Raw genomic sequence first — 114,154 nt, 5'->3', positions numbered from 1 at the left:
TTATCCCCGCTTTCCACCGCTTTCTCTACCTTCTTCAGCAAGTGCAGGTCGATAAATGGACCCTTCTTGAGAGAACGTGGCATGGTGATTCCTCTATGTTAACAATTACTTGTTACGACGACGTACGATGTACTTGTCGGTACGCTTGTTCTTACGGGTCTTGAAGCCCTTAGCCTTCTGGCCCCATGGGGACACAGGCTGCATGCCCTTGTTACGACCCTCACCACCACCGTGCGGGTGATCAACCGGGTTCATCGCCATACCGCGAACGGTCGGACGAATACCACGCCAGCGGTTAGCACCGGCTTTACCCAGTTGACGCAGCATGTGCTCGGAGTTACCCACTTCACCGATGGTAGCGCGGCACTCGGCCAGAACTTTACGTACTTCGCCGGAACGCAGACGCAGAGTTACATAGTTACCTTCACGAGCCAGGATCTGGATGAAAGTACCAGCGGAACGAGCCAGCTGGGCACCTTTACCAGGCTTCATCTCAACGGCGTGAACGGTAGAACCGACCGGGATGTTGCGCATCGGCAGGGTGTTACCTACCTTGATGGCAGCATCAGCACCAGAGGCGATTGCATCACCAGCTTTCAGGCCTTTCGGAGCCAGGATGTAACGACGCTCACCGTCTGCATACAGCACCAGGGCGATGTTTGCGGTACGGTTGGGATCGTATTCCAGACGCTCAACTTTGGCCGGAATGCCGTCTTTGTCGCGCTTGAAGTCGATCAGACGGTAGTGTTGCTTGTGACCACCACCGATATGACGAGTGGTGATACGACCGTTGTTGTTACGGCCACCGGACTTGCTTTTGCTGTCCAGCAGAGCGGCGAAGGGCTTGCCCTTGTACAGCTCTTGGTTGACGATCTTGACGACGTGGCGGCGGCCCGGAGAAGTAGGCTTGCACTTAACGATTGCCATTTTTCAGAACTCCTCTTACTCGGCTGCGCCCATGAAGTCGATGTCCTGACCAGCTTTCAGGGTCACATAAGCCTTTTTCCAATCGGAACGACGGCCTACGCGTGCACCTGCGCGCTTGGTCTTACCCTTCATGTTCAGGGTACGGACGGTCTCAACTTCGACCTCGAACAGTTTCGCAACTGCAGCTTTGACTTCCGCCTTGGTGGCATCAACAGCAACTTTGAACACGATAGTGTTCTGCTTTTCTGCGACCATGGTGCTCTTTTCAGAGATGTGCGGAGCCTTCAGAACTTTCAGCAGACGCTCTTCACGGATCATGCCAGCATCTCCTCGATTTGCTTAACTGCGTCAGCAGTCATCAGAACCTTGTCGAAAGCGATCAGGCTGACCGGGTCGATACCGGCAACGTCACGCACGTCAACTTTGTACAGGTTACGAGCAGCCAGGAACAGGTTCTCATCGACTTCAGCAGTCACGATCAGAACGTCAGTCAGTTCCATTTCTTTCAGCTTGGCGATCAGTTCTTTGGTCTTCGGCGCTTCGATGCCGAACTTCTCAACAACGATCAGGCGCTCTTGACGTACCAGCTCGGACAGGATGCTACGGATAGCGCCGCGGTACATCTTCTTGTTTACTTTCTGGCTGTGATCTTGCGGCTTAGCAGCAAAGGTCACACCACCGGAACGCCAGATGGGCGAACGGATGGAGCCAGCACGGGCACGACCAGTACCCTTCTGACGCCACGGCTTTTTGCCGCCACCAGACACTTCAGAGCGAGTCAGCTGCGCACGAGTACCCTGACGGGCACCAGCGGCATATGCAACGACAACCTGGTGAACCAGAGCTTCGTTGAATTCGCGCCCGAAGGTAGTCTCGGAAACTTCAAGAGCGCTCTTGGCGTCTTTCATTACCAATTCCATTACTATCTCCTCAGACGTTACGCTTTGACGGCAGGTTTGACGATCACGTTGCCGTTGGTTGCACCCGGTACTGCGCCTTTGATGAGCAGCAGGTTGCGTTCAGCGTCAACACGAACCAGTTCCAGGTTCTGAGTCGTTACACGCTCAGCACCCATGTGACCAGCCATCTTCTTGCCCTTGAATACACGGCCCGGGGTCTGGTTTTGACCGATGGAGCCAGGTACACGGTGGGACAGGGAGTTACCGTGGGTCATATCCTGGGTACGGAAGTTCCAGCGCTTAACAGTACCGGCAAAACCTTTACCCTTGGATGTGCCGGTAACGTCTACCAGCTTAACGTCAGCGAGAAGATCTACTTTCAGCTCGCTACCAACAGTGAAAGTTTCACCGTTGTTCAGGCGGAATTCCCACAGACCGCGACCGGCTTCTACACCAGCTTTGGCGAAGAGGCCAGCTTCCGGCTTGGTTACGCGGCTGGCTTTCTTGGCGCCAGTGGTAACCTGAATAGCGTTGTAGCCGTCGGTTTCTACAGATTTGACCTGAGTTACACGGTTAGCTTCAACTTCGATAACAGTCACCGGGATAGAAACGCCATCTTCAGTGAAGATGCGAGTCATACCCACTTTGCGACCTACAAGACCGATTGTCATTGTTATCAACCTCTTTCCGTAATTAACCCAGGCTGATCTGGACGTCTACACCAGCTGCCAGATCCAGACGCATCAGAGCGTCTACGGTCTTGTCAGTCGGCTCAACGATGTCTACCAGACGCTTGTGAGTGCGGATCTCGTACTGATCACGCGCGTCTTTGTTGACGTGCGGGGAGATCAGAACGGTGAAACGCTCTTTGCGAGTCGGCAGCGGGATAGGACCGCGAACCTGCGCGCCAGTGCGCTTAGCAGTTTCAACGATTTCCGCAGTGGATTGATCGATCAGGCGATGATCAAAAGCCTTCAGGCGGATACGGATTCTTTGGTTCTGCATTGACAGAGCTCCAATAGATAAAAGAACATAAATCAACACCGCCCGACCGGGATTACTCCCGCCAGAGGTGTGATTTTTCACGTTTCCTCCCATATCGGGAGGACTGTATGGCTGGCGACTCGTAAACGGGAAGCTCAGCAAGCAGACATATCGTCTGGCTGCCTCATGGGCAAGCGGAGGGGATTATACGGATTTTTTCCACTCACGCAAGTGAAGGCGGACAGATTGTGCGCAATTTTATGTGACAGATGGATCTCGCCAACGGCTGGGCAAGCCCTTGCCTGGCAGGAGTAACGACAATGTTGCAAACAGGCTGATAGACTGCGCCCTCGCCCCTGTCTGCGGAACCCATCCCATGCTCAAGAATCAGAAGAAAGCCTACCAGTACGGGCTCTGTGCCGTCGCCCTCTGGTCCACGGTGGCCAGCGCCTTCAAGATCTCCCTCGCCTACTTTGAACCGGTACAGCTGCTGCTGGTCGCAGCCTGCACCTCGACCCTGACGCTGGGGGTGATCGTGGCCTGTCAGGGCAAACTGCCGCTACTGCTCGACTACATCAAGAGTCGCCCCCTCTACTACCTCGCTCTCGGGGTCCTGAACCCCTTTCTCTATTACCTGTTGCTGTTCAAGGCATATGATCTGCTGCCCGCCCAGCAGGCGCAGACTCTCAACTACACCTGGGCCATCACCCTCAGCCTGCTGGCCGTTCCCTTCCTCGGTCAAAAGCTGCGCCGCCGCGATGGCGTCGCCATCGTGCTCGGCTATTTCGGCGCCCTGGTGATCGCCACCAGGGGGGACGTGTTCGGTCTGCAGTTCGACAGTCCGCTCGGCGTCACGCTGGCGCTGGTGTCGACCCTGATCTGGGCCGGTTACTGGATCCTCAACACCCGCAATCAGGGGGATCCCGTCGTCAGCCTGCTGCTCGGCTTCCTCATCAGCCTGCCCTTCATCATCGTGGCGACCTGGTTGCTCTCGGACTTTGCCATGACCGCCTGGCAGGGATGGGCCGGCGCCATCTATGTGGGGCTGTTCGAGATGGGTTTCGGTTTCGTGCTCTGGCTGATGGCCCTGCGCCACGCCACCAACACGGCCCCCATCAGCAACCTCATCTTCATCTCGCCGTTTGCCTCTCTGGTGCTGCTCAACCTGTTGATCGGCGAAACCATTCACCCGGCAACCCCCATCGGGCTGGTTCTCATCGTCGCCGCCCTGCTTATCCAGCAACTCAAATATGGCAAGCGCTACCGCAAGGTGAGCGACCCCCACCCCTGACAGAAAAAAGGGCGCATCTCTCGATACGCCCTGCTTTCAATCCATCCACTCCAGCGGCTGGTTCTTGGGTAGCCGGATCTCCACCTGCAAGCCCCCCAGTTCGGAGCGCCCCAACCTGATGGTGCCGTGATGCTGGGAGACTATCTTGGTAACGATGGCCAGCCCCAGCCCACTCCCGCCACCGGTGCGCGCCACATTGCCCTGGGTGAAGGGCTTGAGCACCCGGGAGTAGTCCTCTTCAGCAATCCCCGGGCCATTGTCGGAGAGTCGCAGCCGCACCCAGTGGCCATCATCCCTGAGCTCGGCCTGCAACCGAGTCGCACCATAGCGCAGGGAGTTGCCCGACAGATTGTTGAGGATACGGCGAATGCTGATGGGATGGCAGGCCACACGCACCGCCTCCTCCGGCAGGAGCAGCTCCACTTCCAGTCCCTGATCGGTCTGCATCAGCAACGCATCGTGAATGAGCTGGGTCAGGTCGACGGGCCGGGCATCGAGCCCCTCGTTCGGGCGAATGTAGTCGATGAACTGATCAATGATGCCGTTCGACTCATCGATGTCCGCATTGATGCTCTCCTTGAGGTACTCATCCCCCGAGGACATCATCTCGGTTGCGAGACGAATGCGGGTGAGAGGGGTGCGCAAATCGTGGGATACCCCGGCCATCATCAGGTTGCGCTCCTCGATCAGCCCCTTGATGGAGCTCGACATGTGGTTGAAGGTGCGGGTCAGGCGGCGCACCTCCCGCGAGCCCTGCTCCCCCAGGGCATCGGGAAAGTTGCCGCGCGCCACCGCCACGGCCCCCGCTTCCAGATCCTCCAGCGGCCGCACCAGCTGACGGGCAAAACGCCAGGCCGCAAACAGGGTCACCACCAGCAAGACGCTCATATAGAGGATGAGCGGTTCGATGTCGTCATCTTCAATTTCCGTCAGGGGAATGCGCACCCACATCTGGCTGGCCTGGGGAGGCTGGATCCAAATGATGTAGTGATCCTGGATTTCAACCCTGACCCTGGTATCCCCTTTCAATTCGCGGCTGATGCTCTGCTCCAGATAGGGGTAGGGCTTGGAATCATTCAGCCCGTGCTGCTCCGCCTCGCTCTGGGTATAGATGTCGCTGCCAGTGGTCACATAGACCAGCGCCTCGGCATCTTCACTGAGCGCCAGCTGGTTGTTGTCCACCGGAAAGATGAGTTTGACCTGGTTTGCCAGCAGGTGGCTGATCTGCTTGACGGTCGGCGCCAGCAGGTAGTTGTAGAAGGTAACGTAGGAGACGACTTGATAGACCACCAGCACGGCAGCCAGAAACCAGAGCATACGGGAGAACATGCTGCCCACTTTCTTCATGCGTTCTCACCGTCCGGTACGAACACATACCCCAGACCCCAGACGGTCTGCAGATAGCGAGGCTGGGCCGGATCCTGTTCCAGCAGGCGGCGCAGGCGGGAGACCTGCACATCAATGCTGCGCTCGGTGGCCGTGTACTCGCGACCACGGGCCAGGTTCATCAGCTTGTCACGGGAGAGCGGTTCGCGAGGATGACTCACCAGCACCTTGAGCACGGCGAACTCCCCGCTGGTCAGGGCAACCGGTTCGCCATCACGGCTCAGTTCACGGGTCGCCAGATTGAGCTGGTAGGCCCCGAAACTCACCATCTTCTCCGCCGCGGAAGGGGCGCCGGGCAGCTCCACGGTATGGCGGCGCAGCACGGCGCGGATCCGGGCCAGCAGCTCACGGGGGTTGAACGGCTTGGGCAGATAATCGTCGGCCCCCATCTCCAGACCGACGATGCGATCAACCTCGTCTCCCTTGGCGGTGAGCATCAAGACGGGGATCTGGTTGCCGGCCTCGCGCAGGCGGCGGCAGATGGAGAGGCCATCTTCCCCCGGCAGCATCAGATCAAGCACCATCAGGCTGAAGTTTTCACGCGTCAGCAGGCGATCGGCCTGCTCCCCGTTGGCGACACCCCGCACTACAAACCCCTGCTCGGTGAGGTAGCGCTCCAGCAAGGAACGCAGTTTCAGATCGTCGTCCACCACCAGGACCTTGTATTGCTGACTCATTGCCACCTCTCTTCTCTGTCTCCCCTCATACTAGAGCCGCCCCCTGCAACCACAAAGCATAAATATGTTACCGGTTATTGCCCTCATTCGGCCCCGGAGCCGGGAAGGATGGATGGCCAGCTCTGCTTTTTGCTCGACAGGGCGGCGACAATGACTAAGATCCCGAGCAACCGGATGCAATTGGCGAGGGAGTGATAACCCCATGAAAACCAAACTCATTACCCGTGAAGGCTACACCAGGCTCCGGCAGGAGCACGACATGCTCTGGCGGGAGGAGAGGCCCGATGTCACCAAAAAAGTAGCTTGGGCGGCGAGCCTGGGTGATCGCAGCGAGAATGCCGATTACCAGTACAACAAGAAACGCCTGCGGGAGATCGACCGCCGGGTTCGCTACCTGCGCAAGTGCCTGGAAGAGCTGACCATAGTCGACTACTCCCCCTCCCAGGAGGGCAAGGTCTTCTTCGGCGCCTGGGTCGAGGTGGAAAACGACGAGGGTGAGACCAAGCGCTTTCGCATCGTCGGCTATGACGAGATCTTCGGCCGCAAGGATTACATCTCCATCGACTCCCCCATGGCCCGTGCCCTGCTCAAGAAAGAGGTGGGCGATGAAGCCATGGTTCAAACGCCAGTGGGTGACGCCTGCTGGTACATCAATGAGATCAGCTATCCCAAATAAGCCAGGCCGACCCTCACTGCCAAATCGGCTGACAAGGCCAGGAGAGAGCGAGCATGTCCGCCCACCGGGTATGAGAAACGTCATTTCTGCCGGGGTGGCATCCCGCTGCCCGACCCCATATAGTGCTCACACCCGGCGCCTTGCGGCGCCAACCGGCCCGCGCGGCAGTGGTCCGGCTGGTACCTTGAGTACCGCCAGGACAGACCCCTGCCCGGCGACATCGCCTCGCGCCTGCCCGTTGACCAGGACCCGACCAAGAGACCCTCGATGCAAAGCCACGTAATAGAACATCAGATTGCCGGTGAGCTGAATGCCCGCCCGGAGCAGGTGCAGGCCGCCGTTCGCCTGCTGGACGAAGGTGCCACCGTCCCCTTCATCGCCCGTTACCGCAAAGAGGTGACCGGCGGTCTGGACGACAGCCAGCTGCGTACCCTGGAGAGTCGCCTCGGCTACCTGCGTGAACTGGCGGATCGCCGCCAGGTGATCCTGCGCTCCATCGAAGAGCAGGGCAAACTGACCACCGAGCTGGCCCGCGAGCTGAACGACGCCGACAGCAAGACCCGGCTGGAAGACCTCTACCTCCCCTACAAGCCCAAGCGCCGCACCAAGGGGCAGATGGCCATCGAAGCGGGGTTGGAGCCACTGGCCGACCTGCTGCTGAGCGACCAGCTGAAAGATCCCGAGCAGGAGGCGGTTCGCTTCCTCAATGCCGAGCAGGGGATCACCGACGGCAAGGCCGCCCTCGACGGTGCCCGCTATATCCTGATGGAGCGCTTCGCCGAGCAGGCCGACCTGCTGGAGAAGCTGCGGGACTACCTGTGGCACAACGCCACCCTGCGCGCTCGCGTGGTGGCCGGCAAGGAGCAGGAAGGGGCCAAGTTCAAGGATTACTTCGAACATGACGAACCTCTGCACAAGGCCCCCTCCCACCGGGTGCTGGCCATGCTGCGCGGTCGCAACGAGGGAGTGCTCAATCTGGCGCTGGTCGCCGGCGACGATGAGGGCGCCAGCCCCTGCGAAGGGATCATTGCCCATCACCTCAGGCTCAACTTGCAACACCGCCCGGCCGACAAGTGGCTGCAGGGGGTGGTGAGCTGGACCTGGAAGATCAAGCTCTCCTTGCAGATGGAAACCGAGCTCATCGGTCGCATCCGCGAGTCAGCAGAGGAGGAGGCGATCAAGGTATTCGCCATGAACCTCAAGGATCTGCTGATGGCGGCGCCGGCCGGCATGCGTTGCACCATGGGGCTGGATCCCGGCATCCGCACCGGGGTCAAGGTGGCGGTGGTGGGTGCCACCGGCAAGCTGGTCGATCACGCGACCATTTATCCGTTCGAACCCAAACGCCAGGTTGACCAGAGTCTCAAGACCCTGAGCGAGCTGTGCCAGAAGCACAAGGTCGAGCTCATCAGCATCGGCAACGGCACCGCATCCCGGGAAACCGACCGCCTGGTGAGCGATCTGTTCGAGCGCTACCCGGCCGCCAAGGCACAGAAGATAGTAGTGAGTGAAGCGGGGGCATCGGTCTACTCCGCCTCCGAGCTCGCCTCCCAGGAATTCCCGGATCTCGACGTCTCCATTCGCGGCGCTGTCTCCATCGCCCGCCGGCTGCAGGATCCCCTGGCCGAGCTGGTCAAAATCGATCCCAAGAGCATAGGTGTGGGCCAGTACCAGCACGACGTCGGCCAGAGCCAGCTGGCCCGCCGCCTCGATGCCGTGGTCGAGGATTGCGTGAACGCGGTGGGGGTGGATGTGAATACCGCCTCGGTCGCCCTGCTCAACCGGGTTTCCGGCCTCTCCCAGACCCTGGCCCAGAACATCGTCGCCTACCGCGACGAGAACGGCGCCTTCAAGAGTCGTCAGCAGTTGCTGAAAGTAAGCCGGCTCGGGCCCAAGGCATTCGAGCAGTGCGCCGGCTTCCTGCGCATTCGGGGCGGCAGCAATCCGCTGGACGGCTCGGCGGTGCACCCGGAATCCTACCCGGTGGTGGAGCGGATCCTCGCCAAGCTGGAGCAGACCGTGGACAGCCTGCTCGGCAACAGCAGCCTGCTGCGCACCCTCAAGCCCACCGACTACACCGACGAGCAGTTCGGGGTGCCTACCGTCACGGACATCATCGGCGAGCTGGACAAGCCGGGCCGCGACCCGCGTCCCGAGTTCAAGACCGCCACCTTCAAGGAAGGGGTAGAAAAAATCAGCGATCTGGTGCCCGAGATGGTGCTGGAGGGTGTGGTCACCAACGTCACCAACTTCGGCGCCTTCGTCGACATCGGCGTCCATCAGGACGGGCTGGTGCACATTTCTTCCCTCACCGATCGCTTCGTCAAGGATCCCCGTGAGGTGGTCAAGGCCGGTGACATCGTCCGGGTCAAGGTGCTGGAAGTCGACGTACCGCGCAAACGCATCAGTCTGACCATGCGTCTGGATGAAAAAGCCGACCAGCCTGCACGCAAACCGGCCGAGCCGCGTCACACCGGCAACGCCCGACCGAAACAGGCGCCCCGTCAGAGCGCTTCGACCGAGGGTGCCATGGGCAACGCCTTCGCGGCTGCCCTGTCGAAACTGAAGAAATAAGCCCCCAGAAATGCAAAAAAGCCCCGAAAGGGGCTTTTTCATGCCTGCACGGAGCGGGATCAAACGTCCTGACTCAGGCTATGCGGGGAGGCTGGCCTCACCGCTTGCTGATAGTGCCTGGCAATCACCTGGTTTCGATTGTCCATATAAGCACCGAGCGGGCCTGTGGTTTCCTGCCTGAGGGTCATCAGATCCTTGCGGGCCTGTGCCTCCTTGCCAGAGGCGGCACGGGCCACACTCATGTCTTGTGACGATGGTTCATCGGGAGCCAGTGCAGCGGCACGCACCTGCTGCATCTTGGCGATGGTCGCGGCGGGATCCCCGGGAATGGTCCCCATGTCGATGACCACCTCCCCCCCGGTGGCATAACGTTTGCCATCCGGCCCACGGGAAAACTGGTAGGTAGGGCTCCCCGCATGCTCGCCGCCGGCTGCCTGGTGAGCCTGCTCGTGCTTGCGAACTTCGAGATCCCGTTCGACCAGCGCAGCCACCTGACGCTGCTGCTTTTGCTGCTCCTGCTGCTCACCCTCCTGACGTTGTCGACGCTCCCCCTCCTCCCCCGTTGCCTCGACAAAACGGTGCGCCACCATCACGGGGCCGGTCTGGCCGTTCTCTTTCGTGGACGAGGATGGGGCGGCGGGATTGGCCTGGGCGGCCCGGGCTCTCTCTTTCTGGGAACCGACGCCGGACTCGGCGTTGGACGCTTCGCTCTGGCGGCTGGGGGGGACCAGTTCTGCGCGGCGGTTGTCAGTCTGTGCCGATTCCGTCTGCGGCTGCAGTTGATTCGGAATGATGGTCGGCAGACTGACGTTGATGTTCATGTCACACCCGGATATCGATCAGGGTGCCCAGCATGTCGCTGGCCGTCTGTATCACTTTGGCGGATACCCCGGCATGCAGCTCGGCCACCTTGAGATTCACCAGTTCATCCGGCAACTGCACCTGCTCACCCGCTGACGTATTGAGACGGGCGATCTGGCTGGACGCCTGGCCCGCCAACTGCTCGGCCCGTTGGAACCCCTGCACGCCCGCCGTCATGGCTGATTCGATACGCATTGGCACACTCCTCTGTAGGGTTGGCTAATTATCCACCAACCTGACGAGTTATTGAAGCCTGCCGCTCAAATCTCAGTCAATGAACCGCCGCAGGAGGGTGATGAACTGCTCTGGATGGGAGATGAAGGGAGCATGGGATGCCTTCTCCAGCACCAGACTGTGGCTGGCAGGGTAGCGCGCATCCAGCAAGGGAATGGCGGCCTTCGGCACCAGGGTATCTAGCCTGCCGTAAAGACGCAGCCAGGGCAGATCCAGGCCGATCAGTTCATCCCGCAGATCGACCTCGGCCAGCAGGCCCAGACCCGCCTCCAGGGCCGCAAGCCGGGGAGCGGGTCGCTCCGCCAGCCAGTGACGCAACTGGCGAATGTCGTTTCTGGCGTGCTCGCTGCCCATGGCCTGGATCGCGAGGAAGCGCTCTATGGTCTGCATGAAGTCGCCGGCCAGCATCTGGTTGAACCCCGCCAGCACCTTGGGGGCAATCCCGGGCCACTCGTCGCGGGCCATGAAGCAGGGAGAACTGGCTACGGTAATAAGAGAGTGAAGGCGTTCAGGCATGGTCAGCGCCAACTGACTCGCCACCAGACCACCGAGGGACCAGCCGAGCAGATGGCATTTTTCAGGCAATATGGCCGCCACCTGCTCTGCCAGCCAGGGCAGGGTGTAGTCTGTCCCTGCTTGCAGGGGGCTGTTGCCAAAGCCGGGCAGGTCCACCAGATGCAGCCGATAGTGGGCAGCCAGTTCTTGGGCAATACCATGCCAGACGGCCCCGTTCATGCCCCAGCCATGCAACAACACCAGGTCCGGGCCCTGGCCAAACCGCTCAACCGATACGCTCATCTAGACTCAAGATCCCTGTTTATCTGCTTGGAGCCTGCATGTTAAAGCGGCTGCTCGCCAAAGCAAGTCCGATCCTTGGCACCCAGTCCGACTGGCTCGGTCTATGCCTGCTCTGTCGCCAACCCTGTGACGACACGCCCTTGTTGTGCTCCTGGTGCCGCCACGCCCAGCGCCAACACGACAGACGATGCCTGATGTGTGCAGCACCGCTGCCGGAGCAACATCGCGAGAGCGAACTGCTGTGCGGACGCTGCCAGCGCAGACCCGCCCCCTGGGAGCGTTTGCAGGTGATCGGCGATTATCAGGCACCTTATGCCCAACTCATCCCCCGGCTGAAGTATTCCGGTCAGATCCTGCTCGCGCCGCTGCTTGCCAGCCTGCTGGCAGACCATCTGGATCTCGCCAACCCACCGCAGGTCATCATTCCGGTTCCCCTGCACTGGTAGCGCCAGTGGTGGCGCGGCTTCAATCAGGCAGAAGAAATCGGCCATGCCCTGAGCGCACTCACCGGCATTCCTTGCGACACCCGCGTACTGCGCCGGACAAGGTCGACCCCGCAACAGACCCGGCTCAGTGCCGGCCAGCGGCGACGCAATCTGCGAGGCGCCTTCGAAATGGCACCTCACCACTACCGGCATGTGGCACTGCTCGATGATGTGGTCACCACGGGCGCCACCGCAGGTCAGCTCACCCGGTTGCTTCATGAGCACGGCGTCACTACGGTAGAGGTGTGGGCCATCTGCCGTACCCTCCGACACCTGAAATAACCGGGCAGGGATCCGGCCCGGGAGTCCGCTGGCGGCATGATTCCGATACGCCCGGGCTCACAGGCTCGCCATCGGCACGCTACCCAAGCCCCGCCAAGCGAGTTATCATGAATACCCTAGTCGTACACTCAGGTTTATGAGGATAGTGATGATCAGCATTTCCGACACCGCCCAGGCCCACTTCCGCAAGTTGCTGGAGAAGCAGCCTGATGGCACCAACATCCGGGTGTTTGTGGTCAATCCGGGAACCCAGAATGCCGAGTGCGGCGTATCCTATTGCCCACCCGACGCGGTCGATCCGGAAGATCAGCACCTGCCGTTCAGCGGCTTCGACTGCCTGGTCGATCCCCTGAGCGCCCCCTTCCTGGTGGATGCCACCATCGACTTCGTCACCGATCAGATGGGCTCTCAGCTCACCCTGAAGGCACCCAACGCCAAGATGCGCAAGGTGGCCGACGACGCCCCGCTGATCGACCGCATCGAGTACGTGTTGATGTCCGAGGTGAACCCCATGCTGGCCGGTCACGGCGGCAAGGTCACCCTGGTCGAGCTGACCGACGACAAACTGGCCATCCTGCAGTTTGGCGGCGGTTGCAACGGTTGCTCCATGGTCGACTACACCCTGAAAGAGGGGATCGAGAAGCAGTTGCTGGAGAAATTCCCGGGCGAGCTCAACGGCGTCAAGGATGCCACCGAGCACCAGCGCGGCGACCACTCCTACTACTGATTTGCCCCCTTGCGGCAAAGAAAAGGCCCCGCCAGCTGGCGGGGCCTTTTGCATTCTGCGGCTGGCAGATCACTCGTCCTTCTTGTCTCGCGACAGCAAGGCGATGGCCGCCTCTTTCGGATTCTTGCCTTCGTACAACACCTTGAAGATCTGTTCGCAGATGGGCATCTCGACGCCACAGCGGGCCGCCAGCAGATGCACCTCCTTGGTGTTGCGATAGCCTTCCACCACCTGGCCTATCTCGGCCATGGCGGTGTCAACCGACTTGCCCGCTCCCAGCGCCAGACCGAAACGGCGGTTGCGCGACTGGTTGTCGGTACAGGTCAGCACCAGATCCCCGAGCCCCGCCATCCCCATGAAGGTCTTGGCGTCGGCCCCGAGGGCGGCGCCCAGACGCTGCATCTCCACCAGACCCCGAGTGATGAGCGCGGTTCTGGCGTTGGCGCCAAAGCCCAGCCCGTCGGAGAGACCGGCACCGATGGCGATGACGTTCTTGACCGCCCCGCCCAGCTGCAGACCGATGAAGTCCGGATTGGTATAGACCCGGAACGAGCGGCCGCAGTGTAGCAGGTGGGAGAGATCGTCGGCAAAGTCGTCGTGGGTCGAGGCCACCGAGATGGCGGTCGGCAGACCGGCGGCCAGCTCGCGGGCGAAGGTCGGGCCCGAGATGACCGCCAGTGGAATGGCATCCCCCAGCACCTCCCGCGCCACCTCTTGCAGCAGACGGCCGCTGTCCGGCTCCAGCCCCTTGGTGGCCCAGGCGATCCGGGTATCCGGGCGCAGGAAGGGTTTGACCCGGGCCAGTACCTGGCCGAACACATGACTCGGCACCACCAGCAGCAGCACGGGAGCGGCTTGCACCGCCGTCTGCAGATCCGACGTCAGTTGCAGATCGGCCGGGAAGGGGACATCCGGCAAGAATGCCTTGTTGCAGCGCTCCTGTTCCAGCTCGGCGACATGGGCAGGGTCGTGACCCCACAGCAGGGTCGGATGACCGTTGCGCGCCAGAGAAATGGCAAGGGCGGAGCCATAAGACCCCGCCCCCAGGACCGAGATTGCGATCTGGTCGGCCATTATCAGGCTTCCGCAGTCGCCTGCTGGGCCTGTACCTGCGCCATGTGCTGGGCGAACAGGGCGTCGAAGTTGACCGGTGCCAGGTTCAGCTGCGGGAAGGACCCCTTGCTCACCAGGTTGGATACCGCTTCGCGGGCATACGGGAACAGGATGTTCGGGCAGAAGGCCGCCAGGCAGTGGGCCAGTTGCGGCTCAGGCAGGTTGCCGATGGTGAAGATGCCGGCTTGCTGCACTTCGCACAGGAAGGCGGTCTCGGTTTCCAGCTTGCAGGTGACAGTCAGGGTCAGCACCACTTCATAGACGCTGTCGGCCAGGACATTGGTCTTGGTGTCCATGTCCAGCTTGACGTCCGGCTGCCACTCTTTCTGGAAGATGTGCGGAGTATTCGGGGCTTCGAAGGAGACATCCTTGGTGTAGACACGCTGGATGTGGAATTCCGGTTGCACTTCCTGATTGTTGATTTCGTCAGCCATTTCGTTTGATTCCTTTTTAAGATAATGAGTGGGCGCAGGCCCTTAAATCAGCGTTTTTTGGTCACCGGCAGATTGTCTGCACGCCATTGGGCCATGCCACCGCTGAGCACATACACCTGCTTGAAACCGGCCTTGCTCAGTTGGCGACCCGCGCCACCAGCGGTCATCCCCGACTCGCACACCACTATGATGGGGGCATCCTTGTGCTTTTCAACCGGACCCAGATTATTCGCCTGGATCTGGGCGAGCGGTAGGTGATGGGCCCCGGCCAGATGACCCTTGGCAAATTCATCCTGACTGCGAATGTCCACGACGGTGGCATTTTCACGGTTGATAAGCAGGGTAGCGGCGTGGTTGTTGACCGCCTTCACCGGAGAAAAACGAGCACGCACAGTGGTGTACACCAGGGTGCCTGCCAGGCCCAACCAGGCTGCGGTCAGCAGCGGATTGCGGGCCGCGAAATCCAAATACTCTTGCATCTTCTACTATCCAGGGACCAAGACAAGGGCCCGAGTATACATGGGGCCCTGCATAAGATCAGCCATCTTGGCGGCAAAGCGAGAGCAAGCTCCCATCAGGGATGGCTGCCGATTCTTCCTCCTCCAACCGGGCCGAACGAGAGGATGCGCCATGCCGAAAAGAGGGGGGAAACAGAGGAAAACCCGCCGAGGCAGACAAGCCGGCAACATGCCTAAAACAGCGGGATAACAGTTAAAAAGCGAGGCTGGAGAGGGACTTGGCTATCAGGTGACTATTTCGGCAGATGTAGTAATATTACGCTAGTTTCACTTCCCGCAATTCATTCCTATCCGAGAGGACATAGCCTTATGTCAACAGCTAAGAAACCGCTGGTTCTGGTCATCATGGACGGTTGGGGCTACAGCACCAAGCAAGAGTACAACGCCGTTGCTGCTGCCAAGACCCCCAACCTGGATCGCCTGGCCCGTGACTACACCAGCACCCTGATCTCCGGCTCCGGCCTGGACGTGGGTCTGCCGGACGGCCAGATGGGCAACTCCGAAGTGGGCCACACCAACATCGGTGCCGGTCGCGTCGTCTATCAGGAGCTGACCCGCATCTCCAAGGACATCCAGGACGGCGACTTCTTCCAGAACGTCGAGCTGGCCAAGGCTGTCGACGCTGCCGTGACCAAGGGCAAGGCCGTGCACATCATGGGGCTGATGTCCCCGGGTGGCGTACACAGCCACGAAGAGCACATCATGGGCATGATCGAGATGGCCGCCAAGCGTGGCGCCGAGCAGATCTACTTCCACGCCTTCCTGGATGGCCGCGACGTCCCGCCGCGCAGTGCCCAGTCCTCCATCGAGCTGTTCGACGCCCTGTTTGCCCGACTGGGCAAGGGTCGTTTCGCCTCCATGATCGGTCGTTACTACGCCATGGACCGCGACAACCGCTGGGATCGCGTGCAGCAGGCCTATGACCTGATGACCCAGGGCAAGGGCGAATTCACCGCCGACAACGCCACCGACGCGCTGGCCGCCGCCTATGCCCGCGACGAGAACGACGAGTTCGTCAAAGCCACCCGCATCGGCGACGCTGTACCGATGATCGACGGCGATGCGCTGATCTTCATGAACTTCCGCGCCGACCGCGCCCGCGAAATCACCCGCGCCTTCGTCGATACCGACTTCACCGGCTTCGCCCGCACCGCCACCCCGGCGCTGCACTTCGTGATGCTGACCGAATACGCGGCCGACATCAAAACCGCCTGTGCCTATCCGCCCACCGCCCTGGTCAATACCCTGGGTGAGTGGCTGGCCAAGCAGGGCAAGACCCAGCTGCGCATCTCCGAGACCGAGAAGTACGCCCACGTCACCTTCTTCTTCAACGGTGGCGAAGAGGCCTGCTTCAGCGGCGAAGATCGCGAAATCGTGGCGAGCCCGAAAGTGGCTACCTATGACCTGCAGCCGGAGATGAGCTCCGAAGAGCTGACCGACAAGCTGGTTGCGGCCATCAAGAGCGGCAAGTACGACGTCATCATCTGCAACTACCCGAACGGCGACATGGTCGGTCACACCGGCGTGTTCGATGCGGCCGTCAAAGCCTGTGAAGCGGTCGACCACTGCATCGGTCGCGTCACCGACGCCCTGGCGGAAGTGGGTGGCGAGTGCCTCATCACCGCCGACCATGGCAACGCCGAGAAGATGATGGACGAAGAGACTGGTCAGGCCCACACCGCCCACACCAATCTGCCGGTTCCCCTCATCTACTTCGGTCGTAAAGCCGAGGTCGCCGAAGGTGGCAAACTGTCCGATCTGGCCCCCACCATGCTGACCCTGATGGGTCTGCCGGTGCCGCCGGAAATGACTGGCAAGCCCCTGATGATTCTGAAATAATCCTGCCCCATGCGGGGATGCGAAATTATTTCACAGAAAACCAGTCGCGTCGGCCTGTTGGCCGGCGCGCTGTTTTTTTGCCTGATCGGCGGTACCGGCACAGCCCAGGCTGCGAACCAGCAGCTGGGGGCCATGCAGTCCCAGATCAAGGAACAGCAACAGACCCTCAAGCTCAGCAAGCAGGAGCTTGCCAAGCTCAACACCCAGCTCAAGGCTGACGAGCAGGCCATTTCGGCTGCCGCTGCCAAACTCGAGCAGACCAGACAGCAACTCCGGCAGAACCAGCAGAAGCTGGCGTCCCTGCAGCAGGACAAGCTGGCACTGGAGCAACAAGCAAAACATCAGAAACAGTTGCTGGCCAAGCAGGCGGAAAGCGCCTTCCAGGCGGGCAACCACGATTACCTCAAACTGCTGCTCAACCAGCAGGATCCGGCCAAGCTGAGCCGCGCCCTCGACTATTTCGACTACCTCAACAAGGCCCGTATCGAGGCCATCGAAGCCCTGCGCGCCACCCGTGACAAGCTGGCCAAGAACCAGCAGGCCACCAGAGAGACCGAGAACCGCCTCCAGACCCTGATCGGCGAGCAGCAGGAACATCACCAGAGCCTGCTGGCCAGCCAGCAGAGCCGTGCCAAGGTGCGCAACCAGTTGCAGCAATCGGTGCAGGCCGACGAGCAGAAGCTCGACAAGCTGGTCAAGGCGGAGAAGGCGCTCAAGGCGCGGCTGGAAGAGCTGCGTCGCCAGCAGGAAGAAAAGGAACGCCGCGAACGGGCCGAGCGGGAGCGCCTTGCCAAGATCAAGGCCGAGCAGGAGCGCCAGCGCCGTCTGGAGGCCCAGCGCCTGGCAGCCGAGCAGAAGCGCATCGAGGAGCAGCAGCGGATCGCGGCCCAGCAGCGCCAGGTCGGCGAACAGCAGCGGCTGGCGGCCCAGCAGCAGCGCGTCGCCGAACAGCAGGCCAAGGTGGCGCAGCAGCAAGCGGCCGCCCGCAACAGCGCCAAGGCGAGCAGCAACGGCTACGGCGGTCTGAGCACGGGTGGCAACCTGCGCTGGCCGGTGCAGGGCCCCATCCTCATCTCCTACGGCTCGCCGCGTACCGCCGAGCTGAAGTGGAAGGGCACCCTGATCGGCGCCAGCGAAGGGACCCAGGTCAAGGCGGTGGCACCGGGCCAGGTGGTCTACGCCGACTGGCTCGACGGCTTCGGCATGCTGCTGGTCATCGACCACGGCAAGGGCTACATGAGCCTCTACGGCCACAATCAGTCGCTGCTGCGCCAGGTGGGACAAAAGGTGGAGCAAGGGGAACCCGTGGCCCTGGTCGGCGACAGCGGCGGACAGGAGCGCTCCGGCCTCTACTTCGAGATCCGCTATCAGGGCGAGGCCATCAACCCGACCAAGTGGCTGGCCAGACGCTAAGCCCGCCTTGTCGGTGCCCGATCGGAGTCCGCTACCTCATCCCCAGCCCTTCTCCCGCGAGGGGGGCAGGGAGCAAAAGACAGCAACACCGCGTCGTTTACCACTTCACCTGACAAAAAGTCTGCATCGCGCAGGCTTTTTGCTTGGCAGGGGGGGCACCACACCGCCCGCCCCGATGATGAAAACTTACCTCTTTTCCACCCCGCTCAGGGGAAGACCACCAGCCCGATCTGCTCCAGCAGCCCCTGCTGCTGATCTTCATTGATCTGCACCCCGGCGAGGTTGACCCGGCGCAGATCCAGACCGGGCAGATCGCACTGGCGCAGATCGCAGCCTTGCAGGTTGAAGCTGGTCCAGTCGATTTGCCCGAACTCGGAGCCGCTGAGATCCGAGCCCGCCAGGGAGGCGCCCAGCAGGTTGGCCCCCTGCCAGCGGTTGCTGGCAAGCTCGCACCGCTCCAGCAGGCAGCTTTCGAAGTTGGCGTAGCTGAAGTTGTTGCCGGTGAGGTGGGCCTCGCAGAAGTAGCTTTTGGCAGTGATCCGGTTGGCGAAGCTGGCATGGGCGAAGTTGATCCCCATGGCCTGGCAGTCGCGCATCTCCAGCCCAAGACACTGGCTGCGGCCGAAGTCCGCCAGGGTGAGATCGCAGCGCAGGAAGCTCGCCTCCCTCAGATCGCAGCCCTGAAACAGGCAGCCCAGCTCCCGTTCCCTGTCATAGAAGCTGCAGTCGACGAAGCGGCTCTCCCCGAGATCGAGCCAGGAGAAGTGACAGCCGATGAAGCGGCACCCCTGGAACTGCTCCCCCTCCACCTCCTGCTGCTCGAAGTGGACCCCCTCGAAACACCTGCCCTTGATCATCCCCTGGCCCCTGTTGATGGCGTCATATGCTGACATTGCCGTGCAAAAACGGTAATGTTACGTGTAACATTTTTTGCTGGATCCCCAGATGAACGACACCCGCAAGCGCCGCCCTACCCTGCAGGACATTGCCGACCTGACCGGTGTCACCAAGATGACCGTCAGCCGCTACCTGCGCGACCCGTCCGCCGTGGCCGAAGGGACCCGCGAGCGCATCGCCGCCGCGGTGGAGGAGCTCGGCTACATCCCGAACCGGGCGCCGGACATGCTGTCGAACGCCACCAGCAAGGCGATCGGCATCCTGATCCCCTCCCTCTCCAACCAGGTCTTCTCGGCGGTGATCCACGGCATCGAGGCGGTGACCCGGCCCGCCGGCTACCAGACCCTGCTCGCCCACTACGGCTACAGCCCGGAGCGGGAGGAGGAGCAGATCGCCTCGCTCCTCTCCTACAACGTGGACGGGCTCATCCTCTCGGACACCCAGCACACCGAGCGCACCCGCAAGATGATCGCCACCGCCGGCATCCCGGTGGTGGAGACCATGGATCTGCCCCTCTCCCCCATCGACATGGTGGTGGGCATGGATCACCGGGCCGCCGCCCGGGCCATGGTAACAGAGATGCTGCGCCGGGGACGGCGCAAGGTGATCTACCTCGGCGCCCGGCTCGACGTGCGCACCCAGCTGCGAATGGAAGGCTACTACCAGGCGATGGCCGATTTCGGTCTGACCGGCCAGCACCTGCTGACGGAGCAATCCTCCAGCTTCACCCTGGGGGGAGAGCTGCTGGCCCAGGCCATGGCGCGCTTCCCCGATCTCGACGGCCTGTTCTGCACCAACGACGACCTGGCGGTGGGGGCCCTGCTGCAATGCCAGGCCAGGTGGATCCCGGTGCCCCAGCAGGTGGCCATCGCCGGCAGCAACGCCCTCGACATCGGCCACGCCATGACCCCCAAGCTCGCCAGCATCGTTACCCCCCGCGAGACCATAGGTCGCGAAGCCGCCATCATGCTGCTGGCCCGCCTCGGCGGCCAGCCGCTGGCGACCAGGTGCAAGGACATCGGCTTCTCCCTCTATGAGGGGGAAAGCCTCGGCTGATCCCCGGCCATCATGGCGCGTTCGACCGCCATGATGGCGCCTTCCCCCCTCTCCCCTCGCCGTCCCCTGGCCTATGCTGGCTCCTCCATCCCCCCTGTCAGGAGCAGACCATGCACCACACCGAACGATTGAAAGCCTGCCTGCAGCGCGTCATCTGTGATCCCGCCTTCCCCCTGGCGGAGCTCGACGCCTGGTTCACCCCCGACTACTGCCAGGAGGTGAACGGCGAGCGGCTCGACTACCCGGCGTTTCACCAGCACATCGCCACACTGCGCCGCCATCTGGCCGGGGCGAGCATCGAGTTTGTCGCCACCCTGGCGCAGGGGGAGCGGGTGCACTCGACCCATGTGGTACGGGCCACCCGCCAGGACGGCGGCACCCTGGTCTGCAAGGTGAGCGGCCTCTTCACCTTTCGCGGCGATCGGATCTGCCATACCGACGAGGTGACCTGTCTGCTGGCAGGCAGCAAGGAGGATGCGGATATCGGCTCGCGGCGCTGACTGCCGGCAACCCGCAGACACCGCCATGGCGGGCAGGAAGGCAGACGACGGGCCCTCAGGCCGCCGGTTCGCGCCGGGCAAGGCGCTGGAGGGCGCGGGACAAGGCGCCGGGATCCTCGTAGCCGAGCCGATCGGCGATCTGGGCCAGCGTGAGCCCCCGGTGCTGCAACTGGCGCGCCCGTCCCAGCACCACCTGCTCCCGCCACTGGCGAAAGCTGCACCCCAGCTGCTGGAGGAAGAGCCGGTTGAGGGTGCGCACCGAGGCGCCGCAATCTGCCGCCAGCGCCGTCAGCGTCAGATGGATGGCGGGTGCCTGGCACACCTTGTCCAGCACCCGCAGCAGGCGCGGGTCCAGCTCACCGGTGAGGGGAATGCGCGCCGCGAGCGGGTCGGCGCGCTCCAGCTCCTGGCCAAGCACCGTCAGATAGGCTCCCTTCACCTCCTCCTCGGCCAGCTCGGGCAGGCGGGCGAAGAGGCCCGCCAGCAGCGGGCTGGCCTGCAAGGGGCCGAAGGCGGTGCGGGCCGACGTCGGCACATAGAGGAGGGAGAGCCGGGAGCGGCGCAGCACGCGAAACTCGTGCTCCCACCCCGCCGGAATAAAGCAGATCTGGCCCGCCACCAGCAGTTCTCCCTCCCCTCGCCCCGTGATGATGCCGCCCCCGTCGTGCAGATAGCAGTATTGGGCATGGGGGTGGCAGTGCAGCGCGGTGAAGTGCCCTTGCGGGTAGGATGGATGCAGACAGGACATGAAGGCTCCAGGGGAGAGGGGCGGCCCCCGACCTTAAGCCAGGGCGAGGCCGGAAGCAAACGGCCCACCCCCTCCGGGGGCGGAAAAACAGCAGGCCACCCGGGGGTGGCCTGTTTAATTTTTCTAAACGATATTTGCTTAGCGTTTAACCAATTCAACCGCTTCCCGGGAGAGGCGGGTCACCTCCTCCCAGTTGCCGCTCTTGACGGCGTCTGCCGGCAGCATCCAGGAGCCGCCGACGGTGGCCACACATTTCAGCGCCAGGTAGTCGGCCACGTTTTTCGGGCCGATGCCGCCGGTGGGGCAGAATTTCACCTGGGGCAGGGGCGCCGCGATGGCGGAGAGTGCCTTGGTGCCGCCGTTCGCCTCGGCCGGGAAGAATTTGAGGTGGTCGTAGCCCGCTTCCAGCGCCTGCATCACCTCGGACGGGGTGGCCACGCCCGGGATCAGCGGCGCCGTGCTCTTGGCCGCGTGGGCCAGCAGGGCCGGGGTCATGCCCGGGGAGATGACGAAGCGGGCACCGGCAGCGACGGCGGCATCAAACTGCGCGCAGTTGAGCACGGTACCGGCACCGACCATGGCATCCGGCATCGCCTTGGCGATGAGGGCGATAGCGTCCAGCGCCACCGGGGTGCGCAGGGTGATCTCGAACACCGAGATGCCGCCATCCAGCAGGGCCTTGGCCATCGGCAGGGCCTGCTCCAGGTCGTTGATGACCATCACGGGTACCAGGGGGGAGGCGGCAAACACCTCGGCAGGGGTCACTTTCCAGTTCTGCATAGCTCTTCCTTAGTCAAAGATGGTGGCGCCGCACTCGGCGCTCGATACCGCGCGACGCATCACGCTGAACAGTTCACGGCCCCACCCCTCTTGTTCCAGGGTGAGGTCGATCTCGGCCTGGGTACGGCCGCTCAAATCGGTCAGGCAGTCGAGGCGGCCAGACTCGGCATCCACCCGCAGCAGGTCGCCATCGGCGAGCAGGCCGATGGCCCCGCCGTGCAGCGCTTCCGGGGTGACGTGGATGGCGGCCGGGATCTTGCCGGAGGCGCCGGAGAGGCGACCGTCGGTGACCAGGGCCACCTTGTGACCCGCCTTCTGCAGGTTGCCAAGCACCGGCATCAGCTTGTGCAGCTCCGGCATGCCGTTGGCGGCCGGGCCGTTGTGGCGCACCACGATGACGGCGTCCTGGTTCAACTCACCGGCCTTGTAGGCCGCCTCCACCGCATGCTGGGAAGAGAAGACCCGGGCCGGAGCTTCAATCACCCGATATTCGGGAGCCACGGCGGAAACCTTGACCACGGCGCGGCCCAGGTTGCCCGCCAGCAGCTTGGTGCCGCCGGTGGCCTGGAACTCGCTGCCAGAGGGGGAGAGCACGCTCGGATCCGCGCTCTCGCCCACCGGTTGCCACACCAGCTTGCCATCCACCAGTGCCGGACGGCTGAGGTAGTCCTGCATCTCGCCGAAGACCGGGGTGGCATCCATGTGGATCAGCCCCTCTTCGGCCAGACGACGCATCAGGCCGGGCACGCCCCCCGCCTGTTCGAAGGCGTTGACGTCCGCCGGGCCGTTCGGGTACATGCGCACCAGGAGCGGCACCACGTCGGAGAGATCGCTCAGGTCGTCCCAGGTCAGCTCCAGCCCGGCGGCGCGGGCCAGCGCCACCATGTGAATGCTGTGGTTGGTGCTGCCGCCGGAGGCGAGCAGGGCCACCAGGCCGTTGACCAGGGCGCGCTCGTCGATCACCGCACTCAGGGGGCGATAGGCCGGGGAGCCCGGGATCATGGCGCTGATGCGGCGGGCCGCTTCCTCGGTGAGGGCGTGGCGCAGCTCGCTGTGCGGATGCACGAAGGCGGAGCCCGGCAGCATCAGGCCCATGGCTTCGAACACCAGCTGGTTGGTGTTGGCGGTGCCGTAGAAGGTGCAGGTGCCCGCCGCGTGGTAGGCGCCGCACTCCATCTTGAGCAGGGCGTCACGGCCCACTTCACCGGCAGCGTACTGCTGGCGCACCTTTACCTTCTCGTCGTTGCTGATGCCGCTCGCCATGGGGCCGGCAGGCACGAAGGCGGTGGGCAGGTGGGCGTGGGAAAGCGCCCCCATGATCTGGCCCGGGGCAATCTTGTCGCAGATGCCGAGCAGCAGGGTGGCGTCGAAGGTGTTGTGGGAGAGGGAGACCGCGGTGGCCTGGGCGATGAGATCCCGGGAGAAGAGGGACATGTCCATCCCCGGCTGGCCCTGGGTCACGCCGTCGCACATGGCGGGCACGCCGCCGGCGACCTGGGCGCTGTGGCCGATCTCCGCCAGGGCGCCCTTGATGATGTCCGGGTAGCCCTGATAGGGCTGATGGGCACTCAGCATGTCGTTGTAGGCGGTGACGATGGCCACGTTGGCGCGGGTCATGTCGAGGATCCGCCCCTTCTCGTCACAGCTCGAGGCGGCCACGGCGTGGGCCAGGTTGCCGCAGGAGAGGGAGGCGCGGGTCTTGCCCTGATCGGCCTGGCGCTGGATGCGGGCCAGGAAGCGGGCACGGCGGGCGGTGCTGCGCTCGCGGATGCGGTTGGTCACCTGGGTGATCACGGGATGGGTCATAGCTTTCTCTCCAACTCTATATACGGGCGCGGTCGGCCGCAGCCGGGCGCGCGACATGGCTCATTGCGCCTGCGTCAGCGCGGTGACGGCACGGTCGACCACCTGTTCGAAGGTCCCGTCGATATCGATGCGAAACACGCCGGGCTCGCCATCCGGTCGCTCCAGGGTATCAAACTGGCTTTGTACCATGGCTTCGCGCATGAAGTGGCCCTGCCGTGCCCGCATCCGTTCGAGAATGAGGGACTGGCTGCCATCCAGAAACAGGAAACTCACCGAGTCGTTACCCTCGCGGATCTGGTCGCGGTACTGCTTCTTGAGGGCCGAGCAGACGATGACGCCGAGCTCGTTCTTGCGCTCCAGGCTGTAGGCCGCATCGCGGATCCGCTCCAGCCAGGGGGCCCTGTCTTCGTCGTTGAGCGGGTTGCCCGCCGCCATCTTCTGGATGTTCGCGCGAGGGTGCAGATCATCGCCGTCGATGAACTTGGCCCCCAGGGCATTGGCCACCTTGAGGCCGATGCTGGACTTGCCGCTGCCACACACACCCATCACGATAATGCACTTGCCCGCCATTATTTGACCTCTCTCTCACTTTTCAAAAAACGTTCGCCTGATGGGTTCTAAGCTACCACGTTACCGGTAACATGTTACCGGTAACGTTTCGCAATGTGAAGTGCAGCACAGAAATGTGCAGAACAACAACTAGAACCATTTGAGGACAATTTTATGGACGGAGCAATGAACACACCCGATGTCGCCTATCTGCTCTCGGTAGCGGGCGGAGCCATTGTCATGTTGCTGGTGCTGATCATGCGATTCAAGGTACATGCCTTCGTGGCATTGACCCTGGTCAGCATGCTGACGGCCCTGGCCACCGGGGTCACCTATGACCAGGTGATCCCCACCATGCTGACCGGTTTCGGCGGCACCCTGGCCTCGGTCGCGCTGCTGGTCGGCCTCGGCGCCATGATAGGCAGGATCCTGGAGATGACGGGGGGCGCCAAGGTACTGGCCGATACCCTGATCAACCGCTTCGGCTCCCACCGCGCCCCCTTCGCGCTGGGTGTGGCCTCCCTGCTGTTCGGCTTCCCGATCTTCTTCGACGCCGGCCTCATCGTCATGCTGCCCATCATCTTCAGCGTGGCGAAGCAGTTCGGCGGCTCCGTCCTCAAGTATGCCCTGCCCTCCGCCGGTGCCTTTGCGGTGATGCACGCCTTCCTGCCGCCCCACCCGGGCCCGGTGGCCGCCAGCGAGCTGCTGGGTGCCAACATCGGTCTGCTCACCATCGTGGGCCTGCTGGTCGCGCTGCCCACCTGGTATCTGGGTGCTTACCTGTTCGGGCTCTGGTCCGGCAAGAAGTTTGAGCTGCCCCTGCCCCCGAGCTTCACTGCCAGTGCCGAGCAGCTCTCCGACAAGGCGCCGAGCTTCGGCCAGGTGATCTCCATCCTGCTGCTGCCGCTGGTGCTCATCTTCATGGATACCGGCCTCAATACCCTGAGCGTCATGGGCGTCATCGACAAGGGTGCGGACTGGGTCAACGTGCTGCGCATGGTCGGCAAGACCCCGGTCGCCCTGCTCATCACTGTGCTGTACGCCCTCTGGATGTTCCGCCAGAGCCAGGGCAAGGTGCAGCTCGAGAAGTTCTGCAACGACGCCCTGGCCCCGGTCTGCGCCGTCATCCTGGTCACCGGTGCCGGCGGCATGTTCGGCGGCGTATTGCGGGCGAGCGGCATCGGCACCGCGCTGGCCGACGTGCTCTCCGATACCGGCATGCCGGTGATCCTCGCAGCCTTCCTGGTGTCCGCCGCGCTGCGGGTTGCCCAGGGTTCCGCCACCGTGGCCCTGACCACCACCGCCGCCCTGATGGCGCCGACCGTGGCCGCCACCACCGGCCTGAGCGAGCTGGACCTGACCTTCATCGTCATCGCCATCGCCGGGGGCGCCACCGTGCTCTCCCACTTCAATGACTCCGGCTTCTGGCTGGTCAGTCGCTTCCTCAACATGGACGAGAAGACCACCCTCAAGACCTGGACCGTGATGGAGACCCTGCTCGGCACCATCGCCTTCCTCATCGTGGCCACGGCCAGCGCCATCCTCTGACGGAAACACATCGGGGCCGCATCCGTCGGCTCCGATGTGATATTGCACCGACTTTTTACGGATTCTTGCTTGGGCCCATCGCCACAGATTGCTAGAATTGCCTATTCTTCGCCCCGAGTGGAACGCTTCATCCCGTGATTTCAGGCTTCTCTATGCATTCATCGGCACATTATCGACAGTTGCTGACCCGCTTACCCCAGATCGCGGTTGCCGCGGATCAGTTCCAGATACTCAGCAGCGCCAAAGACTTCAAGAGCCGGATCCTGTCGCTCATCGCCCATGCGACACAGCGCATCTATCTGATCGCGCTCTATCTGCAGGATGACGAGGCGGGACGGGAGATCCTCTCCGCCCTCTATGCCGCCAAGCAGCGCAATCCCTCTCTCGACATCAAGGTGTTCGTCGACTTCCACCGCGCCCAGCGCGGCCTGATCGGCAAGGGCAAGCAGGGGGGCAACCACCTGATGTACCAGGCCATGGCCGCCAGCCACCAACACCAGATCGAGATCTACGGCGTGCCGGTCAAGGGCCGCGAGCTGCTCGGGGTGCTGCACCTCAAGGGCTTCATCTTCGACGACACCCTGCTTTACTCCGGCGCCAGCCTCAACGACATCTACCTGCACCAGCAGGAGCGCTACCGCTTCGATCGCTATCACCAGATCCACAGCCCGGCACTGACCCGCAGCATGGTCAACTACGTGGATGACGTCTTCCTCGGCAGCGAGGCCGTCCAGCGGCTGGATCGCACCGGCATCCCCGGCGCCAAGCAGCTCAAGGGACCGATCCGCCGCTTCAAGCAGCGTCTGCGCCTCTGCCAGTACCGCTTCGAGAGCATCCAGCCCAACGATCGGGAGATCGCCGTGACCCCCATGGTGGGCCTAGGCAAGCGGGGCAACCAGCTCAACCGGATGATCCGCAACCTGGTGCGGGCCACCGAGCGGGAGATCTTCATCTGCACCCCCTACTTCAACCCCCCCAAGGAGTTGAACAAGGACGTGGAGGCACTGCTCAAACGCGGCTGCAAGGTGACCATCGTCGTGGGCGACAAGACCGCCAACGACTTCTTCATCCCCCCGGAGGAGAAGTTCTCCACCATCGGCGGTCTGCCCTATCTCTACGAGACCAACCTGCGCAAGTTTGCCGAGCGCAACCAGCACCACATCGACAACGGCCGGCTCAACCTGATGCTCTGGTGCTGCGAGAAGAACTCCTATCACCTCAAGGGGATCTTCGTGGATGAGGAGTGGGCCCTGCTCACCGGCAACAACCTCAATCCCCGAGCCTGGGCGCTGGATCTGGAGAACGGCCTGCTGGTACACGACCAGCACCATCACCTGCGCGAGCAGTTCAGTGCGGAGCGGGAGAACATCCTGGCCCACACCCGCCGCATCAGTCACTTCGACCAGATAGAGCAGATCAAGGATTACCCGGATCAGGTGCGCAAGCTGCTGGCCCGGATCCACAGGGTCAAGGCTCACCTCCTGCTCAAGCGCATCATCTGACCGCCAGGGCGCCCCGTCAGTGAAAAGGCCTGCCGTTTCCGGCAGGCCTTTTTCATGGATGACCCTCCCCCCACTCCCTTGCCCACCAGCCCGGAACGGCACAACGCGGCTTGCATCGAGGCCGCAACAACCCCTATCATCTGGACATATTTACAGTGTTTTCGGGCATCTAATTGATGAAATTGGATAAAATCTCTCTCGATAGCCTCAAGGGTGTCGGCAGCAAGATGCTGGAGAAACTCGAGCGGCTGGGGCTGGCCACGGTGCAGGATCTGCTGTTCCACCTCCCCCTGCGCTACGAGGACCGCACCCAGGTGTGGCCCATCGGCGATCTGCCGCCCGGCCTGCACGGTGCCGTCGAGGGCGAGATCCAGGACACCCAGCTGGTGATGGGGCGCCGCCGCATGCTGGTGTGCCGTATCAGCGACGGCACCGGCAGCCTGACCCTGCGCTTCTTCAATTTCACCGCTGCCCAGAAAAACAGCCTGGCCCAGGGCCGCCTTATCCGCTGCTTCGGCGAGACCCGTCCCGGCAAGTACGGCCTGGAGATGGCCCACCCCGAGTACAAGCTGCTCGGCGAGGAGCAGGCCGGCCAGACCGAAGAGGCCCTCACCCCCGTCTACCCCACCACAGAGGGGCTGCGCCAGCTCACCCTGCGCAGCCTCACGGATCAGGCCCTGGCCCAGCTCGACCTCTACGGGGTCGAGGAGCTGCTGCCTGCCGGCCTCTATCCCCAGCAGATCGATCTGGCCGCGGCCCTGAAGCTGCTGCACCGCCCGCCTCCCTCGGTGGCGCTGGCCCTGCTCGAGAGCGGCCAGCACCCGGCACAGCAGCGGCTGGTACTGGAAGAGCTGCTGGCCCACAACCTCTCGGTCTTGAAGGTACGCGCCCAGGCTCAGAACCAGCTCGCCCGCGCCCTCAAACCCGCACCCAAGCTGGTCGAACAGCTGCTCGGCGCCCTGCCGTTCACCCCCACCGGCGCCCAGAGCCGGGTGGTGGCGGAGATAGCCAGGGATCTGCAACAGAGCCACCCCATGATGCGGCTGGTGCAGGGGGACGTGGGCTCAGGTAAAACGCTGGTCGCGGCGCTGGCCGCCCTGCAGGCCATCGGCAACGGCTGCCAGGTGGGGCTGATGGCCCCGACCGAGCTGCTGGCCGAACAGCACGCCATCAACTTCGCCAGGTGGCTGGAGCCGCTCGGCATCAAGGTGGGCTGGCTGGCGGGCAAGCAGAAGGGCAAGGCGCGGGAAGAGGCGCTGGCCGCCATCGCGGACGGCAGTGTCAAGATGGTGGTGGGCACCCACGCCATCTTCCAGGAGCAGGTGGTATTCCAGCGCCTCGCCCTGGTCATCATCGATGAACAGCACAGGTTCGGGGTGCATCAGCGCCTCGCCCTGCGAGAAAAAGGAGAGCGGGAAGGGGTACATCCCCATCAGCTCATCATGACCGCCACCCCCATCCCCCGCACCCTGGCGATGACCGCCTATGCGGACCTCGACACCTCGGTCATCGACGAACTGCCGCCGGGCCGCACTCCCATTACCACGGTCGCCCTGCCGGACAGTCGCCGCCAGGATGTGATCGAGCGGGTGAGGCTCGCCTGCGAGGAGGGCAAGCAGGCCTACTGGGTCTGCACCCTGATCGAGGAGTCGGAGGTGCTGGAGTGCCAGGCCGCCGAAGACACCGCCGCCGAGCTGCAAACCCTGCTGCCCGGCCTGCACATCGGCCTGGTACACGGCCGGATGCGCCCCCTCGAGAAACAGCGGGTGATGGAGGAGTTCAAGGCGGGCATACTGCAACTGCTGGTCGCCACCACCGTCATCGAGGTGGGGGTGGATGTGCCCAATGCCAGCCTGATGATCATCGAAAACCCGGAGCGGCTGGGGCTGGCCCAGTTGCACCAGCTGCGCGGCCGGGTCGGGCGGGGGTCGGTGGCCTCCCACTGCGTGCTGCTCTATCATGCCCCCTTGTCCAAGACCGCCCAGAGCCGCCTCGGGGTACTGCGGGAGACCAATGACGGCTTTCTCATCGCCCAGCGAGATCTGGAACTGCGTGGCCCAGGCGAGCTGCTCGGTACCCGCCAGACCGGCCTGGCCGATCTCAAGATCGCCGATCTGGTGCGCGACCAGCCGCTCATCCCTCAGGTGCAGAAGATGGCGCGCTTCCTGATGGACAAACACCCGGCGCATGTCGAGCCCCTGATCCGCCGCTGGCTGGGCCTGCGAGACCACTACTCCAATGCTTGACCAAGGCAGATGCAGAAGAGGGTCACCTTGCCTGATGGACAAACACCCGGCTCATGTCGAGCCCCTGATCCGGCGCTGGCTGGGCCTGCGGGACCACTATTCCAATGCTTGACCAAGGCAGATGCAGAAGAGGGTCACCTTGCCTGATGGATAAACACCCGAGCCATGTCGAACCCTTGATACGATGCTGGCTCGGTCTACGGGATCACTACTCGAATGCCTGACCAAGCAACAGAAACAGGAGGAAAGCACTGATGAATTCCTGGCTCCGCGGCCTGCTCTACACCTTTGCCTTCCTGCTGCTCTTTGTCTGGGTCGGTCTCGGCCTGTTCGATGCCGAGCGCGCCAAAGGCCCCATCGCCAACTGGCTCAGCCAGCAGACCGGGGTGCCCGTCACCATAGGCCGGCTGGTGTTCAATCCGCTGCACCCCTACACCCTGCTGGCGGAACAGGTGCGCTATGGGGATGCGGTACAGCTGGAAAAACTCTATCTGGAGATCGAGCACATCGACTGGTTGAACCGGGATGTGCGCATCGCCCACCTGGACCTCATCCGTCCCGTCATCAAGCTGCCGCTCCCCAACCAGTTGCCAAGCCTGCCGGTTCACTCCCTCACCATCAGCGACAGCACCATCGACAACCTGAACCTGCAGAGCGAGGCCCTGACCCTGCGCGGCCTCAGTGCGTCCCTGAGTGACTGGGAACTGATCGACCCGAGACGCCAGCCCCAGGCCAACCTCACCCTGGGCATCAACCAGCTGGAGACCCCCATGTTCACCCTGGCCCGTCTCAGCCTCAAGGGGCGGCTGGAGGGGCAGGTGCTCAGCACCGACAGACTGACCACCAACCTGTTCGACGGCCTGCTCGAGACCGGCATGGTGCTGAACTGGCCAGAGCGCAGCCTGCAACTGCACGATCTCAAGGCCCGCGCCATGCGCCTCGAGCTTGGTGACATCCCCCCTGGCGAGTTCCCCCTGCGCCGCATCACCCTGGACAGGGGTCAGCTTGCCCAGGTGAGCATCAATGCCATCGATCAGGAGCTCTCCCTCAACAACTTCAACGGCCAGCTCACCGCCTTCGACTGGCAGGCGGGCAGCCAGCCCAGCGGCTATCTGGCGGGCACCCTGGGCGACATGGGCCGCGGCCTGTTCCAGCTTGAGGCCGTCGAGGGCAAGCTCGCCTTCTCCCCCCGGCAGCTGGATGCCGAGCTGCGGGGCAAGGCATACGAAGGGGAGTTCAGCGTCGAGCTGGCCCTCGACACCCAGCAGCAGAAGCTCACCCTGAAGGATCTGGCCCTGAGCGGCATGGATATCAGTTTGCCCCAGGGGTGGTGGCAGGATTGGCAGGGCTGGCGCCCGCAACAGATCGACATCCGCAAACTGGCCTTCGACAAGCTCAAGGTGCTCTCTTTCGACGACACCCTGCCCCTCTCCCTGACCGGCTGGCAACTCTACCTGAACGATCTCGCCCTGCGGGGCAACCAGCCAGGCCCCCTGCTGGGACGTGCCCGCATCGAGAGCAAGTGGTTCGAGCTGGTGTGGGACGGTCTCAGTGCCCGCAACGGCACCCTGGATGGCGAGCTGACCCCCAGCTCCTGGCAGCTCAACACCCTCGTCACCTCCCTGCCCGACGAGGGCTCCCTCAACCTGAGCGGCCAGTGGGGCAGGACGCCCGGGCAGGAGAGCCGCCTGCAGTTGCAGGGCAAGCAGCTGGATCTGGAGCAGTGGGGCAAGTTGCTGCACTCCCCCGTCTCCTTCGCGGGCAAGGTGGATCTGGCGGCAGATCTGCAGGCCGACCTCAACGGGCAGCCCGGCGAGCAGACGGCCAACTGGCGCCGGACCCTTCAGGGCAGCCTGAGCCTGGAGAGCAAGGATCCCTTCTGGGACAAGGTCGGCATCGACCCCCTGCTGGATGACTGGTTCAGGGAGCAGACCCCCCCCGATCTGACACCGCAGACGCTGTGGCAGGCGATGCAACGCGGAGACACCCCCTTCTATCAGATCAGGCTGGATGCCAGGGCGGAGCAGGGCAAGGTGCGGATCGAGCAAGGCGGCGCCTCCACCATCACCCACCTGCTGGCACTGCAAGGGGGTGTCGACCTGGCCGCAGACCAGTGGCAGCTCGACCTCGGGGTCCTGAACAAGGGGCGCTGCGCCGAGCTGCTCGCCCGCTGGCGCGGCCCCCTCAATGCGCCCGACCTGGGCTGGAGTGTCCCCACGGGACAGGACGCCTGTGGCTGGGAGGCGGGTGTGCGCTACCCCGCCCAGGGACGAAGCGGCCCGCTCTGGCGCCCACGGCCACCCGCCGCCCAATAACGAACAAGGCCTCGCGAAGAGGCCTTGTTGCTGTGAACATCAGGGATCAGCGTGCGCCGCGCTTGATGGGCAGCACCACGTACTGACCGACAAACTCCACCGCCAGCTTGCGGCCGCTGAACAGCTGCACCCGCAGGCTGAATTTGGCGGATTCTCCGCCCCTCAGCGGCTCGAGCACGGCGGGCATGCCCTCCCGGGCCACCCGCGCCTCCGGCTCTTCGCTCACCGGCCGGTAATACTTGATGTTGCCCTCGGCCAGCACGGTATCGCCTCCCAGCCCTGCCTCCTTGAGCTGCAACCAGATGAGACCCCAGCCCGCCAGCACGCACTGGCTGTAAATGCTGCCGGCGAACATGGTGTCGTGGACGTTCAGATTGGCCGCCAGGTTGGCCTTGAGGTGGAAGGTCTGGCCATCGTAGTGGGTGATGTGCACCCCCATCTTCTCGCTGATGGGAATGCCCCGCGACCAGCGGGTGGTGAGATCCTGGCACCACTCCGGACGGTACTGGATGGTCTGCATGGGACTCAGGGACTTGATCATCTGGCGGTGAGGGATGCGGCCGAAGGAGACGGGGCCTTCCCCTACCTCGAGGAAGCCGCAGCGGCGATAGAACTCCACCGCCTCCTGGCGGGCGTTCATCACCAGCCGTTTCACCTTCTCGTCGCGGGCAAGCTGCTCGAGATCCTCCACCATGCGGGCGCCCAGCCCCTGGCCGCGAAATTCGGGTCGCAGCGCCATAAAGCGGATCTGGGCTTCATCGCCGCCCACAAAGAGGCGACCCACGGCGATGGGCGTTCCGTCGGGTGAGAGCATCAGCCGGTGAATGGCGACGGTATCGTACTCGTCACGCTCGGAGCCAAGGGGCAGATTGAAGGGTTTGCGCAGTAGTTCCCAGCGCAACTGATAGTAAGCATCCAGCTCCGCTGGTGTTTCTGGGGTGACTACCCGGTACATAAAGCGATCCTTGAGTGTGCGCCGACTGGCAGATGGAAGGACTGACGCAACCATTTCTCCCGGCGCAGCCTGTAGTAGGTATCCAGCTCGGCTGCCGTTTGGGGGGGGACCACCCGGTACATAACAACATCCTTGAGTTACACTGGTCGAAAGCCATCTTGCCGTGCAAATTCATGGACTTCAATCTGCAAGCGTACCAAGCCGATCACTTATTGCACCTCAGCGCCAAACCCGAACGCCGCGTTTCGGTGCTTGAAAATGCCCGTCATCGCTGGCTGGAAATGGACGGCGTGGTGCAATCCGCCATGAGCCTCCACCAACCGGCCCGCCTCTGTCTGCCTCATCAACGGAGCATCGCGGAGCAGTTGCCAAAGCAGGCAAGCAGGATCCTGGAGCTGGGGCTGGGCGGAGGGGATCTCACCCGTCACCTGGCGGCACGCTGGCCCGATGCCCACCACGACTGCGTGGATCTGGATGCCGAGATCCTCACCCTGTTCCAGCAATTCTTTCTCCCCTCATCAGGGGGCTCGCCTCGGCTGCATCACGCCGATGCGCTGCACTTCCTGCACCAGAGCCAGGAGAGCTACGATCTGGTGCTGCTGGATTTGTTCAGCCAGGACGGCAACCCCCTGCTGCTCTTCCAGGCTCCGCTCTATCAGGCGCTGGCTAAACGCCTGAGCGGCACCCTCATCATCAATCTGCTGCCCCGCACCCGGCTCGAACAGGCACAGGCTCTGCGACTGGCAGAGGAGTGGATAGGCCCGACCCACGTCCACGACGTGCCCGGCTACCGCAACGTCATCCTGCACGCGACCCGTCAGCATGGCCAGGGCGGGCGAGCACCGGCAGGGTGAAGAACCTGCGAAGTGTGCAGGCATCGCGTCCTGCCCTCCGCTGAGTCCTGCCCTGCCTGCCACCCTTATACCTGCAGCCAGAAGGTGACGGGGCCATCGTTGAGCAGCCTGACCTTCATGTCGGCGGCGAAGCGGCCGGTTTCGGTCGGCACGCCGCTCTCCCTGGCGCGAGCCACGAAGTACTCATAGAGTCGCTCTGCATCTGCGGGATGGGCGCCACCGGAGAAGCTGGGTCTCATCCCCTTGCCGGTATCCGCCGCCAGGGTGAACTGGGAGACCACCAGCAGGCTGCCACCCACCTGGCTCACGTTGAGGTTCATCTTGCCGTTCTCGTCCGAGAAGATGCGATAACCGCTCACCTTGTGCAGCAGCTTGTCCGCCTTGGCCTCGTCATCCCCCTGCTCCACCCCGAGCAGCACCAGCAACCCCTGGCCGATGGCCCCGGTCACCTCTCCCTCTACCGTTACGCTGGCCTCGCTGACCCGCTGAATCAGTGCAATCACATCCCTCTCCTCTCAAAACAGCACGACCGCCCATCCTGCGGGATGAGCGGTCGTCGATGCTACCAATAAATGCCCTGCCCGGGCCAACGCCTTTGTGGCGGGATCCGGTGTGATGGCCGGCCGGCGTCAGGCCAGCTCCTCTGCACCGGGCTTCTCGTACTCCCCGAGGCAGGCGGTGGTCTCGGCCCCCAGCAACACCACCAGCCAGCTCAGATACACCCAGACGAACAGGATGGGAATGGTCGCCAGGGCGCCATAGATGGCCTGGTAGGAGGGGAAGTTGGTGATATAGATGGCAAAGCCGCGCTTGGCCAGCTCGAACAGGGTGGCCGCCACCAGGGCTCCGATGAAGGCGTGGGTCAGCCGCACGCGGCAGTTGGGCACCACGGTATAGATCAGCAGGAAGGTGAGCACGGAGAAGAGGAACGGCAGGCTGCGCAGCAGCAGATAGCCGATACCGAACAGGCTGTCAGCCGCGAACAACCTGAGCGAGAGAATGTAGGAGGAGATGGCGATGCTGGCACCGATGAGCACGGGGCCCAGGGTCAGGATCATCCAGTACATGGCGAATGCCTGGGCCAAGGGCCGGCTTCGGGTGGACCGCCAGATGTAGTTGAGATTCTTGTCGATGGCCGAGATGAGCATCAGGGCCACCACGATCAGGGCACCGATACCGACGGCCGTGGTGTTGGTGGCGTTGGCCACGAAGCCGTCGATGTACTCCTTGAGCATCTCGCCGGCGGTGGGGACGAAGTTGTGATAGACGAACTGCTCCATCGCCTGCTTCAGGCTCTGGAACACCGGAAAGGCCGACATCATGCCGAACACCACGGCGATCATGGGCACCAGGGAGAGCAGGGTGACATAGGCCAGGTAACCGGCGGTCACCGTCAATCTGTCCTGCTGGAAGCGGCCCCAGACAAACTGGGCGAAGTGGGCACCATCGTGGCGCAAGAAGGAGAGTGCATGGGCCAGACGGCCGCGGATCTGCTGCTGCATCTTGTTTCTCGTAAGCGTGATCATGCAGACATTGTGTCAGATAGGGTGGTCATTTGGCCACCCGCAGACCGGCCGGATGCGCCTCCATCGAGCTCAGGCACCATGCGCCCTCATGTCGAGCCCATAAAAAAAGAGGCCTTAAGGCCTCTCTTTGGTCTGTCGATGAACAGCTATCGATCAAGCACGACCGGCGCGCTTGCGATCCAGTTCGGTCAGCAGCTTTTTACGGATACGGATGGCCTTGGGGGTGATCTCCACCAGCTCATCGTTGTCGATGAACTCGAGAGCCTGCTCCAGGGTCATGCGGATCGGCGGAGTCAGCACCTGGGCTTCGTCGGTACCGGAGGCACGCATGTTGGTCAGCTGCTTGCCTTTCAGGCAGTTGACGGTCAGGTCGTTGGAACGGGAGTGGATCCCGATCACCTGGCCTTCGTACACTTCGGTCGCGTGACCGATGAACAGACGACCACGATCTTGCAGACCGAACAGGGCGAAGGTCAGGGCCTTGCCGGTGGCGTTGGAGATCAGCACGCCGTTCTGACGCTCACCGATGCTGCCACCCTTGTGCGGACCGTAGTGGTCGAAGGTGTGGTACAGCAGACCGGTACCAGAGGTCATGGTCAGGAACTCGGTCTGGAAGCCGATCAGGCCACGGCTCGGGATGATGAAGTCCAGACGGACGCGACCCTTGCCATCCGGGGTCATGTTGGTCATCTCGCCTTTACGCAGGCCGAGCTGCTCCATCACGGAACCCTGATGCGCTTCTTCCACGTCCACAGTGACGGTTTCGAACGGTTCTTGCAGTTCGCCATCCACGGTACGCAGGATAACTTCCGGACGGGACACCGCCAGTTCGTAACCTTCGCGACGCATGTTTTCGATCAGGATGGAGAGGTGCAGTTCACCACGGCCGGAGACGCGGAACTTGTCCGGATCTTCGGTCTCTTCCACGCGCAGGGCCACGTTGTGGACCAGTTCCTGGTTCAGACGCTCCAGAATGTTGCGGGAGGTGACGAACTTGCCTTCTTTACCGGCGAACGGCGAGGTGTTGACCTGGAAGGTCATGTTCACGGTCGGCTCGTCCACGGAGAGCGGCGGCAGGGCTTCGACGGCACTGTTGTCACAGATGGTGTCGGAGATCTTCAGCTCGCCCAGACCGGTGATGGCGATGATGTCGCCCGCTTGCGCGTCGGTCACTTCGGTACGGGACAGGCCCAGGTAGCCCAGCACCTGACCGACCTTGCCGGTACGCGGTTTGCCGTTGGCACCGACGATGGTGACCTGCTGGTTGGTCTTGACGCGACCACGAGTGATGCGGCCGATACCGATGACGCCCACGTAGGAGTTGTAGTCCAGCTGGGAGATCTGCATCTGGAAGGCACCGTCAACGTCGCCCTTCGGGGCTTCCACGTTGTCGACGATGGCCTGGAACAGGGGTTCCATGTTCTCGGACGGGACGTCCTGATCCAGGGTGGCCCAACCGTTCAGTGCAGAGGCGTAAACAACCTTGAAGTCCAGTTGCTCATCGGTGGCACCCAGGTTGTCGAACAGATCGAAGACCTGATCCATTACCCAGTCAGGACGAGCACCCGGACGGTCGATCTTGTTGATGACCACGATGGGCTTCAGACCCTGGGCGAACGCCTTCTGGGTCACGAAACGAGTCTGCGGCATCGGGCCGTCAACGGCGTCGACCAGCAGCAGCACGGAGTCAACCATGGAGAGCACGCGCTCAACTTCACCACCGAAGTCGGCGTGACCCGGGGTATCCACGATGTTGATGCGATAGTCGTTCCAGCGGATCGCAGTGTTCTTGGCGAGAATGGTGATGCCACGTTCCCGTTCCAGATCATTGGAGTCCATGATCCGTTCCTGACCTTCGCTGGTGCGATCCAGAGTGCCGGATTGCTGCAGCAGCTTATCAACCAGAGTCGTTTTGCCGTGGTCAACGTGCGCAATAATCGCAATATTGCGTAAATTCTCTAACATTCTCGCCTCAAATCACCGGGTAAAATTGGGCGCTAATTGTACTCTCGCCTTTGTGATCTGCCTAGCAGAATTGCAACACATTCACACACAACAAAGGATCAGGATCATGGACCCCGCGGCAAAAGGCTGCTTAGATGGCCTGGATACGCTGGCGCACCATCTCGGTGCACCAAAACGATCCAAGGTTGCACCACTTTAATGCAGCAACCGGCATGAGAACGGGTTTCTCGACAGCCTGAAACGGTGCAAGTGCCCTGAAATCAAGCTGTCACAAACTTGGCACGATACTGGCTTATGTGAATGTGACGACGCATTCACCCAAAGAGTTTTAACACCGGAGGTTACTTAGCATGTCAGCCCAGAACGTTTTGGCCCTGATCCAGGAACACGAAGTCAAGTTTGTTGATCTGCGTTTTACCGACACCAAGGGTAAAGAGCAGCACGTATCCATCCCTTCCCACCAGGTTGACGAAGACTTCTTCGAAGACGGCAAGATGTTCGATGGTTCCTCCATCGGCGGCTGGAAGGGCATCAACGAGTCTGACATGGTGCTGATGCCGGACCCGGCTTCCGCCAAACTGGACCCGTTCACCGAAGAGACCACTCTGAACATCGTCTGTGACGTGCTTGAACCCGCCACCATGCAAGGCTATGACCGCGATCCGCGCTCCATCGCCAAGCGTGCCGAAGATTTCCTGAAGTCCAGCGGCATCGCTGACACCGTGCTGTTCGGGCCGGAGCCGGAATTCTTCATGTTCGACAACATCACCTTCTCCAACACCATGGGCCACAGCTTCGTGAAGATCGAATCCGAAGAAGCTGCCTGGAACTCCGGTACCGACTACGAGCACGGCAACAAGGGTCACCGTCCGTTCGTCAAGGGTGGTTACTTCCCGGTTGCCCCGGTTGACTCCTCCCAGGACATCCGTGCCGCCATGTGCCTGGTGCTGGAAGAGATGGGCCAGGTCGTCGAAGCTCACCACCACGAAGTGGCGACCGCCGGTCAGAACGAGATCGCAACCCGCTTCAACACCCTCACCCTGAAGGCTGACGAAGTACAGGTCCTGAAGTACGTGATCCACAACGTGGCCCACGCCTACAACAAGACCGTCACCTTCATGCCGAAACCCATGTTCGGTGACAACGGCTCCGGCATGCACTGCCACCAGTCCCTGGCCAAAGACGGCGTCAACCTGTTCGCAGGCGACCTGTACGGTGGTCTGTCCGAGATGGCACTGCACTACATCGGCGGCATCATCAAGCACGCCAAGGCCATCAACGCCTTCGCCAACCCGACCACCAACTCCTACAAGCGTCTGGTGCCGGGCTATGAAGCACCGGTCATGCTGGCCTACTCCGCCCGCAACCGTTCTGCCTCCATCCGTATCCCGGTCGTGCCGAGCCCGAAAGCCCGCCGCATCGAAGTACGCTTCCCGGATCCGGCTGCCAACCCGTACCTGGCCTTCGCTGCCCAGCTGATGGCCGGTCTGGACGGCATCATCAACAAGATCCATCCGGGCGATGCCATGGACAAGAACCTGTACGATCTGCCGCCGGAAGAAGCCGCTGAAGTGCCGACCGTTGCCGGTTCCCTGGACGAAGCGCTGTCCGCACTGGATGCAGACCGTGAGTTCCTGACCCGTGGTGGTGTGTTCAGCGATGACTTCATCAACTCCTACCTGGAACTGAAACAGCAGGATGTTGACCGCGTGCGCATGACTCCGCACCCGCTGGAGTTCGAGCTGTACTACTCCGTCTAATCCGCTTTCCCATGATAAACCCGCCATCTGGCGGGTTTTTTTCATTCTGGCAACGGAAATACCGCCGAACGGGCACGATCATGCAGAAAGATGCTCCCGTTCACGGAGCCGTACCACTCTCGGCTGTTCACACCCCGACCCCGTGGTTTTTCTCTGATAGGATTAAGGTGAACCCCGTCAAGGAGAGATGGATGAACACTGTAGCCTGGCTGCTGAGCCTCCTGCTGATGGCCTCCTGTTCCGCACAGGCCGCCCGCGTCTACTCCTGGGTCGATCCCCAGGGGGTGACCCACTACACCGATGCCCCCCCTCCCGGCAAGAGCGCAAAAGAGGTGGACCTGCGGGTCTCGCCGCTCATCGGCACCGCCCCCCACTCGGTCCAGGTGGACAACTTCAACAGCCTGACCGGTGTCGATGCCAGGAAAGCCCTGGAAGCGGCTCCCCTGGAGATCGACCTCATCTCTCCGGAACCGGGCAGCACATTGCGCGACAATACCGGCAACATCGTCTTCCAGGGCGAGATCTCTCCCCAGGTCCCGGTGCAATACGATGTGCGCCTGATCCTGAACGGCAAGGCGGTGCCCCTGGTTCACAACAGCCTGGCCATACGGGTGGAAAACCTCGATAGGGGCGCTTACGAGGCACGGCTCGAGTTGCTCGCCAAAGACGGTACGATCCTTGCTAAATCTAAGCCAACCACCTTTTACCTGCACAGGGCGTCGGTGAATCAGGCTCCCAGAGCTGCCCCCAAGGCCAATTAGGGGTGATGTGACGCACCGATGCGGGTAAACTTGATGCACTATATTGGTGCATTCTAGGTGTACAGCACCGTTTTAGGGAGAAACCTGTGCCAACCCGCTCGGACAACGCCAAGACACTCTTGGACAATCTGCTGACCGCCGTCATTCTCATGGATGAACGTCTCTGCATTCAATTCGTCAACCCGGCGGCAGAGCAGCTGCTTTCCCTCAGCGAACGACGACTGATCGGCATCGAACTGCCCCACCTGCTGGAGCACATCTCTCTCGATCTGCAGCGTTTCAAACAGTGCCTCATTTCGGGGCAGGGCTTCACCGACAGCGAAGTCACCCTGGTGGTGGAGGGGGAGCCCAGGCTGGTAGAGATCAGCGTCAGCCCCATGGCCGATCATGAACAGCGACTGATGGTGGTAGAACTGCGCAAGATCGATCAGCAGAAGAAGATCAGCCAGGAGCTGCAGCAACACGCCCAGCAGCAGGCCGCCAAGGAGCTGGTGCGCGGCCTGGCGCACGAGATCAAGAACCCCCTGGGGGGATTGCGCGGCGCGGCCCAACTGCTGCAAAAGGAGTTGCCCGACCCGGCCTTGCGTGAATACACCGGCATCATCATCGAGCAGGCCGATCGCCTGCGGGTGCTGGTCGACAGGTTGCTCGGTCCCCAGCGTCCCGGCCGTCACCAGATGCACAACGTTCACTCCGTGCTGGAGCAGGTGCGCCGTCTGGTGGACCTGGAGCTGCCGCCGCAGATCCGCATCGAACGGGACTACGACCCCAGCATCCCCGAATTCGAGATGGAATCGGACCAGCTGCAACAGGCGTTCCTGAACATAGTGCGCAACGCCGCCGAGGCCCTTGGGGATCAGGACGGCCTCATCCGCATCAAGACGCGCACCGCCTTCCAGATCACCATCCATGGCCAGCGCTATCGCCTGGCGGCCGAAATCAAGATCATCGACAACGGCCCCGGCATTCCCGACGCCATCCGCGACACCCTCTTCTACCCCATGATCACCGGCAAGGAAGGGGGAACGGGCCTGGGCCTCTCCATCGCCCAGAACCTGATCGATCAGCACAAGGGGCGCATCGACTGCATCAGCTGGCCGGGCCACACCGAATTCACCATTTATCTACCACTTCGCAAGTAAGGGAACCTCATGACAGCAAAAGTGTGGATCGTCGATGACGACAGCTCCATCCGGTGGGTTCTGGAGCGCACCCTTGGCAGCGAAGGCTTCGAATGCGAAAGTTTCGCCGACGGCGAAGCCCTGCTGAGTTCACTGGAGATGCGCTCACCGGACGTGATCCTCTCGGATATCCGCATGCCGGGCATCGACGGCCTGAGCCTGCTGGAGCAGATCCATCGCCGCCAGGCGGATCTGCCCATCATCATCATGACGGCCCACTCGGACCTCGACAGCGCGGTCAACGCCTACCAGCGCGGTGCCTTCGAATACCTGCCCAAGCCGTTCGACATCGACGAGGCGGTCACCCTGGTACGCCGGGCCGAGAACCACCTCAAGGAGCAACGTACCAAGCGCAAGGCTCGCCAGCAGGAAGCCACCACCACCCCGGAGATCATCGGCGAAGCCCCTGCCATGCAGGAGGTGTTCCGCGCCATCGGCCGGCTGTCGCGCTCCAGCATCTCGGTGCTCATCAACGGCCAGAGCGGTACCGGCAAGGAGCTGGTTGCCCATGCCCTGCACAAGCACAGCCCCCGGGCCCACAAGAACTTCATCGCCCTCAACATGGCGGCCATCCCGAAAGATCTCATCGAATCCGAGCTGTTCGGTCATGAGAAGGGAGCCTTCACCGGCGCCAACAACATTCGTCACGGCCGATTCGAACAGGCCGATGGCGGCACCCTGTTTCTCGACGAAATAGGCGACATGCCGCTGGACGTGCAGACCCGGTTGCTGCGGGTACTGGCGGACGGGCAGTTCTACCGGGTTGGCGGCCACCAACCGGTGCAGGTGGATGTGCGGATCATTGCCGCCACCCACCAGAATCTGGAGAAGCGGGTCGCCGACGGCGAGTTTCGGGAAGACCTGTTCCACCGCCTCAACGTCATCCGCATCCATATTCCGGCCCTCAAGGAGCGCCGGGAGGACATCCCCCAGCTGGCCCAGCACTTCCTGCTGCGAGCCGCCAAGGAGCTGAACGTGGAGGCCAAGAGCCTGCACCCGGATACCCAGGCCTACATCAGCCACCTGCCCTGGCCGGGCAACGTGCGCCAGCTGGAGAACGTCTGCCGCTGGCTGACGGTGATGGCCTCGGGCCAGGAGGTGCTGGTAGGCGATCTGCCCACCGAGCTGCTGACTCCCATCACCAGCACCGCCGAGCCGGGCCAGCCCGCCCTGACCGGTGGCTGGCAGCAGCAGTTGCAGGACTGGGTGGCCGCCAAGCTGGCCCTGGGGGAGACCGATATCCTGGCGGATGCCATGCCCCAGTTCGAACGGATCATGCTGGAGACGGCACTGGATCACACCCACGGTCACAAGCAGGAGGCTGCCCGCCTGCTCGGCTGGGGCCGCAATACCCTGACTCGCAAGCTCAAGGAGCTCGACATTCCCTGAGCCTGCGGGAAAAACGATTCCCATCACGCCTTGAGGGAAAGCCTGACCAATCACACCCCGTTTACTTGCAAACGGGGTATCTTTTTCAGGCGCCCCGCCTAGAATGGCAGGCTTTCCAACCCGACTCGCAGAAGGTGCCCCATGATTGACAGATCCCTCCCCCTGACCGACCTGCATCGCCATCTGGATGGCAACATCCGCCCGCAGACCATTCTCGAGCTGGGACGTCAGCACAACATCCGACTGCCGGCCGATGAGCTGGAAGCCCTGCGCCCGCACGTGCAGATCGTCGAGAACGAGCCGAGTCTGGTGGCCTTCCTGAAGAAACTGGACTGGGGCGTGGCCGTGCTGGCCGACTACGATGCCTGCCGCCGGGTCGCCTACGAAAACGTGGAAGATCTGCTGCGTGCCGGGATCGACTATGCCGAGCTGCGCTTCAGCCCGGCCTACATGGCGATGACCCACAAACTGCACCCGCAGGGCGTGGTCGAAGCCATCATCGACGGTGTGGCCGCAGGCAGCCGTGACTTCGGCATCAAGACCAATCTCATCGGCATCATGAGCCGTACCTTCGGCACCGAGCAGTGCAAGCAGGAGCTGGATGCCTGTCTGGCTCATCGCGATCGCCTGGTCGCCATCGATCTGGCCGGCGACGAACTGGGCTTCCCGGGCGAGCTCTTCACCGACCACTTCCGCCGGGTGCGGGATGCAGGCATGCGGGTCACCGTGCACGCCGGTGAAGCCGCCGGCCCCGAGAGCATGTGGCAGGCCATTCGCGAGCTGGGAGCCGAGCGCATCGGCCACGGCGTCAAGGCCATCCAGGAGCCGGCCCTGATGGCCTATCTGGCCGAACACCGCATCGGCATCGAGTCCTGCCTCACCTCCAACCTCCAGACCACCACGGTGGCGAGTCTGGCCGATCACCCGATCCGCCAGTTCCTGGCAGCCGGCGTGCTGGCCTGCCTCAATACCGACGATCCGGCAGTGGAGGGGATCGACCTGCCCCATGAATACGAGGTGGCTGCCCCCGCTGCCGGCATGACGGTGAGCGAAATCCGCACCGCCCAGCAGAACGGCCTGATCCTGGCCTTCCTGAGCGAAGCCGAGAAGGCCGAGCTGAGTGCCCGTGCAGCTCAACGCTGAGCAGGGGGAAAACCCAATAAAAAAACCGCCGAAAGGCGGTTTTTTATTGTCCAACGACATTGCCCGGCCTAGATCACCCGGGAGAACTGCTGCTCGCGCGCCTTGTTGCGCAGGTAGACATCGAAGCACATGCAGATGTTGCGGATCAGCAGCTGACCGGTGGAGACCACCTCCAGCCCCTCTTCGGTCATGCGCACCAGACCGTCGTCGATGAAGGTCTGCAACAGCTTGAGATCTTCGGCAAAATACTCCTTGAACACCAGGCCGTGGGCCTGTTCCACAGCGGCGAAGTTCAGGGAAAAATCGCAGATGAGGCGCTTGATCACCTCACGACGGATCAGATCGTCCCGATTGAGGGAGCACCCCTTCCACTGGGCATGGCCCAGTGACTCGACCTGGGCGTAGTAGGTTTTGAGATCCTTCTGGTTCTGGGAATAGGCATCCCCCATCATGCTGATGGAAGAGACCCCCAGCCCCAGCAGATCGCAATCCCCCTGGGTGGTATAGCCCTGGAAGTTGCGATGCAGCTTGCCCTCACGCTGGGCGACGGCCAGCTCGTCATCGGGCTTGGCAAAGTGGTCCATGCCGATGAACTGATAACCCTGGCCGGTCAGGAAGGCAATGGTGTCCTGCAGCATGGCCAGCTTCTCCTGCGGCGCCGGCATGTCCGCTTCTTTCAGCTTGTGCTGGGCGGCAAAACGGCTCGGCAAGTGGGCATAGTTGAAGATGGAGAGGCGGGCCGGGTCGGTCTTGAGCACCTCTTCCAGGGTGTGATGGAAGCTCTCCCGGTTCTGGTGCGGCAGACCGTAGATGAGATCCAGATTGGTGGAGCGGAACCCCAGCTCGCGGGCACGAACCAGCATGGCGCGGATGAAGTCGTTGTCCTGCTCCCGATTGACCGCGACCTGGACCGCCTTGTTGAAGTCCTGAACGCCAAGGCTGATGCGGTTGAAACCGAGCTCCCGCAGCACATCCAGCATGGACAATTCGATCTCGCGGGGATCCACCTCGATGCTGATCTCCCCCTCCTCGGCGAAGTGGAAGTGCTCCCGCAACATGGCCATCAGACGACGAGTCTGGGGGTCGCTCAGATAGGTGGGTGTGCCGCCACCCCAGTGCAGCTGGGTGACCAGTCTCTCCTTGAACAGGGGGGCCTGGGCCTTGATCTCCTGTTCGAGGTAGTCGAGGTATTGATCTGCCTTGTGCTGGTGCCGGGTAATGACCTTGTTGCAGCCGCAGTAGTAGCAGAGCTTGTGACAGAAGGGGATATGCACGTAGAGCGACAGATTGCGCGCAGGATACTGGCCCGCTGCCTGGACAAAGTCCGGATAGCCGAACCCCTCGTTGAACTCCAGCGCAGTGGGATAGGAGGTATAACGCGGACCACTGTAGTTGTATTTTTCGATCAGGGCCTGATCCCACACAATCTGTTCTGCTTGCACGCTTGCTTCCTCTGTCTTTGTCATGGGCTCACCGGCTTAACTGAAAATCCTTCAGTCTGGCGACATCCTTGAGGATCTGCGCCTCCAGCTCGGCCTCGTAGCCGCTGCGTTCGAGATCCATCTTCATCACTTCATTGCGCTTGAGTGCCCGCCTCGCCTCATGGGTCGGCATCTCCTTCACCTTCTCATAGAGGCCGTAGAGCCCCGGGAACTCGGTGGCAAAGGCGCGGCCCCCCTTTATTTGCAAGGCATCCAGCAGATTGGTCAGCCGGATGGCGCCTTCCGAGTAGTCGCACTGACCATCTCGTACCGCGTGGGCGATCACCCTGACACTCTCCAGGATCCGCTCGTTGCGGGCCGCAATGGCGTGCTGCTGCATCTCTTGCTGGCGTTTGAGACGCGCCATCAGGGTGCCGGCATAGACGGCAAGCCCCAGCAAAATCAGGCCACCCAGCAGGGCGGCCAGCATCCATCCACTCATCACTTTTTCTTCGGCTCGGGTTTGGCTTCAGGCTGGTAGTCTGCCTGAGAGAAACGTTCCCACAGCTCCTCTTCGGAGGCAGGCTGACTCGGCTCGTCAAAATCGGCATCATCAAAATCCATGTCGCCATCTTCGTCATCGTCGTTGTCGATGATACCGAGCTCGTCCATCAGCTCCTGATAACGGTCAACCCGCTGATCGACCCATGCCTGCTCTGCGGCCTCCAGGGTTTCACCGGCATCCAGACGATCCAGCAAGGCATTGAGGCGATCATCATTCTCGATGGACGCCAGCTCCTGCTCGGGGGTCATCACCACCCGCTTCTCTTTCGCAGGCTTGGTCGCCACCGGCTTGCTGCCCTTCTCGTCGGCAATCAGCGCGATGGGCTTGCGAGAGCCGATGCGTGGATCCTTGGCCTGCTTGGAGCCGCTCTTTTTGCCCGCCTGCTCGACCTGTTGGCGGGAGCCCGCCTTCAGGCCCTTGCGCTTGGCGGCGCGCTTGCGCTCACGACCTTCCTGAGCACTGGCATCTGATTCTTTGCGCTTGCCGGTAGGCTTGCGGTTGGGTTGTTTGGCCGACATGAATGACTCCGACAAATAACTGAATGGAAACCCCCGGAGCGTGTCGTCCGGGGAGGATGCTGAAGCGGGGAACAGTAAATATGGAACAAGAGTGGGATCCCGCACCAATTCGACCACGTTGGGTCGCTGAACACCGCAGGATCGGCATCCTCTGGGCATGTTGCTGGTATTTTGACACAGAATGTCTTGGCGGGTTAATGACCCAATAGAAAAAAGGCAGCCGAAGCTGCCTTTTTCCATCATGCGAGTTCCATTCCCTGGTAGCCAATCGCCTTATCCCTGGGCGAACCACGGCGCATCATTTCGTTGGATCATCCTGATCCTTATTGACCAGTCCTGAGTGTGCGTGTGTTTGTTTGTCTAACCCAAACCGGCGACATCCTGCCTCCCATCGGGGTGGTTGCCTCCCGCAGCCCCGCTCATCCCTGGCGGTCACCATCCTGGCTTTTTGCATCTATTGCTCATCGCATGCTCCGAGCCGACATCCTGTCAAACCGAAGACGGGTCTTGCACCCTCTCTCCGGCCAATCCTGATTGCCTACTGTAACTTCTTCGCCGGATGACTCAATCAACCAAAGCACATTTCGAACTGGTACAAAGTGATTTTCTATTTCTTAATTCATTGAAAAACAAAAAATAATAAAATATACGTGAGCAATCTTTCAGACACGACCAGCCCCGTATATAGAAGATCTCTTACAGCAACGCAGGCTGTTTACGGGCGATCGCTACAACCTCAAAAAAGAACAGGGAACACAATGGTTCCCTGTTCTTTTCAACAAGATAACTAACAGGCTATATCAGTGAAGCCCCGCCACATACTTGGAGAGCGCCTCGATGTCCTGATCCGTCAGCTTCTTGGCCACATCCCGCATCATGCCATTGGGATCGTTGTCGCGGGTCGCCGAACGAAAAGCGGTGAGCTGGGCCTTGATATAGGCGGGATGCTGCCCTGACAGGCTGGGGTACTTCGCTTGCTCGACGCCGGAACCCCGTGGGCCATGACAGGCGGTACAGGCGGCCAGGCCTCGCTCCATGTCTCCCCCCATATAAAGCGCCTTGCCTGCGGCAACCACATCATCGGGCACGGCAACCGGCGTCACCTTCTGGCTGGAGAAATAGGCGGCAAGATCGTCCATATCCTGCTCGGACAACGGCAACGCCATGGGTCCCATGACGGGCGCAACCCGACCAGTTTGGCCAGAAGCTGCAGCCTTCAGTTCAACTAATTGTTTTTTGATATATGATGCGTGCTGACCAGCAATCTTGGGATACATGTCGACTGGGCTGTTGCCGTCCGGTCCATGACAGGCCGCACAGACGGCAGCCTTGGTTTGTCCCGCAGCGGCATCGCCCTTGGCTTGTGCCATCCCAGTTACGCCAACCATCAGAGCAAGTGTAATGACTAGGTTCTTCATGGCGTTCCAACTTTCTCGTTATTAGGCTTCCAGATCCCATGCCGCTGAAGGCATGTTAAAATAAACGCGTTCAAGCGACGCCATTTTACACTATTTCACAAAAAAGTAACTCTATAACCCTCTATCTCTATGGGGAATTTACGTTGGATACACAAACTCTGAATTTCAATAAGGTGCATTTTGTGACCAGCGCACCCGACATCCGCCACCTGCCAAATGATGGGGGTGTCGAGATTGCGTTTGCCGGTCGTTCCAACGCTGGCAAGTCGTCTGCATTGAATACCTTGACCAAACACAAGAACCTGGCACGTACCAGTAAGACCCCTGGCCGTACTCAGCTGATCAACCTGTTTGAGCTGGAACCGGGCAAACGCCTGGTCGACTTGCCCGGCTATGGATATGCCCAGGTTCCGCTGGAAATGAAGCTCAAGTGGCAAAAGTCACTGGCTGAATACCTGCAACGACGGGAGTCCCTGAAAGGGCTGGTGATCCTGATGGACATCCGCCATCCGCTCAAGGAAACCGACATGAACATGCTGGAATGGAGTTCACACCGTGAACTGCCGGTGATGCTGTTGCTGACCAAGGCGGACAAGTTAAGCCCGGGGCCCCGCAACAACCAGGTGATCAAGGTTCGTCAGGCGGTGGCAGAACTGGGCCCGCAGATCCAGGTTGAAGCATTCTCTTCTCTGACCAATATCGGCGTCGAGAAGCTGGCCCAGACCCTGAGCGGCTGGTACCTGTCCGAAGCAGACAACGCCCAGGTAGACGACGAAGATAATCAGAACGAGGAGTAAACGACTCCTCTCCCTGGCTGCAATTGGCGGAGTTGGACCTCCGCTGATTGAAAGGCTTTCATGATCCCCCCATCTCCGAGCCCTCCCTCCCCGCCTTCGCCACCTCTGAAGAAAAACCTCAAAAAATATATTTAAATCATACTGATAGCATGTTTAGACGCGAAAAGAATTAACTAATCATCAACCTGATACCGTTTTCATGGATATCGAGTAAAAAATCAGAATTGAAGGCTGTAACAAACGAAACTGAAATTTAATTACACGGTGAGGCAATATTGGGATAAAAATGAGGCCGGTCTTGCCATTGCAAACCGGCCTGAAGAAATGAGTTCAAAAATTTGGGAAAAAGCGAGTTCTCGAGAACAAAGACGATTGGTTTTCCTCAAGAAACGCCTTCATTCTAACAAAGAACGGCAACAATTAAAGCATTTACTCTAAATGTTGCGCATAAAAAAACGCCCCGACGATGACTCATCGGGGCTGCTATTCAGCCACATTCAATTACGTGAAATAAAAGGTCTGAAAGATAGAACATCTTACCTCTGTACCCTACGCCGACAACTGTACAGCAAAGCAGCAGAAAGTGAAAGTAATTTATGTAATTTAGTTTCAAGGGTAGGAAAAAGAAAAAATATTCATAATTTTCATGCAGATAAAAAAATCCCCAGTACGAATACCGGGGAGTTATAAAGGTGACTAGCTAGCACTTCCTCAACTATCCAGTTAGTCAGCAGTCCGTTACAGAAGTTCCGCTGCTTTGAGAAAAAACTCAAAAAATTCTGCGCGCCACGGCAAATCAAAAGTAACTTATTGTTAGATAATGATTTTATAAAATGGTGCCTGTTCTGCCCCCCCCCCACCACAGAACAACCGTTTCACGTCACACGTGTCGTGCCGCATCCTGATGGATGCCCCCTATCCAGCGATGCAGAATCTCTACATCAGATCTGCCGACAGCCCAATAGAGCACACTAGCTGGTTCACACGACGCCCAGATTGCGCTGCAACTCTCTCAATACCTGCTTGGTGCCGGGCCGGATCCCTCGCCATACGGTAAAAGCCTCCGCAGCCTGTTCGACCAGCATGCCCAATCCATCCATGGTATGGCGCGCGCCATGTTGTTTGGCCCAGCCGATGAAGGCTGTGTCCGTTGCGCCATACATCATGTCGTAGATCGCGATGTCCGGGTGGATGAGGGTTGGAGCCAAAGGTGGCAACTCACCTTGCAGACTGGCTGAGGTGGAATTGATGATGAGATCGAACGGCCCCACCAGCTGTTCATAGGATTGAGCCGTGATGCTGCCCAGATCCCTGAATTCCACAGCCAACTGTTCCGCCTTGGCATGGGTACGGTTGACCACAACGATCTCGCCCAGTGCTTCCGCCAGCAGGGGGGCCAGGGCGCCACGAGCTGCGCCACCAGCTCCCAGAAGCAGGATCCTGCTACCGGCAAGGTTCACTCCGTGAGCCTTGAGATCGGCGACCAGCCCGGCGCCGTCGGTATTGTCACCCAGCAGCACGCCATCATCAGTCAGTTTGATGGTGTTGACCGCTCCCGCCCGCTTGGCCCTGGGGCTCAGCCGCTCCACCAGCACGAAGGCTTGCTCCTTGAAAGGTACGGTCACGTTGCACCCCTTCCCTCCTTCGGCGAAGAAGTGGTTCAGAGCGCTGGCAAACTCATCGACGGCCGGTTCTGCCAGACCATACTCCAGCTCTTGCTGGGTCTGCCTGGCAAACAGGGTATGAATGAAGGGAGATTTGCTGTGGCGCACGGGGTGGCCAAAAACCAGATAACGATCCATCAAGGCGTTCCTTTTGAGGGCAATATCCCGATTTAACGGGTTTTCTCATGAAGGAACAAGCCGAATATCGACCAATAAGAAGGGGCCATCATGGCCCCTCTGGTCACAACCACTCGCGCGGTTTGAGGTAGTCGCTATAGAGCAATGCCTCCGGGCTGCCAGCCTCCGGCTGCCAGTCGTACTCCCAGCGCGCCAGCGGCGGCATCGACATCAGGATGGATTCAGTGCGCCCCCCCGTCTGCAGTCCGAACAGGGTCCCGCGGTCGTAGACCAGATTGAACTCCACGTAGCGGCCACGGCGATAAAGCTGGAACGCCCGTTCCCGCTCCCCATAAGCAAGCTCCTTGCGTCGCTCGACAATCGGCAAGTAAGCCGCGAGGTAACCCTCACCCACTGCACGCATAAAGGCAAAGCAGTCGGCAAAGGGCCAGCGGTTCAGGTCATCGAAGAAAAGACCGCCCACCCCGCGCGTCTCGCCCCGATGCTTGAGGAAGAAGTAACGATCGCACCAGGATTTGAACTCGGGATAAATGTCGGTGCCGAACGGCTGACAGAGCTCACGGGAGACCTGGTGCCAATGCCTCACGTCCTCTTCGAACGGATAGAAGGGCGTCAGGTCGAAGCCGCCACCAAACCACCAGATCGGCTCCTCCCCCTCTTTCTCGGCGATGAAGAACCGCACATTCGCATGGCTGGTCGGTACATAGGGATTATGCGGGTGGATCACCAGCGATACCCCCATGGCCTCAAACCTGCGGCCAGCCAGTTCGGGACGATGTGCGGTCGCGGATGCCGGCATGGCATCGCCATAGACATGGGAGAAGTTGACCCCACCTTGCTCGATCACCGCCCCCTGACGCAGCACCCGTGTTCTACCGCCACCACCACCTTCGCGACTCCAGGCATCTTCCACAAAGCGCCCGTATCCATCGGCCTGCTCCAGGCCACGGCAGATATCATCCTGCAATTGCAGCAGGAAGGCTTTTACCTGGGCCACATCCGGTTTGCTCATTTTATCTCCTGTCAGACAGGCATCATGCATGCACTGCCTACACTTCTCGTAATGTCATGACCTCATCGCACAACCTGCATGAAACAGGGCCGTGCCCAACTCAGGATGGGCGAATGATGGCCCCGGTGCGGGCATCCTTGATTTCGGACGGGTTGGCTTGCCCCCCGACTTCGCCGGGCAGAATGTAAGCCAGCTGGCTTGCCAGCAGATCGCCAATATCAGCCACCCGGCGAGCGGGCTCCTCACCGGTGAGATTGGCACTGGTGGACACCAGCGGTTTGCCAAATGCCCGGCAAAGCCCTTGCACCTGGGGATGACCTGTGACCCGCACCGCCAGGGTATCGAACTGACCAGTCAACCAGGACGGCGTCGTCGCGCGAGCGGGCATGATCCAGGTGAAGGGGCCAGGCCAGCTCGCCTGCACGCGAGCAAGCTGCTCATCGCTGAGCTGGCTCAGGTCGATGTAGTCCTGCAATTGCGCCAGATCTGCCGCGATCAGGATCAATCCCTTCTCCACCGGCCGCTGCTTGATGGCCAGCAGCCGCTGCACGGCGGCTTCGGAATCAGGATCACACCCCAGACCAAACACGGCTTCGGTGGCATAGGCGATAACCCCTTCTCCTTGAAGGGCGGCAACCGCTTGTTCAAATTCATTTGGCATAAGCACATGCGACAGCCACGCTGCCGCCTCTCATCACTGGATTGTATGTTGAACCGACATGACGGCATCGGGGCCATCACTGCTGCGATATGGGCTATATCCCTGCTCCTCTTCAGTCATGCATTTCGGCTCAGACGCTTGCGTGCATCAGTGAACCGAACAACCGCAGGGAGCTTGAGATGGCGATCAGGAGCAGGGCGACTTGGGCGATGCGCATCTGCTCACAACCTCACGCTGACCAGCAATCCGCCTGCCTGATCACGGGCGGCGAGATTATACCCGCTCAATCTGGTGGGAGCATTTCTTTTGCGGGCAGACCCAGCGCAGGTTTCCCCGCACCTTCTTCTCGACCATGATGCCCCAGCCACACTCGGGACAGGGCATGGGAACCGGCTTGTCATTCACCACATACTTGCAGTGAGGATAGGCGTCACACGAGTAGAACTGTTTGCCATAACGGGATGTGCGGCTCACCAGATGACCTTTGCCACACTCCGGGCAGAGGATTTGGGTATCGTCACTCTCCTGAAGGGATTCGATATGCTGACAGGCCGGGTACTGGGTACATCCCACAAACAGACCGTAACGACCCTTCTTGATGGCCAGTGGATGGCCACAATCCGGACAGGACGACCCCTCGAGCACTTTCTCTATGTCGCGGCCAGAGGGGGTGAGGGAGCGAATGTAATCGCAAGCGGGATAGGCTGAACAACCAAGGAAGGGACCGTGCTTGCCCTGGCGGATCACCAGTTCAGCACCACACTGCGGACACGGCTCGCGCTCGAAGGCATGTTCGTGGGCAGAGAAGAGGTGGTGATCGATCTTTGACATGGGCCGCGCCTTGAAATCCAGATGGCCTGAATTCTACCAGCGCGGCACCGGGCTGTCAGTGGATGACGCCGTCCGACTCGTCAAACACCAGCTCTTCCATCTGCTGGTAGGCGTTTTCGCTGCCTGGCACATTGAACAGCACCATCATGACGACCCACTTCAGATCGTCCAGCTCGATGTCCGGCTTGTCCAGCTCGAGCAACCGTTCAATGCAGATTTCACGGGTTTCGGCATTCAGCACTTGCGCCTGCTCCAGGAACAGCAGGAAACCGCGACATTCAGTACTGAGGCGAACAAGCTCCTGCGGCGCATAGATCCGCATAGAGCCCTGCTGGCTTGCGGTGACATAGACTTCCCGCTCGCTGTCGTGCAGGTTGGCCAGTCGCTCCAGCCAGTTGAGCGCTTTCTCGATCTCGTCCTTGTCGAAACCGGCCCGGCTCAGTTCGTCGGTGAGTTCATCCTGCTCGACCATCACATCTGCATCGCTGTGGATGTAGGTCTCGAAAAGGTACATCAATACATCAAACATGATTCGCCCTCCTCGCTCTGACGTATCCACCGGCTACCGCCATCACTGCACCAACCAGCTCCAGCTCTACCAACCTGCCCAGTACGACATCGACAGGAAGCCGGGCCCGTTCGGCAACGGTATCCACGCTCGTGGTCTCATAATCTACGTTATCCAACAAATCGGCATAAGGCAATTCGCTATTATGCTGCGCCTCGGAAGAACCGTTGGCGGGTCCAGGGGGCAAGACCAGCCTTGGAAACTCTTCCAGGATATCGGCGGCATTCAAGACCAGCTTGGCACCCTGTTGAAGCAGACGGTTGCACCCTGCTGCCTGTGCATTTTGCGGGGCGCCGGGAACGGCAAAGACCTCGCGGCCCTGCTCCAGCGCATAACGGGCCGTGATGAGCGAACCACTCTGTTCTGCCGCTTCCACCACCAGTGTCCCCAGCGACAGACCACTGATGATACGGTTGCGGCGAGGGAAGTGTTCAGCCAGGGGGCCTTGCTGGGGCGCCAACTCGGAGACAAGCAGACCTTCCTGCTCGAGGATCTGCATCGCCAACCCCTGATGACGCTTGGGGTAGAGACAATCCAGACCGGATCCCAGCACCGCCAGGGTGATTCCGCCCGATGCCAGCGCCTGCTGATGGCAGACGCCATCGATGCCCAACGCGAGGCCGGAGGTGATCGCCAGACCACAGCCCACCAACTCGGCACACAAGCGTGTCGCATTGTCTTTGCCGGCATAGGTGGGGTGGCGGGTACCCACCATCGCCAACTGTGGCAGGGAGAGGGATGAGACGTTCCCGCGGCAGTAGAGCAAGAGCGGGGCACCGGGGATCTCTTTGAGCAGGGCAGGATATGCGGGGTCATCGGGACAAAGGAGGTGATTGCCGGGTTCGGCGGCCCAGCTCAATCCCTGCTCCACGACAGGAAGAGGCCATCTCATCTGCTGAATCTGGGCACTCTGCAGACCAAGAGCTCGCAGGGCGCCATCGTCTGAGTCAAACAGAGTTGTGATGTCACCACCCACATGCGCCAACAGGCGAGCGGCGGTGACCGGGCCTATGCCTGTAACGGCATCCAGCGTCAGCCATAGCGACAACCGCTCCAGTGGCAAGGACACGTCAGAAATTACTGACCTGATAACCAGAGCCGACCAGATCCTGACTCTGCAGGATAAGACCGTAACTCAATTTGTCGTAGACCTTGAACAGCATGACTCTGGCAACGGCCTCGGCAGGCAGCGATGACTTGCCGGCAGAATAGAACGCCTTGTCATAGACGGATGAATATTCCCGGTATGACACCTTGCCATTCTTGTCCACCATCTCGGCTCCCGGGCGCAGGATCTCGAGCACATCGCCCGGGGCCACCTGATCACGCTCCCCCTTGTTGATGAGTACCACATCAAATTTGCCCCCACCATGTACCTTGCTCGGCAGCTCGATCACATAGCCGGGGGAAATGGAGGGTGCCGCCTTTGGCATGAACACGGCAGAGATGCTCTCCTGCGACGGCAGCGGCATCACCTTGTCGCCCTGATACACCTCACGCCGGTTATGGGTCAGCGTCACTTTGGTGGTGTCGTGGGCAAGGTACTCCTCTGCCCGCACCGTGCCGACAAAAATTGCCTCCTGACCGAGCGACTCGCCGGTATGCTTGTCCTTGTATGCCACCCCCGGGCGATAGAGGCCATAACTCTGGCCCGGGTTCAGGGCTCCTTTCACATAGAGAATGTCGCCCTCCAGCATCCCGACATGCTTGTCATTGTTGCCGAGCACATAGGGCAGGTCCTTGCTCTGCTGGCTGTTGGCCAGAATGTGGTCGGTCTGCAGGAAGGGCGCTATTTCGCTCAGAGGCAGGGTCGGTATAGGATTGGCCTTGTTTTCATAGCGGTTCTTGGGCGAGAGACGGATGACCTGCTTGCCCCCCTGACTGGCTTTGCCGAGCCGAGGCTCACCATTGACCCAGCTCAGGTGCAGCACGTCACCGGGATAGATCCAGTGGGGATTGGCGATCTGCGGATTGATGTTCCAGAGGCGTGGCCAGAGCCAGGGTTCGGCCAGATACTGGCCCGAGATGTCCCAGAGGGTGTCCCCTTTTTGCACCACATAAGTCTCGGGGTAACCGGATTTGAGCGTCAACTGCTGTGCCATGGCGCCACCGGCCAGGGCTGTCGCCAGGCAGGCGACGACGATTTGCTTCAGATACATAACACTCCCTGTTACTTCTGCACGCAAAGTGTTGCTGTTTTTTGTCGGCGTAAATGACTAGAATTACGTCAATATTGACTGCGTTTATATGAAACTAAAGAAAAAATTATGGCCATTCTAGATGTATTGCGTTTCCCCGATGAGCGTCTGCGCACAGTCGCGGCCCCTGTCGAAGCCTTTACACCCGAGTTACAACACATTGTAGATGATATGTTTGAAACCATGTACGCGGAGGAAGGCATCGGCCTGGCCGCGACCCAGGTCGACATTCATCAGCGCATCATCGTCATCGATGTCTCCGAGAACCGCGAAGAACAGCTGGTGTTGATCAATCCGGAGATCCTGGAGCAGTCCGGCAGCACCGGCATCGAAGAGGGCTGCCTCTCCGTGCCCGGCAACCGTGCTCTGGTTCCGCGCGCCGAGTGGGTCAAGGTCAGGGCGCAAGATCGCCACGGCAACACCTTCGAGCTGGAAGCGGACGATCTGCTCGCCATCTGCATACAACATGAGATGGATCATCTGGTCGGCAAGCTGTTTGTGGATTACTTGTCCCCGCTCAAGCGCCAGCGTATTCGTCAGAAGCTGGAAAAGATGGCCCGTGAAGATCGCAAAGTCCTCTGAGGATCCGCTCCATTGAACAAGCTGAAACTGATTTTTGCCGGTACCCCCGACTTCGCCGCCCGTCATCTGGCGGCGTTGTTGTCTTCCGGCCACGAGGTCGTCGCCGTTTATACCCAGCCGGATAAGCCCGCCGGTCGCGGCCAGAAGCTCACTGCCAGCCCGGTCAAGGAGCTGGCGCTGGCCCACGATCTGCCGGTCTATCAACCTGCCTCCCTGCGCAATGAAGCGGCGCAGGCCGAACTGGCTGCTCTGGGTGCCGATCTGATGGTCGTCGTGGCTTATGGCCTCATCCTCCCCAAGGCGGTGCTCGATACGCCGCGTCTGGGTTGCATCAACGTGCACGGATCCCTGCTGCCGCGCTGGCGCGGTGCCGCCCCGATTCAACGCTCCATCTGGGCGGGGGATGCCGAAACCGGCGTCACCATCATGCAGATGGACGTGGGGCTGGATACCGGCGCCATGATCCGCAAGGTAACCTGCCCCATCGCCAGTGATGAGACCTCTGCCAGCCTCTATGACAAGCTGGCCGGTCTGGGCCCGCAGGCACTGGTCGATACCCTGGACGCCATGGCTGCCGGCGACACCGCTGCCGAGCCCCAGGACGATGCGCTGGCCAACTACGCCGAGAAGCTCTCCAAGGAAGAGGCCCGCATCGACTGGTCGATGGACGCCGTTGCCATCGAACGCTGCATCCGAGCCTTCAACCCCTGGCCCATCAGCTGGTTCGACGTCGCCGGACAGACCGTCAAGGTGTGGCAGGCCGAGGTCGTCGCACAGGATCACGGCCAGGCAGCCGGCACCCTGCTCAAGGCCGACAAGCAGGGGATCGAGGTTGCCACCGGTCAGGGCGTGCTGCGCCTGCTGACCCTGCAACCTCCCGGCAAGAAGGCCATGTCCGTTTCGGATCTGCTCAACTCTCGCCGCGACTGGTTTGAACCTGGCACGCAACTGATTTGATCTGGATTGAATTGACACAAGCGGGGCCCTGGCCCCGACTTGTGCATCTAAGGTAACGCTATGAAAACACGCGCACAGGCTGCTCTCGTCATTCAACAGGTGCTGGATCAGGGTCAATCTCTCTCCGCCGTTCTGCCTGCTGCCCATGAGAAGGTCGCCCCTCGCGATCGCGCCCTCCTGCAAGAACTCTGCTACGGCACCCTGCGCTGGCTGCCCCGCCTCGATGCGGCGGTCAGCGAGATGATGGACAAGCCGCTCAAGAACAAGAGCCGCATCTTCCACTACCTCATCCTGGTCGGCCTCTACCAGCTCATCTATACCCGCATTCCGGCTCACGCCGCCGTGGCCGAGACCGTCAACGCCGTCAAGCTGCTCAAGGGTTCTTCCCTGCGCGGCCTCATTAACGGCGTACTGCGCAACTTCCAGCGCAGCGCCGAAGTGATCCTGCTGCGCATCGACCGCGTTCCCAGCGTCCGCCTCGGCCACCCCGAATGGCTCACCAAGCGCCTGCGTCAGGCCTATCCCGATGACTGGGAGTTCATCATGGAGGCCAACAACCAGCGCCCGCCCATGTGGATCCGCAACAACAGCCAGCGCCAGAGCCGCGAGGCCATGCTGGCCCGCATGAGCGAGGCGGGCATCCCGGCCATGGCCGGTGTGGAAGGGGAAGATTGCATCCTGCTGGAGCGCCCCTGCGACGTGACCAAGCTGCCCGGCTTCGAGCAGGGTGACTGCTCGGTGCAGGACGGTGCCGCCCAGCAGGCCGCCGCCCTGCTCGATCCCCAGCCGGGCGAGTGGGTGCTGGACGCCTGCGCCGCCCCCGGCGGCAAAACCGCCCATTTGCTGGAGCGCCAGCCAGCCCTTGCCGGCGTGGTTGCCGTCGACGCCGACGACAACCGCCTCAAGCGGGTGCAGGAGAACCTGGATCGCATCGGCCTTCAGGCCCAAGTGATCCACGGTGATGCCAGCACGCCGGAGCTGTGGTGGCCACAGGGGCAGTTCGACCGCATCCTGCTGGATGCCCCCTGCTCCGCCACCGGCGTCATCCGCCGTCACCCCGACATCAAGTGGTTGCGCCGGGATCAGGACATCCGCGAACTGGCCGAGCTGCAACGCCGCATTCTCGACGCCCTCTGGGGCAAGCTGAAGCAGGGCGGCACCCTGCTCTACGCCACCTGTTCCGTGTTGCCGGAAGAGAACCGGGAGCAGATCCGCGCCTTCCTGGCCGATACCCCGGATGCCCGCCTGGTGCCGTTGCATGCAGAAGACACCCCGGCCTGTCCGGGTCGCCAGTTCCTGCCCGGCGAGGCGGAGATGGACGGCTTCTACTATGCCAAGCTCATCAAGCTGTAGGCCGAACCGGCGGATGGCAGGCCCGGTGACGGGCCGCCTCATTACGAAGCAACAACCTTGAGTAAGATGGCCTTATGAAAATCATCATTCTGGGCGCAGGTCAGGTGGGTGGCACTCTGGCCGAGAACCTCGCCGGCGAGAACAACGACATCACCATCGTCGACACCGACAGCGAGCGCCTGCGCGAACTGCAGGACAAATTCGACCTGCGGGTGGTGAACGGCCACGGCGCCCATCCCAGGGTGCTGCGCGAAGCCGGCGCCCAGGATGCCGACATGCTGGTCGCCGTCACCAACAGCGACGAGACCAACATGGTCGCCTGCCAGGTCGCCTACTCCCTGTTCAACACCCCGAACAAGGTGGCGCGCATTCGCTCCCCCGCCTATCTGGTGGAGCGGGATCGCCTGTTCCTGCCCGAATCCGTCCCCGTGGATCACCTGATCGCCCCCGAGCAGTTGGTGACCGACTATGTACGTCGCCTGATCGAGTATCCGGGGGCGTTGCAGGTGGTGGATTTTGCCGACGGCAAGGTGGGCCTGGTGGCGGTCAAGGCCTATTACGGCGGCCCCCTGGTGGGCAATGCGCTCTCCACCCTGCGGGAACACATGCCCAACATCGAAACCCGGGTCGCCGCCATCTTCCGCCAGGGGCGCTCCATCCGCCCCCAGGGCACCACCATCATCGAAGCCGATGACGAGGTGTTCTTTGTGGCCGCGGCGGGCCATATCCGCGCCGTGATGTCGGAGCTGCAACGCCTCGAGAGCCCCTACCGGCGCATCATGATCGTCGGCGGCGGCAACATCGGCGCCGGCCTTGCCCGCCAGCTAGAGAAGCGCTACAGCGTCAAGCTTATCGAGCGCAACCAGAAGCGGGCGGAGCAGCTCTCCGAGCACCTGGAACACACCATCGTCTTCTGCGGCGATGCGGCGGATCAGGAGCTGCTGGCGGAGGAGCACATCGACCAGATCGACGTCTTCATCGCGGTGACCAACGAGGATGAGGCCAACATCATGTCGGCCCTGCTCGCCAAGAAGATGGGGGCCAAGAAGACCATGGTGCTGATCCAGCGCGGCGCCTACGTGGACCTGGTACAGGGCGGCTCCATCGACATCGCCATCTCCCCCCAGCAGGCCACCATCTCGGCCCTGCTGACCCATGTGCGCCGTGCCGACATCGCCAACGTCTACAGCCTGCGCCGCGGGGCGGCCGAAGCCATCGAGGCGATCGCCCACGGGGACGAGAACACCTCCAAGGTGGTGGGCAAGACAGTGGGCGAGCTCAAGCTGCCCCCGGGCACCACCATAGGCGCAGTGGTGCGCGGTGATGAGGTGCTGATCGCCCACGATCGCACCCAGATACAGCAGGATGACCACGTGGTGATGTTCCTGGTGGACAAGAAGTACATCCCGGAAGTGGAGCGTCTGTTCCAGCCCAGTCCCTTCTTCCTGTAAGCCGGCCATGTCTCTGGCAACGGTATCCGGACCCGGCCCCTTTTCTCAGGAAAGGTCCGGGTCTTTTTTCAATCAACGACCAGGTTTTCTTGCATGATCAAGCTGCATCCCATCGTCTTCACGCTCGGGCTGGTGCTCTCCAAGCTGGCGCTCTTCATGTGGCTGCCCACCCTGCTGGCCCTGCTGACCGGTTCGGAAGGTTTCGTCGAATTTCTCAAGTCGGTCTTGATCACCCATGGTGCCGCCCTGCTCTGCCTCCATTACGGTCGCAAGGCAGAGTTTCACCTCGGCGTGCGGGAGATGTTCCTGCTCACCACCTCGGTCTGGGTGGTCGCCTGCGTCTTCGGGGCCCTGCCCTTCGTCTTCATCACCCATATCGACTTTGCCGACGCCTACTTCGAGACCATGTCGGGGGTCACCACCACGGGATCCACCGTGCTGTCGGGGCTGGACGGCATGGCCCACAGCATCCTGCTGTGGCGATCCATCCTGCAGTGGCTGGGCGGAGTCGGCTTCATCGTGATGGCGGTGGCGGTACTGCCCTACCTCAACGTCGGTGGCATGAAGCTGTTCCAGACCGAGAGCTCGGATTGGTCCGACAAGAGCGCCCCCCGCGCCAAAACGGTGGCCAACAACATAGTGCTGGTCTATCTGGTACTCTCCATGCTCTGCTTCCTCGCCTACTGGGTGAGTGGCATGAACCTGTTCGAAGCGGTCAACCACGCCATGACGACCCTGAGCACCGGCGGCTACTCCACCTCCGATCAATCCATGTCCCACTTCTCCCACGCGGCGCACTGGATAGGCACCCTCTTCATGTTCCTCGGCGGCCTGCCCTTCCTGCTCTATGTGCAGGCTCTCTCCCGCCGTGACAACAGCCTGTTCAAGGATGCCCAGGTGCAGGGCTTCTTCTGGCTGATCGTCTGGGTGACCCTGGTCGTCACCTTCTATCTCTGGGTGAGAGACATCTACGGCTTCATGGATGCCTTGCGCATCAGCAGCTTCAATATCGTCTCCGTGCTTACCACCACGGGTTTCGGACTCGGCGACTTCGGCACCTGGGGCCCGCTCACCACCATTATCTTCATCATCCTGCTGGCACTCGGCGCCTGCTCCGGCTCCACCTCGGGCGGGCTCAAGATCTTTCGGGTCCAGGTGGCCTTTGCCCTGTTCAAGAAACAGATGCGCCAGCTGATGCACCCCTCCGCCGTGTTTCCCCAGAAGTACAACGGCCGTCCGGTCAACGACGCCATCATCCGCTCCCTGATCTCCTTCGTGCTGGTCTACTTCGCCATCATCCTGCTCATCGCCGCCCTGCTCGCCGCCATCGGACTGGACCCCCTGACCGCCATCTCGGGCTCCATCACCGCCGTGGCCAACGTGGGCCCGGGCATGGGGCCTGTCATCGGTCCCAGCACCAACTTCGCCAGCCTGCCGGATACGGCCAAGTGGATACTCTCGTTCGGCATGCTGCTGGGACGCCTCGAGATCCTGACGGTGGCGGTGCTCTTCTTCCCCTCCTTCTGGAAGCAGTAAGCAGCCGTCCAGGCTGTTGCATGAAACGAAAAGGGCAGCCAATGGCTGCCCTTTTCGTTGTCCCGGCGAATGACGATTCCCCTCAGTCCGCCGACTCCTCCCGCTCCAGCGCCCGGTCCACCAGCGCGTCCGGCAAGGGCTTGGTCACCTCGACCCCCAGCTCGCGAAAGCGCTCGGCCTGGGCGATCAGGTTGCCACGACCGTTCACCAGCCGGCCCATCGCCTTGTCGTAGCTCTCCTGCGCCTTGTGCAAGCTGCCCCCCATCTGCTGCATCTCCTCCACGAACAGCCGCAGCTTCTCGTAGAGGCGGCCGGCCCGCTCCGCTATCTGGCGCGAGTTCTGGTTCTGCCGCTCGTAGCGCCACAGGTTCTCTATGGTGCGCAGCGCCACCATCAGGTTGGTGGGGCTCACCAGCAGGATGTTGTGTTCCAGCCCGTAGCGCACCAGGGAAGGGTCCGCTTCCAGGGCAGCGAGGAAGGCAGGCTCCACCGCCACGAACATCAGCACATAGTCCAGGGTGCGCACCCCGGGCAACTGCTGGTAATCCTTGCGGCCCAGCTCACGGATATGGTTGCGCACCGAGGCGACGTGCTCCTTGAGCGCCACCGCCTTCTCCAGATCGTCAGCGGCGTTGTACCAGCGCTCATAGGCGGTCAGCGACACCTTGGCGTCGATGATGATGTCCTTCTCCTGGGGCAGGTGGACGATGACGTCGGGCTGGTAGCGCTTGCCCTTGTCCACCTCGATGTTGACCTGGGTGTGGTACTCATGCCCCTCGCGCAGACCGCACTCGGAGAGGATCCGCGCCAGCACCACCTCCCCCCAGTTGCCCTGCTGCTTGCTGTCGCCCTTGAGGGCCCGGGTCAGCGCCGCCGCCTCTTCGGTCATGCGGGCGTTGAGCTCGGCAAGGCGCTCCAGCTCGAACTTGAGGTTGTGGCGCTGGGCCGTCTCCTGGGCATGGGTCTCTCCCACCTGGCGGCGAAAGCCCTCGAGCTGCTCCTTGAGTGGAGTCAGCAGGAGATCCATGCTGTTCTGATTCAGTTCGCGGAAGTTTCCAGCATTTTGTTCAAAAATACGATTGGCGAGGTTCTCGAACTGCTGGCTGAGGCGCTGTTCAGCCTCTTGTTGCAGTTGCAGCTTCTCGGCGCTGGCGATGCGCTCGCTGCGCAGGGTCGCCTCGGCTTCCTTGAGACGGGCGGTGAGCTTGAGCAGCAGGGTCTGCTGCTGATCCAGCTTCTGCTGAACCAGCATCTTCTCGTCCTGCAGCGCGTCCCAGCGATCCTGCAACCCCTGATAACGCTCCTCCAGCAGCAGCGTCTCTTCACGGCCGCTGCGTCGCCCCCACCACCAGCCGAACAGCAGCGCCAGCCCGCCAGCCAGCATGGCAGGCCACCAGGTCAGCAGCGGGGTCATCGGCGCCCCCGCTGGCGCAGGAAGAGTTCGAGATAGCGGTTGAGCAGCAACCAGATCAGCACATAGAGCAGATAGGCCGCCAGCACCACCCACTTGTGGCAGTTGACCCCGGTATCCAGTTCACTGAACTCGATACCCTTGAGATGGCAGTAGGCCCACATCAGCAGGGGGAAGACATAGAGCAGAGAAGCACGCCACAGAAATAGCCACATGAGTTCATTCAATCCCGCAAAAAGACCCGCCTAGCTTACACAAGGGCAACCCGGCTTGCGATCCTGCCCGCCGCTATTCTCTGGCTTGCCGGCCCAAAACTGGATAAAATTAACCCCTAATAGGTATAGAGGTGGGCATGACGCATTTTTTCTGTCGCTGGCTGGCACACGCATGGGGGAGCCCCCGCAGACCCGAGGTGGTCTGCCATGAGGCACGCCCGCCCTGGGCCATCGACGAGTCCCAGTTCCTCACCCTCTGCACCCGTTGTGGCGACTGCTTCAAGGCGTGTCCCAACGGCCTCGTCAAGCCCGCCGATCGCCCCGAATATGACGGCAGCCCCATCGCCGGTACCCCAGTGCTGGATCTCGCCTGTGGCCAGTGCAGCTATTGCGGCAGCTGCGCCAGAGCCTGTCCCACGGGCGCACTGGATCTCTGCCTCGGCCGCCAGGTGCAGACCCGGGTCAGGATAGAGGCGAGCTGCCAGGCCCGTCAGGGCTACTACTGCCTGCTGTGCGAAGATGCCTGCCCCCAGCAGGCGATCAAGGTCGGCAGCGAGGGAGTGACCGTCAACATGGCCGCCTGCGATGGCTGCGGCGCTTGCGGCCTCGCCTGTCTGCACGGTGCCATCACCCTTGTGCCCCAGCTCTGACCGCTGGCAATGACAGAGGGGCCCGCAGGCCCCTCTGTCATTCACCGTGGCATCATGCCATGGTCAGAATATTATCCTGCTCTATGCCGAGAAGGTGGCACAGACGAGTGGGATCCCGCACCGCATCCGCCAAAGTGTACTCCCCCAGTACCTCCAGGAAGGCGTGCATGGCGCGGCGCAGAATGCCCTGGATGCGGCAGCCCCCGGAGAGACGGCAGTTTTCGCGCTTGCAGTCCACCGGGCAGAGCACGTGCTCCATGTCCATCACCACATCGCGCAGGTTGATGGAGACGGCGGCACGGCCGAGGCGGATGCCCCCATGCTTGCCACGCACCGTCTCGATGTAACCCTTGATGCCGAGCTGATGCACTATCTTGACCACGTGATTGCGGGAGATGGCGAAGGTGTCGGCCACTTCCGTGATGGTCGACAGGCGATCACCGGGCTGGATGGCCAGGAAGGTCAGGGTACGCAGGGCGTAGTCGGTAAATCGTGTCAGTTGCATGGTCGCACTTGCCTCTTACTACAAGCCAGAAATCAGGACGACAGCCGGTGGCCAAAGAGGGGGTCTGCACATGCGTGTGCACGGGATGGGCTTCTTCGACCGAGTCGTGAAGTCACAAGGGTAAGAGCAGCCCGGGCGGGTGTCGACGAAGATGTACATAAATCGACACTTTCTTTGATTGATCGCAAACTTGCCGCCTCGGCGAGGGGTTTTGGCGGTTTCCGTCGACAAATCCCCACCTCCTCTGCCATCGCCGGAGCCGTTGTCCGGCGAGTTCAGTGGGGCTGTTTCAGCCAGTTGCGCAGCGCCTGGGAGGGGATGGAGCTCTCGGAAGCCACCGCGAAGGCGCCCCAGTCCACGGCGCACTGCAGGGCATCGGCCATGGCCATTCCCCGCGCAAGACCGTGGATGAGGCCGCCCGCGAAGGCATCCCCCGCCCCCGTGGTATCCACCACGGAGACCGGTCGCGCCGCCACCCTGACCTGCACCTCCCCGTGAATGGCCACGGCGCCCGCCTTGCCCTCGGTCAGCACCAGCCATTCCAGCTGATCCCCCGCGAGCTGGCGGGCATGCTGCCAGGGATCGCTCACCTCGCCGAGATCGGAGCGGGAGGCCACCAGTACGTGGCAGGGGCGGCGGGCCTGCCCCCCCTTGGGATACTGGGCCACCACGAAACTCTTGGCGAGCATCTGGCGCATGTAGCCCACGATGGCGGTGCCCGGATAGTTCACATAGAGGCAGTCCACCCCTTCGGTCGGCAGATCCCCCGGCAGATCCGGACGACGTGGGCGCCTGAGGATGGTGCGCTCACCGGTGGCGTCCACCAGCACCAGCAGCTCGCCGGTCTCGCCGCCAAAGCGTTCCACATGGCTGCAATCCAGGCCGTATGAGGCCGCCTGCTCCAGCAGCCAGTCACCGGTGTCGTCCAGCCCGACCCGGGAGGCAATGATCACCTCGTGCCCCGCCCACACCAATCCGATGCCGGTATTGGCGGCGCCGCCGCCGAGCCTGCGCCCCTGATCCACGTATTGCAGCCGCGCCCCCGCCACCAGGGGTTCGGCCAGGGAGAGCACATGATCACAGTTGAGATTGGCGAGCAGCAGGATGCGGGACATGGAAACCTCGGCGGGAGGAGGCCGGCACCCCGGGGTGCCGGCACAGAAACGGAAGCGGGATCAGTAGACGGGCAGCTCCACCCCTGACAACAGCTCGTCGATGCGTGCCTGGGTCGGCTGCTGCATCACGTTCTGGATCATCTCCTTGGTGAGATGGGGGGAGAAGGAGCTGATGAAGTCATACATGTAGTTCTGCAAGAGGATGCTCTTGCTGAAGCAGATCTGGGCCGGGCAGGGCTCGAACAGGTGCTCCAGATTGATGGCCACGAGGCCGGGGGCATCGCTATCGTTGGCAACCAGGGAGGAGATGATGCCGATGCCAAAGCCCAGCTCCACGTAGCGCTTGATGACGCCGGCATCCATCACCGTCATGTAGTAGTTGGGAGTGAGGCCGGCCGCCTGGAACACCTTGTCCTGCACCTGACGCCCGGTGGCGCCGCTCTCGTAGCTCAGGATGGGATACTGGCAGAGCTGCTCCAGGGTCGGCTTCTTCACCTTGGCCAGGGGGTGCTCCTGGGGCACCACCAGGGAGAGGGTCCAGAGGTACGCGGGCAGCGCGATCAGCTCCTTGTCGAAGCCTATCTCGTGGGCCACGATGGAAAAATCCGAGTATCCCTTGCTGATCTGCTCCTTGGTGGCGGACATCACAGGATGCAGGTGGAACGAGATCTTGGGGTACTTTTTGGTGAAGTAGGTGACGCTTTTCGGCAGCAGGTAGCGGGCGATGGTGTGGGTGGTATGGATGTTGAGGGTGCCCACGGTCGGATCCAGGTACTCCCGGGAGATGGCCTTGATCTTGCTCTCGATATTGAGCATGGCCTCGGCACACTTGATGATCTCCTCCCCCACCGGGGTGATCCGGTGCAGGTGCTTGCCGCGGCGCTCGAAGATGCGCACCCCCAGCTCGCTCTCCAGCAAGCCGATCTGCTTGCTCACCCCAGGCTGGCTGGTATAGAGCGCATCGGAGGCAACGGAGACGTTGAGATTGTGGTCCCGCACCGCGATCAGATACTTCAACTGCTGTAGTTTCAAGGTTGCCCCCTCACAGACTGACGCGGCGCTCGTCGATGGACTAGGCCGCCAAAAATGGCGGCCAGTGTATCATCCGGACTGGGCATATCGCCGCTTGATCCTTCATTTTGCTACAAAATCTAGCATCAGCGCGGTGGATATGACAAACGGGGTTCAGCGCGCGTCGGCCCCGATCGGCAGGATGCCGAGGAACTGCAGCAACCACTGCATCATGGTGGCGGAATCCACCTCCCCTTCCAGGGAAGAGAGACTGCTCTGGTAATGTGCATCGGGCAGCCTGTCCCGTCGCCGCTCGATAAGGGCCCGGTTGTACGCCACCGAGAATTCCGGGTGCCCCTGGATGGCGACGATGTGATCCCCCTGCAGGAACATGAAGTTGGGGCAGAAGTCGTTGCCCGCGAGCAGGGTCGCCCCCGGCGGAAGCTGCTCCACCTGATCCTGGTGGCTTGCCAGGATGCGGATGGTGTCCAGCCCCGGCGCCATCCAGGGTTTTGTCGTCTGCATGGCATGGACAGACACCCCCAGCCCCCACCCCTTGGTGGACTTCATCACCTCCCCTCCCAGCGCCTGGGCGATCACCTGGTGGCCGAAGCAGACCCCGGCCAGCTTGACGTTGGCATCGTGGGCCCGGCGGATCCAGTCGCGCAGCGCCAGGATCCAGGGGATGTCACTGTAGGCATCGTGACGCGAGCCGGTGATGAGCCAGGCATCGCATTCGGTCAGATCCGGGGGCAGATCGCCGTCGAGGGCGGACCAGACCCGAAATTCCAGCTCGGGGGCCAACGCCCGGAAACCCTTGATAAACATCTCGGAGTAAACGGGACCAAAATCTCCCACCAAATCGGGGTCCAGCCGGTCACAATCGAGAATACCCAGTCGCATCTGTTACTCCTTGACAGAAGCGCCCCCGCAGACCGGCGGCCTGCGGGGGCAAGAGATTAAAGCCATGGCAGCGAGCCAGTGGCTCACTTCATGGTCGGCATGGAGAACTCGGCGCCGGCGCGCAGGCTCTGGGGCCAGCGGGCGGTCACCGTCTTCATCCGGGTGTAGAAGCGCACCCCATCCGGCCCGTGCATGTTGAGCGGCCCGAAGATGGACCGTTTCCAGCCACCGAAGCTGTGAAACGCCATGGGCACCGGAATGGGAACGTTCACCCCTACCATACCGACCTGAACCCGCGTGGTGAAGTCCCTTGCGGTATCTCCGTCACCGGTGAAGATGGCGGTGCCATTACCGTACTCGTGTTCGTTGATGAGGCGCAGGGCCGTCTCGTAGTCCGGGGCCCGCACGATGGCGAGCACGGGGCCGAAGATCTCCTCCCGGTAGATGCGCATCTCGGGGCCGACCCGATCGAACAGGCTGCCCCCGATGAAGTAGCCCTCGCCATGGCTCAGGCCCCGGCCATCCACCACCAGCTCGGCCCCCTCGGCCACCCCCTGATCCACGTAGCCGCGCACCTTGGCCAGGTGTTCCCGGCTGATGAGGGGCCCCATCTCGTTCTCCGGACTCTGACCGAGGCCGGGGCCGACCCGCAGGGCCGCCACCAGGGGCGAGAGCTTCGCCACCAGGGCATCAGCGGTCTCGTCACCCACCACCACGGCCACCGAGATCGCCATGCAACGCTCGCCCGCCGCACCATAGGCGGCCCCCATCAGGGCGGAAACCGCCTGATCCAGATTGGCATCCGGCATGACCACCATGTGGTTCTTGGCGCCGCCCAGGGCCTGCACCCGCTTGCCGTGGGCCGAGGCGGTGGCATAGATGTACTGGGCGATGGGGGTGGAGCCGACAAACGACACGGCACCGACCCTCGGGTCGGTCAGCAGCACGTCCACCACCTCCTTGTCGCCGTTGACCACGTTGAGCACCCCGTCCGGCAGGCCCGCCTGCTTGAGCAGTTCGGCCATGCGCAGAGAGAGGGACGGATCCTTCTCCGAGGGCTTGAGGATAAAGGTGTTGCCGCAGGCCAGGGCCACCGGGAACATCCAGAGCGGCACCATGGCAGGGAAGTTGAACGGGGTGATGCCGGCGCAGACCCCCACCGGCTGCATCATGGAGTGACTGTCCACCCCGCGGCCCACGTTGAGGGAGTGCTCCCCCTTGAGCAGATGGGGAATGCCGCAGGCAAACTCCACCACCTCCAGCCCCCGAGTCAGCTCCCCCTGGGCGTCGGAGAAGACCTTGCCGTGCTCGCGGCTGATGAGCTGGGCCAGCTCATCCCTGTGCTGCTCCATCAGCTCCTTGAAGCGAAACAGCACCCGGGCCCGCACCAGCGGCGGGGTCTGGGACCACTCCCCAAAGGCGCGTTCGGCGCAGGCAATCGCCTCGGCACACTCGTCGGCCGTGCTGAGAACGACGGAGCCCTGCTGCTGGCCGGTGGCCGGATTGAAGATGGCACCGAAACGCTCGCTGCGACTCTCGGTCGTCTCGCCGTCGATGAAGTTGTCGATCCTGTAACTCATAAATCCTCCGTGATGGGTCATCCGTCCTCCCCTCGCCGCGCCGGGGCAGCACAGGGGGATGACGCCCGGGACGAGCGCCATCCTGTGTGATGTGGGGTCAGTCCTGGGCCTGCAGGGCGTCCTGCAGCAGGGTGAAGAGATCGTCGATCTGGCTGCGCTCGATGATGAGGGGAGGCGACAGGGCGATGATGTCGCCGGTCACCCGGATAAGCGCCCCCTTCTCGAAACAGCGCACGAACACCTCGTAGGCCCGCTTGCCCGGTGCATCGGGCATGGATTCGAGCTCGATGCCCGCCACCAGGCCGTAGTTGCGCACGTCCTTCACGTGCTTGCAGCCCTTGAGGGAATGGGCCGCCTCCTCCCAGTAGCCTGCCAGATCGGCGGCGCGGCTGAGCAGGTTCTCGTTACGGTAAATCTCGAGGGTCGCCAGACCCGCCGCCGCGGCCACAGGGTGGCCGGAGTAGGTGTAGCCGTGGAACAGCTCGATGGCCCCCTTGCCCGCCGCCATCATGTCGTCATAGATATGGTTTTGCACCAGCACGGCCCCCATGGGGATGGCGCCGTTGGTGAGCCCCTTGGCGCAGGTGATCATGTCGGGGATGACGTCGAACTCCTGGGCGGCGAAGGGGGAGCCGAGGCGGCCGAAACCGGTGATCACCTCGTCAAAAATCAGCAGGATGCCGTGTTTGGTACAGATCTCCCGCAGCCGCTTGAGATAGCCCTTGGGGGGCATGATGACCCCGGTGCTGCCGGCGATGGGCTCGACGATGACCGCCGCGATGTTGCTGGCGTCGTGCAGGAAGACAATCTTCTCCAGTTCATCGGCCAGGGTGAGGTCTTCTGCTGGCAATCCCTTGGTGAACGCATTTTTCCCTATGTTGAGGGTGTGGGGCAGATGATCCACCCCGGTCAGCAGGGAGCCGAACCACTTGCGGTTGCCGGGAATGCCCCCCACCGAGATGCCGCCAAAACCCACTCCGTGGTAGCCGCGCTCGCGGCCGATGAGCCGGGTACGGGTCCCCTGGCCGCGAGCCCGCTGCCAGGCCAGCGCAATCTTGAGCGCGGTGTCCACGGACTCCGATCCGGAGTTGGTATAGAAGACGTGACCGAATCCCTTGGGGGCGATCTCCACCAGCCGGTTGGCCAGCTCGAACGGCAGGGGGTGGCCCATCTGGAAGGTGGGGGCAAAATCGAGGTGGGAGATCTGCTGGGAGACCGCCTCGGCGATCTCGCGCCGACCATGGCCTGCGTTGCAACACCAGAGTCCGGCAGTGCCATCCAGTATCTTGCGGCCATCCTCTGAGTGATAATACATCCCCTCTGCCGACTTCAGGATGCGCGGCGCCGCCTTGAACTGCTGGTTGGCGGTGAACGGCATCCAGAATGCGGACATGTCGGGGGTATTGATGTCGCTGACAGGTTTCATGGTCACCTCATCCTTAAGGCGTTTAGTAACACCCGGCTCATGCCTATTAAATTAAACACCTGAATCCATAAAAAAGGGCTTTTATCGCCCGGCTTGGTGTCACCCCTCAGGGGTGGTATAAGATATTTAACACAATTTTAATAATAGTAAACAGTCAAGGAGTGTCTATCGATGGATATCGGTCACCGCCTCAAGGCGGTTCGCACCAAGGCGGCCCTCTCCCAGCGCGAGCTGGCAAAACGCTCCGGTGTGACCAACGGCTTTATCTCCCAGATCGAGAAAAATCAGGTGAGCCCCTCGGTGGCCTCCCTGCGCAAGGTGCTGGAAGGCATCCCCATGTCATTGGCCAGCTTCTTCACCGACGAGACGGAGATGGATTCCGAGGTGATCTTCCGTGCGGACGACATGCCGGATCTCGGCACCCACCCCATCAGCTACCGTCTGGTGGGTCACAGCCGCGCCAACCGCGCCATCGGCATGATGCAGGAGATACTGCCCCCGGGCGCCGACACCGGTGACGACATGCTGAGTCACGAAGGGGAAGAGTGCGGCATCGTCATCCGGGGTCAGGTGGAAGTCACCGTGGGCGAGCAGGTTCACCTGCTGGCACCAGGAGATGGCTACTACTTCGACAGCCGCACTCCCCACCGTTTTCGCAACGTGGGGGATCAAGAGTGCGTGCTGATCTCGGCCAACACGCCCGCCAGCTTCTGACGGGCCTTCTCCCGGAACAGCCCGCCGGGATCCCCCCCTGCCCGGCCCGGGGATCAGGCCCGCGACACGGGCTCCCGCCCCGCCGCGCGACCCCAGACACCACAGGCCAGGGCGCCCGGTGTGACCCGCCGTTGGCCCGGGTTGTTCGGGAACAGTGTTTAATGAATTGTTACAAGATGGATTTACAAGCGGCAGGATGTTTAGCATATTGATACGCGGAGACTGACTTTCTGCCGGTTCAAGGAGTGAACATGAGTGACCTGACCCTGGCCCAGTGGCAACACAAGGCCGCCCATCTGACCCTGCCCTCGCAAGCCTTTATCGACGGCACCTACCGGGATGCCGTCAACGGCGCCACCTTCGATTGCATCAACCCGGCCAACGGCCAACTGCTGACCAGGGTCGCCTCCTGCGACGCCGCCGATGCCGAGTTGGCGGTCAAGGCGGCCCGTGCCGCCTTCGACGACAAGCGCTGGTGCGGCCTCTCTCCCAAGCAGCGCAAGCTCATCATGCAGCGCTTCGCCGAGCTGATGCGCCTGAACCTGGTGGAGCTGGCACTGCTGGAGTCGCTGGATATGGGCAAGCCCATCGGCGACGCCATGGGGTATGACGCCCCCGCCGCCGCGAACTGCATCGCCTGGAACGCCGAGGCGATAGACAAGATCTACGATCAGGTCGCCCCGGTGGAAGAGTCCGCCCTGGCCCTGGTGACCCGGGAGCCCCTCGGTGTCGTGGCTGCCATCGTGCCCTGGAACTTCCCCCTGGTGATGGCCTGCTGGAAGCTGGGCCCGGCGCTCGCCACCGGCAACTCGGTGATCCTCAAACCCTCCGAGAAATCCCCCCTCACCGCCCTGCGCATCGCGGGTCTGGCGAAGGAGGCGGGCATCCCCGACGGTGTCTTCAACGTGCTGCCGGGCTTTGGTCACACCGTGGGCGAGGCGCTGGCCATGCACATGGACGTCGACTGCATCACCTTCACCGGCTCCACCAAGATCGGCAAGCATCTGGTGCAGTGCTCCGGGAAATCCAATCTGAAACGCGCCTTTATGGAGTGCGGCGGCAAGAGTCCCAACATCGTGCTGGCGGATGCACCGGATCTGGACGCCGCCGCCAGAAGCGCCGTCGGCGCCATCTTCTACAACCAGGGGGAAGTGTGCACCGCCGCCTCCCGCCTGCTGGTGCAAAACAGCATCAAGCCCCAGTTCATGGAGCGGCTGCTGGCCCACGCCCGCGAATGGATCTCGGCCAACCCGCTCGACCCCACCACCCGCATCGGCGCCATGGTGGACCACATCCAGATGGAGCAGGTGCTCAACTACATCGCCATCGGCCAGCAGGAGGGCGCCAAGCTGCTGCTGGGAGGCAAGCGCACCCAGCCCGAGGAGGGCGGCTACTACATTGAACCCACCATCTTTGACGACGTGACCCCGACGATGCGCATCTTCCGCGAGGAGATCTTCGGCCCCGTGCTGGCGGTGACCGGCTTCGACACCCTGGAAGAGGCCATCGCCCTTGGCAACGACACCGACTACGGCCTGGCCGCGGCGATCTGGACGGCGGATCTCAACCAGGCGGTGAAGGGCTCCCGCGCCCTGCGCGCCGGCACCGTCTTCGTCAACAACTGGGATGGCGGCGACATGACCATGCCGTTTGGCGGCTTCAAGCAGTCCGGCAACGGGCGCGACAAGTCCCTGCACGCCCTGGAGAAGTACACCGAGCTGAAAAGCACCTGGATCCAGCTCGAATAACGTCATAAATGACGCTTATCAACAAAACAGGGGGGAGAAATCCCCCTTTCTCATTTTTACTCTTTTATCCCCTCGCTCAATCGATATAATCGTCAAATAGCAAGCCATTAAATTTAAAGATAAAAATGCTGTTTTTTCTGGGAAGTGTACTGTTTCTGGTGGTGGGACTGCCGCTGTTGTTCTTCGTGCTGGGTCAGGGGGAAGCCTATGTCACCTGGGGCCCCTGGATCTCCGCCATCGCCCTCATGCTGTGGCTGCTGATGGACGTGGAGAAGATCCGCCGCGGGGGCGGTCGCTGAAGTCGCTCCTGCAGTTAAAATCCCGTCAGACCCATTTATTGTCTTCTTTCCCTGCAAAAGGATCGCTACACTGACTTTTTGCGATGTTTCCCGACATCCGCACTCCAGTGAAGGTTATCCGCATGCAACAACAGATCCAGCGCCAGGGTGTCCTCTATGCCCTCGGCGCCTACACCCTTTGGGGCCTGGCACCCATCTACTTCAAGTCCCTCTCCGCCGTGCCGGCCGCCGAGATCCTGACCCACCGCATGATCTGGTCCTGCGCCCTGCTGATGGTGCTGGCGCTGCTCGGACGCCAGTGGCACAAGGTGCAGGCGGTACTGCGCCAGCCCAAGGTGCTGCTCACCCTGGCCTTCACCTCCGTCACCGTCGGCGGCAACTGGCTGCTGTTCATCTGGGCCATCAACAACGGCCACATGCTGGATGCGAGCCTGGGCTACTACATCAACCCCCTGTTCAACGTGCTGCTCGGCATGGTGTTTCTGAGCGAGAAGCTGCGCCGCCTGCAGTGGTGGGCGGTGGGGCTCGCCTTTGTCGGTGTCGCCGTCCAGCTCATCGCCTTCGGCTCCCTGCCCTGGATAGCCCTGGTGCTGGCCTCGAGCTTCGCCATCTACGGCCTCATTCGCAAGAAACTGGCCCTGGACGCCCTCACCGGCCTGCTCATCGAGACCCTGATCATGCTGCCGCCGGCCGCCTTCTATCTGTGGGGCATCGCCGACAGCCCCACCAGCCACCTCACCCAGAATGACTGGCACCTGAACCTGCTGCTCATCGCCGCGGGCGCCGTCACCACGGCCCCCCTGCTCTGCTTCACCGCGGCGGCCACCCGGCTCAAGCTCTCCACCCTGGGCTTCTTCCAGTACATAGGCCCCAGCCTGATGTTCATCCTGGCGGTGACCCTGTATGGCGAGGCGCTGGCGCTGGACAAGATGATCACCTTCGGCTGCATCTGGAGCGCCCTGGTGCTGTTCAGCCTGGATGGCCTGCGCAGCGGCAAGCGGCGCCAGGAGGCCGGCTGAGGCGCCGGCGCAATAATCTACAAGCCAAGGGGCCGCTTTCGGGGTATCAATAGGGGATGAACGCACCCCAATCCCGCATCCACTACTGGCAATCCCGGCTGCTGCCGGGGGTTGAACTCTCCCACTCCCACCACAGGGAGTTCAGCTATGGCCGTCACGTGCATCTGGACTACCACATCGGTCTGGTGCAGCGGGGCGGCCAGAAGTTCATCCACAAGGGGAACAGCCACAACCTGGTGCGCGGCGAACTCTCCACCGTCAACCCGGACGAAATGCACGACGGCCTCAGCCTGCTGCCGGAAGGGTACGAGGTGCGGGTCTTCTCCATCGCCCCCGAGCAGCTGGCCCGCTGGCTGCCGGAGCACCCCGAGCCCTTTTTCCACCAGGGATTGCAGAGCCGCCCCGACCTCTATCAGGGCTTTGCCCGCCTGCACATGCACCTGGACGGCCCTTCCCCCGACGGCCTGCTGGCGGAGAGCCAGTTGCTGGCCCTGCTGGGCGAACTGTTCCGGCTCGCCCCCGAGCGCCACGCCCTGGCGGATCCCCAGCTCAGGTTCCTGCGCGACCATCTGCTGGCCCGGCTGGACGAGCGCCACACCCTGGAGGACCTGGCCGCCCTGTTCGGGCTGGATCGCTTCGCCTTCCTGCGTCAGTTCAAGAAGAAGACCGGCATGACCCCCTATGCCTGGCTCAAGCGGCTGCGCCTCGAACAGGGCAAGCGCCTGCTCGGCAGCGGTCTGCCGGTGAGCGAGGTGGCACTGGCGGTGGGCTTCTTCGATCAGAGCCACTTCCACCACGGTTTTCGTCAGGCCTTCGGGCTCACCCCGGCGGAGTATCGCCAGCAGATGCTGCCCGCCTGAATCACCGCCGCTGCAATCTTTTACAATCTCCCGTCCCCCGTCCTGCCCCATGCTGTCACCTCCATACCGCTGTCGGAGGTCTTTTATGTTCACCAGCCTGTTTCTGACCCTGGGTCTCGTCCACCTCGTTGCTCTGGCGAGCCCGGGCCCGGATTTCGCACTCATCCTGCGCACCAGCCTGCACAGGCCCACCGCCCTCGGAGCGGCCCTTGGCATCGCCCTCGCCATCCTGCTCCACGCCACCCTGAGCCTGACCGGCATCAGCCTGCTGATCGCAAGCCAGCCCTGGCTCTTTCTCGCCGTGAAACTGGTGGGAGCCCTCTATCTGGGCTGGCTGGGCTGGGGGGCGCTGAAGGCGGCCTGGCAGGGAAGCGGGGATCTGGCGCTGCGCGCCGGAGGCGAGCGGCCGGGCTGGCGCAAGGGGGTGAAGAGCGGGCTGGCCACCAATCTGCTCAACCCCAAGGCGATGCTGTTCTTCATGGGACTGCTGGCCGCCATGGTGACGCCCCAGGTGGATGGCCTGACCCGGGGACTGCTGATCCTGGAGCTGTTCCTGCTCTCCCTCGTCTGGTTCAGCGCCCTGGCCTGGAGCCTCTCCACCCCCCGCGCCCAGCACCTGCTCGGCCGCATCCAGCGCCCGCTCAACCTGATGACGGGCCTGCTGTTTGGCGCGGTCAGCCTCTCCATCCTGGTGGATCTGCAGGGGCACTGGCCAGCGGCCTGACCGGCACGTCCTTGTTGGCGGCAAGCAGGGAGGGGCCTTGACGGACGGCGCGACTACTCCCCGCGCCGCATCCCCTTGCGCAGGTAGACGTAACCCTCCCCCGGGCTGCCCCAGCGCTGATGGGCGCCGTTGTCATAGGCCCTGTCCAGCAGCCGGACACTGTCCGGGCCGATCCAGAGGTACTGCACCAGGGTGGTGGCACCGCCAAAATCGGTGGCGCAATGCCCGACCCGGGTCTGTCCCTTGTACTCCCCGCCCGGCTGGCGGGTCAGCCAGATCTCGCACCCTTCGCGCAGGGAGAGTTGCTGCGGGGTGAGGGAGTCAAGCAGCTCTGGCCGACGCCAGGCGCCGGCAAAATCCGTGGCCCTCGGCATGGTCAGTTCGGCCATCAGGATGCGGCCATCGGGCAGGGAGGAGAAGCGGTAGATGCGCTGGCGAAACGGTCGCTGCGCCCGCTCGGTCAGAAACTGCTCCGCATAGACCCAGCGAAAGGGGCCCTCCCCGGGCCAGATCTCCACCAGCCGCAGCTCGGCACTGGTGAAGCGGGCATCGAAGGTGGCCTGCTCCTGGCTGGAAAACTCCCCCGAGAACCAGGAGAGCAGGGGCTCCAGCCTCCCCTGCGTGGCATGGGGGCCGGGGGCCGTCACGAAGGGGACGGGCGCCGCCCAGATCAGGCTGGCGTAAAACAACCCCAGCAGGGCCGCCATCAGCTGTGTCATCGAATCCTTCCGAGTCGCTTGCATGGCGGCGATTATATGAGCGAACGGTGACAATAACCTCTATCTTGATCAACTCCTTGAAGAGAAAACGAAAAATCCTCTCTGCAGGCGAAAGGAGGCGACGCCCCCCGGCCTGCGTTCCGTCAGATCAGCATCCGAAGCGCACAGTAAACCAACAAGCCCGCCAGCGTCAGGTTCAGAATGCGGCCGTGGCGCTGGAACAGGGGCTGCAGCAGATGACCCGCCAGGGCCCAGCAGAGGTTCCCCAGCGTGCCGATCAGCGCCAGCAGCAGGCTGACGCCCAGCACCCAGACGAATTCTGTGGTGTGGGGCAACACGAAGGTGGAGAGCGCCGTGATGCCGTATAGGATGATCTTCACGTTCACGAACTGCAGCCAGAAGCTGGTCCAGAAGCCGGGCAAGGCTCCATCTGTGCTCGACAGGTTGGAGCCGCTGGCCGCAATGCGCCAGGCCAGCCAGAGCACATAAGCCGCCCCGGCCCAGCTGAGCCAGCCAACCAGCGCGGGGGAGAGGCTGATGAGGGTGAAGGTGAACAGGGCACACAGCAGCATGATCAGCAGGAAGCCCGCACTCATGCCCGCCAGCACCCGGCTACTGCGGCGCAGACCATGCTGATTGGCGGCGCTCAGAGCCAGTATGTTGTTCGGTCCCGGCGTCATGGCCGTGATCAGGGTGTAAGTCAAAAATGCGCTGACAAGGGTCGTGGTCATGGTGTTTCTCCAAATGGGAGTGATACCTTAACGCGGCCATTGGCATCAAAAAATCGAATGTTTTAGCATTCTAAATTCAACCATTTCGATGAATTGGAGTCCCCATGGATTTGCGACGTCTCATTACCCTCAAGACGGTGATCGAGGAGGGCTCCTTCGTGAAGGCATCCCGCAAGCTCTGCTGCACCCAGTCGACGGTAACCTTCCATATCCAGCAGTTGGAGCAGGAACTTTCGCTACAACTGTTCGAAAAAATAGGGCGTCGCATGTGCCTGACCAAGGCCGGACAGAACATCATGCCGCATGTGCACGAGATGATCCGGGTGATGTCGGGTCTGCGCCAGGCGGCGCAGCAGGACGCCGAGCCGAGCGGTGAGCTCAGGGTCGCCATCGGCGAAACTCTGCTGGCCTACAAGATGCCGGCGGTGCTCGAGCGCTTCAAGCGGCTGGCTCCCGGGGTCCGACTGTCGCTCCGGTCCCTGAACTGCTACGTCATTCGCGATGCGCTGCTGGCGGACGAGGCCGATCTCGGTATCTTCTATCGGGTCGGCAACGATGCCGCCCTGCTGATGGAGAGCTTTGGCGAGCAACCCCTGGTGCTGGTAGCTTCCCCCGCCCTCAGCGGTGGTATCGACTTCACCCGCCCGGATCAGCACCTGCCGGTCAGCTTCATCATCAACGAACCCCAGTGCATCTTCCGTCAGATTTTCGAGAGCACATTACGCCAGCGAGCCATCACTCTGGACGGCACCATAGAGCTGTGGAGCATAGAGAGCATCAAGCGCTGCGTGGCCAGCAACCTCGGCGTCTCCTTCCTGCCCCGCTTCGCCGTCGAGCGGGAGCTGAGTTCGGGGGAGCTGCAGGAGCTGCCCTTCTCCCCCACGCCCCTCGTCATCACGGCCCTGTGCGCCCACCACGCCAGCAAGTTTGTCAGCCCCGCCATGCGGGTGTTTATGGAGTGCGTGCAGACGTGCCTGACAGAGGAGGCGTCGCCAGCGGCAAATGCGGCCGCTCATGGCGACCAGGACGCGCGCCGCCTGATGACAACCTAGCCCTTCAATGGGAGCGCCACGACTCCTGACCCTCGGTTGTCCTTCCCCCGAGCGACTATCCTTGCTCGGATACAACCGAGAAGGAACCCAAGATGAGCACAGGAACAGTCACTCTGCATCGCGTACTCAAGGCCCCGCCACAGCGGGTATACCAGGCCTTTATCGAGCCGGACGCCCTGGCCAAATGGCTGCCCCCCCATGGCTTCACCTGCAAGGTGGCGGCGCTGGATGCCAGGGTCGGCGGCCAGTTCAGGATGTCGTTCACCCACTTCGCCAGCGGCCACACCCACGCCTTCGGCGGCGAGTATCTCGCGCTGGAGCCGGGCAAGCGCATCCGCTACACCGACCGCTTCGACGACCCCAACCTGCCGGGGGAGATGCAGGTCACCATCACCCTCACCCAGGTGCTGTGCGGCACCGATCTCGCCATCGAACAGGCGGGTATTCCGGCGGTCATCCCGGTGGAGATGTGCTACCTCGGCTGGCAGGAGTCCCTGATGCAGCTCGCCACCCTGGTGGAGCCCGAGATCCCCGCCGAGTGACCTGACACGGGGGCTCCCCCGGTGGCCCCCGCACAGATACCCCTTGTGAGAGAGGGGCCTGATCAGGTATCTCTGTGGGCAGGGCGGGCTGCGTCCTTGCAGCGACCATCCACCGCCAGGAGCCCCCATGAAACGAGTCTTGATGATGACCATGGCCGCCGCCCTGCTGGGCGGGTGCGCCGTGAAGAACCAGGTCACCCACAGCCTGCAGGCGATCCCGCTCACCGCCTTCCAGCAAAGCGAGAGCAACCCCAACCAGCGTATCTACAAGGAGCCCGGCGTGGATCTGCGCCAGTACCATCAGGTGCTGCTCGATCCCTTGCAATTCATCCGCCAGGAGAACGGCCAGTGGTATCTGCTGACCGCCAACGAACAGAACGAAATCGGCCGCTACTACCACGCCACCTTCCAGCGCGAACTGATGAGCCAGGGCGTCAAGATGGCTACCGAACCCGGTCCCGGCGTGATGCGGGTGCAGGCGGCCATCACCAACTTCGACCTGACCCGCCCCGACCCCAAGCTGCGGGATCTGCTGCCCGCCAAGATCGCCATCAACGTCACCCGCGAGGTAATAGGCAAGGAGCCCTATCTGCTCAGGGTGGGCAGCATGGCACAGTTGCTCGACGCCCAGAGCGGCAAGCTGCTGGTGCGGGTGATGGACGCTCGCGAGAGCCCGGACACCACCCACAAGGATTCCCCCATCACCGCCCAGGAGATGGAGAAGATGATCGATCAGTGGGCCGCAAGTCGCGCCAAACAACTGGCCGACAACCTGGGGCGCTGAGCCGGGCCGAAAACGACAAAGCCTGCCAGGGGGCAGGCTTTGTCGTCGCTGAAGCGCGGTTTATTGCAGGTTCAGACCGCCCAGGTAATCCCGCTTGCCCAGATCCACCCCGGCCTGGCGCAGCAGGGCATAGGTCATGGTGAGGTGGAAGTAGAAGTTCGGGATGCCGTATTCGTGGACGCAGCTGTGGCCGTCCATCCCCTTGCCACCGGCCCAGTAGGGGTAGTAGTGGCCGCTCGCATACTGGCTGAAATCGGCGTCCAGCTTGCCTTGCAGGTAGGCAATGGTCTTGGCCACGTGGGCGCGCAGATCCGCCATGGTCTTGGGATCATCCCCCAGCACCGGCGGCTCGCTCAGGCTGGCGGTGGCCACCACGGCGCGGGCGCTGTCGCAGCAGATCAGCACCTGCTTGCACAGGGGCAGCATGTCGACGATGAGGCGCTCATTGAAGAAGTTGTCCACGTTGAATTTCTTCGCCTCGGCGTGGGCCTCGGCCTTGGCCAGACACTGGTCCAGGTTGGTCAGCATCTTGATGAACTGGGCTGCGATATCACGATTCATAATGCACTCTCGGTTGGTTGAAAGCAGTAAAACGAGCGGCTCCACTATAGCGCATCCCCCTTGCAGTTCGAGCCCGAGGGGATGAAAAGCGGGGACGTCCTCCTTGCCCTGCGACAGGCGGTGGCGATCACCGGCGGGCTGCGAGGCCAGAACGCCGCGCCCCGTCGCCGCACCGAGTCCCTCTTTCCCCTTTTTTTGATCTGTGACAGGCATCTCGTTTTTCGAGGGGCGTAGTCTGAAGCCCGTTGCCCCGGCACGGGCCGGGGCACCCATCCCACAAGGAGAATGCCATGAAGATCTACGATCGAAACCGCAATGTGCTGACCCTGGGCCAACGGGTGATGATTGCCGCCACCGGCGCAGTCGACACCCTCAAGGAGGCGCACACCGACAACCTGACCCCCTATGAGGCGGAACATGAGAAGTGCGTGCTGCTGACAAACAGCCAGGAGCGCTACGCCCCCATCGAGTTGATTAGACTAAATAGCTGTTCCGAATAGTAGATCACCGGAGGAAGGGAACTCAGTCCAGTTTGTGCGATCTGATTAGTCGCTAAACAAAACAAGCCACACCCAAAGGACTGAGTTGATGCCTATCCTACCACCTCTGCCACGACCACAACGGCGCCGCATTCACAAAATCATCCATGCCACCCGTGATAAAGGACATGCTCGTCGCTTGATGGCCATCTTGCTGTTACATGAAGGACGCACGATCACCGATGTTCATCACCTTACCGGCGCTGCGCGCTCGACCATCGGTCGTTGGCTTCGGTGGTATCGAGATGAAGGCATAGATGCGCTAGAAGCCTTACCGGCTGGCCGTGCCCCAGTCTTACCTATCGCCAAGATTGTCACCTTACTGGTGCTGCTCATGCAGTTTTCTCCGCAAGATTTTGGTTATCAGCGCAGCCGTTGGTGTACTGAACTATTGGCTATAAAAATCAATCGGTTAACAGGGCTAAATGTGGCAGCCTCCACGCTCCGCCGATGGTTACCTCGTATGGGCATTGTCTGGCGCAGGCCCGTGCCGACCTTGCGGATAAAAGACCCAGCCTATCAGGAAAAAATGGCGAATATCGACGCCGCGCTGGCCCGCTGTGATGCCGATAATCCGGTGTTTTATGAGGATGAAGTCGATATAGACCTCAATCCCAAATTAGGAGCCGACTGGATGTTCAGAGCGCAGCAAAAGCGGGTTGTCACACCGGGGCAGAATGCCAAGCATTATCTGGCAGGCGTTCTCCACGCAGGCAACGGAAGGGTACTTTACGTCAGCGGGATCAAGAAAAACTCATCGCTGTTTATTGCCATGCTGGAAAAGCTGCGCCACCACTACCGACGAGCCAAAACCATCACGTTGATCCTCGATAACTACATCATTCACAAAAGCAAACAGACCGAGCGATGGTTGAAGAAGAATCCCAAGTTCTGCCTGGTGTTCCAGCCAGTTTACAGCCCTTGGGTTAATCACATAGAACGGCTATGGCACAAGTTACATGAAACCATCACGCGCAATCATCAATGCAGAGGGATGGCAAACCTGCTGGCCCGAGTGAAACACTTCATGGATACCGTGTCTCCTTTCCCGGGGAATGGCTATGGCACAGCGAAGGTGTAGCACTATTGGGATCAGTTATTTAGGCTGATCCCGTTTTCCGTCACCCTACTCTTTACAATTCACCCGGCCGCCGCGTCCGTCGCTGGCCGGGTTTCTCTCTCCCCTCTCTACTCCTTCTCCGAGCCGCTGCACCTTATGAGGGCGAGGCGATGCAGCTGGCCGGGATCCAGCCTGATTGGCCCGCTTCGTTGTGAACCCAGAGCCAGCCTGCCAGCTCCCGATCCACCCGTACCCGCTCCCCCGCCGCCACATCCAGCTCCCGGGCGGTATAGTCCTGGCGCGCCTGCGCCTCCTCGGCGCTTATCGGGGTCAGCAGGGACAGGGGCGCCCACCCCTCGTTGCCGTCTGCGGTAAAGGTGCGCACCCAGCCCGGAAACTCGTCGTCCTCGTGGCCGATGCGCACCCGCTCTCCGGCCCGAAAGGCGATGGGATTGGGGTAGCAGGTGTGGTGCGCCGTGGTGATCAACGCCAGCATTGTCTCTTCCTCCGACAGGTTCTGTTTGGTGACGCCCCGAGTCATACCACAAGCCGGGCCCCGTTGCGTCAACCGGGCTCACACCCTCTGGCAGAGGGCACGCTCCCCCGGGGCGGGCCGACGACCCTGATCCCCACGATTCATTACTGTCAGTGAATTTTCATATCATCCAAGTGTCATTTCAGTGAACACATCACCGCCCTAGACTGCTTCTCGAACCTTAACGAGGAGTCTTGTATGAAACTCACCCCTATCCCGTTGCTGGCCGGCACCCTCGCCTCGGCCTTCTCTTTCAACACCTTCGCCGGTGACATCGTCTCGGTGCAGTTCAGCGATGGCCGCCCCGCCGTGACCGGCATCGAAGCGGTCAACAACGCGCTCAACCCCATCGGTGTCAACGTGGTCACCGTCGACATTCCCGAGGCCGCCAGGCCGCTGCTTGAAGCCTCCCACCGCCGCGCCCTGACCAAAGCGGAGCACGGCGCCCTGATTGCGGCCTTCAACCTGAGTCAGGGGGAGCTGCTGGAGCAGGCCAGGCTCGCAGGGCGCGAGCCTGCGGTGCAAGGGGGCGGCGTCGCCACCGAGGAGACAGGCGTCGGCCCCTACCCCAAGGTCTATGACCTGATGGCGCTGGACGAGCGCACCCGCAGCGCCGTGCTCGGCAAATATGGCCGCATGCACGTCAACTCCGCCGAGGACGGCACCGACATCGACGAGGTGATGACGGTGGTCAGCGGCGGGCCGTTCCGCTGGGGCTTTACCCTCAAAGACGGCAGCATCGCCCGCTTCCAGATAGACAAGGTGGGCCTGGAGGACAAGGCCGTGCGGATCAGCTATCACGGGCTCGGCATGCACGCCGGGTTGATGGATGCAAAACAGGGGCTGCTGGTGGCCTTCGCCCACGGACCCAGAGCGTTCACCATGCGCTACCAGGCGGACGTGCCCCACGCCCAGCTGCTCGGCACCAACCCCTGGGCCGATGTCGGCATCACCCTGCCCCCCGCCCCCGGCAAGGTGCAGTAAGCCGGTGCGTGCCATCTGGCGGCGGGGCCCGGGCCCTGCCGCCTGCTTTTATGCCTGCCGTCACGGTCCGGGGTGCCCGGGGCTCATCGCCTCTCTTTCGTCTGCGTCTCTGCCGGGCCCGCCACGCCCCGGAGGGCCATGATCCGGGCCGCTCTACCACCGGCAACTCTCTGTCTGGCGGGGGATGGGGGGTGGACACCCCGGGGATCCGCACTATTGTGATAAAAGTGCGCAATGATGGCGCCATCATTTACCAGTAGTGAATTAACGGGGGCAGGATGAACAAGATCACGGCGCTGAACGTCTTTCGCCGGGTGGTGGAAATGGGCACCTTCAGGGCGGCGGCGGACGACCTGCGCCTCTCCCAGGCGGCGGTCAGCAAGAACATCAACGAGCTGGAAGCCTTTCTCGGCATTGCGCTGATCAACCGCACCACCCGGCGGCTGAGCGTCACCGAATCGGGCATGGCCTATTACGGCCAGATATGCGCCGTGCTGGACAGCCTGGAGGCCGCCGACCAGTCCATCATGGCCGCCTCCTTCACCCCCAGGGGCAGGCTGAGGATCGGCATGCCCATGTCCTACGGGCTGATCCGGCTCAACCCCCTTGTCTGCGAATTCCAGCGCCGCTATCCGGAGATCGGCATCGAGGTGATCCTGAGCGACGCCTACATGGATCTGGTGGATCAGGGGCTGGACGTGGTCATCCGGGGGGCTGGCACCCTGGAGGACTCCACCCTGCGCGCCAAACCCCTGTGCGAGGTGCAGCGGGTGCTCTGCGCCGCCCCCGATTACCTGAAGGAGGCGGGCCAGCCCGCCCACCCGGAGGATCTCAAGGCCCACAACTGCCTGCGCTACAGCCTCTCCTCCTCCCCCAACAAGTGGTTCTTCACCCGGGACGCGGAGAGCGTGGCGGTAGAGCTGCCCCCCGCCAGCTTCTGCGCCAACAACGGCATCGCCCTGAAACAGGCGGCGGTGCAGGGGCTCGGAGTGATCCTGGTACCGGATGAATTCGTGTCGGACGACCTGTCGGACGGCACCCTGGTCAGACTGCTCCCCGACTGGCAACCCGACCCCCACGCCCTCTTCGCCGTCTACCCCTTCCACAAGGAGCAGTCCCGCAACGTGCGGCTCTTTATCGAATATCTCGTCAAGGCGTTTCAGCCGAGGTAAGTCAGACAGGCGGGGGCTTGGGATATCCGCCTGCATGTAGGTTCGATTAGCGAAGCGTAATCGGACGTTCGCGTAATCGGACGTTCACGTCATCGGACAATCGGACAATCGGACAATCGAACGATCGCGTCACCGGTCCATCCCATCATCTGACAACCGCGCGACGGGGCCCACGAACGGATCGCCGGGCGGCAAGGCTATGCTTGGCTTTTCTGCCGAAGATAGGGGAAATGCATGGCCAACTGGCGGCGGGCATGGTGGCCCGGCGGAACCTGGTTCTTTACCGTCAACCTGCTGGAGCGGCGCAACAACCGATTGCTGGTGGAGCAGATCGACCTGCTGCGCCACAGCGTTGCCAAGGTGCAGCAGGCTCACCCCTTCGCCATCCACGCCTGGGTGGTGTTGCCCGACCATCTCCACTGCATTCTCTCTCTGCCGGAAGGGGACACCGATTTCCCCCTGCGGTGGCGGCTCATTAAAAGCCATTTCTCCCGCGCCTTGCCGGTCAACGAGCGCCGCAGCCAGACCCGGCTACGCCACGGGGAGCGGGGCATCTGGCAACGCCATTATTGGGAACACCTGATCCGGGATGAGCGGGATTACCGCCACCATATGGATTATGTCCATATCAACCCCCTCAAACATGGTCATGTCACCCGGGTGGCCGATTGGCCGTATTCCACCTTCCATCGTTATGTGGCGAGTGGCACCTATCCACCGGATTGGTGCGGGTCGGTGGATGGGGCGTTGGGGGGATTGGAGTGAACCCCTAAAAGGGTTGTTCCGTTGTAAGCGTCCGATAACGCGAACGTCTTACGCGATCGTCCGATTACGCTTCGCTAATCGAACCTCATGTACAGGATCTTTAGCTACAACCAATTGAAATAGATAGAAAAAAGGCTTCGTTTGTGATCTGATTTAATCGCAAAAAAAAACCGACACGCCCGAAGCCATGACTATTATCAATGCAACCCAGTACCTCAAGCAACTTCTTAGCTCTTCTGAACTCAACCGGATCGGTAAATTTACCGGTTTTTGTCAGCGACTCCGGGATATCCAGCCTGCGAGACTACTCCCGGCTCTGCTCTCAGGGCTTGGTTGCGACAAGGTGGATGGTATTGCTGGTTTGCATCGCCATTTCAATGCGTTGCAGCTCCATGATACTGACCAAATAGCGTATAAACCCTTTCACAACCAGTTACGCAAGCAGGGTTTTCCCTTGTTCATGCGCGCACTGGTTGAACGAGCCATCGCCTTACGCCTCAAGGAGTGTCTACCGGACGCCCACGGACTGGCAGGCTTTGAGCAGGTACTGCTGCAGGACGGGTCGTCATTCGCGTTACATCCGCAATTGGCAGAACATTTCCCGGGCCGATTCAATAAGCACAGCCCCGCTGCGGTAGAGTGTCATATGACCATGTCCTTGCTGGACCAGTCGCCGATATCGATGAGTATCACGGCGGATACCGAATCGGAGCGCAAGCATCTTCCGGCCGCAAATTCGTTAAATAACAAACTGTTATTGGCGGATGCCGGTTACATCAGCCGCGAGTACTTTGCTGATGTGACCAAAGCCAAAGGAAGCTATCTGGTCAGAGGGAGTCAAAATCTCAATCCCAAAGTACAGGCAGCTTACCGACAGGACGGCAGGGAAATGCCCAAGTTACTCGGAAAAAAGCTCAAGGATATCGATCGGAGAAGCTGCAGAGCCGAGGTTCTGGATCTGGATGTGAGTTCGGGAAAGTATAAATATCGACTCATAAGACGTTGGTTTGCAGAGGAAAAACGGTTCTGTATATGGATGACCAATCTTCCGCGTGAGCGATGGCCAGCCGAGAAGGTGATGGCATTGTATCGTTGCCGTTGGCAGATCGAACTGTTGTTCAAAGAGCTGAAATCACATAACCGGTTGAAGGCGTTCGCGACACGACAAAAAGCGATAGCGGAAGGCTTGATCTGGGCTAGTTTGCTGGCCTTGCTGGTCAAACGTCGGCTGGCGCTGACGCTGATTGGCAGCGCGGAGTTATCGATGCTGAAGATTGCCAAAAACAGCGCGCTTTGGTTAATGCCGATATTGGCGAGCATCATCCATGGTGCGTGGCAGGAAATAACAGAGAAGTTGGAGTGGGCAATGGTGTATTTATCCAAAAACGGCAAAAAGAGTAGGCAGAGAAAATCCAAGCAAAACAACACGTTAGACGGTATTATTAATTCGCTTGCCGCTTAAGGTTCTGTACATGAATCGAACCTACGGTCCTACCTACCGTAAGAAAGAATCTGGGGTACATAAATACTGTGCTTCAAATCGATCTTTAATTTGTAGGAAGCTAACATGTACAGGATCTTTAGCTACAACCAATTGAAATAGATAGAAAAAAGGCTTCGTTTGTGATCTGATTTAATCGCAAAAAAAAACCGACACGCCCGAAGCCATGACTATTATCAATGCAACCCAGTACCTCAAGCAACTTCTTAGCTCTTCTGAACTCAACCGGATCGGTAAATTTACCGGTTTTTGTCAGCGACTCCGGGATATCCAGCCTGCGAGACTACTCCCGGCTCTGCTCTCAGGGCTTGGTTGCGACAAGGTGGATGGTATTGCTGGTTTGCATCGCCATTTCAATGCGTTGCAGCTCCATGATACTGACCAAATAGCGTATAAACCCTTTCACAACCAGTTACGCAAGCAGGGTTTTCCCTTGTTCATGCGCGCACTGGTTGAACGAGCCATCGCCTTACGCCTCAAGGAGTGTCTACCGGACGCCCACGGACTGGCAGGCTTTGAGCAGGTACTGCTGCAGGACGGGTCGTCATTCGCGTTACATCCGCAATTGGCAGAACATTTCCCGGGCCGATTCAATAAGCACAGCCCCGCTGCGGTAGAGTGTCATATGACCATGTCCTTGCTGGACCAGTCGCCGATATCGATGAGTATCACGGCGGATACCGAATCGGAGCGCAAGCATCTTCCGGCCGCAAATTCGTTAAATAACAAACTGTTATTGGCGGATGCCGGTTACATCAGCCGCGAGTACTTTGCTGATGTGACCAAAGCCAAAGGAAGCTATCTGGTCAGAGGGAGTCAAAATCTCAATCCCAAAGTACAGGCAGCTTACCGACAGGACGGCAGGGAAATGCCCAAGTTACTCGGAAAAAAGCTCAAGGATATCGATCGGAGAAGCTGCAGAGCCGAGGTTCTGGATCTGGATGTGAGTTCGGGAAAGTATAAATATCGACTCATAAGACGTTGGTTTGCAGAGGAAAAACGGTTCTGTATATGGATGACCAATCTTCCGCGTGAGCGATGGCCAGCCGAGAAGGTGATGGCATTGTATCGTTGCCGTTGGCAGATCGAACTGTTGTTCAAAGAGCTGAAATCACATAACCGGTTGAAGGCGTTCGCGACACGACAAAAAGCGATAGCGGAAGGCTTGATCTGGGCTAGTTTGCTGGCCTTGCTGGTCAAACGTCGGCTGGCGCTGACGCTGATTGGCAGCGCGGAGTTATCGATGCTGAAGATTGCCAAAAACAGCGCGCTTTGGTTAATGCCGATATTGGCGAGCATCATCCATGGTGCGTGGCAGGAAATAACAGAGAAGTTGGAGTGGGCAATGGTGTATTTATCCAAAAACGGCAAAAAGAGTAGGCAGAGAAAATCCAAGCAAAACAACACGTTAGACGGTATTATTAATTCGCTTGCCGCTTAAGGTTCTGTACATGAGGAAGCTAAAGCGAATGCTGCATTCAAGGACTTTTCTGCTGAATCCTTATCCACTTTCTCATTTCGATGAGCAAAACCATTACGTGCATTCTTAGCTTGCGTTATCAATGCAATAACAGATGAATACTCACGATAGTTAGCAGTGCTTTGCACTTTTGATAGCATGTCATCGAACTTCGGTGAGTTCCCATTTTTATTCATGCTGCCATTTGCTTCTCTTAAGAAAATATCAAGTATGATATGCTCTATGATAAACCAAGAGAGAATTAATGAGGTGCTGTAGTCACTATTTAAATACTCGCTTTCAGATTTTGATAGAGTGTTTAAGCATTCAATTCCCTTCTCATCTAAACGTTCTAAAACATCAAAAGCCTTTTTGTATGCATCAATATAAATTTGGCCATCTCGACTTTCTAATTCTTTGAACTCAAGATTCATAGCTGAGGTTACATTAGGGCATGTCGGGATGAATGTTGTTGGTTCATCGAGGTTTTGACCGCTTTCACCGAAGAATTTCATGCACATGGTTTCATGAAGGGTGATTTCTATTGGGATAATTGGCGTGGCACAGCCTGAAGTGTAATCCTTTGATGTCAAAGCTAGTAGATAGTTAAAGACATTAGCGACCTTAATTAAATTTTTACGTAATTCAACAGTTTTGAAAAAGTCATCCTCTTGTGTTGTTGCTAGTCTCTTTGTGTTGCTTGATATCCAAACCATACCCGGTCTTGTTACTATTATAGAAAGATCTTTCCCTTTAGCAGCAAAAACCACCTCTCTTATAAAAAGAGATTTATTTTTCCTGGCATTAAAGTCATACCAATGCTCATCAGCATCTACTACAACCCAAACATATGGTTTTGGTGTAAAACCTAAAAAATAAACGTTATTCATTAGCGTTGCCTGGTAATTAATTTGAATGCATTAATAACACTTGTTGTAACCTGATGCCAGCATCGTAGGTTCGAATAGCGAAGCGTATTCGGACGATCGCGTATTTAAAGTTGTCGCGATGGGGCATATAAAAATCAACCCGGCCTAAGCCGGGTTGGTTGTATCAAAAGGCGGGAAAAATCAGAGTGCTTCCAGTCTGGCATATGCCGTCACCAACCACTTGGCGCCGACGTCGTCGAACTGGATCTGCACCCGGCTCTGCTGGCCGACCCCTTCGAAGTTGAGCACGATTCCTTCGCCGAATTTCGGATGGAGCACCCGCTGGCCGAGCTTGATGCCGCTGGCGTCAAAGCTCTGCTGCACCTCGTTCTGGCTAAAGCGGCCATATTGCGTGGGTCTACTCACCTGGGTGCGCAGCCGGATCTCTTCCAGACACTCGGCGGGCATTTCGCGGATAAAGCGGCTCGGCTTGTGGAACATCTCGCGGCCGTAGATGCGGCGGCTCTCGGCATAACAGATGTAGAGCTTCTCCATGGCGCGGGTCATGCCGACGTAACAGAGGCGGCGCTCTTCCTCCAGCCGCCCCGACTCCTCGGTGGATTGCTGGCTGGGGAACATGCCCTCTTCGACGCCGACCAGCAGCACCAGGGGATATTCCAGCCCCTTGGCGCTGTGCAATGTCATCAGCTGCACCGCGTCGGCGTATTCGTCCGCCTGATTCTCGCCGGACTCCAGCGCTGCATGGGCGAGGAAGGCGGAGAGATCGCTCATGTCCTCCAGCTCGTCCGGGCGCTGGTACTGACGGCAAGCGGTGACCAGTTCGTCCAGGTTCTCTACCCGCGCCTGGGATTTCTCGCCTTTTTCCGCCAGATACATCGCCTTGAGGCCGGAGTGCTGGATGACGATGTCCGCCTGCTGGTGCAGGGGCAGCAGGGAGACCTGTTCCTCCAGCGCGTCGATGAGATCCACAAAGCCGCGCACCGCGTTGCCGGCACGGCCGGTCAGCACCTTGTCATTGAGCAAGGTCTTGGCGGACTGCCAGAGGTTCTGGCCCTGATCCCGGGCGTTATTGCGCAGGATCTCGAGGGTGCGATCGCCGATGCCGCGGGTCGGGGTGTTGACCACCCGCTCGAAGCTGGCGTCGTCGCCACGGTTGTTGATAAGGCGCAGGTAAGCCATGGCGTCCTTGATTTCCTGGCGCTCGAAGAAGCGCAGGCCGCCGTAGATGCGGTACGGCATGGCGTCCTGCATCAGCGCCTCTTCCAGCACCCGGGACTGGGCGTTGGAGCGATAGAGGATGGCGCAGTCGGCGAGCAGCCCCCCCTTCTCTTTCCAGTCCTTGAGGCGACCGACCACGAAGCGGGCCTCGTCCACCTCGTTGAAGGCGGCGTAAAGGGAGATCGGCTCGCCCTCGGCCCCTTCGGTCCACAGCTCCTTGCCGAGCCGCTCCGAGTTGTTGGCGATGACGCTGTTGGCGGCTTTGAGGATATTGGCGGTGGAGCGGTAGTTCTGCTCGAGGCGAATGGTCTCGGCGCCCTGATAGTCGGTCAGGAAGCGCTGGATGTTCTCAATCTTGGCGCCGCGCCAGCCATAGATGGACTGGTCATCGTCACCGACTATCATCACCTTGCCGGTGTCGCCGGCCAGCATCCGCAGCCAGGCGTACTGGATGCCGTTGGTGTCCTGGAACTCGTCCACCAGGATGTTCTGGAAGCGGTCGCGGTAGTGCTCGAGGATGTGCGGTTTGTTGAGCCACAGCTCGTGGGCGCGCAGCAGGAGTTCTGCGAAGTCCACCAGACCGGAGCGATCGCAGGTCTCCTGATAGGTCTTGTAGATCTGCTGATAGGTGCGGGTGACGGGGTCGCCGTAAAGGTCGATGTCGCCGGGGCGCAAGCCCTCGTCCTTCTTGCCGTTGATGTAGCCCATCACGGCGCGCGGGGCCCAGTGCTTCTCGTCGAGGTTGAGCGCCTTGAGCACCCGGCGAATGAGGCGGTACTGGTCGTCGGAGTCGAGGATCTGGAAATCCTGCGGCAGCCCCGCATCCAGATGGTGGGCCCGCAGCAGGCGGTGGGCGATGCCGTGGAAGGTGCCGATCCACATGCCGCGCACGCCGTCGCCGATCACTTTTTCGACCCGGCCGCGCATCTCGGCCGCCGCCTTGTTGGTAAAGGTGACCGCGATGATGGAGAAGGGTGAACAGCGTTCCACCTGCATCAGCCAGGCGATACGGTGCACCAGCACCCGGGTCTTGCCCGAACCGGCGCCCGCCAGCACCAGCAGGTTGCAACGGGGGGCCGCCACCGCGTCTCTTTGCTTGTCATTGAGCCCGTCGAGCAGGGTTGAAACGTCCATCACCACTCCTGTTTATTTATACAGGCGGGGATTATACGGCCTGAGCCGCCAGAGACCAAGCCGTGAGCAGCCGGGGGCCAGCCCGCCCGCCAACGTGGCGTCGATGAGGCCGCAGGGCTGGTGCCGATGGAAGCCAGTTTTTTCATCAGAGGAGGAAAACGGTTGCGCCTAACATCATGAATCCAAACACAAATATCGATCGAGCCCTATTAATCCCGGAATTTAATTCTGCAAAAACACCATAAAACAAACACTTATAAGGCAATTTGCTTATATTTCAAACCGTTAACGCAAACGTTTTTCCTCTATGATCCCCTTGACCAACGGGCTGGCTCACTTACAGTTAGCCAGCGTGCTTTATGACCTGCCAAGACAGGTTGTGGACCCTCACATAACAATCAAGGATACGATCGTGACTAAAGTGCTCAAGCTGGCCACCGTGGCCGCCCTCACCCTCGCTGCCCTGTCCGCCCAGGCAGCCTCCGAGCCCGCCGTCATCTATGACACCGCAGGCAAATTCGACAAGTCCTTCAACGAAGCCGTGTTCCGCAACGGCGTCGAAGTCTACAACAAGGACAAAGGCGTCAAGGTCAAGGAGTTCGAACCCCAGAACGAAGCCCAGCGCGAGCAGGGCCTGCGTCGTCTGGCCAGCCGTGGCAACGGCCCCATCGTCGCCGTCGGCTTCAACATGGGTTCCGCGGTAGAGAAAGTAGCCACCGAGTTCCCGAACACCCAGTTCACCATCATCGACATGGTGGTCGACAAGCCGAACGTCCAGTCCCTCATCTTCAAGGAGCATGAAGGTTCCTTCCTGGTGGGTGCCCTGGCGGCCATCGCCTCCAAGACCGGCAAGGTCGGCTTCGTGGGCGGCATGGACATCCCGCTGATCCGCAAGTTCCAGTGCGGCTATGAGCAAGGCGCCAAGTACATCAATCCGAAGATCGACGTCTATCAGAACATGACCGGCTCCACCCCGGCAGCCTTCGCCGACCCGGCCAAGGGTGCAGAACTGGCCAAGTCCCAGTTCGCCAAGGGCGCCGATGTGGTCTATGCCGCCGCCGGCGGTACCGGCATCGGTGTCTATCAGGCTGCCAAGGACGAAGGCAAGCTGGCCATCGGTGTGGATTCCAACCAGAACCACCTGCAACCGGGCACCATGCTGACCTCCATGGTCAAGTCCGTGGGTCTGGCCGCGTACAAGAGCTGGGATGACGCCGCCAAGGGCAGCTGGAAGCCGGGTATCCAGTCCCTGGGTCTGGCCGAAGGCGGTGTTGACTGGGCGCTGGACGAGAACAACGCCAAGCTGATCACCCCGGAGATGAAGGCCAAGGTCGAAGCCATCAAGGCCGACATCATCGCCGGCAAGATCAAGGTGCACGACTACATGAGCGACAACTCCTGTAAGTACTGATCCTGCAAGTACTGAGTCTCTGCTACGACTCTCAATCCAGACCGGCCCGTACGGGCCGGTTTTTAGTCTCTACTTCATGACCCGCAAGGACTGCATCATGGACCAGACAGATCGCTATGCCATCGAATTAAGAGGTATCGATAAGCGCTTTGGCGAGGTTTACGCCAACAAGCAGATCGACCTTCAGGTTCGTAAAGGCAGCATTCACGGCATCGTCGGCGAAAATGGCGCCGGCAAGTCGACCCTGATGAGCATCATCTACGGTTTCTACCACGCCGACAAAGGCGAGATGCTGATCGACGGTAACCCCTTCAAACCCCATGGCTCACAAGATGCGATTGCCGCAGGCGTGGGCATGGTGCACCAGCACTTTATGCTGGTGAACAATTTTACTGTTTTAGAAAACGTGATCCTCGGCGCGGAAAACGGCTGGCACCTGGGCAAGAGCCTGGCGGCGGCCGAGAAACTGCTCGGCGAGCTGGCCCGGGACTATGGTCTCGAAGTGCCGCTGCACGAGAAGGTCGAGGATCTGCCGGTGGGCCTGCAACAGCGGGTCGAGATCCTCAAGGCGCTCTATCGCGGTGCCCGCATCCTGATCCTCGACGAGCCCACCGGGGTGCTGACCCCGCAAGAGGCGGATCACCTGTTCGAGGTGCTGAAAAAGCTGCGGGATCAGGGGGCGACCGTCATCCTCATCACCCACAAGCTGCGGGAGATCCTGGCCATCACGGATCAGGTCTCCATCATGCGCCGGGGGGAGATGGTGGCCCATGTCGCCACCAAAGACACCGACAAGGAGCAGCTCGCCGAGCTGATGGTGGGCCGCAAGGTGCGCCTCAAGGTCGACAAGGGCACCGCCCAGCCGGGCGAGGCCAAGCTCAAGGTCGAGGGCCTCTCTTACGTCGATGACGCCGGGGTGGAACGGGTCAAATCCGTCAGCTTCGAGGTGCGGGCGGGGGAAGTGGTCGGCATCGCCGGGGTCTCCGGCAACGGCCAGTCCGAGCTGCTCAGCATGCTCGGCGGCATTCTCAAGCCCAGCAAGGGCGGCTTCACCATCGCCGGGGCGCAGCGCCACGAGGTAAGCCAGAGCCACCCGGCCGACCCGGAGCAGGTGCGCAACTTCGGCCTGGGCCACATCCCGGAAGACAGGCACAAGATGGGGCTCATCAACCGCTTCGAGGCGAAAGAGGCCTTCATCCTCGGCTATCACCGCCGTGCCCAGTACAACAAGGGCTGGCTGCAGGACAAGGAGGCGATCCGCCAGGATTGCCAGGCCAAGATGGACAAGTGGGACGTGCGCCCGCCGAGCCCGGAGCACAAGACCGCCAACTTCTCCGGCGGCAACCAGCAGAAGCTGGTGATCGCCCGGGAAGTGGAGCAGGACCCGGATGTGCTGCTGGTCGGCCAGCCGACCCGGGGCGTCGACATCGGCGCCATCGAGTACATCCACCAGCAGATCATCGCCATGCGCGACAAGGGCAAGGCGGTGCTGCTGGTGTCGGTGGAGCTGGACGAGATCATGAGCCTCTCCGACCGCATTCTGGTCATCGCCGATGGCCGCATCGTCGGCGAGCTGGACGGCGCCAGGGCGGATGAACGCACCATCGGCCTGATGATGGCGAACATAGTTCCTGACGACGTGGCGGCAAGCCAATCACAAGGAGCCACATCATGAAGGTCACAACCACTTGTAACGGATTCGGCCTGATGATGGTCAACACACCAGTCCCCGACGATATCAAGGAGGCCCATTCATGAGCCAAGCACGTGTTCCTGCCTGGATATCCGTGGGCGTGCTGCCCGCAGTCAATATCCTGCTGGCCTTCCTGGTGTCGGCCATCCTGTTCTATTACCTCGACATCAGCCCCATCGAGGCAGCCGAAATCATGTGGTACGGCGCCTTCGGCACCGGCGAGGGGATAGGCTTCACCCTCTACTACGCCACCGGTTTCATCTTCACCGGTCTGGCGGTGGCGGTGGCCTTCCACGCCGGCCTGTTCAACATCGGCGGTGAGGGGCAGGCCTATATCGGCGGCCTCGGGGTCGGTCTGGTCTGTCTGCTGCTCGGGGACGTGCTGCCGTTCGCCCTCTTGCTGCCGCTCGCCATCATCGCCGGCGGCCTGTTCGGCGCGGCCTGGGCCTTCATCCCGGCCTGGCTGCAAGCCAAGCGGGGCAGCCACATCGTCATCACCACCATCATGTTCAACTTCATCGCCGCCTCGCTGATGGCCTACCTGCTGGTCGACGTCTTCAAGCCGCCAGGATCCATGGCCACCGAGAGCAAGGTGTTCGCCATGGCGAGCTGGCTGCCGAAGATGAGCGAGCTGCTGGCGGCGGTCGGCGTGACGGTGCCGAACAGCCCACTCAACATCAGCTTCTTTTGGGCACTGATCTGTGCGGCCCTGGTGTGGGTCTTCATCTGGCATACCCGCTGGGGCTACGAGATCCGCTCCGTGGGCGCCAGCCAGAGTGCCTCCGCCTACGCGGGCATCTCCTATCCCAAGGTGGTGATCCTGGCCATGGTGATCTCCGGCATGCTGGCGGGCTTCTTCGCCCTCAACGTGCTGCAGGGTGAGCTGCACCAGATCAAGCTCAACTTCGTGGAAGGCTTCGGCTTCACCGGCATCGCGGTGGCCCTGATGGGCCGCAACCACCCGGTCGGCGTCATCATCGCCAGCCTGCTGTTCGGCTTCCTCTACCAGGGCGGCGCCGAGCTCAGCTTCGAGTTCGGGGTTGACCGCAACATCGTCGTGGTGCTGCAGGGTCTGGTGATCCTGTTCTGCGGCGCCCTGGAGCACATGCTGCGCCCGCGCATCGAGCAGGCCTATCTGGCCTTTGCCAACCGCCCGGCCGCCCAAGTGAAAGGAGCCTGATCATGTTCGAAATGCTGATCCTGATGCTGGATGCCACCATCCGCACCGCACCGCCGCTCATTCTTGCCGCTATGGCCGGGATGTTTTGTGAACGCTCCGGGGTAGTCAACATCGCCCTGGAGGGCAAGCTGCTGGCCTCCGCCTTCGCCAGTGCGGCGGCGGCCGCCGTCACCGGTTCCGCCTGGATTGGGCTGGGGGTCGGGGTGGGGATCTCCATCCTGTTCGCCCTGCTGCACGGCTTCGCCACCATCACCCACCGGGGTGATCAGGTGGTGAGCGGCATGGCCATCAACATCCTGGCGGCCGGTCTCACCGTGACCCTGGGGCGCTACTGGTTCGATCAGGGGGGCCAGACCCCGGCGCTCTCCGGCGCGGCGCGCTTCGCCCCCATCGACCTGCCCTATGCCAAGGAGCTCTATGACGTGCCCGTCATCGGCCAGCTCTACAGCGAGCTCTTGAGCGGTCACTCCCTGCTGGAATACGTGGCCTTCGCCGCCGTGCCCCTGGCCTGGTGGGTGCTGTTCCGCACTCGCTTCGGCCTGCGGCTGCGGGCGGTGGGCGAGGCCCCGGCCGCGGTCGACACCGCCGGTATCTCCGTGGTGCGCATGCGCTACACCGCCCTCATCATCGGCGGCCTGCTGGCGGGGATCGGGGGCACCTATCTGGCGGTGGCCCAGACCGCCCAGTTCATCCCCAACATGAGCGCGGGCAAGGGCTTCATGGCGCTGGCGGCCCTGGTGTTCGGCAAGTGGCGCCCCTGGAACGCCATGGCGGCCTGTCTGCTGTTCGGCTTCCTCGACGCGGTCGCCATCCGGCTGCAAGGGGTCAGCATCGGCGATTTCCCGATCCCGGTGCAGGCCATCGAGGCGCTGCCTTACATTCTGACGGTGTTCCTGCTGGCCGGTTTCATCGGCAAGGCGGTGGCCCCCAAGGCCCTCGGCACCCCCTACGTCAAGGAGCGGGAATAGCCCCGCCCTTCATGCCATACAAAAGGCCCGCACATGCGGGCCTTTTCTTTTTCGGGCGACGGCTCAACCGATGGGCCGTACCAGGGCAGGTTGGTGGGGATCGCTGAGGCGCTCGGCCAGATAGTCCACCAGCAACCGCACCTTGGGGGAGAGGTGGCGGTTGTGGGGATAGAGGGCCCAGATCCCCTCCTCGGGGGCCCGCAGCTCCGGCAGCAGCTCGATGAGCTCCCCCCGGGCCAGGTGGTCGCTCACGTAGTAGTCCGGCAGCTGGATGATGCCGATCCCCTTGATGGCCGCATCCAGCAGAGCGTGGCCGCTGTTGCACTGAAGCAGACCGCGTACCCGCACGCTGTGGGGTTTACCGTTCAGGGTGAAGTGCCACTCGTCCCCGTTGCCCACCAGGCAGGTGTGACGGGCCAGCTCCGAGAGACTGTTGGGCATGCCGTGGCGGGCGGTGTAGGCGGGGGAGGCGCACACATAGGGTACCCGCTGCGCCAGCTTGCGGGCCACTAGGGTCGAATCCTTGAGGTGGCCGAGGCGGATCGCCAGATCGAACCCCTCGTGCACCAGATCCAGCAACTGGTTGGTGAGGTTGAGGGTCACCTCCAGCTGGGGGAAGCGCACCATGAAGTCGTTCACCAGGGGGGCGATGCGGCTCTCGCCGTAGGAGACCGGGGCCGTGATGCGCAAGGAGCCCTGGGGCACCGCCTGATGGCGTCCCACCGCCAGCTCCGCCTCGTAGAGGTTGTCCAGCAACTGGCGGCAGTGGCGAAAATAGATCTCCCCGAGTTCGGTGAGTCGCACCTGGCGGGTGGTGCGCAGCAGCAGCTTGGCCTGCAGCCTGTCTTCGAGCTGCGCCACCTGGCGGCTCACCTGGGCCACCGACACCCCGAGCTTGCGCGCGGCCGGGGTAAAGCCCCCCTGCTCCGCCACGCTGACAAATTCACAGACCCCTTCCCAGCCGAACATTATTACCTGTGTGTAAAAGTGATTTGATACTTAGCGTTATTATCACCAAATCGGCGGGAAACTACACTGGATCTCCGAACTCATTTCCGTTCATCCAACCACTACGAGGACGTCATTCATGGCACAGGTTCAGAGCATCAAGTGTAAAGCCGCCATCGCCTGGGGACCGGGTCAGCCCCTCTCCATCGAAGAGGTCGAGGTCATGCCGCCCCAGGCTGGCGAGGTGCGGGTGCGCATCGTCGCGACCGGCGTCTGCCACACCGATGCCTTCACCCTCTCCGGTGAAGATCCGGAAGGGGTCTTCCCCTGCATACTGGGCCATGAAGGGGGCGGTATCGTCGAGTCCGTCGGCGAGGGCGTCACCAGCGTCAAGGTCGGCGATCACGTGATCCCGCTCTACACCCCCGAGTGCGGCGAGTGCAAGTTCTGCAAATCCGGCAAGACCAACCTGTGCCAGAAGATCCGCGCCACCCAGGGCAAGGGGCTGATGCCGGACGGCACCACCCGCTTCTCCAAGGACGGCCAGCCCATCTACCACTACATGGGCACCTCCACCTTCAGCGAATACACGGTACTGCCGGAGATCTCCATCGCCAAGGTGGATCCGGCCGCCCCGCTGGAAGAGGTCTGCCTGCTGGGCTGCGGCGTCACCACCGGCATCGGCGCCGTGATGAACACCGCCAAGGTGAAAGAGGGTGAGAGCGTCGCCATCTTCGGGCTGGGGGGCATCGGCCTCTCTGCCATCATAGGCGCGCGCCTGGCCAAGGCCGGCCGCATCATCGCCATCGACATCAACGAGAGCAAGTTCGAGCTGGCCCGCAAGCTGGGCGCCACCGACTGCATCAACCCGAACACGTTCGACAAGCCCATCCAGGAGGTGATCGTCGAGATGACCGACGGCGGCGTCGACTTCTCCTTCGAGTGCATCGGCAACGTCAAGGTGATGCGCGCGGCGCTGGAGTGCTGCCACAAGGGCTGGGGCGAATCCGTCATCATCGGCGTGGCCGGTGCGGGCCAGGAGATCAGCACCCGTCCGTTCCAGTTGGTCACCGGCCGGGTGTGGCGCGGCAGCGCCTTCGGGGGCGTGCGCGGTCGCAGCGAGCTGCCGAGCTACGTACAGCGCTACATGCAGGGTGAGTTCAAGCTGGACGACTTCATCACCCACACCATGCCCCTCGAGCAGATCAACGAGGCGTTCGATCTGATGCACGAAGGCAAGAGCATCCGCACCGTCATCCACTACTGATCCCATGAGCGCCCCGCCCATCGATGCATGGGCGGGGCAAGGAGTCCTTACATGAATCTGGACATCATCAGCAGCAACAAGAGCTTCGGCGGCTGGCACAAGCAGTATCGCCACCGCTCCAATGTGCTGGGGTGCGAGATGCGCTTCGCCATCTACCTGCCGCCCCAGGCCCTCACCGGCCAGAAAGTCCCGGTGCTCTACTGGCTCTCCGGTCTCACCTGCACCGACGAGAACTTCATGCAAAAAGCCGGGGCCCAGCGCATCGCCGCCGAGCTCGGTATCGCTCTGGTAGCGCCGGACACCAGCCCCCGCGGTGAAGGGGTGGCGGACGATCCCGGCTATGACCTCGGCATGGGGGCGGGTTTCTACGTCAACGCCACCCAGACCCCCTGGCGGGATCACTACCAGATGTACGATTACGTCACCCGGGAGCTGCCCGAGCTCATCGAGACCCACTTCCCGGTCTCGACGAAGCGCGCCATCAGCGGCCACTCCATGGGAGGCCACGGCGCCCTCGTCGCCGCCCTGCGCGAGCCGGGTCGCTACCGCTCGGTGTCGGCCTTCAGCCCCATCAGCCACCCGAGCCGCTGCCCCTGGGGCCAGAAGGCCCTCGGCGCCTACCTCGGCAACAACCCCCTGCTGTGGCAGGAGTGGGATGCCTGCCAGCTGCTGCGCCACCACGACAGCCCGCCCCTGCCGACCCTGGTGGACGTGGGGCTGGACGACCCCTTCCTGGCGGAGCAGCTCGGCATCGACACCTTGGCCGAAGTGGCCGCCACCCGGGCGTGGCCCCTGACGCTCAACCGCCATGCCGGCTACGACCACAGCTATTACTTCGTGGCGAGCTTCATCGAGGCGCACCTGCGCTTTCACGCCAACCACCTGGGCGAACCGGCCTGAGGCTGACCCGCTCGTGGCCGCCCCGTCAGCGGGCGGCCATTCACCCGGAAACAGGAGACAAGGATGCCTCTCTTCACCACATTGCTGGCCATGCCGGACCAGTTCGAGCGGCTGCTGGCACAGGTCCCCACCGACCGTCTGGACTGGGAACCCGCCAACTGGGCCGGGATCCCCTCCGAGCGTTTCAGTGCCAGGGGGCACCTCTGCCACCTGCTGGACATCGAGGTGCTGGGCTATCAGGTGCGGTTTCGTCGCACCCTGGCGGAGAGCCTGCCGGAACTCGCCTCCCTCGATGGTTATCAGCTGGCGCTGGACCATGATTACCCCCGACAGGATACCGCCACGCAGCTCGACCGCTTTCGCACCGCCCGCCTGCAGACCGTCGAATGGCTGAAGACGGTGCCGTCCGACGCCTGGCAGCGCCGCGCCCGCTATGGCGGCTATGGGGAGGTGACCCTGGACGGTCTGGTGCGCCTGCTCGTCAGCCATGACCACCAGCACCTCGCCGGCATGCAGTGGCTGCTGATGCGCCTGAACGCCGATCTGGGCCTCGCACTCCCCCTCGAGTGAAGCGTCACCCAACAGCGTCGCATCCTGCAAAAAAGGCCCCGAGGGGCCTTTTTCATTGTTGCGGTGATGGGATCAGCTCCCCAACCGGCTCACCTGGCCCGAGCCCGCGATCTCGCTGGTCAGCGCTGGGCTGCCCCAGTAGTTGACCGCACCGGCACCGGCGATCTCTATCTTGAGCCGCGACCGGGCCCGCACCTCGACCTCGCCACTGCCGGCGATGCTCACCTCGACCTCCTCGCTGGCGAACCCGGCCCCCTTGACACCACCGGCGCCGGCGATGTTCAGCGCCATCACCCGGGCGGAGCCCTGCCCCAGATCCAGGTTGCCCAGCCCGGCGATGTTGCCCTCCAGCCGATCCAGCGTCAGCCCGCTGGCGACGATGTCCCCCGTGCCCGCCAGGGAGAGCACCAGATCATCCCCCTTGAAGTCGCGCAAGGCACCGTTGCCAACCCCCGCCAGTGCCAACTCGTGCAGCGTCGGCAGGGTGATGGTGATCTCCAGCGGCTGGGTGGGGTCGAGCCGGTAGCCATCCTTGACCTCGATCTCCAGCTTCTCCCCCTGCTCGGTGAGCACCAGATAGGGCAGCAGGTTGGCCTCCCCCTTGACCCTGAGGGTGTGGCTCTCTCCCGCCACCAGGTACAGGTTGGCGGGCACGCCCGCCAGCACCCGGGTCACCTCCCGCCCCAGGGGATGCTGCTGCTCCACCACGGCCCCCTCCCCGCGCACCTTGACGTCATCCTGCCAGCTGCATCCGGTCAGTCCCAGGGCCAGCACCACTCCCAGCATCCATTTCATCCCGCTACTCCTCGTTTCCTCTTTGCCGCACGGCGCGGCAGGTGAGTGGCAATCAGCAAACCCTGTGCCATATGGCTAACATCATGATTTATCTATCCATTTCAATATTTCGAGGCTCTAATGGCACACAACAAAGAGTCATTCAGACCACAATCTGGTCAATCTGACCACACCCGAAGGGGGGCGTTGACCCATTTTTTGGTTGCCGCCCCGGTTCGTTGAGCCAATAGTGATACCTGGTGCGTATAGAGCACTCCATCGCTGCTTCACCCGCCAGAATCAACAAGGAGTCAGAGCGTGACCCAAGCCAGCCACTCATTCGTTCATCCGGGCCTGCCTGCCCCCACCCGCACCCCGCTGCTGACCGGCGACGATCCCGACCACAAGCGCCGCGAGCTCCTCGCCTACTTCTGCCAGACCTTCGATCTCTACGACTCGCTGTTCGACTGCCTGGCCGACGAGCGGGCCTGGTTCAACAAGGCGATCCCCCTGCGCCACCCCCTCATCTTCTACTACGGCCATACCGCCGCCTTCTTCGTCAACAAGCTGCTGGCGGCCCGCCTCATCGAGAGTCGGCTCGACCCACGCATCGAGGCCCTGGTCGCCATCGGGGTGGACGAGATGAGCTGGGACGATCTGGACGAAACCCACTACGACTGGCCCACGGTGGCCGAGCTGCGTGACTACCGCGGCCGGGTACGCGCCCTGGTGTGTGAGTTCATCGAGCGGATGCCGATCGAGCTGCCCATCCATTGGCAAAGCCCGGCCTGGGTCATCCTGATGGGCATAGAGCACGAGCGCATCCACCTCGAGACCTCCAGCGTGCTGATCCGCCAGCTGCCCCTGGCCTGGGTGCGCAGCCAGCCCCAGTGGCCGGTCTGCCCCGAGGCGCGCCACGATCTCGCCGCCGTCCCCGTCAACACCCTGCTGCCGGTGGCCGGCGGCCAGGTGCGCCTCGGCAAACAGGATGCCACCTACGGCTGGGACAACGAATACGGCGAGCGCCACATCGAGCTGGCCCCCTTCCAGGCCAGCCGCATGCTGGTGAGCAACGCCGAGTACCTGGCCTTCGTGCAGGCGGGCGGATATGAAGCGCCCGCCTGGTGGGACGACGAGGGCCGGGGCTGGCGCCAGTATGCCAACGCCCGCATGCCCACCTTCTGGGTCGGCGATCCCAATGAACCCGAGCAGTTGCAACTGCGGCTGATGACCGAGCAGGTCCCCATGCCCTGGGACTGGCCGGTGGAGGTGAACCAGCTGGAGGCCGCCGCCTTCTGCCGCTGGAAGGCGGATCAGACCGGCCTGCCCGTCCAGTTGCCAAGCGAGGGGGAGTGGATGCTGCTGCGGGAGCAACTGGCCGGCGATCAGCCGGACTGGATGGAGGCCCCCGGCAACATCAACCTGGCCCGCTTCGCCTCCTCCTGCCCGGTGGATGCCTGCCCCCAGGGCAGCTTCTTCGATCTGGTGGGCAACGTCTGGCAGTGGACCAGCACCGCCATCGACGGCTTCGAGGGGTTCAAGGTGCACCCCCTCTACGACGACTTCTCCACCCCCACCTTCGACGGCAAGCACACCCTCATCAAGGGCGGGAGCTGGATCAGCACCGGCAACGAGGCACTCAAATCCTCCCGCTACGCCTTCCGTCGCCACTTCTTCCAGCATGCGGGCTTCCGCTACCTGGTCTCACGCCATCAGGAGCCCGTCATCGTGAACCCTTATGAAACCGACACCCTGGTCGCCCAGTATCTCGACTTCCAGTACGGTCCGAGCCACTTCGGGGTCGCCAACTACGCCGAGGCTCTGGCCGGTCTTGCCAGCGAGCTCTGCGGCCGCCATGAGCGGGCGCTCGACATCGGCTGCGCCACCGGCCGCGCCAGCTTCGAACTGGCTCGCCGCTTCGCCCACGTGGACGGGGTGGACTACTCGGCCCGCTTCATCGACGTGGCCCTGACCCTGGCAAGACAGGACAGCTTCCGCTACGCGGTGCCGGTGGAAGGGGATCTGGTGGAATATTGCGAGGCGCGCCTCTCCCGCCACGAGCTCGGTCGCGAGCAGAGCGAGCGGGTCCACTTCAGCCAGGGGGATGCCTGCAACCTCAAGCCCAAGTACGGCGACTACGACCTGGTGCTCGCCTCCAACCTCATCGACCGGCTGCGGGAGCCCGCCCGCTTCCTGCGGGACATTGCTCCGCGCCTTCGCAGCGGCGGCCTGCTGGTGCTCACCAGCCCCTACACCTGGCTGACCGACTACACCCCCAAGGCCAACTGGCTCGGCGGCATCCGGGAAAACGGCGAGGCCCTCGGCACCTATCAGGCGCTGCAACGGCTGCTGGCGGAGGAGTTCGAGGAGCACTGCCCGCCGCGGGATGTGCCCTTCGTCATCCGCGAGACCGCCCGCAAGTACCAGCACACGGTGGCCCAGCTCACCGTCTGGCGCAAACGCTGACGACGCGGCAAACGAAAGAGGGAGGCCCATGGCCTCCCTCTTCTTTATCCGGACCGCTTACCCCTCCTGTACCTGGGGCAGGGCCTCCTGCTCGCGGTAGCGGCGGGCCAGCACGGCGCACACCATCAGCTGGATCTGGTGGAAGATCATCAGCGGCAGCACCATGACCCCGACGCTGGCGGCCGGGAACATGACGTTGGCCATGGGCACCCCGTTGGCCAGGCTCTTCTTGGAGCCGCAGAAGACGATGGTGATCTCGTCAGCCCGCTCGAAACCGAGGCGACGGCTGATCCAGACGTTCCACCCCAGCACCAGTGCCAGCAGCACGCAACTCAGCAGCACGATGCTGGCGAGATCGTACCAGCCGACCTGGTGCCAGATCCCCTGCACTACCGCCTCGCTGAAGGCGACGTAGACCACCAGCAGGATGGAGCTTTGATCCAGCTTGCCAATGAGCGGCCGGTGGCTGTCGACCCAGCGACCGATGAGGGGGCGTGACAGGTGGCCCACCACGAAGGGCAGCATCAGCTGCACCATGATGGCCTGAATGGAGTGCCAGGTATCGACCCCCTCCCCCTGCACATTGATCATCAGCCCCACCAGCACCGGCGAGAGGAAGATGCCGAGGATGCTGGAGGCCGAGGCGCTGCACACCGCCGCCGACACATTGCCGCCCGCCATGGAGGTGAAGGCGATGGCCGACTGCACGGTGGCGGGCAGGGCGCACAGATACAAGAAACCGAGATAGATGGCCGGGCTCAGCCACTGGGGCACCAGCGGCGTGAGCAAGAGCCCCAGCAGCGGGAAGAGCAGGAAGGTGCTGGTCATCACCACCAGGTGCAGTCGCCAGTGGCCCAGGCCCGCCAGCAAGTTCTGGCGCGACAGCTTGGCACCATGCATGAAGAAGAGCAGCGCCACCGCCAGCTTGGTCAGCAGACCGAACCAGACGGCCACCTGCCCCTCGCAGGGGAAGAAGGAGGCCAGGGCCACCACGGCAATCAGCACAGAGGTAAAAGGATCCAGACGCACGGAGAGTCTCCAGAGAAAGCGCGTCCCGCACGGGATGGGGACGACAGGGCACGGGGAAGGCGTCATCAGGCGGCGACCCCGGATACGAAGGGACAAGCTTACCCCGAACACCCTGTGGTGCAAAGTTGAGCGGCAGCTTCATTTGTTTCATTTTGTTAAACGATAACGCGCATTCTCACAGCAAAACTAAACGATTTTGCCCCTCTGACCCCGGATCCGGCCAACAAAAAACGGGCGACCCAGGCCGCCCGTCTCGCTTTTTCGTTCTGCCGATCAGCGCTGGCTGGCCAGCTTGCCGTTGCTGGTTTTCTTCTCATTGCCGGCGAGCTTGCGAGCCTGCCGCTTCTCGAAGCGGGAGATCCACCAGTAGGCCAGCGCCGAGAAGACCGCGGTCATGAAGACGTTGATGAAGAAGGCGCGCACCAGATCCACCCCGGCCGGGAAGGCGGAGGCGCTCATGCTCACCACGAAGATGGCAATCAGTACCGACACCACGCCCATCCCGAACTTGCGCGACCCCATGCGGAAATCGCGGGGGGTGTCGTCATGTTTCCAGCGGAACACGAAGTAGGCCACCATGATGAAGATCGGCGGCAACATGGCGGTACCGGCGGTGAGGTTGATGGCGGTGTTCATCATCTGCTGCACCGACTCGGAGCCGAAGCCGTTGACCACCAGCATCGCGAACACGAAGACAAACTGCCACCAGGCGGCGCGCACCGGCACGCCGTGCTCGTTGAGCTGGGTGGTCTTCTCGCCGTAAACCCCCTGCGGGATCTCGGAGAAGTGGATCTTCACCGGCGCCGAGGTCCACATCATCATGGAGCCGAACATGGCGATGAACAGCACCACGCCGACGAAGCGGCCCACCATCGCCTCGGAAAGCCCGAAATACTGCGCCATGCCGGTGAAGATCTCCACCATGCCGCCGGCATAGGTGAGGCTCTCGCGCGGCACGAACACGTTCACCAAAAGGGAACCGACCGCATACATGGCGCCGATGACGATGCCGGCACTGATGATCACCTTGATGAAGGACTTCTGGCCGCCCTTCACGTCATTGAGGTAGGCCGCCGCCGTTTCGGCACCGCCCGCCGCCTGGAAGATCCAGCACATGATGCCGAGCGTCGCCCAGTTGACGGTGGGAGTCATCGCCTCCAGCGTGATGGGCTGGGCTGGCACATGATCGCCACTCAGGGCCATCAGGGCGCCCAGCACATAGATGGCGAACAGGGCAAACACCCCGTAGGCCACGATCTCGGCAATCTTGCCAAGCCAGCTCGCCCCCTTGGTGGAGATGTGGGTCGCCGCCGCAAACAGCACGATGGAGATGACTGAGGTGACCATGGGCGAGAAGCTGTACTCATAGCCCAGCATGGCGTAGGAGGCGTAGGCGATGACGTTGGGCAGCAGGGAGACGAACCAGAACAGGTTCACGAACCAGTAGAGAAACGAGCCCAGATAGGCCATCCGGGTGCCGAGCGGTTTTTTCAGCCAGTCGTACATCCCCGACTCGGAGTTTTTGTTGGCCGAGACGAACTCGGCGATGATGAAAACGAACGGGATGAAGTAGACGAGGGTCGCCAGCAGGAAGATGGGGGCGGAACTGAGCCCCAGCTCGATGTTGTTGTTGACGATGTTGCGCACGTTGAACACGGCGGCAAAGGTCATCGACAACAGGGCAAACTTGCCTATGGTGCCGCGTACGGATTCAGACATGGTGTCCTCCAGTGGACTCGCGCTCCCTGCGGGTAACGCTGTGACTCTGTGATGTGTTTGGCAAGGGTCTGTCGACCCTGCCCTTTACTCTCTTGTTATGATCGGGCCGCGTGGACGGCCTCGCTGGTGAACCGGTGCAATCTCACCACACCGGCTCGCAATATCATTCAGACGATCGGGGTGCCCGGCGCCATCGGCACCCGCGGCTGCAACAGCACGCTCTGGCTCTCGTCCGGGGTCTCGGCGCAGAGCAACATGCACTCGGATCGCTCACCGCGCATTTTGGTGGGCTTGAGGTTGGTCAGTACCACCACCTCGCTGCCCATCAGCTCCTCTTCGCTGTAGTAAGGCACCAGACTGGTGACGGTCTGCAGCGGCCGCTCGCCACCCACGTCGATCTGGACGATGTAGAGTTTGTCGGCCCCGGGGTGACGCACCACCTCCAGCACCTTGCCCACCTTCATCTCGACCCGCTTGAATTCGGCAAACTCGATCGTCTCGCTCATGCACTTTTCCTTTTCTGGTTCAACGGTTTGCGGGTGGCCAACGGCCACCCGGTTTGATGGGGTCATGACGGCTGGATGACGACCTGCGCCGCTGGCTCGGCCTCTTTCGCGCGCGCTTCGGCGCTGAGGGAGGCTTCGTAGCGGTTGTACTTCCACCAGGCGAAGCCGAGGAAAATCACGATCCCGCCGACGTTGTAGAAGACGATGGTCATGATGTCGGCGCCGGTCGGGAAGGTGGAGGCGAGGAAGCCCACCGAGAAGAGGACGATCAGCACCGAGACCACGGCGATGCCGGTGGAGCGCGAGCCCATCTTGAAATCCCGCGGCAGGTGGTCGAGCTTCAGCCGCAGATTGAGGTAGGCCAGCATGATGAACAGCGGCGGCAGCATGGAGGCGGCAGCGGTCATGTTGATGACGGTGTTCATCAGATCCTGCGCTGTGTTGGAGCCCAGAGTCGGGATCACCATCAGCGGCAGCACGATGAGGTACTGGATCCAGGCTGCACGGGCGGGCACGCCGTGCTCGTTCAGCTCGACGGTTTTCTTGCCGAAGATGCCGGCCGGGATCTCGGAGAAGAAGATCTTCACCGGGGTCGCCGTCCACATCAGCAGGGAGCCGAACATGGCGGTGAAGGAGACCAGCCCGACGAAACGGTTCATCAGGATCTCCGGCAAGCCGAAGTAAGCCGCCAGCCCCTCGAACACCTGCACCGAGCCGCCGGTATATTTCAGGGTGTCGCTGTGGACGAACACGTTGATTAACAGCGAGGCGATGGAGTAGAGCACCCCGATAAAGATCCCGGCGACGATGATCACCTTCACGAAGGACTTGGAGCCGCCTTTTACGTCATTGACGTAGACCGCCACCGACTCGGCACCACCGGCCGCCATAAAGATCCAGGTGGTGATGCCGAGGAAGGCCCAGCTGAAATCGGGGACCATGGCCTCCACCGTGATGGGGTCGGCTGGCTGCACGCCGCCCACCAGGGCCGCACCTGCCAGCAGAATGTAGGAGAGGGTCAGCAGCAGCATCAGGGACGAGGTCACCGAGGTGATGGGGCCCAGCATCTTGGCGCCGTTGGTGGAGACGTAGGTGGCAAAGGCAAACAGCACCATGCTCAAGGCCGTGGTCGCCACCGGAGTGAGAATGTACTCGTAGCCGAGGAAGGCATAGGAGGCGTAGGCGATAACCCGCGGCAGCAAGGAGGTGAAGAAGAAGAGGTTCACGAACCAGTAGGTGTAGGCGGAGATAAAGGCCCAGCGACCGCCGAGGGAGCTCTTCACCCAGGCATACACCCCCGCTTCGGAGTTTTTGTTCAGTGACACGAACTCCGCAATGATGAGGCAAAACGGAATGAAGTAAAAAATGGTGGCCAGAAAGAACATCGGGGCCGAGGCCAGACCGATCTCGATGTTGTTGTTGATGACGTTGTTGAAGCTGAATACCGCCGCGAAGGTGAGCGACAGCAGACCAAACTTGCCTATCGTATTGCGTTTGGAATCAGACATGGTGCATCTCCAGACCTGTAGTTATCTCGCGAAAGGGCGGGGCATGATGTGTAGGGTGAGCCCCGCCCTTTCGGCTTTGTCAGTGCAGAACCGGCGGCTTGTTATTTGTTCTTGAAGTAGCCGCCTTCGACGGTGACCTTGATGATCACCTTGCGCACCGGCCCGTCGCCGACGAAACGGTAGGCCTCGTCGTTCTCGAAGATCACCACCTGACCGTTGCCCACCTGCTGGCGCTCACGCACCTCGCCTGCCAGCCACTCGCGGTCTGTGGTGTCGTCATAGGCCTGCTCGACCGCCAGCTCGCTCTTGGCTGCCCACTCCACCGTCTCTTCCCCTTCCAGGTAGTAGTGAACGTCGAAGTAGCGGCGCTGCCCCTCGAACAGGGAGGTGGCCGGGCTGGCCCCCTCCTGCAAGCGGTAGGTGAGGGAGTCACCGATGGAGTGGCAGATGCCGGGCTTGAGGTTTGGCAGGTTGTTGATGGCCTCCACGCAGCGGCCCCACTTCTTGCCCTCCCGGTAGATGTTTTTGAACAGGGTCAGGTTGTCCAGGGTGATCATGCGAGGTTCCTCCCGCCGTTGATGGTGAGATCGAGCCCGGCCAGCGCAGCCGGATTGAGGTTGCCACGGGAGATGGGCAGCAGGGTCAGGCCGAAGCTGAACGGCTCGAAGCGCACCCGCCAGGAGTCCAGCACCTCGGAGCCCCAGGAGTTGGAGCCGAGCCCCAGCACCCTGTAATCCAGGTTGAGAGTGAGATAGCCACTCGGTTCCAGCTCGTTGATGTGTTGCGCCCCGTGGATGTGCTCCCAGCTGTAGGGCCAGACGCTCAGGTTGATGGGGGCATCGGGTCGCACGTAGAGACCGGCACCGTGACGATTGGTCAGGGTCGCCCAGCGCACCTGCTGGCGGTTGCCGTTGTCCTGCGGGAAGGGGTAGTGCTCCCACATCTCGCTGACTGTGCTCTGGAAGCTGTCGATCCAGTTGCTCTGGCGGCTGTCCTGATAGTTCTCGCCCGGCCCCATGCCGTAGTAGTGCACCCGGTCGAGATCCTGACGAATACCCAGCTCGAAGCCGATCTTGGGAATGATGTCGTCATAGCCGCCGTAGGGCTGACCGGACAGCGCCACGTGCAGCTGGCCGTTCGGGCTCAGGGTGTAGACGTAGCGGCAGCGCATGCCAAAGTCGAACACCGGCGGCGCGAGCAGGCTTTCCACCGTCACCTCGACCGCCTCGCCCAGCTGACGCCAGTTCAGAGTACGGAAGTGCTCCTGCATGATCTGCAGGTGATTCGGGTGCCACAGGCTCTCGTACTCCTGCTTGTGGTTGTCGATCATCGGCTTGAAGAAGGTGAGGCGCGGCGAGCGCTCGATGAGCTCGATACCGTCCTGCTGCCAGCTCACCAGCTTGCCGTCGAGGCGCGAGAAGCGCAGGGCAAAGCCGCTGCCGCTCAAGGTCAGCGCGAGCCGCTCGTCGGCAATCTGCAACGCAGTGGCGTTGGGATTGGCAAAGGGCTGCAGCTGGCGAGTCGATGCCTTCAGCTGGAACTGGTACTGGCCCAGCTCGTGCTCCGCCGCGCTGTAATGGGTGGCGGTGGCCTTGATGACCCGCAGCTGGACGAAAGTCTCCCGCCCATCTAGGGATGGCAGTTCGAGTTGCAGATCTGTGGTGGCGCCGGGGGCAATCCCTTCCAACCGGATTTGCTGGCTGGCCAGCAGTTCGCCCTCGGCCTTCACTTCGACCAGCAGGCGGATATCGTCGAGAGTGGAGAACCAGTAACGGTTTTCCAGCTCAAGCCGGCCGCTCGCCAGATCCAGCGCCCGCACCTTGACCGGGCAGATCACCTGCTTGTATTCACGCAGGCCCGGCCCCGGAGTCTGATCCGGATAGATGAGACCATCCATGCAGAAGTTGTAGTTGTTGGGGTAGTCGCCGTAGTCGCCGCCGTACTTGTAGACCGGGCGTCCCTGCTCGTCCTGATCCAGAATGCCGTGATCGCACCACTCCCAGATGTAGTGGCCCTGAATGTGGGGATGACGGTCGAACACCTGCTGATATTCGCTGAGGCCACCCGGGCCGTTGCCCATGGCGTGGGCGTATTCGCAGAGGATACGAGGCTTGGCCATCGGGAACTCGCCGAAGCAGTTCATCTGGGAGACGCGGGAATACATGGTGCTCACCACATCCACCACCTCGGCATCGCGATCCTCTTCGTAGTGCACCAGCCGGGTTGGGTCGATTGCCTTGCAGCGCTGGTACATGGCTCTGATGTTGCAGCCGTAGCCGGACTCGTTGCCCAGCGACCAGATGATGATGGAGGGGTGGTTCTTCTGGGCGTGGACGTGGCGCTCGATCCTGTCCACAAACACCGGCTCCCAGAAGGGGTCATCGGTGATGCGGCTGAGATCGCCGACGTTGGCAAAGCCGTGGGTCTCCACGTCGGTCTCCGCCATCACGAACAGACCGTACTGGTCGCACAGCTCGTAGAAACGCGGGTCGTTCGGGTAGTGGGCGGTGCGCACCGAGTTGAGGTTGTGCTGCTTCATCAGCACGATATCGCGCTCCACCCGATCCATGCCGACCGCACGGCTCTTGAGGTGGTCGTTGTCGTGACGGTTCACCCCGTGCAGCTTGAGGTAGTGACCGTTGACATGGAAGAGGCCATCCTTGACGGTGATTTCACGCACCCCGACCCGCTGCGGGATCACTTCCAGCAGATCGCCCTGACCGTTGTAGAGGGAGAGTTGCAGCTGATAGAGGTAGGGGTCTTCGGCGCTCCACAGATGGGGGTTGGCCAGATCCAGCGTGAAGCGGCAATCACACTTGCCGTCGATGGCGAGATGGTCGAGTGTGCCGCTGGCGATCTCGCTGCCCTGATCCAGCAGGGACCAGACCAGACGGTGATCACGGACGAGCGCTCCCAGATTCTCCAGCTGGATATCGCAGCTCAGGGTGGCGCTTTGATTACCATCAGCCAGCGCGGTGCGGATAAAGAAGTCCTGCACATGGGCGGCCGGTTTGCCCACCAGGTAGACGTCGCGGAAGATCCCCGCCATCCACCACATGTCCTGATCTTCGATATAGGTGGAGTCCGCCCACTGCATCACTCGCACCGACAGCAGGTTTTCGCCAACCTTGGCGTAGGCGCTGATATCGAACTCGGCGGTAAGGCGGCTCCCCTTGCTGAAGCCGACGTAGTGGCCGTTCACATAGACCTCGAAGTAGGTCTCCACCCCGTCAAACTTGATGATCACCTGCTCGCCGTCCCAGGCCGGGCTCAGCGTGAAGCTGCGCTGATAGGCGCCGGTGGGGTTGTTGGTCGGCACGAAGGGCACATCGATGGGGAAAGGAAAACCTTCGTCGGTGTACTGCAGATTGCCATGCCCTTCCATCTGCCACATGTTGGGCACGGTGATCTGGCCCCACTCGTTCATGGGGCTGTGATAGAAGGCCTCCGGCACCTGCAGGGGGTGGTCGAAGTAGCGGAACTGCCATTGGCCGCTCAGCCCCAGAAAACGGCGGCTCAGCTCGCGCTGCATGGTGGCCGCCAGCGCGTGGTCGGCATAAGAGAAGAAGTAGGCACGCGGAGTCAGCCTGTTTTCACCAACGAATTGGACGTTTTCCCAGTTATTCACATGTCCTCCCGGAACAAGGCAACGTTAACTGGGTAAACTCTAGATAAACATTTACTAAATATCAGTTCTGAACAGGTAAAGTTTTAACCTGATCACAATGAACAGATGGTTTTGTGAGCGAGATCAGAAGCGGGATATAAAGGAGAGCAAGATATGAATGAGTGGCATGGATGTTGATAGCAGTAGGCTGAATTGCAATGAAATCAATTATAAAACAATATGATATGAGTTTGCGGGAAGAGATGGGAAAGAGATTTATTTGGGAGATGTGTCGCACCACCGCAAGATGGCGCGACTAAAAACATAGGTGTTTTACTAAAATTATCGTGTAGTACCACGTAGGGTCAACTTGCTCGGTACCAGCACCCGCAGCGGGATATCCCGCTCGTCACGCAGCCGTTCAACCAGCAGGTTGACCCCCTGGGAGCCCATCAACTCGGAGTGGATCCGCACCGTGGAGAGCGGCGGGAAGGTGAACTTGGCGGTCGGAATATCGTTGACGCTGATAAGCTCGATCTGCTGGGGAATCGCCAATCCCTTCTCGTGGATGGCACGCAGCACACCGATGGCGATGGAGTCGGAGGCGACAAACAGCGCCCTGGGCCAGTCACCGGCCAGCATCTCCTTCGCCAGCTTGTAGCCGGAAGCGCTGGAGAAGTCTCCGCGATAGAGGTCGCTCTCCTGCACCACGCCAAGGCGCTGGCCATAATCGCGAAAGGCGAGTTCCCGCAGATCCGGGCCATCATCCTGGCCACCGATATAGCCGATGCGCTGATGGCCCTCGGCGATGAAGAAGTCCACTACCTGCTGGCTGATGAGTGCCAAATCAACGTCAATCGAGTCAAAATCCCCCTGAGAGCGGCAATCCACGAACACCAGCTGGGCAGACAGGCCGCGCAGCACGGCCAGCCGTTCTTCCGGCAGATGGCCGATGACCAGGATGCCATCGACGGCAGAGAGCTCACGCCCCTCGGCACCGTTGTAACAGTGGGCCAGCTCGATGTTGAGGCGGGTACACTGGGTCTCGATGCCGTAGCGGATGGCGAGGTAATAGGGATCGTTGACCTCGGTGCTCTGGGGATAGGCGTAGACAGCCAGGAGCTGCAGCTTGCTCTTGTGCACCCCTTTGCGGGCGCTGCTGGTCTTGTACTCCAGCCGCTCGGCAATCTCGAAGATCTTCTGCCTGGTCTCGTCCTTGACGCTCAGGCTGGGATCCTCGTTCAGCACACGGGATACGGTAGCAAGCGATACCCCCGCCTCCTGTGCAATTTCCTTCAACGTAGCCATCAATACCTCGCAGGCAGCATCACGTGTTCATCGGGCAACGGCTAAAGAGTAACGAGCAATCCCTTGATAGCCCAGCATTTTTACTGAAATAGAAGCAGGGAATTGCGGCGGGAGGACAGAAATGCAAAAAGGCCTCCCGCATGGGAGGCCTCTTCTGAATAGGTGCCTGACAGTGTCCTACTCTCGCATGGCGAATGCCACACTACCATCGGCGCTACCGCGTTTCACTTCTGAGTTCGGCATGGGATCAGGTGGTTCCACGGCGCTATTGCCGTCAGGCAAAAGCTGTACTGCTTGAAAATGGTGCTGATACCCAGAATCGAACTGGGGACCTCATCCTTACCAAGGATGCGCTCTACCGACTGAGCCATATCAGCACACTAACCGGTAAAGACCACGCTCAATGCGTAATCTAAAATTGGGTGCCTGGCAGTGTCCTACTCTCGCATGGCGAATGCCACACTACCATCGGCGCTACAGCGTTTCACTTCTGAGTTCGGCATGGGGTCAGGTGGTTCCACTGCGCTATTGCCGCCAGGCAAATTCTTAATCCAGAAAGCTGATGTGTATAACGACTTCGCTAGTTTGCGTTGTCATTACCACTGAATTCGTAAGTAGTTCGCTCATTCGCTACAAGGCCAGAAACACTTCTTGGGTGTTGTATGGTTAAGCCTCACGGGTAATTAGTATGGGTTAGCTCAACGTATCGCTACGCTTACACACCCCACCTATCAACGTTGTGGTCTCCAACGGCCCTTTAGGACCCTCAAGGGGTCAGGGATGACTCATCTCAGGGCTCGCTTCCCGCTTAGATGCTTTCAGCGGTTATCGATTCCGAACTTAGCTACCGGGCAGTGCCACTGGCGTGACAACCCGAACACCAGAGGTTCGTTCACTCCGGTCCTCTCGTACTAGGAGCAACTCCCTTCAATCATCCAACGCCCACGGCAGATAGGGACCGAACTGTCTCACGACGTTCTGAACCCAGCTCGCGTACCACTTTAAATGGCGAACAGCCATACCCTTGGGACCGACTTCAGCCCCAGGATGTGATGAGCCGACATCGAGGTGCCAAACACCGCCGTCGATATGAACTCTTGGGCGGTATCAGCCTGTTATCCCCGGAGTACCTTTTATCCGTTGAGCGATGGCCCTTCCATTCAGAACCACCGGATCACTATGACCTACTTTCGTACCTGCTCGAC

At 61.6% G+C, this 114,154-nt stretch carries 106 protein-coding genes, 1 tRNA gene, 3 rRNA genes and 1 pseudogene (2 of these 111 only partly in view); 50 read left to right on the top strand and 61 right to left on the bottom strand.

Annotation, left to right across the window (positions count from 1 at the left end; genetic code table 11):
• The 6 genes in view from rpsS to rpsJ are tightly spaced (at most 22 nt apart) and all read right to left on the bottom strand, a layout consistent with a single transcriptional unit that may run on beyond the window.
• Window positions 1-83: the beginning of a 30S ribosomal protein S19 gene (rpsS, locus tag H7R73_RS00895; protein WP_005307960.1), read on the bottom strand. It extends 196 nt beyond the left edge of the window; 83 of the gene's 279 nt are visible here — the first part of the coding sequence; its start codon is at window positions 81-83; its stop codon lies beyond the left edge, outside the window.
• 22 nt (window positions 84-105) lie between these two features.
• Window positions 106-927, bottom strand: a complete 822-nt coding sequence (gene rplB, locus H7R73_RS00890) for a 50S ribosomal protein L2 (protein WP_010672560.1) — start codon at window positions 925-927, stop codon at window positions 106-108.
• 15 nt (window positions 928-942) lie between these two features.
• Window positions 943-1,245 (bottom strand): 50S ribosomal protein L23, encoded by a 303-nt coding sequence (gene rplW / locus H7R73_RS00885; RefSeq protein ID WP_005307955.1) that lies wholly within the window; start codon window positions 1,243-1,245, stop codon window positions 943-945.
• On the bottom strand, window positions 1,242-1,847 hold the full coding sequence (gene rplD / locus H7R73_RS00880) for a 50S ribosomal protein L4 (protein WP_005340616.1): 606 nt from the start codon (window positions 1,845-1,847) through the stop codon (window positions 1,242-1,244). The genes rplW and rplD overlap by 4 nt, the downstream gene beginning before the upstream one ends.
• A gap of 17 nt (window positions 1,848-1,864) precedes the next feature.
• Window positions 1,865-2,497, bottom strand: coding sequence for a 50S ribosomal protein L3 (gene rplC / locus H7R73_RS00875; RefSeq protein WP_182951448.1), 633 nt, complete (start codon window positions 2,495-2,497; stop codon window positions 1,865-1,867).
• Between the two features lie 22 nt (window positions 2,498-2,519).
• A complete protein-coding gene (gene rpsJ / locus H7R73_RS00870; protein WP_005307944.1) occupies window positions 2,520-2,831 on the bottom strand; it encodes a 30S ribosomal protein S10 in 312 nt (103 codons plus the stop codon).
• 355 nt (window positions 2,832-3,186) lie between these two features.
• On the opposite strand from rpsJ, the gene H7R73_RS00865 reads away from it, so the two are divergent.
• A complete protein-coding gene (locus tag H7R73_RS00865) occupies window positions 3,187-4,101 on the top strand; it encodes a DMT family transporter (protein WP_103259344.1) in 915 nt (304 codons plus the stop codon).
• 36 nt (window positions 4,102-4,137) lie between these two features.
• Here the strand turns inward: H7R73_RS00865 and envZ are convergent, their stop codons facing one another.
• Both envZ and ompR read right to left on the bottom strand, forming a co-directional pair.
• Window positions 4,138-5,448, bottom strand: a complete 1,311-nt coding sequence (envZ, locus tag H7R73_RS00860) for a two-component system sensor histidine kinase EnvZ (RefSeq protein ID WP_052815275.1) — start codon at window positions 5,446-5,448, stop codon at window positions 4,138-4,140.
• Window positions 5,445-6,164 (bottom strand): osmolarity response regulator transcription factor OmpR, encoded by a 720-nt coding sequence (gene ompR, locus H7R73_RS00855; RefSeq protein WP_010672556.1) that lies wholly within the window; start codon window positions 6,162-6,164, stop codon window positions 5,445-5,447. Before ompR ends, envZ begins: the two co-directional genes overlap by 4 nt.
• Before the next feature lie 202 nt (window positions 6,165-6,366).
• Between ompR and greB the strand changes: the two genes are divergently transcribed.
• Together greB and H7R73_RS00845 are read left to right on the top strand one after the other, a co-directional pair.
• The gene (gene greB / locus H7R73_RS00850) at window positions 6,367-6,840 is read left to right on the top strand and encodes a transcription elongation factor GreB (RefSeq protein ID WP_039039492.1); all 474 of its coding nucleotides are present in this window, start codon (window positions 6,367-6,369) and stop codon (window positions 6,838-6,840) included.
• Between the two features lie 267 nt (window positions 6,841-7,107).
• Window positions 7,108-9,414 (top strand): Tex family protein, encoded by a 2,307-nt coding sequence (locus H7R73_RS00845; RefSeq protein ID WP_182951447.1) that lies wholly within the window; start codon window positions 7,108-7,110, stop codon window positions 9,412-9,414.
• A 59-nt stretch (window positions 9,415-9,473) separates the two neighbouring features.
• Here the strand turns inward: H7R73_RS00845 and H7R73_RS00840 are convergent, their stop codons facing one another.
• The 3 genes from H7R73_RS00840 to bioH form a co-directional block, all read right to left on the bottom strand.
• Window positions 9,474-10,235: a putative metalloprotease CJM1_0395 family protein gene (locus H7R73_RS00840; RefSeq protein WP_103259342.1), complete on the bottom strand. Its 762-nt coding sequence runs from the start codon at window positions 10,233-10,235 to the stop codon at window positions 9,474-9,476.
• Window position 10,236: 1 nt separating this feature from the next.
• Window positions 10,237-10,470 carry a flagellar biosynthesis protein FlgE gene (locus H7R73_RS00835; RefSeq protein ID WP_103259341.1) on the bottom strand — a complete coding sequence of 78 codons (234 nt, stop codon included), beginning with the start codon at window positions 10,468-10,470 and terminating at the stop codon, window positions 10,237-10,239.
• Between the two features lie 72 nt (window positions 10,471-10,542).
• Complete coding sequence (bioH, locus tag H7R73_RS00830; RefSeq protein WP_010672551.1) at window positions 10,543-11,307, bottom strand: pimeloyl-ACP methyl ester esterase BioH; 765 nt, start codon at window positions 11,305-11,307, stop codon at window positions 10,543-10,545.
• 38 nt (window positions 11,308-11,345) lie between these two features.
• On the opposite strand from bioH, the pseudogene H7R73_RS24460 reads away from it, so the two are divergent.
• A pseudogene (locus H7R73_RS24460) lies at window positions 11,346-12,074 on the top strand (ComF family protein).
• 148 nt (window positions 12,075-12,222) lie between these two features.
• A complete protein-coding gene (gene nfuA, locus H7R73_RS00820) occupies window positions 12,223-12,801 on the top strand; it encodes a Fe-S biogenesis protein NfuA (protein ID WP_010672549.1) in 579 nt (192 codons plus the stop codon).
• Window positions 12,802-12,870: 69 nt separating this feature from the next.
• Here the strand turns inward: nfuA and gpsA are convergent, their stop codons facing one another.
• Genes gpsA through H7R73_RS00805 form a run of 3 tightly spaced genes read right to left on the bottom strand, consistent with a single transcriptional unit; the run spans window position 12,871 to window position 14,827 of the window.
• Window positions 12,871-13,875, bottom strand: coding sequence for an NAD(P)H-dependent glycerol-3-phosphate dehydrogenase (gene gpsA / locus H7R73_RS00815; protein ID WP_103259339.1), 1,005 nt, complete (start codon window positions 13,873-13,875; stop codon window positions 12,871-12,873).
• Between the two features lie 2 nt (window positions 13,876-13,877).
• The gene (gene secB / locus H7R73_RS00810) at window positions 13,878-14,348 is read right to left on the bottom strand and encodes a protein-export chaperone SecB (RefSeq protein WP_010672547.1); all 471 of its coding nucleotides are present in this window, start codon (window positions 14,346-14,348) and stop codon (window positions 13,878-13,880) included.
• Between the two features lie 47 nt (window positions 14,349-14,395).
• Window positions 14,396-14,827 (bottom strand): rhodanese-like domain-containing protein, encoded by a 432-nt coding sequence (locus H7R73_RS00805; RefSeq protein ID WP_010672546.1) that lies wholly within the window; start codon window positions 14,825-14,827, stop codon window positions 14,396-14,398.
• A gap of 348 nt (window positions 14,828-15,175) precedes the next feature.
• Between H7R73_RS00805 and gpmM the strand changes: the two genes are divergently transcribed.
• Entirely contained in the window at window positions 15,176-16,705 is a 1,530-nt protein-coding gene (gene gpmM / locus H7R73_RS00800; RefSeq protein WP_039039496.1) for a 2,3-bisphosphoglycerate-independent phosphoglycerate mutase, read from the top strand.
• 9 nt (window positions 16,706-16,714) lie between these two features.
• Entirely contained in the window at window positions 16,715-18,118 is a 1,404-nt protein-coding gene (locus H7R73_RS00795) for a peptidoglycan DD-metalloendopeptidase family protein (RefSeq protein WP_103259337.1), read from the top strand.
• A 206-nt stretch (window positions 18,119-18,324) separates the two neighbouring features.
• Here H7R73_RS00795 and H7R73_RS00790 read toward each other — a convergent pair whose 3' ends face one another.
• Window positions 18,325-18,975, bottom strand: a complete 651-nt coding sequence (locus H7R73_RS00790) for a Qnr family pentapeptide repeat protein (protein ID WP_103259336.1) — start codon at window positions 18,973-18,975, stop codon at window positions 18,325-18,327.
• Window positions 18,976-19,063: 88 nt separating this feature from the next.
• Between H7R73_RS00790 and H7R73_RS00785 the strand changes: the two genes are divergently transcribed.
• Together H7R73_RS00785 and H7R73_RS00780 are read left to right on the top strand one after the other, a co-directional pair.
• Window positions 19,064-20,071 carry a substrate-binding domain-containing protein gene (locus H7R73_RS00785; protein ID WP_045522401.1) on the top strand — a complete coding sequence of 336 codons (1,008 nt, stop codon included), beginning with the start codon at window positions 19,064-19,066 and terminating at the stop codon, window positions 20,069-20,071.
• 110 nt (window positions 20,072-20,181) lie between these two features.
• Window positions 20,182-20,571 carry a nuclear transport factor 2 family protein gene (locus tag H7R73_RS00780; protein ID WP_041214080.1) on the top strand — a complete coding sequence of 130 codons (390 nt, stop codon included), beginning with the start codon at window positions 20,182-20,184 and terminating at the stop codon, window positions 20,569-20,571.
• A gap of 55 nt (window positions 20,572-20,626) precedes the next feature.
• Here H7R73_RS00780 and H7R73_RS00775 read toward each other — a convergent pair whose 3' ends face one another.
• The 4 genes from H7R73_RS00775 to H7R73_RS00760 form a co-directional block, all read right to left on the bottom strand.
• Complete coding sequence (locus tag H7R73_RS00775) at window positions 20,627-21,319, bottom strand: helix-turn-helix domain-containing protein (protein ID WP_103259335.1); 693 nt, start codon at window positions 21,317-21,319, stop codon at window positions 20,627-20,629.
• A 138-nt stretch (window positions 21,320-21,457) separates the two neighbouring features.
• Window positions 21,458-22,099: a bifunctional 4-hydroxy-2-oxoglutarate aldolase/2-dehydro-3-deoxy-phosphogluconate aldolase gene (locus tag H7R73_RS00770; protein WP_039039502.1), complete on the bottom strand. Its 642-nt coding sequence runs from the start codon at window positions 22,097-22,099 to the stop codon at window positions 21,458-21,460.
• Window positions 22,100-22,108: 9 nt separating this feature from the next.
• Complete coding sequence (gene edd, locus H7R73_RS00765) at window positions 22,109-23,905, bottom strand: phosphogluconate dehydratase (RefSeq protein WP_182951446.1); 1,797 nt, start codon at window positions 23,903-23,905, stop codon at window positions 22,109-22,111.
• A gap of 60 nt (window positions 23,906-23,965) precedes the next feature.
• On the bottom strand, window positions 23,966-24,475 hold the full coding sequence (locus tag H7R73_RS00760) for a gluconokinase (RefSeq protein ID WP_039039504.1): 510 nt from the start codon (window positions 24,473-24,475) through the stop codon (window positions 23,966-23,968).
• A gap of 165 nt (window positions 24,476-24,640) precedes the next feature.
• Here H7R73_RS00760 and H7R73_RS00755 point away from each other — a divergent pair, with 165 nt between their 5' ends.
• The 4 genes from H7R73_RS00755 to H7R73_RS00740 all read left to right on the top strand — a co-directional run bounded on the left by H7R73_RS00755 (window position 24,641) and on the right by H7R73_RS00740 (window position 32,065).
• Window positions 24,641-26,002 (top strand): GntP family permease, encoded by a 1,362-nt coding sequence (locus H7R73_RS00755; protein WP_223918078.1) that lies wholly within the window; start codon window positions 24,641-24,643, stop codon window positions 26,000-26,002.
• 152 nt (window positions 26,003-26,154) lie between these two features.
• Entirely contained in the window at window positions 26,155-27,504 is a 1,350-nt protein-coding gene (gene pssA, locus H7R73_RS00750; RefSeq protein WP_041212167.1) for a CDP-diacylglycerol--serine O-phosphatidyltransferase, read from the top strand.
• Window positions 27,505-27,680: 176 nt separating this feature from the next.
• Window positions 27,681-29,750: an ATP-dependent DNA helicase RecG gene (gene recG / locus H7R73_RS00745; RefSeq protein ID WP_182951445.1), complete on the top strand. Its 2,070-nt coding sequence runs from the start codon at window positions 27,681-27,683 to the stop codon at window positions 29,748-29,750.
• A gap of 254 nt (window positions 29,751-30,004) precedes the next feature.
• Window positions 30,005-32,065, top strand: a complete 2,061-nt coding sequence (locus H7R73_RS00740) for an AsmA-like C-terminal region-containing protein (RefSeq protein WP_103259332.1) — start codon at window positions 30,005-30,007, stop codon at window positions 32,063-32,065.
• 46 nt (window positions 32,066-32,111) lie between these two features.
• On the opposite strand, the gene H7R73_RS00735 is transcribed toward H7R73_RS00740, so the two are convergent.
• Window positions 32,112-33,020: a bifunctional GNAT family N-acetyltransferase/hotdog fold thioesterase gene (locus H7R73_RS00735; protein ID WP_010672532.1), complete on the bottom strand. Its 909-nt coding sequence runs from the start codon at window positions 33,018-33,020 to the stop codon at window positions 32,112-32,114.
• 173 nt (window positions 33,021-33,193) lie between these two features.
• Between H7R73_RS00735 and H7R73_RS00730 the strand changes: the two genes are divergently transcribed.
• Entirely contained in the window at window positions 33,194-33,874 is a 681-nt protein-coding gene (locus H7R73_RS00730) for a methyltransferase domain-containing protein (protein ID WP_103259330.1), read from the top strand.
• 65 nt (window positions 33,875-33,939) lie between these two features.
• Here H7R73_RS00730 and dtd read toward each other — a convergent pair whose 3' ends face one another.
• The 3 genes from dtd to typA all read right to left on the bottom strand — a co-directional run bounded on the left by dtd (window position 33,940) and on the right by typA (window position 37,365).
• Window positions 33,940-34,377: a D-aminoacyl-tRNA deacylase gene (gene dtd / locus H7R73_RS00725; protein ID WP_039039510.1), complete on the bottom strand. Its 438-nt coding sequence runs from the start codon at window positions 34,375-34,377 to the stop codon at window positions 33,940-33,942.
• Between the two features lie 126 nt (window positions 34,378-34,503).
• Window positions 34,504-35,376 (bottom strand): virulence factor BrkB family protein, encoded by an 873-nt coding sequence (locus H7R73_RS00720; protein WP_039039511.1) that lies wholly within the window; start codon window positions 35,374-35,376, stop codon window positions 34,504-34,506.
• Window positions 35,377-35,553: 177 nt separating this feature from the next.
• Window positions 35,554-37,365: a translational GTPase TypA gene (gene typA, locus H7R73_RS00715; RefSeq protein WP_039039512.1), complete on the bottom strand. Its 1,812-nt coding sequence runs from the start codon at window positions 37,363-37,365 to the stop codon at window positions 35,554-35,556.
• 350 nt (window positions 37,366-37,715) lie between these two features.
• On the opposite strand from typA, the gene glnA reads away from it, so the two are divergent.
• From glnA to add, 5 genes are all read left to right on the top strand, one after another.
• Window positions 37,716-39,125, top strand: coding sequence for a glutamate--ammonia ligase (gene glnA / locus H7R73_RS00710; RefSeq protein WP_010672526.1), 1,410 nt, complete (start codon window positions 37,716-37,718; stop codon window positions 39,123-39,125).
• 191 nt (window positions 39,126-39,316) lie between these two features.
• Window positions 39,317-39,886, top strand: coding sequence for a DUF4124 domain-containing protein (locus H7R73_RS00705; protein ID WP_182951444.1), 570 nt, complete (start codon window positions 39,317-39,319; stop codon window positions 39,884-39,886).
• An 86-nt stretch (window positions 39,887-39,972) separates the two neighbouring features.
• Window positions 39,973-41,028 carry a nitrogen regulation protein NR(II) gene (gene glnL / locus H7R73_RS00700; protein WP_010672524.1) on the top strand — a complete coding sequence of 352 codons (1,056 nt, stop codon included), beginning with the start codon at window positions 39,973-39,975 and terminating at the stop codon, window positions 41,026-41,028.
• Window positions 41,029-41,037: 9 nt separating this feature from the next.
• Window positions 41,038-42,456, top strand: a complete 1,419-nt coding sequence (glnG, locus tag H7R73_RS00695) for a nitrogen regulation protein NR(I) (protein WP_103259328.1) — start codon at window positions 41,038-41,040, stop codon at window positions 42,454-42,456.
• Between the two features lie 141 nt (window positions 42,457-42,597).
• Window positions 42,598-43,599, top strand: coding sequence for an adenosine deaminase (gene add, locus H7R73_RS00690; protein ID WP_103259327.1), 1,002 nt, complete (start codon window positions 42,598-42,600; stop codon window positions 43,597-43,599).
• A gap of 68 nt (window positions 43,600-43,667) precedes the next feature.
• Here the strand turns inward: add and hemN are convergent, their stop codons facing one another.
• The 4 genes from hemN to H7R73_RS00670 all read right to left on the bottom strand — a co-directional run bounded on the left by hemN (window position 43,668) and on the right by H7R73_RS00670 (window position 47,521).
• On the bottom strand, window positions 43,668-45,041 hold the full coding sequence (hemN, locus tag H7R73_RS00685; RefSeq protein ID WP_103261066.1) for an oxygen-independent coproporphyrinogen III oxidase: 1,374 nt from the start codon (window positions 45,039-45,041) through the stop codon (window positions 43,668-43,670).
• Window positions 45,042-45,069: 28 nt separating this feature from the next.
• Window positions 45,070-45,510, bottom strand: a complete 441-nt coding sequence (locus tag H7R73_RS00680; RefSeq protein WP_010672520.1) for a DUF2489 domain-containing protein — start codon at window positions 45,508-45,510, stop codon at window positions 45,070-45,072.
• Window positions 45,511-45,521: 11 nt separating this feature from the next.
• Complete coding sequence (gene yihI / locus H7R73_RS00675; RefSeq protein ID WP_039039515.1) at window positions 45,522-46,103, bottom strand: Der GTPase-activating protein YihI; 582 nt, start codon at window positions 46,101-46,103, stop codon at window positions 45,522-45,524.
• A gap of 800 nt (window positions 46,104-46,903) precedes the next feature.
• Window positions 46,904-47,521 (bottom strand): c-type cytochrome, encoded by a 618-nt coding sequence (locus tag H7R73_RS00670; protein WP_042882257.1) that lies wholly within the window; start codon window positions 47,519-47,521, stop codon window positions 46,904-46,906.
• A 143-nt stretch (window positions 47,522-47,664) separates the two neighbouring features.
• Between H7R73_RS00670 and yihA the strand changes: the two genes are divergently transcribed.
• A complete protein-coding gene (yihA, locus tag H7R73_RS00665; RefSeq protein WP_042015244.1) occupies window positions 47,665-48,318 on the top strand; it encodes a ribosome biogenesis GTP-binding protein YihA/YsxC in 654 nt (217 codons plus the stop codon).
• A gap of 980 nt (window positions 48,319-49,298) precedes the next feature.
• Here the strand turns inward: yihA and aroE are convergent.
• The 7 genes from aroE to H7R73_RS00630 form a co-directional block, all read right to left on the bottom strand.
• Complete coding sequence (gene aroE / locus H7R73_RS00660; RefSeq protein ID WP_103244069.1) at window positions 49,299-50,120, bottom strand: shikimate dehydrogenase; 822 nt, start codon at window positions 50,118-50,120, stop codon at window positions 49,299-49,301.
• 103 nt (window positions 50,121-50,223) lie between these two features.
• Window positions 50,224-51,132 carry an oxygen-dependent coproporphyrinogen oxidase gene (hemF, locus tag H7R73_RS00655; RefSeq protein WP_010672515.1) on the bottom strand — a complete coding sequence of 303 codons (909 nt, stop codon included), beginning with the start codon at window positions 51,130-51,132 and terminating at the stop codon, window positions 50,224-50,226.
• 100 nt (window positions 51,133-51,232) lie between these two features.
• Window positions 51,233-51,793 carry a Sua5/YciO/YrdC/YwlC family protein gene (locus H7R73_RS00650; protein ID WP_010672514.1) on the bottom strand — a complete coding sequence of 187 codons (561 nt, stop codon included), beginning with the start codon at window positions 51,791-51,793 and terminating at the stop codon, window positions 51,233-51,235.
• Between the two features lie 273 nt (window positions 51,794-52,066).
• The gene (locus H7R73_RS00645) at window positions 52,067-52,624 is read right to left on the bottom strand and encodes a DNA topoisomerase family protein (protein WP_041214092.1); all 558 of its coding nucleotides are present in this window, start codon (window positions 52,622-52,624) and stop codon (window positions 52,067-52,069) included.
• 55 nt (window positions 52,625-52,679) lie between these two features.
• Complete coding sequence (locus tag H7R73_RS00640; protein ID WP_010672510.1) at window positions 52,680-53,153, bottom strand: DUF494 family protein; 474 nt, start codon at window positions 53,151-53,153, stop codon at window positions 52,680-52,682.
• Window positions 53,146-54,261, bottom strand: coding sequence for a DNA-processing protein DprA (gene dprA / locus H7R73_RS00635; protein ID WP_042882248.1), 1,116 nt, complete (start codon window positions 54,259-54,261; stop codon window positions 53,146-53,148). Before dprA ends, H7R73_RS00640 begins: the two co-directional genes overlap by 8 nt.
• A gap of 1 nt (window position 54,262) precedes the next feature.
• The gene (locus tag H7R73_RS00630; protein WP_041214093.1) at window positions 54,263-55,351 is read right to left on the bottom strand and encodes a LysM peptidoglycan-binding domain-containing protein; all 1,089 of its coding nucleotides are present in this window, start codon (window positions 55,349-55,351) and stop codon (window positions 54,263-54,265) included.
• 108 nt (window positions 55,352-55,459) lie between these two features.
• Here H7R73_RS00630 and def point away from each other — a divergent pair, with 108 nt between their 5' ends.
• From def to H7R73_RS00605, 5 genes are all read left to right on the top strand, one after another.
• Window positions 55,460-55,972, top strand: coding sequence for a peptide deformylase (def, locus tag H7R73_RS00625; RefSeq protein ID WP_010672507.1), 513 nt, complete (start codon window positions 55,460-55,462; stop codon window positions 55,970-55,972).
• A 12-nt stretch (window positions 55,973-55,984) separates the two neighbouring features.
• Complete coding sequence (gene fmt, locus H7R73_RS00620; RefSeq protein WP_042015233.1) at window positions 55,985-56,929, top strand: methionyl-tRNA formyltransferase; 945 nt, start codon at window positions 55,985-55,987, stop codon at window positions 56,927-56,929.
• A 60-nt stretch (window positions 56,930-56,989) separates the two neighbouring features.
• Window positions 56,990-58,282 carry a 16S rRNA (cytosine(967)-C(5))-methyltransferase RsmB gene (rsmB, locus tag H7R73_RS00615; RefSeq protein ID WP_182951443.1) on the top strand — a complete coding sequence of 431 codons (1,293 nt, stop codon included), beginning with the start codon at window positions 56,990-56,992 and terminating at the stop codon, window positions 58,280-58,282.
• Window positions 58,283-58,356: 74 nt separating this feature from the next.
• Window positions 58,357-59,733, top strand: a complete 1,377-nt coding sequence (trkA, locus tag H7R73_RS00610) for a Trk system potassium transporter TrkA (protein WP_010672504.1) — start codon at window positions 58,357-58,359, stop codon at window positions 59,731-59,733.
• 93 nt (window positions 59,734-59,826) lie between these two features.
• Complete coding sequence (locus tag H7R73_RS00605) at window positions 59,827-61,269, top strand: TrkH family potassium uptake protein (RefSeq protein ID WP_103259325.1); 1,443 nt, start codon at window positions 59,827-59,829, stop codon at window positions 61,267-61,269.
• An 82-nt stretch (window positions 61,270-61,351) separates the two neighbouring features.
• On the opposite strand, the gene rmuC is transcribed toward H7R73_RS00605, so the two are convergent.
• Both rmuC and H7R73_RS00595 read right to left on the bottom strand, forming a co-directional pair.
• Window positions 61,352-62,683 carry a DNA recombination protein RmuC gene (rmuC, locus tag H7R73_RS00600; protein WP_103259324.1) on the bottom strand — a complete coding sequence of 444 codons (1,332 nt, stop codon included), beginning with the start codon at window positions 62,681-62,683 and terminating at the stop codon, window positions 61,352-61,354.
• Window positions 62,680-62,895: a hypothetical protein gene (locus tag H7R73_RS00595; RefSeq protein ID WP_182951442.1), complete on the bottom strand. Its 216-nt coding sequence runs from the start codon at window positions 62,893-62,895 to the stop codon at window positions 62,680-62,682. The genes rmuC and H7R73_RS00595 overlap by 4 nt, the downstream gene beginning before the upstream one ends.
• A gap of 137 nt (window positions 62,896-63,032) precedes the next feature.
• On the opposite strand from H7R73_RS00595, the gene H7R73_RS00590 reads away from it, so the two are divergent.
• Window positions 63,033-63,545: a ferredoxin-type protein NapF gene (locus H7R73_RS00590; RefSeq protein ID WP_182951441.1), complete on the top strand. Its 513-nt coding sequence runs from the start codon at window positions 63,033-63,035 to the stop codon at window positions 63,543-63,545.
• A 52-nt stretch (window positions 63,546-63,597) separates the two neighbouring features.
• On the opposite strand, the gene H7R73_RS00585 is transcribed toward H7R73_RS00590, so the two are convergent.
• From H7R73_RS00585 to H7R73_RS00560, 6 genes are all read right to left on the bottom strand, one after another.
• Window positions 63,598-64,050, bottom strand: coding sequence for an Rrf2 family transcriptional regulator (locus H7R73_RS00585; protein WP_010672499.1), 453 nt, complete (start codon window positions 64,048-64,050; stop codon window positions 63,598-63,600).
• A 275-nt stretch (window positions 64,051-64,325) separates the two neighbouring features.
• Complete coding sequence (locus H7R73_RS00580; RefSeq protein ID WP_103259323.1) at window positions 64,326-65,165, bottom strand: PfkB family carbohydrate kinase; 840 nt, start codon at window positions 65,163-65,165, stop codon at window positions 64,326-64,328.
• Between the two features lie 60 nt (window positions 65,166-65,225).
• A complete protein-coding gene (locus H7R73_RS00575) occupies window positions 65,226-66,197 on the bottom strand; it encodes a LysR substrate-binding domain-containing protein (RefSeq protein WP_029313477.1) in 972 nt (323 codons plus the stop codon).
• 153 nt (window positions 66,198-66,350) lie between these two features.
• The gene (locus H7R73_RS00570) at window positions 66,351-67,079 is read right to left on the bottom strand and encodes a glutamine amidotransferase-related protein (protein ID WP_010672496.1); all 729 of its coding nucleotides are present in this window, start codon (window positions 67,077-67,079) and stop codon (window positions 66,351-66,353) included.
• A gap of 83 nt (window positions 67,080-67,162) precedes the next feature.
• Window positions 67,163-68,659: a CoA-acylating methylmalonate-semialdehyde dehydrogenase gene (locus tag H7R73_RS00565; protein WP_039039524.1), complete on the bottom strand. Its 1,497-nt coding sequence runs from the start codon at window positions 68,657-68,659 to the stop codon at window positions 67,163-67,165.
• A 97-nt stretch (window positions 68,660-68,756) separates the two neighbouring features.
• Complete coding sequence (locus H7R73_RS00560; RefSeq protein ID WP_042015227.1) at window positions 68,757-70,085, bottom strand: aspartate aminotransferase family protein; 1,329 nt, start codon at window positions 70,083-70,085, stop codon at window positions 68,757-68,759.
• A 171-nt stretch (window positions 70,086-70,256) separates the two neighbouring features.
• Between H7R73_RS00560 and H7R73_RS00555 the strand changes: the two genes are divergently transcribed.
• The 6 genes from H7R73_RS00555 to H7R73_RS00530 all read left to right on the top strand — a co-directional run bounded on the left by H7R73_RS00555 (window position 70,257) and on the right by H7R73_RS00530 (window position 75,449).
• Entirely contained in the window at window positions 70,257-70,799 is a 543-nt protein-coding gene (locus tag H7R73_RS00555) for a cupin domain-containing protein (RefSeq protein ID WP_010672493.1), read from the top strand.
• Between the two features lie 251 nt (window positions 70,800-71,050).
• Window positions 71,051-72,547: an aldehyde dehydrogenase gene (locus H7R73_RS00550; protein ID WP_039039526.1), complete on the top strand. Its 1,497-nt coding sequence runs from the start codon at window positions 71,051-71,053 to the stop codon at window positions 72,545-72,547.
• Window positions 72,548-72,672: 125 nt separating this feature from the next.
• Window positions 72,673-72,846, top strand: coding sequence for a hypothetical protein (locus tag H7R73_RS00545; RefSeq protein WP_010672491.1), 174 nt, complete (start codon window positions 72,673-72,675; stop codon window positions 72,844-72,846).
• 122 nt (window positions 72,847-72,968) lie between these two features.
• A complete protein-coding gene (gene rarD / locus H7R73_RS00540; protein WP_103261065.1) occupies window positions 72,969-73,865 on the top strand; it encodes an EamA family transporter RarD in 897 nt (298 codons plus the stop codon).
• Window positions 73,866-73,921: 56 nt separating this feature from the next.
• The gene (locus H7R73_RS00535; RefSeq protein WP_049636721.1) at window positions 73,922-74,725 is read left to right on the top strand and encodes an AraC family transcriptional regulator; all 804 of its coding nucleotides are present in this window, start codon (window positions 73,922-73,924) and stop codon (window positions 74,723-74,725) included.
• An 85-nt stretch (window positions 74,726-74,810) separates the two neighbouring features.
• On the top strand, window positions 74,811-75,449 hold the full coding sequence (locus tag H7R73_RS00530; protein WP_010672488.1) for a LysE family translocator: 639 nt from the start codon (window positions 74,811-74,813) through the stop codon (window positions 75,447-75,449).
• Between the two features lie 53 nt (window positions 75,450-75,502).
• Here the strand turns inward: H7R73_RS00530 and H7R73_RS00525 are convergent, their stop codons facing one another.
• Together H7R73_RS00525 and eamB are read right to left on the bottom strand one after the other, a co-directional pair.
• Window positions 75,503-76,168 (bottom strand): chromophore lyase CpcT/CpeT, encoded by a 666-nt coding sequence (locus tag H7R73_RS00525; protein ID WP_041212148.1) that lies wholly within the window; start codon window positions 76,166-76,168, stop codon window positions 75,503-75,505.
• A 143-nt stretch (window positions 76,169-76,311) separates the two neighbouring features.
• Complete coding sequence (gene eamB, locus H7R73_RS00520; protein ID WP_039039530.1) at window positions 76,312-76,899, bottom strand: cysteine/O-acetylserine transporter; 588 nt, start codon at window positions 76,897-76,899, stop codon at window positions 76,312-76,314.
• Window positions 76,900-77,003: 104 nt separating this feature from the next.
• Between eamB and H7R73_RS00515 the strand changes: the two genes are divergently transcribed.
• From H7R73_RS00515 to H7R73_RS00505, 3 genes are all read left to right on the top strand, one after another.
• Complete coding sequence (locus H7R73_RS00515; protein ID WP_080767915.1) at window positions 77,004-77,951, top strand: LysR family transcriptional regulator; 948 nt, start codon at window positions 77,004-77,006, stop codon at window positions 77,949-77,951.
• A 92-nt stretch (window positions 77,952-78,043) separates the two neighbouring features.
• Entirely contained in the window at window positions 78,044-78,493 is a 450-nt protein-coding gene (locus H7R73_RS00510) for an SRPBCC family protein (RefSeq protein WP_103259322.1), read from the top strand.
• Between the two features lie 127 nt (window positions 78,494-78,620).
• Window positions 78,621-79,277 (top strand): DUF3313 domain-containing protein, encoded by a 657-nt coding sequence (locus H7R73_RS00505; RefSeq protein WP_029313469.1) that lies wholly within the window; start codon window positions 78,621-78,623, stop codon window positions 79,275-79,277.
• A 60-nt stretch (window positions 79,278-79,337) separates the two neighbouring features.
• Here H7R73_RS00505 and H7R73_RS00500 read toward each other — a convergent pair whose 3' ends face one another.
• Window positions 79,338-79,838: a DUF1993 domain-containing protein gene (locus H7R73_RS00500; RefSeq protein ID WP_103259321.1), complete on the bottom strand. Its 501-nt coding sequence runs from the start codon at window positions 79,836-79,838 to the stop codon at window positions 79,338-79,340.
• A 290-nt stretch (window positions 79,839-80,128) separates the two neighbouring features.
• On the opposite strand from H7R73_RS00500, the gene ydfZ reads away from it, so the two are divergent.
• Both ydfZ and H7R73_RS00490 read left to right on the top strand, forming a co-directional pair.
• Window positions 80,129-80,338, top strand: a complete 210-nt coding sequence (gene ydfZ / locus H7R73_RS00495; protein ID WP_182951440.1) for a putative selenium delivery protein YdfZ — start codon at window positions 80,129-80,131, stop codon at window positions 80,336-80,338.
• A gap of 88 nt (window positions 80,339-80,426) precedes the next feature.
• A complete protein-coding gene (locus tag H7R73_RS00490) occupies window positions 80,427-81,458 on the top strand; it encodes an IS630-like element ISAhy2 family transposase (RefSeq protein WP_001809438.1) in 1,032 nt (343 codons plus the stop codon).
• Between the two features lie 133 nt (window positions 81,459-81,591).
• Here H7R73_RS00490 and H7R73_RS00485 read toward each other — a convergent pair whose 3' ends face one another.
• Entirely contained in the window at window positions 81,592-81,933 is a 342-nt protein-coding gene (locus H7R73_RS00485; protein WP_045522450.1) for an SH3 domain-containing protein, read from the bottom strand.
• A gap of 237 nt (window positions 81,934-82,170) precedes the next feature.
• On the opposite strand from H7R73_RS00485, the gene H7R73_RS00480 reads away from it, so the two are divergent.
• The 5 genes from H7R73_RS00480 (at window position 82,171) to H7R73_RS00460 (ending at window position 87,835) form a co-directional block, all read left to right on the top strand.
• The gene (locus H7R73_RS00480; protein ID WP_103259320.1) at window positions 82,171-82,956 is read left to right on the top strand and encodes a hypothetical protein; all 786 of its coding nucleotides are present in this window, start codon (window positions 82,171-82,173) and stop codon (window positions 82,954-82,956) included.
• 278 nt (window positions 82,957-83,234) lie between these two features.
• Window positions 83,235-84,128, top strand: a complete 894-nt coding sequence (locus tag H7R73_RS00475) for a LysR family transcriptional regulator (protein WP_182951439.1) — start codon at window positions 83,235-83,237, stop codon at window positions 84,126-84,128.
• A 234-nt stretch (window positions 84,129-84,362) separates the two neighbouring features.
• Window positions 84,363-84,893 (top strand): REP-associated tyrosine transposase, encoded by a 531-nt coding sequence (locus H7R73_RS00470; RefSeq protein ID WP_103259272.1) that lies wholly within the window; start codon window positions 84,363-84,365, stop codon window positions 84,891-84,893.
• Window positions 84,894-85,080: 187 nt separating this feature from the next.
• Window positions 85,081-86,355 (top strand): IS4-like element ISApu2 family transposase, encoded by a 1,275-nt coding sequence (locus H7R73_RS00465; RefSeq protein WP_011191341.1) that lies wholly within the window; start codon window positions 85,081-85,083, stop codon window positions 86,353-86,355.
• Between the two features lie 205 nt (window positions 86,356-86,560).
• Entirely contained in the window at window positions 86,561-87,835 is a 1,275-nt protein-coding gene (locus tag H7R73_RS00460) for an IS4-like element ISApu2 family transposase (protein WP_011191341.1), read from the top strand.
• Here the strand turns inward: H7R73_RS00460 and H7R73_RS00455 are convergent.
• On the bottom strand, window positions 87,832-88,743 hold the full coding sequence (locus H7R73_RS00455) for a hypothetical protein (RefSeq protein WP_182951438.1): 912 nt from the start codon (window positions 88,741-88,743) through the stop codon (window positions 87,832-87,834). The genes H7R73_RS00460 and H7R73_RS00455 overlap by 4 nt on opposite strands.
• 180 nt (window positions 88,744-88,923) lie before the next feature.
• Window positions 88,924-91,095: a DNA helicase II gene (gene uvrD, locus H7R73_RS00450; protein WP_103259271.1), complete on the bottom strand. Its 2,172-nt coding sequence runs from the start codon at window positions 91,093-91,095 to the stop codon at window positions 88,924-88,926.
• A gap of 412 nt (window positions 91,096-91,507) precedes the next feature.
• Here uvrD and H7R73_RS00445 point away from each other — a divergent pair, with 412 nt between their 5' ends.
• From H7R73_RS00445 to H7R73_RS00430, 4 genes are all read left to right on the top strand, one after another.
• Window positions 91,508-92,506: a BMP family lipoprotein gene (locus tag H7R73_RS00445; protein ID WP_039039539.1), complete on the top strand. Its 999-nt coding sequence runs from the start codon at window positions 91,508-91,510 to the stop codon at window positions 92,504-92,506.
• Between the two features lie 97 nt (window positions 92,507-92,603).
• Entirely contained in the window at window positions 92,604-94,181 is a 1,578-nt protein-coding gene (locus H7R73_RS00440; RefSeq protein WP_103259270.1) for an ABC transporter ATP-binding protein, read from the top strand.
• A 79-nt stretch (window positions 94,182-94,260) separates the two neighbouring features.
• Entirely contained in the window at window positions 94,261-95,379 is a 1,119-nt protein-coding gene (locus tag H7R73_RS00435; protein ID WP_048209188.1) for an ABC transporter permease, read from the top strand.
• A gap of 2 nt (window positions 95,380-95,381) precedes the next feature.
• Complete coding sequence (locus H7R73_RS00430; protein ID WP_010672471.1) at window positions 95,382-96,347, top strand: ABC transporter permease; 966 nt, start codon at window positions 95,382-95,384, stop codon at window positions 96,345-96,347.
• A 63-nt stretch (window positions 96,348-96,410) separates the two neighbouring features.
• Here the strand turns inward: H7R73_RS00430 and H7R73_RS00425 are convergent, their stop codons facing one another.
• Window positions 96,411-97,316: a LysR substrate-binding domain-containing protein gene (locus H7R73_RS00425; protein WP_039039541.1), complete on the bottom strand. Its 906-nt coding sequence runs from the start codon at window positions 97,314-97,316 to the stop codon at window positions 96,411-96,413.
• Between the two features lie 118 nt (window positions 97,317-97,434).
• Between H7R73_RS00425 and H7R73_RS00420 the strand changes: the two genes are divergently transcribed.
• The 3 genes from H7R73_RS00420 to H7R73_RS00410 all read left to right on the top strand — a co-directional run bounded on the left by H7R73_RS00420 (window position 97,435) and on the right by H7R73_RS00410 (window position 100,032).
• Window positions 97,435-98,562: an S-(hydroxymethyl)glutathione dehydrogenase/class III alcohol dehydrogenase gene (locus H7R73_RS00420; protein WP_010672469.1), complete on the top strand. Its 1,128-nt coding sequence runs from the start codon at window positions 97,435-97,437 to the stop codon at window positions 98,560-98,562.
• A gap of 51 nt (window positions 98,563-98,613) precedes the next feature.
• Entirely contained in the window at window positions 98,614-99,462 is an 849-nt protein-coding gene (gene fghA, locus H7R73_RS00415) for an S-formylglutathione hydrolase (RefSeq protein ID WP_103259269.1), read from the top strand.
• A gap of 63 nt (window positions 99,463-99,525) precedes the next feature.
• The gene (locus H7R73_RS00410) at window positions 99,526-100,032 is read left to right on the top strand and encodes a DinB family protein (RefSeq protein WP_010672467.1); all 507 of its coding nucleotides are present in this window, start codon (window positions 99,526-99,528) and stop codon (window positions 100,030-100,032) included.
• Window positions 100,033-100,104: 72 nt separating this feature from the next.
• Here H7R73_RS00410 and H7R73_RS00405 read toward each other — a convergent pair whose 3' ends face one another.
• Window positions 100,105-100,827, bottom strand: a complete 723-nt coding sequence (locus tag H7R73_RS00405) for a GIN domain-containing protein (RefSeq protein WP_103259268.1) — start codon at window positions 100,825-100,827, stop codon at window positions 100,105-100,107.
• Window positions 100,828-101,124: 297 nt separating this feature from the next.
• On the opposite strand from H7R73_RS00405, the gene ovoA reads away from it, so the two are divergent.
• On the top strand, window positions 101,125-103,272 hold the full coding sequence (gene ovoA, locus H7R73_RS00400) for a 5-histidylcysteine sulfoxide synthase (protein WP_103259267.1): 2,148 nt from the start codon (window positions 101,125-101,127) through the stop codon (window positions 103,270-103,272).
• 57 nt (window positions 103,273-103,329) lie between these two features.
• Here ovoA and H7R73_RS00395 read toward each other — a convergent pair whose 3' ends face one another.
• From H7R73_RS00395 to H7R73_RS00345, 11 genes are all read right to left on the bottom strand, one after another.
• Window positions 103,330-104,301 carry a bile acid:sodium symporter family protein gene (locus H7R73_RS00395; RefSeq protein WP_103259266.1) on the bottom strand — a complete coding sequence of 324 codons (972 nt, stop codon included), beginning with the start codon at window positions 104,299-104,301 and terminating at the stop codon, window positions 103,330-103,332.
• A gap of 273 nt (window positions 104,302-104,574) precedes the next feature.
• On the bottom strand, window positions 104,575-106,020 hold the full coding sequence (locus tag H7R73_RS00390) for an amino acid permease (protein ID WP_103259265.1): 1,446 nt from the start codon (window positions 106,018-106,020) through the stop codon (window positions 104,575-104,577).
• Between the two features lie 167 nt (window positions 106,021-106,187).
• The gene (locus H7R73_RS00385; protein WP_005342042.1) at window positions 106,188-106,526 is read right to left on the bottom strand and encodes a tRNA-binding protein; all 339 of its coding nucleotides are present in this window, start codon (window positions 106,524-106,526) and stop codon (window positions 106,188-106,190) included.
• Window positions 106,527-106,588: 62 nt separating this feature from the next.
• A complete protein-coding gene (locus H7R73_RS00380; RefSeq protein ID WP_103259263.1) occupies window positions 106,589-108,034 on the bottom strand; it encodes an amino acid permease in 1,446 nt (481 codons plus the stop codon).
• Window positions 108,035-108,135: 101 nt separating this feature from the next.
• Entirely contained in the window at window positions 108,136-108,591 is a 456-nt protein-coding gene (locus H7R73_RS00375; protein WP_043851543.1) for a beta-galactosidase subunit beta, read from the bottom strand.
• The gene (ebgA, locus tag H7R73_RS00370) at window positions 108,588-111,662 is read right to left on the bottom strand and encodes a beta-galactosidase subunit alpha (RefSeq protein WP_103259262.1); all 3,075 of its coding nucleotides are present in this window, start codon (window positions 111,660-111,662) and stop codon (window positions 108,588-108,590) included. The genes H7R73_RS00375 and ebgA overlap by 4 nt, the downstream gene beginning before the upstream one ends.
• 321 nt (window positions 111,663-111,983) lie before the next feature.
• Window positions 111,984-112,949 carry a transcriptional regulator EbgR gene (gene ebgR / locus H7R73_RS00365; protein ID WP_041214116.1) on the bottom strand — a complete coding sequence of 322 codons (966 nt, stop codon included), beginning with the start codon at window positions 112,947-112,949 and terminating at the stop codon, window positions 111,984-111,986.
• A 164-nt stretch (window positions 112,950-113,113) separates the two neighbouring features.
• Window positions 113,114-113,228 (bottom strand): 5S ribosomal RNA (rrf, locus tag H7R73_RS00360).
• A gap of 22 nt (window positions 113,229-113,250) precedes the next feature.
• Window positions 113,251-113,326, bottom strand: a tRNA-Thr gene (locus tag H7R73_RS00355).
• Window positions 113,327-113,373: 47 nt separating this feature from the next.
• Window positions 113,374-113,488 (bottom strand): 5S ribosomal RNA (gene rrf, locus H7R73_RS00350).
• Between the two features lie 123 nt (window positions 113,489-113,611).
• Window positions 113,612-114,154, bottom strand: a 23S ribosomal RNA gene (locus H7R73_RS00345); it runs 2,346 nt beyond the window's last position.

The sequence above is a fragment of the Aeromonas sp. WP2-W18-CRE-05 genome (assembly GCF_014168615.1).
In the GTDB taxonomy this organism is placed as follows: Bacteria; Pseudomonadota; Gammaproteobacteria; order Enterobacterales; family Aeromonadaceae; genus Aeromonas; species Aeromonas caviae.
The sequence above is the reverse complement of the archived record's forward strand: the minus strand, read 5'-3'. Positions and strand labels throughout refer to the sequence as shown.

Coding starts and splice junctions, on each gene's coding strand:
- H7R73_RS00840 (WP_103259342.1), bottom strand. CDS start 10,235: ATGAACATCAACGTCAGTCTGCCGACCATCATTCCGAATCAACTGCAG.
- H7R73_RS00375 (WP_043851543.1), bottom strand. CDS start 108,591: ATGATCACCCTGGACAACCTGACCCTGTTCAAAAACATCTACCGGGAG.
- H7R73_RS00790 (WP_103259336.1), bottom strand. CDS start 18,975: ATGATCAAGGGCAGGTGTTTCGAGGGGGTCCACTTCGAGCAGCAGGAG.
- H7R73_RS00580 (WP_103259323.1), bottom strand. CDS start 65,165: ATGTCCCGCATCCTGCTGCTCGCCAATCTCAACTGTGATCATGTGCTC.
- H7R73_RS00680 (WP_010672520.1), bottom strand. CDS start 45,510: ATGCTGGCCGCCCTGCTGGGTGGCCTGATTTTGCTGGGGCTTGCCGTC.
- rarD (WP_103261065.1), top strand. CDS start 72,969: ATGCAACAACAGATCCAGCGCCAGGGTGTCCTCTATGCCCTCGGCGCC.
- H7R73_RS00740 (WP_103259332.1), top strand. CDS start 30,005: ATGAATTCCTGGCTCCGCGGCCTGCTCTACACCTTTGCCTTCCTGCTG.
- rmuC (WP_103259324.1), bottom strand. CDS start 62,683: ATGACCCCGCTGCTGACCTGGTGGCCTGCCATGCTGGCTGGCGGGCTG.
- H7R73_RS00535 (WP_049636721.1), top strand. CDS start 73,922: ATGAACGCACCCCAATCCCGCATCCACTACTGGCAATCCCGGCTGCTG.
- rsmB (WP_182951443.1), top strand. CDS start 56,990: ATGAAAACACGCGCACAGGCTGCTCTCGTCATTCAACAGGTGCTGGAT.
- H7R73_RS00865 (WP_103259344.1), top strand. CDS start 3,187: ATGCTCAAGAATCAGAAGAAAGCCTACCAGTACGGGCTCTGTGCCGTC.
- H7R73_RS00785 (WP_045522401.1), top strand. CDS start 19,064: ATGAACGACACCCGCAAGCGCCGCCCTACCCTGCAGGACATTGCCGAC.
- H7R73_RS00550 (WP_039039526.1), top strand. CDS start 71,051: ATGAGTGACCTGACCCTGGCCCAGTGGCAACACAAGGCCGCCCATCTG.
- H7R73_RS00595 (WP_182951442.1), bottom strand. CDS start 62,895: ATGTGGCTATTTCTGTGGCGTGCTTCTCTGCTCTATGTCTTCCCCCTG.
- fghA (WP_103259269.1), top strand. CDS start 98,614: ATGAATCTGGACATCATCAGCAGCAACAAGAGCTTCGGCGGCTGGCAC.
- H7R73_RS00845 (WP_182951447.1), top strand. CDS start 7,108: ATGCAAAGCCACGTAATAGAACATCAGATTGCCGGTGAGCTGAATGCC.
- H7R73_RS00385 (WP_005342042.1), bottom strand. CDS start 106,526: ATGAGCGAGACGATCGAGTTTGCCGAATTCAAGCGGGTCGAGATGAAG.
- typA (WP_039039512.1), bottom strand. CDS start 37,365: ATGTTAGAGAATTTACGCAATATTGCGATTATTGCGCACGTTGACCAC.
- glnG (WP_103259328.1), top strand. CDS start 41,038: ATGACAGCAAAAGTGTGGATCGTCGATGACGACAGCTCCATCCGGTGG.
- nfuA (WP_010672549.1), top strand. CDS start 12,223: ATGATCAGCATTTCCGACACCGCCCAGGCCCACTTCCGCAAGTTGCTG.
- recG (WP_182951445.1), top strand. CDS start 27,681: ATGAAATTGGATAAAATCTCTCTCGATAGCCTCAAGGGTGTCGGCAGC.
- H7R73_RS00380 (WP_103259263.1), bottom strand. CDS start 108,034: ATGTCTGATTCCAAACGCAATACGATAGGCAAGTTTGGTCTGCTGTCG.
- H7R73_RS00770 (WP_039039502.1), bottom strand. CDS start 22,099: ATGCAGAACTGGAAAGTGACCCCTGCCGAGGTGTTTGCCGCCTCCCCC.
- greB (WP_039039492.1), top strand. CDS start 6,367: ATGAAAACCAAACTCATTACCCGTGAAGGCTACACCAGGCTCCGGCAG.
- gpsA (WP_103259339.1), bottom strand. CDS start 13,875: ATGGCCGACCAGATCGCAATCTCGGTCCTGGGGGCGGGGTCTTATGGC.
- H7R73_RS00545 (WP_010672491.1), top strand. CDS start 72,673: ATGCTGTTTTTTCTGGGAAGTGTACTGTTTCTGGTGGTGGGACTGCCG.
- rplW (WP_005307955.1), bottom strand. CDS start 1,245: ATGATCCGTGAAGAGCGTCTGCTGAAAGTTCTGAAGGCTCCGCACATC.
- H7R73_RS00505 (WP_029313469.1), top strand. CDS start 78,621: ATGAAACGAGTCTTGATGATGACCATGGCCGCCGCCCTGCTGGGCGGG.
- H7R73_RS00440 (WP_103259270.1), top strand. CDS start 92,604: ATGGACCAGACAGATCGCTATGCCATCGAATTAAGAGGTATCGATAAG.
- envZ (WP_052815275.1), bottom strand. CDS start 5,448: ATGAAGAAAGTGGGCAGCATGTTCTCCCGTATGCTCTGGTTTCTGGCT.
- H7R73_RS00720 (WP_039039511.1), bottom strand. CDS start 35,376: ATGCAGCAGCAGATCCGCGGCCGTCTGGCCCATGCACTCTCCTTCTTG.
- add (WP_103259327.1), top strand. CDS start 42,598: ATGATTGACAGATCCCTCCCCCTGACCGACCTGCATCGCCATCTGGAT.
- H7R73_RS00420 (WP_010672469.1), top strand. CDS start 97,435: ATGGCACAGGTTCAGAGCATCAAGTGTAAAGCCGCCATCGCCTGGGGA.
- eamB (WP_039039530.1), bottom strand. CDS start 76,899: ATGACCACGACCCTTGTCAGCGCATTTTTGACTTACACCCTGATCACG.
- H7R73_RS00490 (WP_001809438.1), top strand. CDS start 80,427: ATGCCTATCCTACCACCTCTGCCACGACCACAACGGCGCCGCATTCAC.
- H7R73_RS00585 (WP_010672499.1), bottom strand. CDS start 64,050: ATGCAACTGACACGATTTACCGACTACGCCCTGCGTACCCTGACCTTC.
- rpsJ (WP_005307944.1), bottom strand. CDS start 2,831: ATGCAGAACCAAAGAATCCGTATCCGCCTGAAGGCTTTTGATCATCGC.
- ebgR (WP_041214116.1), bottom strand. CDS start 112,949: ATGGCTACGTTGAAGGAAATTGCACAGGAGGCGGGGGTATCGCTTGCT.
- H7R73_RS00795 (WP_103259337.1), top strand. CDS start 16,715: ATGCGGGGATGCGAAATTATTTCACAGAAAACCAGTCGCGTCGGCCTG.
- secB (WP_010672547.1), bottom strand. CDS start 14,348: ATGGCTGACGAAATCAACAATCAGGAAGTGCAACCGGAATTCCACATC.
- H7R73_RS00775 (WP_103259335.1), bottom strand. CDS start 21,319: ATGTCCTGTCTGCATCCATCCTACCCGCAAGGGCACTTCACCGCGCTG.
- H7R73_RS00510 (WP_103259322.1), top strand. CDS start 78,044: ATGAGCACAGGAACAGTCACTCTGCATCGCGTACTCAAGGCCCCGCCA.
- H7R73_RS00525 (WP_041212148.1), bottom strand. CDS start 76,168: ATGACACAGCTGATGGCGGCCCTGCTGGGGTTGTTTTACGCCAGCCTG.
- hemF (WP_010672515.1), bottom strand. CDS start 51,132: ATGAGCAAACCGGATGTGGCCCAGGTAAAAGCCTTCCTGCTGCAATTG.
- H7R73_RS00755 (WP_223918078.1), top strand. CDS start 24,641: ATGAACACACCCGATGTCGCCTATCTGCTCTCGGTAGCGGGCGGAGCC.
- H7R73_RS00430 (WP_010672471.1), top strand. CDS start 95,382: ATGTTCGAAATGCTGATCCTGATGCTGGATGCCACCATCCGCACCGCA.
- ompR (WP_010672556.1), bottom strand. CDS start 6,164: ATGAGTCAGCAATACAAGGTCCTGGTGGTGGACGACGATCTGAAACTG.
- H7R73_RS00805 (WP_010672546.1), bottom strand. CDS start 14,827: ATGCAAGAGTATTTGGATTTCGCGGCCCGCAATCCGCTGCTGACCGCA.
- H7R73_RS00590 (WP_182951441.1), top strand. CDS start 63,033: ATGACGCATTTTTTCTGTCGCTGGCTGGCACACGCATGGGGGAGCCCC.
- H7R73_RS00480 (WP_103259320.1), top strand. CDS start 82,171: ATGAAACTCACCCCTATCCCGTTGCTGGCCGGCACCCTCGCCTCGGCC.
- H7R73_RS00650 (WP_010672514.1), bottom strand. CDS start 51,793: ATGCCAAATGAATTTGAACAAGCGGTTGCCGCCCTTCAAGGAGAAGGG.
- H7R73_RS00835 (WP_103259341.1), bottom strand. CDS start 10,470: ATGCGTATCGAATCAGCCATGACGGCGGGCGTGCAGGGGTTCCAACGG.
- H7R73_RS00730 (WP_103259330.1), top strand. CDS start 33,194: ATGGACTTCAATCTGCAAGCGTACCAAGCCGATCACTTATTGCACCTC.
- rplC (WP_182951448.1), bottom strand. CDS start 2,497: ATGACAATCGGTCTTGTAGGTCGCAAAGTGGGTATGACTCGCATCTTC.
- H7R73_RS00410 (WP_010672467.1), top strand. CDS start 99,526: ATGCCTCTCTTCACCACATTGCTGGCCATGCCGGACCAGTTCGAGCGG.
- H7R73_RS00565 (WP_039039524.1), bottom strand. CDS start 68,659: ATGAGTTACAGGATCGACAACTTCATCGACGGCGAGACGACCGAGAGT.
- ydfZ (WP_182951440.1), top strand. CDS start 80,129: ATGAAGATCTACGATCGAAACCGCAATGTGCTGACCCTGGGCCAACGG.
- trkA (WP_010672504.1), top strand. CDS start 58,357: ATGAAAATCATCATTCTGGGCGCAGGTCAGGTGGGTGGCACTCTGGCC.
- H7R73_RS00570 (WP_010672496.1), bottom strand. CDS start 67,079: ATGCGACTGGGTATTCTCGATTGTGACCGGCTGGACCCCGATTTGGTG.
- pssA (WP_041212167.1), top strand. CDS start 26,155: ATGCATTCATCGGCACATTATCGACAGTTGCTGACCCGCTTACCCCAG.
- H7R73_RS00630 (WP_041214093.1), bottom strand. CDS start 55,351: ATGTATCTGAAGCAAATCGTCGTCGCCTGCCTGGCGACAGCCCTGGCC.
- H7R73_RS00705 (WP_182951444.1), top strand. CDS start 39,317: ATGAACACTGTAGCCTGGCTGCTGAGCCTCCTGCTGATGGCCTCCTGT.
- H7R73_RS00670 (WP_042882257.1), bottom strand. CDS start 47,521: ATGAAGAACCTAGTCATTACACTTGCTCTGATGGTTGGCGTAACTGGG.
- rplD (WP_005340616.1), bottom strand. CDS start 1,847: ATGGAATTGGTAATGAAAGACGCCAAGAGCGCTCTTGAAGTTTCCGAG.
- H7R73_RS00735 (WP_010672532.1), bottom strand. CDS start 33,020: ATGTACCGGGTAGTCACCCCAGAAACACCAGCGGAGCTGGATGCTTAC.
- H7R73_RS00470 (WP_103259272.1), top strand. CDS start 84,363: ATGGCCAACTGGCGGCGGGCATGGTGGCCCGGCGGAACCTGGTTCTTT.
- glnA (WP_010672526.1), top strand. CDS start 37,716: ATGTCAGCCCAGAACGTTTTGGCCCTGATCCAGGAACACGAAGTCAAG.
- H7R73_RS00640 (WP_010672510.1), bottom strand. CDS start 53,153: ATGTTTGATGTATTGATGTACCTTTTCGAGACCTACATCCACAGCGAT.
- H7R73_RS00560 (WP_042015227.1), bottom strand. CDS start 70,085: ATGAAACCTGTCAGCGACATCAATACCCCCGACATGTCCGCATTCTGG.
- uvrD (WP_103259271.1), bottom strand. CDS start 91,095: ATGGACGTTTCAACCCTGCTCGACGGGCTCAATGACAAGCAAAGAGAC.
- def (WP_010672507.1), top strand. CDS start 55,460: ATGGCCATTCTAGATGTATTGCGTTTCCCCGATGAGCGTCTGCGCACA.
- H7R73_RS00465 (WP_011191341.1), top strand. CDS start 85,081: ATGACTATTATCAATGCAACCCAGTACCTCAAGCAACTTCTTAGCTCT.
- H7R73_RS00435 (WP_048209188.1), top strand. CDS start 94,261: ATGAGCCAAGCACGTGTTCCTGCCTGGATATCCGTGGGCGTGCTGCCC.
- H7R73_RS00460 (WP_011191341.1), top strand. CDS start 86,561: ATGACTATTATCAATGCAACCCAGTACCTCAAGCAACTTCTTAGCTCT.
- H7R73_RS00390 (WP_103259265.1), bottom strand. CDS start 106,020: ATGTCTGAATCCGTACGCGGCACCATAGGCAAGTTTGCCCTGTTGTCG.
- H7R73_RS00760 (WP_039039504.1), bottom strand. CDS start 24,475: ATGGCGGGCAAGTGCATTATCGTGATGGGTGTGTGTGGCAGCGGCAAG.
- H7R73_RS00555 (WP_010672493.1), top strand. CDS start 70,257: ATGGATATCGGTCACCGCCTCAAGGCGGTTCGCACCAAGGCGGCCCTC.
- H7R73_RS00485 (WP_045522450.1), bottom strand. CDS start 81,933: ATGCTGGCGTTGATCACCACGGCGCACCACACCTGCTACCCCAATCCC.
- aroE (WP_103244069.1), bottom strand. CDS start 50,120: ATGGATCGTTATCTGGTTTTTGGCCACCCCGTGCGCCACAGCAAATCT.
- H7R73_RS00605 (WP_103259325.1), top strand. CDS start 59,827: ATGATCAAGCTGCATCCCATCGTCTTCACGCTCGGGCTGGTGCTCTCC.
- rplB (WP_010672560.1), bottom strand. CDS start 927: ATGGCAATCGTTAAGTGCAAGCCTACTTCTCCGGGCCGCCGCCACGTC.
- H7R73_RS00645 (WP_041214092.1), bottom strand. CDS start 52,624: ATGTCAAAGATCGATCACCACCTCTTCTCTGCCCACGAACATGCCTTC.
- edd (WP_182951446.1), bottom strand. CDS start 23,905: ATGACCCATCCCGTGATCACCCAGGTGACCAACCGCATCCGCGAGCGC.
- yihI (WP_039039515.1), bottom strand. CDS start 46,103: ATGTCGGCCAAACAACCCAACCGCAAGCCTACCGGCAAGCGCAAAGAA.
- H7R73_RS00500 (WP_103259321.1), bottom strand. CDS start 79,838: ATGAATCGTGATATCGCAGCCCAGTTCATCAAGATGCTGACCAACCTG.
- H7R73_RS00515 (WP_080767915.1), top strand. CDS start 77,004: ATGGATTTGCGACGTCTCATTACCCTCAAGACGGTGATCGAGGAGGGC.
- gpmM (WP_039039496.1), top strand. CDS start 15,176: ATGTCAACAGCTAAGAAACCGCTGGTTCTGGTCATCATGGACGGTTGG.
- H7R73_RS00405 (WP_103259268.1), bottom strand. CDS start 100,827: ATGAAATGGATGCTGGGAGTGGTGCTGGCCCTGGGACTGACCGGATGC.
- H7R73_RS00530 (WP_010672488.1), top strand. CDS start 74,811: ATGTTCACCAGCCTGTTTCTGACCCTGGGTCTCGTCCACCTCGTTGCT.
- H7R73_RS00455 (WP_182951438.1), bottom strand. CDS start 88,743: ATGAATAACGTTTATTTTTTAGGTTTTACACCAAAACCATATGTTTGG.
- H7R73_RS00475 (WP_182951439.1), top strand. CDS start 83,235: ATGAACAAGATCACGGCGCTGAACGTCTTTCGCCGGGTGGTGGAAATG.
- H7R73_RS00780 (WP_041214080.1), top strand. CDS start 20,182: ATGCACCACACCGAACGATTGAAAGCCTGCCTGCAGCGCGTCATCTGT.
- bioH (WP_010672551.1), bottom strand. CDS start 11,307: ATGAGCGTATCGGTTGAGCGGTTTGGCCAGGGCCCGGACCTGGTGTTG.
- H7R73_RS00425 (WP_039039541.1), bottom strand. CDS start 97,316: ATGTTCGGCTGGGAAGGGGTCTGTGAATTTGTCAGCGTGGCGGAGCAG.